This is a genomic window from Undibacterium sp. Dicai25W (assembly GCF_049340505.1).
GTDB classification, from domain to species: domain Bacteria; phylum Pseudomonadota; class Gammaproteobacteria; order Burkholderiales; family Burkholderiaceae_D; genus Undibacterium; species Undibacterium jejuense.
In genome coordinates, this window is the sequence record NZ_JBMPOQ010000001.1 from 57,672 (window position 1) to 172,226 (window position 114,555).

Annotated in this window: 117 protein-coding genes (2 of these 117 running past the window's edge); 46 read left to right on the plus strand and 71 right to left on the minus strand. The window is 47.0% G+C overall.

Annotated elements, in window-relative coordinates:
• The 6 genes from ACO0KY_RS00250 to ACO0KY_RS00275 form a co-directional block, all read left to right on the plus strand.
• Positions 1-371: the end of a rod shape-determining protein gene (locus ACO0KY_RS00250; protein ID WP_176801730.1), read on the plus strand. 673 nt of this gene lie to the left of the window's left edge; the window shows 371 of its 1,044 coding nt (coding positions 674-1,044); its start codon lies beyond the left edge, outside the window; the stop codon is at positions 369-371.
• A gap of 310 nt (positions 372-681) precedes the next feature.
• On the plus strand, positions 682-1,824 hold the full coding sequence (mreC, locus tag ACO0KY_RS00255) for a rod shape-determining protein MreC (protein ID WP_423043305.1): 1,143 nt from the start codon (positions 682-684) through the stop codon (positions 1,822-1,824).
• On the plus strand, positions 1,821-2,339 hold the full coding sequence (gene mreD, locus ACO0KY_RS00260) for a rod shape-determining protein MreD (RefSeq protein ID WP_186912680.1): 519 nt from the start codon (positions 1,821-1,823) through the stop codon (positions 2,337-2,339). The genes mreC and mreD overlap by 4 nt, the downstream gene beginning before the upstream one ends.
• 45 nt (positions 2,340-2,384) lie before the next feature.
• Positions 2,385-4,346 (plus strand): penicillin-binding protein 2, encoded by a 1,962-nt coding sequence (gene mrdA / locus ACO0KY_RS00265; protein ID WP_186912682.1) that lies wholly within the window; start codon positions 2,385-2,387, stop codon positions 4,344-4,346.
• A 2-nt stretch (positions 4,347-4,348) separates the two neighbouring features.
• The gene (gene rodA, locus ACO0KY_RS00270; RefSeq protein ID WP_423043308.1) at positions 4,349-5,461 is read left to right on the plus strand and encodes a rod shape-determining protein RodA; all 1,113 of its coding nucleotides are present in this window, start codon (positions 4,349-4,351) and stop codon (positions 5,459-5,461) included.
• The gene (locus ACO0KY_RS00275) at positions 5,458-6,651 is read left to right on the plus strand and encodes a septal ring lytic transglycosylase RlpA family protein (RefSeq protein WP_423043310.1); all 1,194 of its coding nucleotides are present in this window, start codon (positions 5,458-5,460) and stop codon (positions 6,649-6,651) included. The genes rodA and ACO0KY_RS00275 overlap by 4 nt, the downstream gene beginning before the upstream one ends.
• Positions 6,652-6,687: 36 nt before the next feature.
• Here ACO0KY_RS00275 and rsmI read toward each other — a convergent pair whose 3' ends face one another.
• Positions 6,688-7,614, minus strand: a complete 927-nt coding sequence (gene rsmI, locus ACO0KY_RS00280) for a 16S rRNA (cytidine(1402)-2'-O)-methyltransferase (RefSeq protein WP_423043312.1) — start codon at positions 7,612-7,614, stop codon at positions 6,688-6,690.
• 40 nt (positions 7,615-7,654) lie between these two features.
• On the opposite strand from rsmI, the gene ACO0KY_RS00285 reads away from it, so the two are divergent.
• Genes ACO0KY_RS00285 through ACO0KY_RS00305 form a run of 5 tightly spaced genes read left to right on the plus strand, consistent with a single transcriptional unit; the run spans position 7,655 to position 11,992 of the window.
• Complete coding sequence (locus ACO0KY_RS00285) at positions 7,655-8,041, plus strand: YraN family protein (RefSeq protein WP_423043314.1); 387 nt, start codon at positions 7,655-7,657, stop codon at positions 8,039-8,041.
• A 25-nt stretch (positions 8,042-8,066) separates the two neighbouring features.
• Positions 8,067-8,663: a phosphoheptose isomerase gene (locus ACO0KY_RS00290; protein WP_186912689.1), complete on the plus strand. Its 597-nt coding sequence runs from the start codon at positions 8,067-8,069 to the stop codon at positions 8,661-8,663.
• The gene (locus ACO0KY_RS00295; protein WP_423043316.1) at positions 8,656-9,315 is read left to right on the plus strand and encodes a BON domain-containing protein; all 660 of its coding nucleotides are present in this window, start codon (positions 8,656-8,658) and stop codon (positions 9,313-9,315) included. Before ACO0KY_RS00290 ends, ACO0KY_RS00295 begins: the two co-directional genes overlap by 8 nt.
• A gap of 53 nt (positions 9,316-9,368) precedes the next feature.
• On the plus strand, positions 9,369-9,959 hold the full coding sequence (locus ACO0KY_RS00300; protein WP_186912693.1) for a LemA family protein: 591 nt from the start codon (positions 9,369-9,371) through the stop codon (positions 9,957-9,959).
• Between the two features lie 26 nt (positions 9,960-9,985).
• Positions 9,986-11,992 (plus strand): M48 family metallopeptidase, encoded by a 2,007-nt coding sequence (locus tag ACO0KY_RS00305; protein ID WP_423043318.1) that lies wholly within the window; start codon positions 9,986-9,988, stop codon positions 11,990-11,992.
• Positions 11,993-12,115: 123 nt separating this feature from the next.
• Here the strand turns inward: ACO0KY_RS00305 and ACO0KY_RS00310 are convergent, their stop codons facing one another.
• From ACO0KY_RS00310 to ACO0KY_RS00330, 5 genes are read right to left on the minus strand one after another with little or no spacing between them, the layout of a single operon-like run.
• Complete coding sequence (locus tag ACO0KY_RS00310) at positions 12,116-12,541, minus strand: BLUF domain-containing protein (protein ID WP_186912697.1); 426 nt, start codon at positions 12,539-12,541, stop codon at positions 12,116-12,118.
• Positions 12,542-12,581: 40 nt separating this feature from the next.
• The gene (gene folE, locus ACO0KY_RS00315) at positions 12,582-13,289 is read right to left on the minus strand and encodes a GTP cyclohydrolase I (RefSeq protein ID WP_186912698.1); all 708 of its coding nucleotides are present in this window, start codon (positions 13,287-13,289) and stop codon (positions 12,582-12,584) included.
• 55 nt (positions 13,290-13,344) lie between these two features.
• Entirely contained in the window at positions 13,345-13,548 is a 204-nt protein-coding gene (locus ACO0KY_RS00320; protein WP_423043321.1) for a cysteine-rich CWC family protein, read from the minus strand.
• Positions 13,545-13,772 carry a zf-HC2 domain-containing protein gene (locus ACO0KY_RS00325; protein ID WP_423043323.1) on the minus strand — a complete coding sequence of 76 codons (228 nt, stop codon included), beginning with the start codon at positions 13,770-13,772 and terminating at the stop codon, positions 13,545-13,547. The genes ACO0KY_RS00320 and ACO0KY_RS00325 overlap by 4 nt, the downstream gene beginning before the upstream one ends.
• A gap of 28 nt (positions 13,773-13,800) precedes the next feature.
• On the minus strand, positions 13,801-14,367 hold the full coding sequence (locus ACO0KY_RS00330) for a sigma-70 family RNA polymerase sigma factor (protein ID WP_423043325.1): 567 nt from the start codon (positions 14,365-14,367) through the stop codon (positions 13,801-13,803).
• Between the two features lie 100 nt (positions 14,368-14,467).
• Here ACO0KY_RS00330 and argB point away from each other — a divergent pair, with 100 nt between their 5' ends.
• The 4 genes from argB to ACO0KY_RS00350 all read left to right on the plus strand — a co-directional run bounded on the left by argB (position 14,468) and on the right by ACO0KY_RS00350 (position 17,578).
• The gene (gene argB / locus ACO0KY_RS00335) at positions 14,468-15,391 is read left to right on the plus strand and encodes an acetylglutamate kinase (protein WP_246447306.1); all 924 of its coding nucleotides are present in this window, start codon (positions 14,468-14,470) and stop codon (positions 15,389-15,391) included.
• Positions 15,392-15,473: 82 nt separating this feature from the next.
• Positions 15,474-16,172, plus strand: a complete 699-nt coding sequence (locus ACO0KY_RS00340; RefSeq protein WP_423043327.1) for a pyrimidine 5'-nucleotidase — start codon at positions 15,474-15,476, stop codon at positions 16,170-16,172.
• A 233-nt stretch (positions 16,173-16,405) separates the two neighbouring features.
• Positions 16,406-16,981, plus strand: a complete 576-nt coding sequence (slmA, locus tag ACO0KY_RS00345; protein WP_186912703.1) for a nucleoid occlusion factor SlmA — start codon at positions 16,406-16,408, stop codon at positions 16,979-16,981.
• Positions 16,982-17,098: 117 nt separating this feature from the next.
• Entirely contained in the window at positions 17,099-17,578 is a 480-nt protein-coding gene (locus tag ACO0KY_RS00350; protein WP_423043330.1) for a DUF962 domain-containing protein, read from the plus strand.
• Between the two features lie 58 nt (positions 17,579-17,636).
• Here the strand turns inward: ACO0KY_RS00350 and ACO0KY_RS00355 are convergent, their stop codons facing one another.
• Positions 17,637-18,935 carry a diguanylate cyclase domain-containing protein gene (locus tag ACO0KY_RS00355; RefSeq protein ID WP_423043332.1) on the minus strand — a complete coding sequence of 433 codons (1,299 nt, stop codon included), beginning with the start codon at positions 18,933-18,935 and terminating at the stop codon, positions 17,637-17,639.
• Between the two features lie 339 nt (positions 18,936-19,274).
• On the opposite strand from ACO0KY_RS00355, the gene pabB reads away from it, so the two are divergent.
• The 5 genes from pabB (at position 19,275) to ACO0KY_RS00380 (ending at position 26,191) form a co-directional block, all read left to right on the plus strand.
• Positions 19,275-21,170: an aminodeoxychorismate synthase component I gene (pabB, locus tag ACO0KY_RS00360; protein ID WP_423043334.1), complete on the plus strand. Its 1,896-nt coding sequence runs from the start codon at positions 19,275-19,277 to the stop codon at positions 21,168-21,170.
• A gap of 197 nt (positions 21,171-21,367) precedes the next feature.
• Complete coding sequence (locus ACO0KY_RS00365) at positions 21,368-22,492, plus strand: ABC transporter substrate-binding protein (RefSeq protein ID WP_423044125.1); 1,125 nt, start codon at positions 21,368-21,370, stop codon at positions 22,490-22,492.
• Between the two features lie 68 nt (positions 22,493-22,560).
• Complete coding sequence (locus ACO0KY_RS00370) at positions 22,561-23,628, plus strand: branched-chain amino acid ABC transporter permease (RefSeq protein WP_423043337.1); 1,068 nt, start codon at positions 22,561-22,563, stop codon at positions 23,626-23,628.
• The gene (locus tag ACO0KY_RS00375) at positions 23,625-25,442 is read left to right on the plus strand and encodes an ABC transporter permease subunit (RefSeq protein WP_423043339.1); all 1,818 of its coding nucleotides are present in this window, start codon (positions 23,625-23,627) and stop codon (positions 25,440-25,442) included. Before ACO0KY_RS00370 ends, ACO0KY_RS00375 begins: the two co-directional genes overlap by 4 nt.
• On the plus strand, positions 25,442-26,191 hold the full coding sequence (locus ACO0KY_RS00380; protein WP_423043341.1) for an ABC transporter ATP-binding protein: 750 nt from the start codon (positions 25,442-25,444) through the stop codon (positions 26,189-26,191). Before ACO0KY_RS00375 ends, ACO0KY_RS00380 begins: the two co-directional genes overlap by 1 nt.
• A gap of 10 nt (positions 26,192-26,201) precedes the next feature.
• Here the strand turns inward: ACO0KY_RS00380 and ACO0KY_RS00385 are convergent, their stop codons facing one another.
• Together ACO0KY_RS00385 and ACO0KY_RS00390 are read right to left on the minus strand one after the other, a co-directional pair.
• The gene (locus ACO0KY_RS00385; protein WP_423043343.1) at positions 26,202-26,627 is read right to left on the minus strand and encodes a nuclear transport factor 2 family protein; all 426 of its coding nucleotides are present in this window, start codon (positions 26,625-26,627) and stop codon (positions 26,202-26,204) included.
• A 118-nt stretch (positions 26,628-26,745) separates the two neighbouring features.
• The gene (locus ACO0KY_RS00390; RefSeq protein ID WP_423043344.1) at positions 26,746-28,761 is read right to left on the minus strand and encodes an FAD-dependent oxidoreductase; all 2,016 of its coding nucleotides are present in this window, start codon (positions 28,759-28,761) and stop codon (positions 26,746-26,748) included.
• A gap of 152 nt (positions 28,762-28,913) precedes the next feature.
• Here ACO0KY_RS00390 and ACO0KY_RS00395 point away from each other — a divergent pair, with 152 nt between their 5' ends.
• Positions 28,914-29,453 carry a PadR family transcriptional regulator gene (locus ACO0KY_RS00395; RefSeq protein WP_423043345.1) on the plus strand — a complete coding sequence of 180 codons (540 nt, stop codon included), beginning with the start codon at positions 28,914-28,916 and terminating at the stop codon, positions 29,451-29,453.
• 61 nt (positions 29,454-29,514) lie between these two features.
• Here ACO0KY_RS00395 and ACO0KY_RS00400 read toward each other — a convergent pair whose 3' ends face one another.
• The 3 genes from ACO0KY_RS00400 to ACO0KY_RS00410 all read right to left on the minus strand — a co-directional run bounded on the left by ACO0KY_RS00400 (position 29,515) and on the right by ACO0KY_RS00410 (position 31,840).
• Entirely contained in the window at positions 29,515-30,234 is a 720-nt protein-coding gene (locus ACO0KY_RS00400; protein ID WP_423043347.1) for a hypothetical protein, read from the minus strand.
• A 155-nt stretch (positions 30,235-30,389) separates the two neighbouring features.
• A complete protein-coding gene (locus ACO0KY_RS00405; protein ID WP_186912714.1) occupies positions 30,390-30,638 on the minus strand; it encodes a DUF3297 family protein in 249 nt (82 codons plus the stop codon).
• A gap of 155 nt (positions 30,639-30,793) precedes the next feature.
• Positions 30,794-31,840 (minus strand): YeiH family protein, encoded by a 1,047-nt coding sequence (locus ACO0KY_RS00410; protein ID WP_423043349.1) that lies wholly within the window; start codon positions 31,838-31,840, stop codon positions 30,794-30,796.
• A gap of 150 nt (positions 31,841-31,990) precedes the next feature.
• Between ACO0KY_RS00410 and ACO0KY_RS00415 the strand changes: the two genes are divergently transcribed.
• Positions 31,991-32,890, plus strand: a complete 900-nt coding sequence (locus tag ACO0KY_RS00415; protein ID WP_423043351.1) for a LysR family transcriptional regulator — start codon at positions 31,991-31,993, stop codon at positions 32,888-32,890.
• A 66-nt stretch (positions 32,891-32,956) separates the two neighbouring features.
• Here the strand turns inward: ACO0KY_RS00415 and ACO0KY_RS00420 are convergent, their stop codons facing one another.
• On the minus strand, positions 32,957-33,418 hold the full coding sequence (locus ACO0KY_RS00420; RefSeq protein ID WP_423043354.1) for a GNAT family N-acetyltransferase: 462 nt from the start codon (positions 33,416-33,418) through the stop codon (positions 32,957-32,959).
• 269 nt (positions 33,419-33,687) lie between these two features.
• Between ACO0KY_RS00420 and ACO0KY_RS00425 the strand changes: the two genes are divergently transcribed.
• Both ACO0KY_RS00425 and ACO0KY_RS00430 read left to right on the plus strand, forming a co-directional pair.
• Complete coding sequence (locus ACO0KY_RS00425; protein WP_423044127.1) at positions 33,688-34,983, plus strand: acetyl-CoA hydrolase/transferase family protein; 1,296 nt, start codon at positions 33,688-33,690, stop codon at positions 34,981-34,983.
• Positions 34,984-35,159: 176 nt separating this feature from the next.
• The gene (locus ACO0KY_RS00430; protein WP_423043357.1) at positions 35,160-35,390 is read left to right on the plus strand and encodes a hypothetical protein; all 231 of its coding nucleotides are present in this window, start codon (positions 35,160-35,162) and stop codon (positions 35,388-35,390) included.
• A 107-nt stretch (positions 35,391-35,497) separates the two neighbouring features.
• Here the strand turns inward: ACO0KY_RS00430 and ACO0KY_RS00435 are convergent, their stop codons facing one another.
• From ACO0KY_RS00435 to ACO0KY_RS00445, 3 genes are all read right to left on the minus strand, one after another.
• Entirely contained in the window at positions 35,498-36,892 is a 1,395-nt protein-coding gene (locus ACO0KY_RS00435; RefSeq protein WP_423043359.1) for a hypothetical protein, read from the minus strand.
• Between the two features lie 288 nt (positions 36,893-37,180).
• The gene (locus ACO0KY_RS00440; protein WP_423043360.1) at positions 37,181-38,641 is read right to left on the minus strand and encodes a catalase; all 1,461 of its coding nucleotides are present in this window, start codon (positions 38,639-38,641) and stop codon (positions 37,181-37,183) included.
• Between the two features lie 220 nt (positions 38,642-38,861).
• A complete protein-coding gene (locus ACO0KY_RS00445) occupies positions 38,862-39,716 on the minus strand; it encodes an AraC family transcriptional regulator (protein WP_423043361.1) in 855 nt (284 codons plus the stop codon).
• Positions 39,717-39,894: 178 nt separating this feature from the next.
• Here ACO0KY_RS00445 and ACO0KY_RS00450 point away from each other — a divergent pair, with 178 nt between their 5' ends.
• Both ACO0KY_RS00450 and ACO0KY_RS00455 read left to right on the plus strand, forming a co-directional pair.
• On the plus strand, positions 39,895-40,869 hold the full coding sequence (locus ACO0KY_RS00450; protein ID WP_423043363.1) for an alpha/beta fold hydrolase: 975 nt from the start codon (positions 39,895-39,897) through the stop codon (positions 40,867-40,869).
• Between the two features lie 68 nt (positions 40,870-40,937).
• Positions 40,938-41,282, plus strand: a complete 345-nt coding sequence (locus tag ACO0KY_RS00455; protein ID WP_423043365.1) for a c-type cytochrome — start codon at positions 40,938-40,940, stop codon at positions 41,280-41,282.
• A 573-nt stretch (positions 41,283-41,855) separates the two neighbouring features.
• On the opposite strand, the gene ACO0KY_RS00460 is transcribed toward ACO0KY_RS00455, so the two are convergent.
• The 11 genes from ACO0KY_RS00460 to gpmA all read right to left on the minus strand — a co-directional run bounded on the left by ACO0KY_RS00460 (position 41,856) and on the right by gpmA (position 50,607).
• Entirely contained in the window at positions 41,856-42,068 is a 213-nt protein-coding gene (locus ACO0KY_RS00460; RefSeq protein ID WP_186912779.1) for a cold-shock protein, read from the minus strand.
• A gap of 399 nt (positions 42,069-42,467) precedes the next feature.
• On the minus strand, positions 42,468-42,881 hold the full coding sequence (locus ACO0KY_RS00465) for a hypothetical protein (RefSeq protein ID WP_423043367.1): 414 nt from the start codon (positions 42,879-42,881) through the stop codon (positions 42,468-42,470).
• 19 nt (positions 42,882-42,900) lie between these two features.
• Positions 42,901-43,218, minus strand: coding sequence for a hypothetical protein (locus tag ACO0KY_RS00470; RefSeq protein ID WP_423043369.1), 318 nt, complete (start codon positions 43,216-43,218; stop codon positions 42,901-42,903).
• Between the two features lie 57 nt (positions 43,219-43,275).
• Entirely contained in the window at positions 43,276-43,749 is a 474-nt protein-coding gene (locus tag ACO0KY_RS00475; RefSeq protein WP_423043371.1) for a hypothetical protein, read from the minus strand.
• A gap of 99 nt (positions 43,750-43,848) precedes the next feature.
• The gene (locus tag ACO0KY_RS00480) at positions 43,849-44,391 is read right to left on the minus strand and encodes a hypothetical protein (RefSeq protein WP_423043373.1); all 543 of its coding nucleotides are present in this window, start codon (positions 44,389-44,391) and stop codon (positions 43,849-43,851) included.
• A gap of 274 nt (positions 44,392-44,665) precedes the next feature.
• A complete protein-coding gene (locus ACO0KY_RS00485; protein WP_423043375.1) occupies positions 44,666-45,445 on the minus strand; it encodes a spermidine synthase in 780 nt (259 codons plus the stop codon).
• Positions 45,442-46,089: a glutathione S-transferase family protein gene (locus ACO0KY_RS00490; protein ID WP_423043377.1), complete on the minus strand. Its 648-nt coding sequence runs from the start codon at positions 46,087-46,089 to the stop codon at positions 45,442-45,444. The genes ACO0KY_RS00485 and ACO0KY_RS00490 overlap by 4 nt, the downstream gene beginning before the upstream one ends.
• Complete coding sequence (locus ACO0KY_RS00495; RefSeq protein ID WP_423043379.1) at positions 46,090-46,863, minus strand: HesA/MoeB/ThiF family protein; 774 nt, start codon at positions 46,861-46,863, stop codon at positions 46,090-46,092.
• Between the two features lie 112 nt (positions 46,864-46,975).
• Positions 46,976-48,460, minus strand: coding sequence for a S41 family peptidase (locus tag ACO0KY_RS00500; protein WP_423043381.1), 1,485 nt, complete (start codon positions 48,458-48,460; stop codon positions 46,976-46,978).
• Between the two features lie 14 nt (positions 48,461-48,474).
• The gene (locus tag ACO0KY_RS00505; RefSeq protein WP_423043383.1) at positions 48,475-49,854 is read right to left on the minus strand and encodes a peptidoglycan DD-metalloendopeptidase family protein; all 1,380 of its coding nucleotides are present in this window, start codon (positions 49,852-49,854) and stop codon (positions 48,475-48,477) included.
• 6 nt (positions 49,855-49,860) lie between these two features.
• A complete protein-coding gene (gpmA, locus tag ACO0KY_RS00510; RefSeq protein WP_423043385.1) occupies positions 49,861-50,607 on the minus strand; it encodes a 2,3-diphosphoglycerate-dependent phosphoglycerate mutase in 747 nt (248 codons plus the stop codon).
• A gap of 148 nt (positions 50,608-50,755) precedes the next feature.
• On the opposite strand from gpmA, the gene ACO0KY_RS00515 reads away from it, so the two are divergent.
• The 5 genes from ACO0KY_RS00515 to ACO0KY_RS00535 all read left to right on the plus strand — a co-directional run bounded on the left by ACO0KY_RS00515 (position 50,756) and on the right by ACO0KY_RS00535 (position 54,103).
• Positions 50,756-51,157, plus strand: coding sequence for a rhodanese-like domain-containing protein (locus ACO0KY_RS00515; protein ID WP_423043387.1), 402 nt, complete (start codon positions 50,756-50,758; stop codon positions 51,155-51,157).
• 14 nt (positions 51,158-51,171) lie between these two features.
• Entirely contained in the window at positions 51,172-51,450 is a 279-nt protein-coding gene (grxC, locus tag ACO0KY_RS00520; protein WP_186912748.1) for a glutaredoxin 3, read from the plus strand.
• Positions 51,451-51,824: 374 nt separating this feature from the next.
• The gene (gene secB / locus ACO0KY_RS00525; protein ID WP_186912749.1) at positions 51,825-52,316 is read left to right on the plus strand and encodes a protein-export chaperone SecB; all 492 of its coding nucleotides are present in this window, start codon (positions 51,825-51,827) and stop codon (positions 52,314-52,316) included.
• A gap of 66 nt (positions 52,317-52,382) precedes the next feature.
• A complete protein-coding gene (locus ACO0KY_RS00530) occupies positions 52,383-52,832 on the plus strand; it encodes an SH3 domain-containing protein (protein WP_186912750.1) in 450 nt (149 codons plus the stop codon).
• 272 nt (positions 52,833-53,104) lie between these two features.
• Positions 53,105-54,103: an NAD(P)H-dependent glycerol-3-phosphate dehydrogenase gene (locus ACO0KY_RS00535; protein WP_423043390.1), complete on the plus strand. Its 999-nt coding sequence runs from the start codon at positions 53,105-53,107 to the stop codon at positions 54,101-54,103.
• A 19-nt stretch (positions 54,104-54,122) separates the two neighbouring features.
• Here ACO0KY_RS00535 and ACO0KY_RS00540 read toward each other — a convergent pair whose 3' ends face one another.
• Positions 54,123-54,335: a hypothetical protein gene (locus tag ACO0KY_RS00540; RefSeq protein ID WP_186912752.1), complete on the minus strand. Its 213-nt coding sequence runs from the start codon at positions 54,333-54,335 to the stop codon at positions 54,123-54,125.
• A gap of 875 nt (positions 54,336-55,210) precedes the next feature.
• Here ACO0KY_RS00540 and ACO0KY_RS00545 point away from each other — a divergent pair.
• Positions 55,211-55,570, plus strand: coding sequence for a hypothetical protein (locus ACO0KY_RS00545; protein WP_423043392.1), 360 nt, complete (start codon positions 55,211-55,213; stop codon positions 55,568-55,570).
• A 406-nt stretch (positions 55,571-55,976) separates the two neighbouring features.
• On the opposite strand, the gene ACO0KY_RS00550 is transcribed toward ACO0KY_RS00545, so the two are convergent.
• From ACO0KY_RS00550 to dapF, 11 genes are all read right to left on the minus strand, one after another.
• Positions 55,977-56,486 carry a GAF domain-containing protein gene (locus ACO0KY_RS00550; protein WP_186912754.1) on the minus strand — a complete coding sequence of 170 codons (510 nt, stop codon included), beginning with the start codon at positions 56,484-56,486 and terminating at the stop codon, positions 55,977-55,979.
• A complete protein-coding gene (locus tag ACO0KY_RS00555; RefSeq protein WP_423043394.1) occupies positions 56,479-56,688 on the minus strand; it encodes a hypothetical protein in 210 nt (69 codons plus the stop codon). Before ACO0KY_RS00555 ends, ACO0KY_RS00550 begins: the two co-directional genes overlap by 8 nt.
• Before the next feature lie 32 nt (positions 56,689-56,720).
• Positions 56,721-58,058: an ATP-dependent protease ATPase subunit HslU gene (gene hslU / locus ACO0KY_RS00560; protein WP_423043396.1), complete on the minus strand. Its 1,338-nt coding sequence runs from the start codon at positions 58,056-58,058 to the stop codon at positions 56,721-56,723.
• Positions 58,059-58,176: 118 nt separating this feature from the next.
• A complete protein-coding gene (hslV, locus tag ACO0KY_RS00565; protein ID WP_186884391.1) occupies positions 58,177-58,713 on the minus strand; it encodes an ATP-dependent protease subunit HslV in 537 nt (178 codons plus the stop codon).
• A 138-nt stretch (positions 58,714-58,851) separates the two neighbouring features.
• Positions 58,852-60,294 carry an STAS domain-containing protein gene (locus ACO0KY_RS00570; RefSeq protein WP_423043398.1) on the minus strand — a complete coding sequence of 481 codons (1,443 nt, stop codon included), beginning with the start codon at positions 60,292-60,294 and terminating at the stop codon, positions 58,852-58,854.
• Positions 60,295-60,760: 466 nt separating this feature from the next.
• Positions 60,761-61,165, minus strand: a complete 405-nt coding sequence (gene dksA / locus ACO0KY_RS00575) for an RNA polymerase-binding protein DksA (RefSeq protein ID WP_186912830.1) — start codon at positions 61,163-61,165, stop codon at positions 60,761-60,763.
• 207 nt (positions 61,166-61,372) lie between these two features.
• Positions 61,373-62,449: a CobW family GTP-binding protein gene (locus ACO0KY_RS00580; protein WP_186912758.1), complete on the minus strand. Its 1,077-nt coding sequence runs from the start codon at positions 62,447-62,449 to the stop codon at positions 61,373-61,375.
• A 36-nt stretch (positions 62,450-62,485) separates the two neighbouring features.
• Positions 62,486-62,989 (minus strand): Fur family transcriptional regulator, encoded by a 504-nt coding sequence (locus ACO0KY_RS00585; protein WP_423043401.1) that lies wholly within the window; start codon positions 62,987-62,989, stop codon positions 62,486-62,488.
• Positions 62,990-63,228: 239 nt separating this feature from the next.
• Positions 63,229-64,200, minus strand: a complete 972-nt coding sequence (locus ACO0KY_RS00590; RefSeq protein ID WP_423043403.1) for a tyrosine recombinase XerC — start codon at positions 64,198-64,200, stop codon at positions 63,229-63,231.
• Between the two features lie 20 nt (positions 64,201-64,220).
• Positions 64,221-64,880, minus strand: coding sequence for a DUF484 family protein (locus ACO0KY_RS00595; RefSeq protein WP_423043405.1), 660 nt, complete (start codon positions 64,878-64,880; stop codon positions 64,221-64,223).
• A gap of 12 nt (positions 64,881-64,892) precedes the next feature.
• Positions 64,893-65,744 (minus strand): diaminopimelate epimerase, encoded by an 852-nt coding sequence (gene dapF / locus ACO0KY_RS00600; RefSeq protein WP_186912761.1) that lies wholly within the window; start codon positions 65,742-65,744, stop codon positions 64,893-64,895.
• Between the two features lie 205 nt (positions 65,745-65,949).
• Between dapF and ACO0KY_RS00605 the strand changes: the two genes are divergently transcribed.
• Positions 65,950-66,444, plus strand: coding sequence for a porin family protein (locus ACO0KY_RS00605; protein WP_423043407.1), 495 nt, complete (start codon positions 65,950-65,952; stop codon positions 66,442-66,444).
• An 82-nt stretch (positions 66,445-66,526) separates the two neighbouring features.
• Here the strand turns inward: ACO0KY_RS00605 and ACO0KY_RS00610 are convergent, their stop codons facing one another.
• A complete protein-coding gene (locus ACO0KY_RS00610) occupies positions 66,527-68,842 on the minus strand; it encodes a methyl-accepting chemotaxis protein (protein WP_423043409.1) in 2,316 nt (771 codons plus the stop codon).
• Positions 68,843-69,161: 319 nt separating this feature from the next.
• Between ACO0KY_RS00610 and ACO0KY_RS00615 the strand changes: the two genes are divergently transcribed.
• Complete coding sequence (locus ACO0KY_RS00615) at positions 69,162-72,743, plus strand: indolepyruvate ferredoxin oxidoreductase family protein (protein WP_423043411.1); 3,582 nt, start codon at positions 69,162-69,164, stop codon at positions 72,741-72,743.
• A gap of 140 nt (positions 72,744-72,883) precedes the next feature.
• Here the strand turns inward: ACO0KY_RS00615 and ACO0KY_RS00620 are convergent, their stop codons facing one another.
• Positions 72,884-73,441, minus strand: coding sequence for a GNAT family N-acetyltransferase (locus tag ACO0KY_RS00620; RefSeq protein WP_423043413.1), 558 nt, complete (start codon positions 73,439-73,441; stop codon positions 72,884-72,886).
• Complete coding sequence (locus tag ACO0KY_RS00625; protein ID WP_423043415.1) at positions 73,438-73,659, minus strand: hypothetical protein; 222 nt, start codon at positions 73,657-73,659, stop codon at positions 73,438-73,440. Before ACO0KY_RS00625 ends, ACO0KY_RS00620 begins: the two co-directional genes overlap by 4 nt.
• Positions 73,660-74,198: 539 nt before the next feature.
• On the opposite strand from ACO0KY_RS00625, the gene ACO0KY_RS00630 reads away from it, so the two are divergent.
• Together ACO0KY_RS00630 and ACO0KY_RS00635 are read left to right on the plus strand one after the other, a co-directional pair.
• The gene (locus ACO0KY_RS00630) at positions 74,199-75,701 is read left to right on the plus strand and encodes a peptide MFS transporter (RefSeq protein WP_186912767.1); all 1,503 of its coding nucleotides are present in this window, start codon (positions 74,199-74,201) and stop codon (positions 75,699-75,701) included.
• A complete protein-coding gene (locus tag ACO0KY_RS00635) occupies positions 75,698-76,090 on the plus strand; it encodes a DUF423 domain-containing protein (protein ID WP_423043417.1) in 393 nt (130 codons plus the stop codon). The genes ACO0KY_RS00630 and ACO0KY_RS00635 overlap by 4 nt, the downstream gene beginning before the upstream one ends.
• Positions 76,091-76,141: 51 nt before the next feature.
• Here ACO0KY_RS00635 and ACO0KY_RS00640 read toward each other — a convergent pair whose 3' ends face one another.
• Entirely contained in the window at positions 76,142-76,753 is a 612-nt protein-coding gene (locus ACO0KY_RS00640; RefSeq protein WP_422990304.1) for a glutathione S-transferase family protein, read from the minus strand.
• A 402-nt stretch (positions 76,754-77,155) separates the two neighbouring features.
• Between ACO0KY_RS00640 and ACO0KY_RS00645 the strand changes: the two genes are divergently transcribed.
• Entirely contained in the window at positions 77,156-78,103 is a 948-nt protein-coding gene (locus ACO0KY_RS00645; protein WP_423043419.1) for a substrate-binding periplasmic protein, read from the plus strand.
• Between the two features lie 334 nt (positions 78,104-78,437).
• Here ACO0KY_RS00645 and ACO0KY_RS00650 read toward each other — a convergent pair whose 3' ends face one another.
• Both ACO0KY_RS00650 and ACO0KY_RS00655 read right to left on the minus strand, forming a co-directional pair.
• Positions 78,438-79,316: a PhaM family polyhydroxyalkanoate granule multifunctional regulatory protein gene (locus ACO0KY_RS00650; protein WP_423043421.1), complete on the minus strand. Its 879-nt coding sequence runs from the start codon at positions 79,314-79,316 to the stop codon at positions 78,438-78,440.
• 42 nt (positions 79,317-79,358) lie between these two features.
• Positions 79,359-80,585, minus strand: a complete 1,227-nt coding sequence (locus tag ACO0KY_RS00655; RefSeq protein ID WP_423043423.1) for a branched-chain amino acid ABC transporter substrate-binding protein — start codon at positions 80,583-80,585, stop codon at positions 79,359-79,361.
• A 216-nt stretch (positions 80,586-80,801) separates the two neighbouring features.
• On the opposite strand from ACO0KY_RS00655, the gene ACO0KY_RS00660 reads away from it, so the two are divergent.
• From ACO0KY_RS00660 to ACO0KY_RS00675, 4 genes are all read left to right on the plus strand, one after another.
• Positions 80,802-81,989, plus strand: a complete 1,188-nt coding sequence (locus ACO0KY_RS00660; protein ID WP_423043425.1) for a DUF3108 domain-containing protein — start codon at positions 80,802-80,804, stop codon at positions 81,987-81,989.
• A gap of 1 nt (position 81,990) precedes the next feature.
• Positions 81,991-82,761, plus strand: a complete 771-nt coding sequence (locus tag ACO0KY_RS00665) for a DUF3108 domain-containing protein (RefSeq protein ID WP_423043427.1) — start codon at positions 81,991-81,993, stop codon at positions 82,759-82,761.
• 180 nt (positions 82,762-82,941) lie between these two features.
• Positions 82,942-83,535: a DUF2975 domain-containing protein gene (locus tag ACO0KY_RS00670; RefSeq protein ID WP_186912721.1), complete on the plus strand. Its 594-nt coding sequence runs from the start codon at positions 82,942-82,944 to the stop codon at positions 83,533-83,535.
• A gap of 5 nt (positions 83,536-83,540) precedes the next feature.
• Positions 83,541-83,825, plus strand: coding sequence for a helix-turn-helix domain-containing protein (locus ACO0KY_RS00675; RefSeq protein WP_186912722.1), 285 nt, complete (start codon positions 83,541-83,543; stop codon positions 83,823-83,825).
• On the opposite strand, the gene ACO0KY_RS00680 is transcribed toward ACO0KY_RS00675, so the two are convergent.
• The 6 genes from ACO0KY_RS00680 to ACO0KY_RS00705 form a co-directional block, all read right to left on the minus strand.
• A complete protein-coding gene (locus tag ACO0KY_RS00680; RefSeq protein ID WP_186912723.1) occupies positions 83,810-84,244 on the minus strand; it encodes a hypothetical protein in 435 nt (144 codons plus the stop codon). The genes ACO0KY_RS00675 and ACO0KY_RS00680 overlap by 16 nt on opposite strands.
• A 133-nt stretch (positions 84,245-84,377) precedes the next feature.
• Positions 84,378-84,926: a DUF2726 domain-containing protein gene (locus ACO0KY_RS00685; RefSeq protein ID WP_423043430.1), complete on the minus strand. Its 549-nt coding sequence runs from the start codon at positions 84,924-84,926 to the stop codon at positions 84,378-84,380.
• A gap of 452 nt (positions 84,927-85,378) precedes the next feature.
• Complete coding sequence (locus ACO0KY_RS00690; RefSeq protein ID WP_423043432.1) at positions 85,379-86,098, minus strand: alpha/beta fold hydrolase; 720 nt, start codon at positions 86,096-86,098, stop codon at positions 85,379-85,381.
• 32 nt (positions 86,099-86,130) lie between these two features.
• Positions 86,131-86,436, minus strand: a complete 306-nt coding sequence (locus ACO0KY_RS00695) for a hypothetical protein (protein ID WP_423043434.1) — start codon at positions 86,434-86,436, stop codon at positions 86,131-86,133.
• Positions 86,437-86,594: 158 nt separating this feature from the next.
• Positions 86,595-87,281, minus strand: a complete 687-nt coding sequence (locus tag ACO0KY_RS00700; protein ID WP_186912726.1) for a DUF1045 domain-containing protein — start codon at positions 87,279-87,281, stop codon at positions 86,595-86,597.
• Positions 87,282-87,292: 11 nt separating this feature from the next.
• Positions 87,293-88,177: an amino acid ABC transporter substrate-binding protein gene (locus ACO0KY_RS00705; protein WP_423043436.1), complete on the minus strand. Its 885-nt coding sequence runs from the start codon at positions 88,175-88,177 to the stop codon at positions 87,293-87,295.
• A 340-nt stretch (positions 88,178-88,517) separates the two neighbouring features.
• Here ACO0KY_RS00705 and ACO0KY_RS00710 point away from each other — a divergent pair, with 340 nt between their 5' ends.
• Positions 88,518-89,672, plus strand: coding sequence for an alpha-D-ribose 1-methylphosphonate 5-triphosphate diphosphatase (locus ACO0KY_RS00710; protein WP_423043438.1), 1,155 nt, complete (start codon positions 88,518-88,520; stop codon positions 89,670-89,672).
• A gap of 19 nt (positions 89,673-89,691) precedes the next feature.
• Here the strand turns inward: ACO0KY_RS00710 and ACO0KY_RS00715 are convergent, their stop codons facing one another.
• On the minus strand, positions 89,692-90,552 hold the full coding sequence (locus ACO0KY_RS00715; protein WP_423043440.1) for an SIR2 family NAD-dependent protein deacylase: 861 nt from the start codon (positions 90,550-90,552) through the stop codon (positions 89,692-89,694).
• 416 nt (positions 90,553-90,968) lie between these two features.
• Here ACO0KY_RS00715 and ACO0KY_RS00720 point away from each other — a divergent pair, with 416 nt between their 5' ends.
• On the plus strand, positions 90,969-92,171 hold the full coding sequence (locus ACO0KY_RS00720; protein WP_423043442.1) for an ABC transporter substrate-binding protein: 1,203 nt from the start codon (positions 90,969-90,971) through the stop codon (positions 92,169-92,171).
• 85 nt (positions 92,172-92,256) lie between these two features.
• Here ACO0KY_RS00720 and ACO0KY_RS00725 read toward each other — a convergent pair whose 3' ends face one another.
• From ACO0KY_RS00725 to queC, 3 genes are all read right to left on the minus strand, one after another.
• Entirely contained in the window at positions 92,257-93,684 is a 1,428-nt protein-coding gene (locus tag ACO0KY_RS00725; protein ID WP_423043444.1) for a protein kinase domain-containing protein, read from the minus strand.
• A gap of 1 nt (position 93,685) precedes the next feature.
• Positions 93,686-94,429 (minus strand): metallophosphoesterase family protein, encoded by a 744-nt coding sequence (locus ACO0KY_RS00730; protein ID WP_423043446.1) that lies wholly within the window; start codon positions 94,427-94,429, stop codon positions 93,686-93,688.
• Between the two features lie 132 nt (positions 94,430-94,561).
• The gene (gene queC, locus ACO0KY_RS00735; protein WP_423043448.1) at positions 94,562-95,287 is read right to left on the minus strand and encodes a 7-cyano-7-deazaguanine synthase QueC; all 726 of its coding nucleotides are present in this window, start codon (positions 95,285-95,287) and stop codon (positions 94,562-94,564) included.
• A gap of 106 nt (positions 95,288-95,393) precedes the next feature.
• Here queC and ACO0KY_RS00740 point away from each other — a divergent pair, with 106 nt between their 5' ends.
• Positions 95,394-96,698: a lipopolysaccharide biosynthesis protein gene (locus tag ACO0KY_RS00740; protein WP_423043450.1), complete on the plus strand. Its 1,305-nt coding sequence runs from the start codon at positions 95,394-95,396 to the stop codon at positions 96,696-96,698.
• Here the strand turns inward: ACO0KY_RS00740 and ACO0KY_RS00745 are convergent.
• The 15 genes from ACO0KY_RS00745 to ACO0KY_RS00815 form a co-directional block, all read right to left on the minus strand.
• Entirely contained in the window at positions 96,643-98,502 is a 1,860-nt protein-coding gene (locus ACO0KY_RS00745) for an alpha/beta fold hydrolase (RefSeq protein ID WP_186912735.1), read from the minus strand. The two genes, ACO0KY_RS00740 and ACO0KY_RS00745, sit on opposite strands and share 56 nt — an antisense overlap.
• Before the next feature lie 2 nt (positions 98,503-98,504).
• Positions 98,505-101,093, minus strand: a complete 2,589-nt coding sequence (locus ACO0KY_RS00750) for a glycosyl hydrolase 2 galactose-binding domain-containing protein (protein WP_423043453.1) — start codon at positions 101,091-101,093, stop codon at positions 98,505-98,507.
• A gap of 6 nt (positions 101,094-101,099) precedes the next feature.
• Positions 101,100-102,089, minus strand: a complete 990-nt coding sequence (locus tag ACO0KY_RS00755; RefSeq protein ID WP_423043455.1) for a DUF1839 family protein — start codon at positions 102,087-102,089, stop codon at positions 101,100-101,102.
• Positions 102,086-102,997: an amino acid--[acyl-carrier-protein] ligase gene (locus ACO0KY_RS00760; RefSeq protein ID WP_186912738.1), complete on the minus strand. Its 912-nt coding sequence runs from the start codon at positions 102,995-102,997 to the stop codon at positions 102,086-102,088. The genes ACO0KY_RS00755 and ACO0KY_RS00760 overlap by 4 nt, the downstream gene beginning before the upstream one ends.
• A 16-nt stretch (positions 102,998-103,013) precedes the next feature.
• Positions 103,014-104,180, minus strand: a complete 1,167-nt coding sequence (locus ACO0KY_RS00765) for an acyl-CoA dehydrogenase family protein (RefSeq protein WP_423043457.1) — start codon at positions 104,178-104,180, stop codon at positions 103,014-103,016.
• Between the two features lies 1 nt (position 104,181).
• On the minus strand, positions 104,182-104,421 hold the full coding sequence (locus tag ACO0KY_RS00770) for an acyl carrier protein (protein ID WP_423043458.1): 240 nt from the start codon (positions 104,419-104,421) through the stop codon (positions 104,182-104,184).
• A gap of 48 nt (positions 104,422-104,469) precedes the next feature.
• The gene (gene acpS / locus ACO0KY_RS00775) at positions 104,470-104,928 is read right to left on the minus strand and encodes a holo-ACP synthase (RefSeq protein ID WP_423043460.1); all 459 of its coding nucleotides are present in this window, start codon (positions 104,926-104,928) and stop codon (positions 104,470-104,472) included.
• Between the two features lie 813 nt (positions 104,929-105,741).
• On the minus strand, positions 105,742-105,921 hold the full coding sequence (locus ACO0KY_RS00780) for a hypothetical protein (RefSeq protein ID WP_423043462.1): 180 nt from the start codon (positions 105,919-105,921) through the stop codon (positions 105,742-105,744).
• A 230-nt stretch (positions 105,922-106,151) separates the two neighbouring features.
• Positions 106,152-106,583: a nuclear transport factor 2 family protein gene (locus tag ACO0KY_RS00785; RefSeq protein ID WP_422990338.1), complete on the minus strand. Its 432-nt coding sequence runs from the start codon at positions 106,581-106,583 to the stop codon at positions 106,152-106,154.
• Positions 106,584-106,596: 13 nt separating this feature from the next.
• Positions 106,597-107,364 (minus strand): SDR family NAD(P)-dependent oxidoreductase, encoded by a 768-nt coding sequence (locus ACO0KY_RS00790; RefSeq protein ID WP_423043464.1) that lies wholly within the window; start codon positions 107,362-107,364, stop codon positions 106,597-106,599.
• The gene (locus tag ACO0KY_RS00795; protein WP_423043466.1) at positions 107,361-107,915 is read right to left on the minus strand and encodes a DUF3833 domain-containing protein; all 555 of its coding nucleotides are present in this window, start codon (positions 107,913-107,915) and stop codon (positions 107,361-107,363) included. Before ACO0KY_RS00795 ends, ACO0KY_RS00790 begins: the two co-directional genes overlap by 4 nt.
• A gap of 43 nt (positions 107,916-107,958) precedes the next feature.
• The gene (locus ACO0KY_RS00800; RefSeq protein ID WP_423043468.1) at positions 107,959-108,522 is read right to left on the minus strand and encodes a chalcone isomerase family protein; all 564 of its coding nucleotides are present in this window, start codon (positions 108,520-108,522) and stop codon (positions 107,959-107,961) included.
• The gene (locus tag ACO0KY_RS00805) at positions 108,519-109,763 is read right to left on the minus strand and encodes a class I SAM-dependent methyltransferase (protein ID WP_423043470.1); all 1,245 of its coding nucleotides are present in this window, start codon (positions 109,761-109,763) and stop codon (positions 108,519-108,521) included. The genes ACO0KY_RS00800 and ACO0KY_RS00805 overlap by 4 nt, the downstream gene beginning before the upstream one ends.
• Positions 109,760-110,614, minus strand: coding sequence for a DUF1365 domain-containing protein (locus ACO0KY_RS00810; protein WP_423043472.1), 855 nt, complete (start codon positions 110,612-110,614; stop codon positions 109,760-109,762). The genes ACO0KY_RS00805 and ACO0KY_RS00810 overlap by 4 nt, the downstream gene beginning before the upstream one ends.
• Entirely contained in the window at positions 110,577-111,887 is a 1,311-nt protein-coding gene (locus ACO0KY_RS00815) for an NAD(P)/FAD-dependent oxidoreductase (RefSeq protein WP_423043474.1), read from the minus strand. Before ACO0KY_RS00815 ends, ACO0KY_RS00810 begins: the two co-directional genes overlap by 38 nt.
• 196 nt (positions 111,888-112,083) lie before the next feature.
• Here ACO0KY_RS00815 and ACO0KY_RS00820 point away from each other — a divergent pair, with 196 nt between their 5' ends.
• Positions 112,084-112,707 carry a TetR/AcrR family transcriptional regulator gene (locus ACO0KY_RS00820; protein WP_186912791.1) on the plus strand — a complete coding sequence of 208 codons (624 nt, stop codon included), beginning with the start codon at positions 112,084-112,086 and terminating at the stop codon, positions 112,705-112,707.
• A 68-nt stretch (positions 112,708-112,775) separates the two neighbouring features.
• Here the strand turns inward: ACO0KY_RS00820 and ACO0KY_RS00825 are convergent, their stop codons facing one another.
• The gene (locus tag ACO0KY_RS00825; RefSeq protein ID WP_423044130.1) at positions 112,776-113,300 is read right to left on the minus strand and encodes a glutathione peroxidase; all 525 of its coding nucleotides are present in this window, start codon (positions 113,298-113,300) and stop codon (positions 112,776-112,778) included.
• A 211-nt stretch (positions 113,301-113,511) separates the two neighbouring features.
• On the opposite strand from ACO0KY_RS00825, the gene ACO0KY_RS00830 reads away from it, so the two are divergent.
• Positions 113,512-114,555: the 5' portion of a sulfate ABC transporter substrate-binding protein gene (locus ACO0KY_RS00830; protein WP_423043476.1), read on the plus strand. 6 nt of this gene lie beyond the right edge of the window; only the first 1,044 of its 1,050 coding nucleotides appear in the window; it begins with the start codon at positions 113,512-113,514; its stop codon lies off the right edge, out of view.

Below are 114,555 nucleotides of genomic sequence, written 5' to 3' on the forward strand. Positions count from 1 at the left end.
CTGCGTTCCCTGGCTCCGAAGTGAAAGAAATGGAAGTCAAAGGACGCAATCTGTCAGAAGGAATTCCACGTTCATTCACTATTTCCAGCAATGAAATTCTGGAAGCTTTGACTGATCCTTTGAATAACATCGTTTCTGCAGTAAAAAACGCACTTGAACAAACCCCACCAGAACTCGGCGCAGATATTGCTGAAAAAGGCATGATGCTGACCGGTGGTGGCGCTTTGTTGCGTGATCTGGATCGCTTGCTCATGGAAGAAACAGGCTTGCCAGTGATCGTAGCTGAAGATCCTTTGACTTGCGTGGTACGTGGCTCGGGTATGGCTTTAGAGCGCATGGACAAACTCGGTTCTATCTTCTCCTACGAGTAATTAAAAAAATCGCGAAACTGTCGTTTCTGCATAAAGCTTATGGCCGTACTCATTGGAATAAATGTACGGCCTTACTCATATGTGCCGCAAACACAGTTGGCTTCAGTTGATAAGATTGAGAAGAGCGTCCGAATGGATAAGTGCAAGGCAAAATTGTGATTTTATTGATGTCTGCTGATCTGATCTGGATGTAAAAATATTGTTGCAGAGCCGGCTTACGATGTGTCGGCTTTTTGCTTTTAGAACGCTCGCAGGCTGACCCAGCACTGTGATGCGAACAGGCAAACCTGTTTCTGATGATTGATATAGTATGGATTACAGTCCGCCACCTCTCTTCAAACAAGGCGCATCAGCCCGTGCCAGAGCGATTTTTTTCGCGATTCTTGCCATCTTTTTGCTGGTCGTTGATTCCCGTCTCAAATCTCTGACCTTAGTTCGCCAGATCATAGGTACCGTTCTCTATCCTGTGCAAATGGTGGCCGTGGTGCCCAGCCTGACCTACAAAAACATTTCGCATTACTTTGTGTCTTTGAATGATCTGGAAAAAGAAAACACGCATCTCAAGCGTTTGCAGACATCAAATGCCGACGTCCTACAGCAAACTTCGCAATTGCAGTCGGAAAATAACCACCTGCGGCAATTGCTCAATGCCCGCGAACGCTTGCCTGTGAAATCAGTTCTGGCAGAAATCATCTACGATGCGCGCGACCCATCCACCAGCAAGGTGATTGTTGACCGCGGTATCAAAGATGGTATTGCTCTGGGACAGCCAGTGATCGACGATTTGGGTGTGGTCGGACAGGTGACCCGGGTTTTTCCTTTGACGGCAGAAGTAACCTTGTTGACGGATAAAAATCAGGCAATTCCGGTTCAAATCTTACGTAATGGCTTGCGCAGTGTCGCTTATGGACGCGGACAATCCGCTTATCTTGATATGCGCCTGACGTCGAACGCGGATATTCAAAATGGTGATCAATTGGTCACGTCGGGTATTGATGGTATCTACCCACCGGGCCTTGCCGTTGCAAAAGTCGCGCAGGTCGAGAGTAAGGCCGTGACCACGCTGGAAAATATTTTATGCATACCTGCTGCTGGTATCGATCGTAATAAGCAACTATTGATTTTACAAGTCTCCACAGATAACTTGCCGCGACCAGATACCGAAGATGTACGCGCGAAAAAAGAAAAAATCAATCGTAAAGTGACTCGTGATACGACACCACCACAAAGCGATATTAAACCGGTTGATCAGCAATCGCTGGCACAGACCGCCAGCAAAGATGCGGCAACGTTAGAGTCTAATCGGGTAATATCGCCAAAAATCGACGTTAGCAAAACAAGTGCGTCCAAATCTGACGCTATAAAAATTGAACCTGCAAAAGTTGAACCTGCAAAAGTTGAACCCGCTAAAGCTGAGACAGTGAAGCCAGCGAATAAGGAAACCGCAAAATGACACAACCGCATTACATTTTGTTGCCGGTCAATCCATTGTTTATTGCGTTTAGTCTGGCATTGGCTTTTTTGCTTAATTTTTTACCTTGGGGTGGCTTTATTGCCGTGCCGGATTTTGTTGCACTGGTATTAGTATTCTGGAGTATCCATCAACCACGTAAGGTTGGGATTGGCGTCGCCTTTGCGATGGGTTTGTTGATGGATGTGCATGATGCCATACACCTTGGCGAAAACGCACTTGCCTACACCTTATTGACTTACTTTGCGATCACCATTCATCGCCGCGTTTTATGGTTTCATCCATTGACGCAGTCTTTGTATGTATTTCCTTTGTTTTTGTTTGTCCAATGTTTGCAAATTGCTGTGCGCCTTATCGTCGCGCCTGATGCGCATTTTCCTGGCTGGCTGTATTTTTCTGAAAGCGTCGTGACCACAGCATTATGGCCGATTGCAACGCTGATACTGCTTGCTCCACAACGTCGTGCGATCAACAAAGACGATACGCGTCCCATTTGACCATCATGTGTATTTCCTGTCGCAGCTGTAAGCAAACTAAACATCATGAATGAACTAAAGAACACGGAGCGCGAGCTCTATTATTTCCGTATGCGGCTGATTTTTATCGGCATCTTCGTGTTCGCCTGCTTTTCTGTCTTAATTTCGCGTTTTGTCTGGTTGCAGATAGTGAAGTATGACGACTATGTACTGCAGGCTGATGATAATCGGATTGACGTAGTACCGGTGGTGCCGAACCGCGGTCTGATTATGGATAGAAACGGCGTTATTCTGGCGCAGAATTATTCGGCCTATACCCTGGAAATTACGCCATCCAAAATTACCCAGGATATGGATTTACTGATTGATAATCTGTCGGCACTGGTTGATATCCAACCCAAGCATCGTAAGCGCTTTCGTAAGTTGCTGGATGAATCTAAAAATTTTGAAAGTCTGCCGATTCGTACCCGTTTGACCGATGATGAAGTCGCGCGTTTTACGGCACAACGTTTTCGTTTTCCAGGCGTTGATATTCAGGCGCGCTTATTCCGTCAATATCCGCAAGGCGACAGTGCTTCGCATGTGATTGGTTACATTGGTCGCATCAGTCCTAAGGATGCGGAAATTATTGACGATATGGAGGACAGTGCAAATTACAAAGGCACTGACTATATCGGCAAAGAAGGTTTGGAAAAAAGCTACGAAACGGCGCTTCATGGCACGACCGGTTTTGAACGTGTGGAAGTCTCAGCCAATGGGCGCGCCGTCCGCACACTGTCACGCACGCCACCGACGTCGGGACAAAATTTAATCCTTTCAGTGGATATCGAATTACAAAAGGTCATTGAAGAAGCGTTCGGTGATCGGCGTGGTGCCTTGGTTGCGATTGAACCCGAAACTGGTGACGTTCTTGCGTTTGTGTCTAAACCTTCGTACGACCCTAACTTATTTGTCGAGGGTATCGATCAACAAAGCTGGAACGAATTAAATACATCAGAAGACAGGCCGCTGTTGAATCGCCCATTGTCAGGTACCTATCCACCGGGTTCTACCTATAAACCGTATATGGCTTTGGCGGCACTGGAATTAGGCAAACGCACGCCTTCACAAGCAATTGCAGATACCGGCTTTTTCATGTTTGGTGGACATAGGTTTAATGACGATAAACCTGGCGGTCACGGCATTGTAGACATGTACCGTTCTATCGTCGTGTCATGTGATCCGTATTACTACATGCTCGCAAATGATCTCGGTGTAGATACCATTCATGATTTCATGAAGCCATTTGGTTTTGGTCAGAAAACCGGTATTGATCTGGAACATGAAAAGACGGGTTTGTTGCCATCGACTGAATGGAAGCGGACTGCCTATAAAAAAGCTGCACAGCAAAAATGGTATGCTGGCGAGACAATCTCCTTGGGGATCGGGCAAGGGTATAACAATTTTACGCCACTGCAAATGGCGCACGCCATGGCAACTCTGGCCAACAATGGCATTGTCATGAAGCCGCATCTGGTCAAAATGACGGAAGACCCTAAGACGCGTCAGAAGACCTTAACCGTACCAAAAGAAAGTTATCGTATTCCTTTGAAGCAGGAAAATATTGATTTCATTAAACATGCGATGGTCGGTGTCACCACTGTGGCAGGTGGTACCGGTTACATGAAATTTCATGATGCTGAATATATCTCAGGTGGTAAAACCGGGACAGCGCAGGTAGTAGGTATCAAAAAAGGTGAAAAATATAATGCCAAAACGACGGCAGAACGGCAGCGTGACAATGCCCTATATATCGCCTTTGCGCCCGCTGATAAGCCGAGAATTGCGCTGGCCATGGTGGTAGAAAACGTTGGTTTTGGTTCTGAGTTTGCGGCCCCGATAGCACGTAAAGCCCTCGATTATTATCTGTTAGGAAAACGTCCTTCTGATAAGGATAAACCGCCTGTTGCCAAAACTGACGTCACATCTGCGTCACCAGCACAAGTTGACACAACAGCTGTTCCGGCGGCACAAGAAATAAGGGATTGACGATGCAACATTCACGCTTTAATTGGCAATCCATGCGCTCACACATTATGGTGTTTGATGCGCCGTTGGCAATTTTGCTGTTTCTGATTATGTCGACTGGAATTATTACGCTTTACTCAGCTGGCATAGATTTCCCGGGAAGGGTAGAGGATCAGTTGCGCAATATTCTGGTGTCGTTTGTCATTATGTGGATTTTCGCCAATATCCCGCCGCAGACATTGATGCGGTTTGCCATTCCGATTTACAGCTTTGGTGTCGCCTTGTTACTTGCGGTGGCAGCATTCGGGATGGTGAAGAAAGGCGCGCGCCGTTGGCTCAATGTTGGTACACCTATCCAACCATCCGAAATTATGAAAATTGCCACACCATTGATGTTGGCTTGGTATTTTCAAAAACGTGAGGGTGCTTTGCGTTTAAAAGATTTTGTCGTGGCAACAGTCATTTTATTAATTCCAACGGGGTTGATCGCAAAACAACCCGATCTCGGAACGGCGCTACTGGTGGTTGCTGCCGGATTTGCGGTCATCTTTTTGGCTGGATTGTCCTGGAAAATCTTAATTTCCTTGATCACCTTCGTTGCTATTGTGACGCCGACCGTGGTTTGGCCATATATGTTGCATGACTATCAGCGTGACCGTGTACTGACAATGCTAGACCCAACCCGTGATCCTTTAGGCAAAGGCTTTCATATTATTCAATCAACAATTGCCGTGGGTTCTGGTGGATTGCATGGCAAAGGCTGGTTGAAGGGGACACAGGCGCATCTGGAATTTATTCCGGAACGTACTACCGACTTTATTTTTGCAGTATTTTCCGAAGAATTTGGTTTTATTGGCAATGTAATATTAGTTAGTTTGTACTTTTTATTAATATTGCGTTGTCTGATGATTGCAGCCAATGCTCCTACCCTGTTTGCCAGATTGATGGCGGGTTCAGTAACCATGATATTCTTCACGTATGCGTTTGTGAACATGGGGATGGTTAGCGGGATTTTGCCTGTGGTCGGTGTGCCTCTGCCTTTTCTTAGCTATGGCGGCACCGCATTGGTCACGCTGGGTATGGCGGCGGGTATTATGATGAGCGTTCAACGAAATCGTAAGCTGGTGCAGACATGAAGAAAATTTTTTCAAACAAGCAATTGCAACGATGTTATCTGATGGCGGCACCAGCAGTGCTGCTGGCAGCCTGCGGAACGGCACCAAAACAGCCGACTATCATTGCCGATACCAACCGTCCACAAACGAAAACGCCAACCATTAGCAGCCCCGCGCCGGTATTACCAAAAGCAGGTTCGGGCAAAGGTGGCTATTACAAAGATGATGGCCCGGGTGATAACCCACCACCAGGTTTGGAATTCACGATGGACCCGATTCCAGTCATGGAAGATTTTTCGCGCTCAGCGAATAAGCCCTACGCGGTATTTGGCAAAACTTACACACCTATAGTCGATAACTCTACGCCCTTCATTCAGCGTGGAGTTGCCAGCTGGTATGGCAAAAAATTTCATGGACAGAAGACCTCATCGGGTGAGTTGTACGACATGTACAAAATTACCGCTGCTCATCCAACCTTACCAATTCCGTCCTATGCCAGAGTTACTAATCTGAGTAATGGCAAGCAAATTATCGTTCGCATTAATGATCGAGGGCCTTTCCATTCGAACCGGATTATTGACCTTTCGTACACTGGCGCATTGAAGTTGGATTTGTTGGGGAAAGGAAGCAGTCAGATTGAGGTTGAACGCTTACTGCCAGCCGACATAGAGCGCATGGCAGAAAACCGAAAAAATCAACCTGACAATAATTCTCGCGTGATAGCGGCGAATGATATATCGCATAACCAGCCGGTGGCCAAGATACCGACGCCACAAGTGGTTCAGGCTCTGCCAGTCTCTACCGCTGTCGTCGCCAGCAAACCAGTTCTTGCGTCCTCCGGCGCATCGGCACCGCAAGCTGACACGATAAGTATGGAAGACTTGTTGGCTTCTGAACAAAGTAAAGAAGCTGCACAAGCCAGTAATGCAGAACCAGTCAACAATGACAAGGTATCTGTACCAACGCAGACTGCAGGCAGTGGCGCGTATTATTTGCAATTTGGTGCATACGCGATTCGCTCGAACGCTGAATCTATCATGAGCCACTTAAAAAGCCGTGCCGAGAGTCGTCTGCCCGACTTTGATATTGTGCAGCAAGGTAGCCTGTACCGGTTGGTCAGCGGACCATTTCATAGTCGTTCAGAAGCGATGTCAGCATTAGCACAAGCCGGTAATCTGGGCGTAGGGCGTCCGATGGTGGTGCAACGCTGAGCCTGAGGCTTCTCTGAGAGCTACTGCGCACTACGCTTAATCAGACTCGCCTTGCTTCATTTCCAATGCTATTTGGTATAAAGCATTTTTTTTCAATCCGGTTAATTGTGCTGCCAGATTGGCCGCCTGCTTGACGGAACATTCTTCGAGCAAAATACTTAGTACCCGGCGTGCTTCCAGATCATTTTCGCCTTCAGCCGCTTGGCTAGCGTCGAGCAAAATCACGTATTCGCCTTTTTCTCTGTGGGCATCTGCTGCCAGCCATGCTGGCGCTGCGCTCAACGGACAACGGTGAATTTCTTCAAACAACTTACTGACCTCACGAGCCAATACGATTTGATGATCACCACCAAATACGTCCAACATGGCTTGCACAGTTTCTGTAATTCGATGCGGTGCCTCGTAAAAAATCAGACTGGCGGGCACATTGAGTAAGCTACGCAGTGTCGTTTCGCGTTGTCCTGCTTTGGCTGGTAAAAAACCAACAAAATAAAAACGATCAGCTAACAAGCCACTGGCTGACAAAGCGCTGATCGCTGCCGATGCGCCAGGTAATGGCGTCACAGGCACGCCGGCAGCCTTTAATACATCAACAATTTTTGCTCCCGGGTCAGACACGCCTGGCGTACCAGCGTCGGATACCAGCGCAATTCGTTCGCCCGCTTGCAAACGTTGAAGGATTTTTTCCGCCACTTCACGTTCATTATGCTGGTGGGCGGCAATTAAGGGCTTATGAATCCCATATCGCCCCAGCAGTTGTGCCGTATTGCGCGTATCTTCGCAGGCAATTGCATCCACTATTGTTAGCAGGTGTAAAGCACGTAAGGAAATGTCTGCAACATTCCCGATCGGCGTAGCGACTACATATAATGTTCCGGCCGGGTAATTTTGCCGAACCACCGCGTCAATAATGGTTGGGCTGGTGAACATGATGGATTCTGCTGTGGATTCGGTAGTACTCATACCCGGTATTCCAATTTAATCAAAACCAGATTGTACGACAATGAGACGCGAACCCGTTCAAGAAAGTGCTCCCCATGACAAGAGAACCAGCCGGCGCCGTAGCGGAGATGATGGTGAATTGCACGCCTTGCAGTATCTGGAACAGAACGGCCTTAAGTTGATACAAAAAAATTTCCTTTGCAAGGGCGGTGAGCTTGATCTGATCATGCGTGATGGCAAAGCCTTGGTGTTTGTGGAGGTCAGGAAACGTGCCTCTATGCAATTTGGTGGCGCTATCGCCAGCATAACTGCTGCAAAACAAAGAAAAATGCAGCATGCGGCACAGGTATTCTTACTTCAACTGAAACAACAACCACCATGCCGGTTTGACGTGATTGCCATCGAAGCGGGTACAATTCATTGGTTACAAAACGTAATTGTTGCTTAGCGACTATCGTATAATCTGACACACTATGACAAACCAACGTATCCTGGCGCACTTCAATGAAAGTGCCGAATTAAAAATCAAGGCCGCTGAAGAGCTGGCGCTTCCTATTTCTCAAGCAGTGGAACTTATGTTTCAGGCACTGTCTAACGGTAACAAGATTCTCGCTTGCGGGAATGGCGGGTCGGCGGCAGATTGCCAGCATTTTGCTGCGGAACTAGTTGGGCGCTTTGAGCGCGAACGTTTGCCGTTGCCTGCAATGGCATTGACGACCGATAGTTCGATTATGACGGCCATTGCCAACGACTATAGTTTTCAAGAAGTATTTTCCAAACAGGTGCAGGCGTTTGGACAGTCGGGCGATATTTTGCTGGCGATTTCTACATCGGGTAATTCGCCCGGCGTGATTAATGCTATCAATGCCGCGTTAGAACGCGATATGCGGGTTGTGGCCCTGACTGGTAAGGGTGGCGGCGAGGTAAAAAATTTATTAGGTGAAATGGATGTACATATCTGCGTTCCGCACGATAAAACGGCGCGTATTCAGGAGGTCCATCTGTTGACCATACATTGTATCTGCGACGGTATTGATACTGCGCTCTTTGGAGGTGATGTTGATGATTAAACAAAGTCTGGGTAAGTTTTCACGATCTTTGCTAGTAGCTGGTTTGTGTGGTTCTGCGCTTTTGAGTTTGCAGGGTTGCGTAGAACTCGTTGTTGGTAGTGCCGTCATGGGTACTTTCGCTGCCGCGGATCGTCGGACTTTGGGCGCGCAAACAGAGGATAAATCTATCGCTGTTAAAGGTGAGTTACGTCTTTCAAAAGCACTGGGCGATACCGCTCATGTGAATGTCAACTCGTTTAATCGTCACGTATTATTGACTGGTGAAGTCGCAGATCAACAAACCAAAGACAAGGCAGAAAACGAACTCAAGACGGTTGAAGGTGTTGTGACGGTGATGAATGAGATTCAAATTTCAGGCATTTCGAACTTCTCAGCGCGTTCCAACGATGCGTTGATCACGACCAAAATAAAGGCTGCATTTGTTGATACCAAAGACTTATACGCGAGTTCGTTTAAAGTTATTACTGAAGGAAGTGTTGTTTATCTGATGGGTCGCGTGACCCAGCGTGAAGGTAATCATGCAGCTGATGTTGCCAGTACAGTGAGCGGTGTACGTAAAGTGGTAAAAGTGTTTGAATACATCAGTGAAGAAGAACTGAAGGCGATGGTGATTCAACCTGTAAAGACAGAAAAAACCGAAGCCAATAATTAAGTTAAAACCGTAGCCGATGACTTTTCATCGGTTTTCTTTTTTCTGGAGAGAAAATGATTACATTGATCGTATTTTTAGCTATTGTTGCCTTGATCGTGTTTTGGGTCATCGGCGTCTATAACCGTTTGGTCACTTTACGTAATCGCTTTAAAAATGCGTTTGCACAAATTGATGTGCAATTGAAGCGTCGTTACGACCTGATTCCGAATTTAGTGGAAGTCGCCAAAGGCTATATGAAGCACGAGCGTGAAACACTCGAAGCGGTGATCGCGGCACGTAATCAGGCGGTTTCCGCCAGCAGTAAAGCCGGTCTGGATCCAGCCGATGCTGCATCGGTGCAGCAATTGTCTGCGGCAGAAGGTACCTTGACCGCGTCGTTAGGAAAAATGTTCGCCTTATCAGAATCTTACCCAGATCTGAAAGCCAATGAGAACATGATACAGCTCACTGAAGAATTGACCAGCACGGAAAATAAAATTGCCTTTGCGCGTCAGGCGTATAACGACAGTGTCATGCAATACAACACAGGTATTGAGCAATTTCCAGGTTCTTTGATTGCTAATAATTTTGGCTTTAAAAACGCTGAATTATTGCAAGCAACGGAATCAGCAGAAGAACGTAAAGCCGTTAAAGTTTCCTTCTGAAATCTTGCCCTGGGCCTTGCATCGATATGGACTTTTTTGAACAGCAAGATCAGGCGCACCGCCAGAGTCGCAAGCTATTAATCCTGTTTGCCCTGGCGGTCATTGCGATTTTAGTCGCAGTGAATGTCAGCCTCGCGCTGATCTGGAAATGGGGTTTCGCGATGCGCACCCCAGGGCATCCTGGTTATCCCACCGGTTTTTTCTTCATCAATACTGCCGTTACTTTGTTATTTATCGTCGGCGGGACGATGTTTGAAACTTTCCGTTTGCGCGATGGTGGCGATGCCGTGGCCCAGATGGCTGGTGGACGACTGGTGATGCCAGACTCGACCGATGCCAAAGAGCGGCGTCTGTTAAATATCGTCGAAGAAATGGCGTTGGCTTCTGGTATCGCCTGCCCCCGTGTGTATGTACTCGATCGCGAAGATGCAATCAACGCATTTGCGGCTGGGTATCATCAAAACGAGGCAGTCGTCGCGGTAACTCAGGGTAGCCTGACCCGACTGACCAGAGACGAATTGCAAGGTGTGATCGGACATGAATTCAGCCACATCCTCAATGGCGATATGCGCATGAATATCAAGCTCATCGGTGTGCTGTTCGGGATACAGATGATTGCGGGCTTTGGTCAGGAGATGATGTATTGGGCATCCCGTTTTGGTAGCTCACGCGATCGCGACGAAAAAGGCCCACCAATACAATTAGTGATTGTTGTCTTTGGTGCAGCACTGTTTGTGATCGGCTACGTCGGCATCTTTTTTGGGCGCCTGATCAAGTCGGCTGTTTCGAGGCAGCGCGAATTTTTGGCTGATGCCAGCGCCGTGCAATTTACGCGTGACCCGGAGACCATCGGTGGTGCGCTCAGAAAAATCGGCGGTCTTACCATGGTCAATCAATGTGGTTCGCGTATCAATAATCCTCGTGCAGAACAGATGTCGCACATGTTTTTAGGTGCGGCAAAGGTAAACTTAATGGATGGAATGTTTGCTACGCATCCACCGTTAAAAGAACGTTTGCAACGAGTATATGGGCACAACGTTGAGTTTCTGGATGCCAGTGAAATTGTCGATCCGGTGGACTTAGCAGCCATGCCGGAAGGTGTCTACGGATTTGGGGCTCGCAATGTGGAGGCAGCTCAACGTGCTCGTGCCGTTGAGAGAAGCTCTGATTTGAATGCTGAATTTGGTCAACATGCGATTCCTACCGCGAATACGATTCCTTTCAGCATGCCCTTAACGCCCGCAGCAACTGCTGTGCCGCAATCAACGTCAGCGCATGGTATTGATCCTTTCATCCTGACTGCCGCTCGCGACAGTACGACCGCGGACGCGTTGGTGTTCGCCTTGTTATCTGACCGCAGTGAGCCACAAGCGTATGCAATTCAACAAAGTCTGGTCGCCAGACTGGGAGCAGAAAAAGCAGCGTTAACAGAAAATTTATTGAATCATCTGGAAGGCATGCAAGCGAGTCCGCGTTTGCCGATACTGGATTTGGCGATGCCAGCACTGAAGCAGTTATCGTCTGAAAATAAAGCGCAGTTATTGAGCGTTGCGTCCAAATTGATCGCTGCTGATCAGAAAATGAGCCAGTCGGAATTTGTGCTACAAACCGTGCTGGAACGACGCCTTGGACCACAAGCCGGACGTATGGTTAAGGTCAAGTTTAACGCCGTCACCGCCTTGAAGTCAGAAGTGCAATTGCTGTTGTCACTGGTCGCTCGTAGCCATAGCGACGATGCGCAAGCGGGTATCGCTTTTCAACGTGCTGCAGCCACCTTGCCTGAGTTAGCGTTTCAGAGTCGTGATTTGCTCCCGCCTGCAACCCTGGATTTCTTTGTCGTCCGGCAGGCATTAGAAAAACTGAATCAACTCGCCCCTTTGGCAAAACCGTTCTTGATTAAGGCAGTATTGGCTGCGGCAACACGCCCACAACAAGATCGCATGGATGCAGAGATGCTGGATCTGGTGCGCGGTATTTGTGCTGCAGTTGATGCACCGGTACCAGATGTGGTTGGAATGGGTGCGAATTTCTAAAATTCGGTAACGTGATTTTCTGTATTTTTTCTGTATTTGATAAAAAAAACAGCCCGGTTTGCTCTGAGCATTCCGGGCTGTTTTTTTATCTTAGACTTCGGCAGTTAAGCAATGGAAGTCTAATCAGGATCGACCGATAATTGATGCAGTAGCCATTAACTCATCGATCAACGCCAGCAACATTTTTCCGGGCATATCGTGCGGATTTAATACTGGCAGCGGCGAATACTTGAGCAACATTGATGGATTGAGTTTGCTCATATTTACCTGACCCATGGTCCAGCCGCCGTAACGGCGTTCAGTAATTTCTTCGTAATCGAGCAAAATTACATCGCGGTGGCGGGTGTCTTTCAAAATGTGGCTATACAACTGATTGACGGCGTCACGCCCACCTTCTAATACCTGCATAAAAACCGTATCGGTATGGCACAAAACGCCAGTGATACCGTTTTGTGGATTATGGGAACGTGACGTTAACATGATCGATTGCACGGTATCGCAAATATTCGTATCGATGGCACGGCTGGCATACAACAAACGAACTAGCATAGTAATTTCCTGTCTGGATTAACGTTTGATTAGCGCGTCATTAGCGCTTAATGAGCGACAAAAACTCGCGGCGTAGATTTGGATCTTTCAAAAAAGAACCATGCATTACGCTATTGATCATTTTTGCTTCGGTATCCTTAACACCACGCCAGTGCATACAAAAGTGGTCAGCTTCCATGACAACTGCCAGCCCGTCCGGTTGCATTTTTTCTTGCAAAGCATCGGCCAGTTGTACCACTGCTTCTTCTTGAATTTGAGGGCGACTCATAATCCATTCAGCAATCCGCGCGTATTTAGACAAGCCAATCAGATTGGAATGCTCGTTAGGCATCACACCTATCCACACCTTACCCATAATCGGGCACAAATGATGTGAGCATGCACTGCGGACGGTGATTGGTCCGATAATCATCAACTCATTCAGATGCGAAGCGTTCGGAAATTCGGTAACCGACGGCATAGGTACATAACGACCGTGGAACACTTCGTTGATGAACATTTTTGCTACACGGCGTCCGGTATCCTGCGTGTTGTGATCGCTTTCGGTATCGATTACCAGGCTCTGAAGTACTGCACGTAATTTTTCTTCTACTTCCGCTTGCAGTTCTGCCAATTCACCTGGTTCAATAAACTTAGCAATATTGTCATTGGCGTGAAAGCGCGTTTTGCTTGCTTGCAAGCGCTCACGAATACGTTGAGAAGTGGGGATGTTGACCGCTTGGTAAGCGATGGGCTGATCGTTAGACATGCAAAATTCCTATAGGAAAGGCCTATTACCGGATTCACTATGGTAACTGAAATCTTTACACTTTGCTTTTTGCGTTGATAAGTTCAGATTTCCAGACGGGCAGACAGCGTGGACACAGGCAAGTCGCATCCGCCTTGATTTTGGTATCTGGCCATAAAGACAAATCCATTGCAGGCACTACCATACACCAACAAGGCTGCTCTGATTTGTCTGCTACCGCACAAGTGAATTCTTGCTGACAGCGCTGGCAAATACTCATTGCTGCCTATCTTTCGCATCAGGTTTTGCTGTTGGATCAACGTCGTGTGATACTTTGTGCATTGCTTTTCGTAAGAACTGCATCTGACCATTAAAATTGGTACAGGCATCGCAAATCGACAAATGCATTTTTAAACGGGCACGTTCACTCACCGACAAAGGCCGATCTAGTCCCTCAGAGACCATCTGATGTGCTTGTTTGCAAGAGTATAAGAAAAATCGCATAAATTAGCTTCCTGTCTGGTTTCCTGTATCAATGATTGCCAAACCAATTCAGGTCTAAACATTCACGTAGCCGAAGGCGGGCGCGATACAAGACCACCCATAGATTAGACGTAGTTAAACCCAATTCCTTACAAATTTCTTCGGTATCAAGTTCCAGCCATTCGCGCATCATAAATACCCGTGCCGTTTTTTCAGGTAAATTTTCCAGGCAAATTTCTAAAACCCGGAAAAAATCTTTTTGTTGCAGAGTTGATTCAGGCTCACCCCAGGCTGCTGGCATGTTAACAGTGTGACCGTTGGCTTTAAATAAACTATCAATCAAATCTGTCTCAGACTCGTCGTCCGAAGTGTCGAGCGCGACTTCTCTTTTCAAGCTGCGGATATGGTCGATAATTTTAAATTTTAATATTCCGGTCACATAAGTACGCAAACTTGATTGACCAGCAAAACTGTCGGGTTTTTCCAGCACAGCGAGCAAGGTTTCTTGTACGGCGTCTTCTGCCGCATTTTGATTCCGTAACTGCAGTAAGGCGAACCGCAGCAATGCTGGGCGCATACCTTCCAGTTGTTGATGCAGGTCGATTAAAGATGACATAAAATTCAAAAAATGAATTGGCGCGGAAAAGCTAGCATTATCCTGTAAAATTCAGGCCTATCGAATAAACCCTTCATGATACCTTCAGGATACCGTCATTATGAGCGATTTGAACGCAAACGCAGCAACACCAGTAGATAAATTAGCTGGCGTCGAACCCGTCATCAAAGCAGAGATCCTGGCAGAAGCGCTGCCGTATATCCGCAAATTCCACGGCAAAACCATCGTCGTTAAATACGGCGGCAACGCAATGACCGAAGAACGCCTGAAACATGGCTTCGCACGTGACGTGATTTTGTTGAAATTGGTGGGTATGAACCCAGTGGTCGTTCACGGCGGTGGCCCGCAAATTGATAATGCGCTCAAAAAAATGGGCAAGCAGGGTAATTTTATCCAGGGTATGCGCATCACCGACGAAGAAACCATGGAAGTTGTTGAATGGGTACTCGGCGGTGAAGTTCAACAAGATATCGTGATGTTGATTAATCACTATGGTGGTCAGGCGGTTGGTTTGACCGGCAAAGACGGTGGTTTGATCCGCGCCCGAAAAATGCTGATGCCAGACCGCGAAAATCCGGGCGAAATGTTGGATATTGGTTATGTTGGTGAAATTGATGCCATCAATCCAGCGGTGGTTAAGGCGCTGCAAGACGACGCGTTTATTCCTATCATCTCCCCGATCGGTTTTGGCGACGACGGTCAGGCATATAACATTAATGCCGATCTGGTTGCAGGCAAGATTGCGGAAATCCTGAAAGCCGAAAAATTGATCATGATGACCAATATTCCTGGCGTGTTAGATAAGCAAGGTAATCTCGTGACAGACTTGTCAGCACGTGAAATTGACGAGATGTTTGCTGATGGGACGATTTCCGGCGGTATGTTACCGAAGATCTCGTCTGCATTGGACGCAGCAAAATCTGGTGTGAACACAGTACATATTATTGATGGCCGTATCGAGCATTCTTTGCTGTTGGAAGTGTTGACTGAGCAGGCGTTCGGTACCATGATCCGCAGTCATTAATTTGCACCGTTCATTTGCAAACTTTATCTCCTTTTACGTTTTTTGCGTCTCCAGGTCAAACACTCAGTAGCAGAGGTGTGCAATGAAAAAGCAATCCTCTCTGGTCTGGCTGTTTGATCTCGACAATACGTTGCATAATGCTTCGCATGCGATCTTTCCGGCGATCAACCGGAACATGAATGCATATATTGCTGACGTTCTTGGCGATGGTACCAACCCAGCTGATGAGGCCACCGTGAACGCCGTGCGGCAAGATTATTATCAGCGCTACGGTGTCACGATGCTGGGTATGGTCAGGCATCATGGCGTCAAGGCCGAGGAGTTTCTGCAAGCCGCACATGCGTTTGATGATCTGCGTGCCATGATCCGGGCACAGCGTGGCCTGGTGCGTATTTTGCGCCGTTTGCCAGGTAAAAAAATATTATTCACGAATGCCCCACAAGACTATTCGCAGCGTGTGATGCGGCATTTGAAATTGCATCGACATTTTGATGCGCATATCTCAGTTGAACAAATGCGGGTGCATGGTAAATTGCAACCCAAGCCATCACGACCGTTTTTGCATAAATTATTAGCAATGAATCGTCTGAGCGCCAAGCAATGCGTGTTAGTTGAAGACAGTCTCGATAATCTGCGTGCCGCTAAAAGTGTAGGACTCCGCACGGTCTTAATTAAAGGCTACACGCCAGTACATTTACACCAACGTCCGGCAGCGTGCGTTGATCTCAGCACAACATCGGTCTTAGGTCTGTCTCAGCGATATCGACAGTTTTTAGTATAAGTCGCGTGAAATAGACTAAGCTGATGAAATATGAACCGAAGTCAAGTTGAATATCTGACAGAATATTCTTTTTATCACTTCACATACATAGCCTGTTTCACATAAAATCTGGAGCCCGCATCTGTAGATGGTACGGAAGGCGTAGTTGGTCGACACTTCTGCAATGAACTGCAAAGTTGTGACCCATCTGCTTCAAATTATTCAATTTATTTAGTTACTCAGAACAAAGAAAAATGGCAAGTACCAAACCTGGCGAGCGCAAATTACAGATACTTCAGACGCTGGCAAGCATGCTGGAAAACCCGAAAGGCGAAAAGATCACCACGGCTGCCTTAGCCGCGAAGGTCGAAGTGTCTGAGGCCGCCTTGTATCGTCATTTCGCCAGTAAGGCACAAATGTTTGAAGGCCTGATTGAGTTTATTGAGAGCTCGATTTTTGGCTTAATCAATCAGATCAGCGAACAACAAGAAGATGGTCTGCTACAGACGCAGGCGATTATTCAGATGTTGCTCAATTTCTCTGAACGTAATCCAGGTATGACCCGGGTGTTGATCGGCGACGTACTGGTCAATGAGGATGAGCGTCTGCAAGTACGTATGAATCAGTTGGCAGAACGCATTGAAATGGCATTCAGGCAATCTTTACGTTTAGCCGCATCGCAAGGTCATCTGCCAGAGTCGGAAGCAACGGTACGTGCTTCTTTACTGTGCAGTTTTGTACTTGGACGCTGGATGCGTTTTGCTAAAACTGGCTTTAAACAATTACCTACCGAACAGGCAGCATTGCAAATTGCGATGCTGTTGCGTTGAGCCCGCAAAGCTCGCCATTTTTTCTGTTTCCGCAGTATGATGTGATGGCGGCGCAAAAAGCGCCGCACCTCTGACATTATAAAATTACACAGTAGCAAACTGTGACAGGAGACAGAAATGAAACTATCTGATAGCCATCTCGATGGCAACCACGATGCACAAAACCGACGGCGACAAATCGATTTATTGCTCAGCAAATATGCCGAAAGCCATTTGCATCCGACCAATGAAATCATTCATTGCATTTGCGTACCCGCCATCGTGTTTTCATTTTTAGGCATGATCTGGTCAGCACATCCTTTAGCAGCTTGCGCTGCAGTCATGACTAGCCTGATCTACTATTTCTTTTTATCGGTTCGTTTTGCAATTGGCATGCTAGTCATGTCGGCAGCGATGCTGCTGATTTTGCAGCAATTGCCGCAAGCGCATATCTGGAAGCTGTCGTTGCTGATTTTTGTTATTGCGTGGATAGGGCAGTTTATTGGGCACAAAATTGAAGGAAAGAAACCTTCATTCTTTGAGGATCTGCGCTTTTTATTGATTGGCCCTTTATTCGTCCTTGGGTTTCTATACCGTCGTTTGAATATCAAGTATTGAAATTCTGTTGAAAGACGATTGCTACCAGCATTGCACGTGCTGGTAGCATGCAGATAATTTAGAGTATCAAGTCCGCTTCGCCCATACTATTCGAGTCATAGAGGCACCAGGTGTTTCTACCAGCTTGTTTAGCTGCTTTGAGTGCCACGTCGGCCAAATGTAAGAACAGGCGCTGATCAACAGCATGCAAAGGGCAGCAGGCAATGCCTATGCTGCCGGTTACAATAAAATGCTTGCCATCGAGCGTCAGCGGTTTTTGCATCGCGGTGACCAAACGTTCTGCGAGGCTTTTTACGGTGTCCAGTTTTTCTACACGTGGCAATACTGCCGCAAATTCATCGGCATCGACCCGGCATAACGTATCTGTACTGCGTAACACTTCCGACAAACGTTGCGCCATAATGGTCAGAATTTGATCACAGGCATCGTAACCGTAGGTGTCGCTAATGCTTTTAAAATGATCCAGATCGATAAACATCAATGCCATCATTTCGTGATTGGCAACGGCATCTTCGAGATTATTTGTCAGCAATCTGTGGAAGAAATGGCGGTTTGGTAGCTTGGTCAGGCTATCGTGGTTTTCTAAAATGCTCAAGCGGCTTTCTGCTTCGCGTCGCTCATGCGCTTCGCTATGCATATCCGCTTCCCATGCTTCCATCCGCGCAAGCATCAGGTTGAAGTACATACTTAAATTACTCAGATCGCCGGTCGTTTCTACCGATGCACGAATACTATAGTCCCCCGTGCTTGCAACTTTCTCTGCAACATCAGCAAGACTCAATGCTGGTTGCAATAAACGCATTTGCTTCTTGGTTAGTACATAGGCTGTCACAATAGTAATCGCGATGAAACCGACCAGGAAACAAATGAAAAGTTGAACGATCTGACGATACAAAGGCATTGTCCGGCTTTGTACAACCAATTGTCCATGTACGCCGCTATTGTCAGCAATCGGTGTGCTGATCAAAATATTGTCAGGATAAAAAGCGAAGCTAGAAGTCTGTTGAGGAACAATATCCGGGTAATTCTCAGTATTAACTAAGCTACCATTGCCCGACGACAAAATAGGATGTCCTTTATTGTCATAGAGGGTGATCGTCAGTATTTCGTGATCACCCGCGGTGTTCAACACCAGATTTTGCATGCCACGAGTATCACCCGCAATGAGTCGATCAGAAAGGTTATTTCCCAGCATGACTGATTTAAGCAGCAATTCGCTGTGCATTTGCTTATAGACTTCAAAGCCTGCAATAAAGGTACTTAACAGCAGCGCAGCACCCATTGCCAGACTCAATGCGAGCAAGTGTTGTCTGAAAATAGACGGTGCGATCGGAGCGCGTAAGTGATTATTTTCCATCTGATTGTCTAATTTTTAGGCATCAATACCATAAAGGTGAAGTATTTACGTGCTTGCTTTGCAAAAACGACGCTTCAGGAGACTTCGTTATACTAATTCTTGTCGGTATCTTAACTGCTTGGAATAGTTTTGCGTAAGTTTTCATCGAGAGCAAGAAGAATTCCAATTCTTAATCGGCGCAACAAGCATTTGTCGCATCTACACACTTTATAGGTGCCAGGTTGTTTTTCAAATGGGAAATTTTTCGTGATGCCACATCGTACTTAAAAATTTGTCATCTGATGCAAAGCTGCTCATCTGCGAGTAAACTTCGACACAAGTCCATGTTTAAGAAAAATCGTGTCTTCAATTTTTGATAGTTTGATGGTTGCCACGCAATTGCAGAAGGCAAACCAGACATTTGTACTGCTCGACGACGCTCTTGCTGAGTCGGCACAGTCGCGGCTCTATGTTGATTTGCAACAGGTATTACTATGTGCAGAGAAAACGCAATGGCCAACGTTGATAGAAGGTCTCGAACAGGCATTGCATCAAGGCTACTATGCGGTGAGCTTGTTGTCGTATGAAACTGGCGCGCAGTTACTGAACATTCAAGAACGTGAGACGCCTGCTATTTCAAAAATTCTGCTGTTTAAAACCTGCTATCAATTGAATCAAAATGAGGTAGTCGCTTTTCTTGCGCACATGACCGCTGGTGATCAAGACCAGCACCAGGTAGCTGCGGGTATCGCACATATTCGCGCCAATGTGAACGAACAGCAATTTGATGCAGCGATTGCGAAAGTGCAGTCCTATATTGCCGCAGGTGACACGTATCAGGTGAATTACACCTATCGCTTACATTTTGATGCGTATGGCAGTCCGCTGCACTTGTATCGTCGCTTACGTGAGCGACAACCAGTCCCCTACGGGGCTTTGATTGTGTTGCCGGAAGGTGAGGCGGTGGTTTCTATGTCGCCAGAATTATTTGTACGTCACAGCAAGGGGCAATTACAAGCTCGCCCCATGAAGGGCACTGCTGCTGCGACTGGTGATGCGGTACAAGATCAGAAGATCGCCGCCGAATTGGCTGCCGATATGAAGAACCGTGCCGAAAATCTGATGATCGTCGATTTGTTACGCAATGATCTGGGGCGTATCGCAGAAACTGGAACGGTGAGTGTACCTAAGCTGTTTGAAGTCACGCGCTTTTCGAGTGTTTTGCAAATGACATCGACTGTGAATGCGCAATTACGCAAAGACTTAACACTGGTGGATATTTTGACTGCGTTATTTCCATGTGGTTCGATAACCGGCGCGCCCAAACATCGTACGATGGAAATCATTCGCGAGATCGAATCTGCACCGCGTGATTTATATACCGGCGCGATAGGCTGGTTTGATCCACCGGCGAAAGAACTGCGCATCCAACAAATACCCGGCGATTTTTGTTTGTCAGTACCAATCCGTACTTTGCAATTGCAAGCACCGGATACTGCACATTCACTGCAAGTTCGACGTGGTGTCATGGGGGTGGGTGCAGGCATTGTCTACGATAGTGTCGCCAGTGATGAGTTTGCGGAGTGCCAGCTCAAAGCACGTTTTCTGACTGGTTTGCAAGCGCCGTTTGAATTATTCGAAACTATGTACGCAACGTATGAAGATGGCTGTCGTCGCCGTTATCAACACTTACAACGCTTGCGGCACTCCGCTGAATATTTTGGCTTTAAATGGGACGAAACCGAAATTACGCATAGGCTGCAACAAGCCTGTGACAAATTCCTCCCCCAAACGCCTTATCGTCTACGTTTAAGCATCAATCCGAACGGGCAGGTCTCGGTCAACACGGGGGTATTAACACCTTTTGATTCGCGTCCTCAGGTTTTGTTGGCAGAAACCATGACCCATAGCCGGAATTTATTTCTGCAACACAAAACCAGCCTGAGGCAGCAATACGATGCTGCCTGGAAAACCGCCGAACAACGCGGTGCGTTTGATATGCTGTTTTTCAACGAGCACGGTTATCTGACAGAAGGCGGCCGCAGCAACGTGCTATTGCAGATTGATGGACGTTGGTACACACCACCCTTATCCGATGGTGTATTGCCAGGCATTATGCGTGGTGAACTATTGAATGATCCTCGCTATCGCTTATCTGAAAAATCGCTAACACGGGATGATTTACAACACGCTCAACAAATCATGCTCTGCAATTCACTCAGGGGAGTGTTTAGTGTGGACTTAGTGTCTGACTAATCACACGAGTAATGTGAAATAAGCTGATATAGCGCAATCCTGTTTCAAAAAGCACAGCCCGGGTGAGTCCCAGTTTGTGCTTTTTTCACGTCGGGGGTACACTCGAAAATCAGGGCAGGAACATGCCCACATCATTCATTACCTCCGGAGACCTACCCATGAAGAAACGTTTTTTTCTCGCGGCACTGCCTACCTTAATGTCTTTGCTTTTAAGTACACCAGCGTGGTCACAGATCAAGGTGGGGGTCAACGTATCAGCGACCGGTGCTGGCGCTTCGTTAGGTATTCCTGAAAAAAATACTTTTGCATTATTGCCCAAAGAAATTGCTGGAAGAAAAGTCGAGTACATCATTCTCGATGATGCCTCTGACACCACGACAGCAGTCAAAAACGCACGCAAATTAATTTCTGAAGACAAGGTCGATTTATTGATAGGCTCGACGATTGCACCTCCATCATTAGCGATGATAGATGTGGCTGCAGAGAGCGAAACACCGATGATCTCTATGGCAGCATCAGCCTCCATCATTGCACCTATGGATGCCAAACGCTCATGGGTATTTAAAACGCCACAAAATGATTCGCATATGTCGACCGCGATTATCAGTCACATGGCTGACACAGGTATAAAAACGGTGGCGTTTATTGGATTTAACGATGCTTATGGCGAAGGTTGGTATAAAGAATTTTCAAAACTCGCTGAACTCAAAAAAATAAAAATCCTTGCCAATGAACGCTTCGCCAGACCGGATACATCGGTCACTGGTCAGGTATTGAAAATCATGGCCAGCAACCCGGATGCCGTTCTGATTGCCGGTGCGGGTACACCTGCTGCATTACCGCAAAAAACCTTGAAAGAACGTGGCTACAAAGGAAAAATATATCAGACCCATGGTGTCGCTAATAATGATTTCTTACGCGTTTGTGGCAAGGACTGCGAGGGTACGTTTTTACCTGCCGGGCCTTTATTGGTCGCGACCCAATTAGCCGCAGACAATCCAGTGAAAGCCTCTGCTTTAAAATATACCGCGGCATATGAAAAAACCTATGGTGCTGGCAGCGTTTCTACCTTCGGTGGACATGCGTGGGACGCCGGTATGTTAATCGACAATGCGGTGCCAACGGCACTTAAAAAAGCCCAACCCGGCAGTAAAGAATTCCGTGCTGCTTTACGCACGGCGATTGAAAACACCAGCAACCTGGCGGTATCACACGGCATCATCAATATGAACGCCAATGATCATGTGGGCTTTGATCAGCGCTCACGCGTGATGGTGCAAATTGTTGGCGGTAAATGGAAACTGATCAGCTCAGGATATTAATTTTCCGCTGCGTATGATCGTTCTTTGAGAACGATCATTCTCTATTCTATTCAGAAAGTTAGCTTTCCATGGATTTATCAATTGCCGCCATTCTGGCGCAAGATGGCATTACCAGCGGGGCGGTGTATGCCTTGCTGGCACTCGCTTTGGTATTGGTGTTTTCCGTTACCCGGATTATTTTTATCCCGCAAGGTGAATTTGTCGCCTATGGTGCCTTAACGCTGGCGGCTATACAAAATGGTAAAGCACCCCAAACGGCGAGTCTGTTGTTGGTACTTGGTGCCCTTTGCTGGTTGAAACAGACCTTCGTTGTTTTACGTATGCAATCGGCACAGACAAATGCCGATACCGTCTGGAGAGGCATTCTGTTATCAGGGTTGACGCTGATCGCACTGCCATTGATGTTGTGCTTGAGTGCACGTCACTTCGCTTTACAAGACTGGCCTTTGTTCGCACAGGTCGTGTTGGCGCTGGCAATGGTGGTTCCCATGGGACCAATGATTTACCGCCTCGCATATCAACCCCTGGCCCAGGCAAGTACGCTGGTATTGTTGATTGTGTCGGTTGGGGTACATTTTGCGTTGACAGGATTAGGTCTGGTCATGTTTGGCGCTGAAGGCTCACGCACTACGGCATTTAGTGATGCGCATTTCGAGATTGGTGCTTTGATGATATCCGGCCAAAGTCTGGTGGTGATTGCAGTCTCTGTATTGTTCATCGGTGGTCTTTATTTTTATTTCGAGCGCAGCTTATCTGGTAAGACATTGCGCGCCACCGCCGTGAACCGGCTTGGCGCCCAGCTGGTGGGGATAGGGACTCAACAAGCTGGACGTCTTGCATTCACATTGGCAGCAGCCATCGGTGCCTTATGCGGCGTGTTGATCGCACCGATGACCACGGTGTATTACGACGGTGGCTTTCTGATCGGTCTCAAAGGTTTTGTCGGTGCCATTGTTGGCGGTCTGGTGAGTTATCCGCTCGCGGCAGCCGGTGCGATTCTGGTTGGTTTGCTGGAATCGTATTCTTCATTTTGGGCCAGTGCCTATAAGGAGGTCATCGTATTTACTTTGATTATTCCCGTCCTGTTATGGCGTTCATTGACAACAAAAACACATGATGAGGATGAAGAAGCATGAAAAAAATCCTCGCTCACGGCCAGTTTATTTTACTCGCCGCCCTGTTGTTGATTCCTGCATTGCCAGTACCAGAATTCTGGATAACGCTTGGCAATTACATCGGGTTATATGCGATCGTTGCGCTTGGTCTGGTGTTGTTAACCGGTATCGGAGGTCTGACATCATTCGGGCAAGCTGCCTTTGTTGGTATCGGCGCTTACACCAGCGCGTATTTGAGTACGACCCTGGCTTACTCACCGTGGCTGGGATTAATCGCTGGTTTGTGCATCACGATTATCGCGGCTTTAGCAATTGGCATGATTACCATGCGGTTATCCGGTCATTATCTGCCGCTTGGTACCATTGCCTGGGGACTATCGCTGTTTTATTTATTCGGAAATGCTGAATTTTTGGGTAAGTATGATGGGCTCAATGGCATACCCGCCATCCATCTTTTTGGCTTTGTTCTCAACAGTGGACGTAGTATGTTTGTGTTGATCTGGCTGATCTTAATACTCTGCATGATTGCAATCCAGCATCTATTGCAGTCGCGGCCCGGACGCGCTATTCGTGCACTCAAAGGCGGCGTTGTGATGGCGGAAGCGATGGGCGTGAACACCTTTAAAGTCAAATTGTTGATCTTTGTCATAGCGGCGATGCTGGCAAGTATCTCAGGCTGGCTGTACGCGCATTTGCAACGGGCGGTCAATCCGACACCATTCGGTTTAAATGCAGGTATCGAATATCTGTTCATGACCGTTGTTGGTGGTGCAGGACAGGTTTGGGGGGCGCTACTTGGTTCTGCATTACTGACAATCCTCAAAGATAAATTACAAACCATCTTGCCTGCTTTATTGGGTACAGAAGGTAATTTTGAAATTATCGTTTTTGGCGTGTTATTGGTGCTGCTGTTGCAATATGCACGCGATGGCGTCTTCCCACCGCTGGCACGGTTTTGTCGTTTTCTTTTTAAAAACTGGCTACCTGAAAAACAAACTCTCATCGTCAACCGACAAGCCACAGCATTACCAAAACGTGACAAACCAGCCGCAAACACCTTGATATTAGAAGTCGATCAAGCACGCAAACAATTTGGTGGTTTACTGGCAGTCAACGACGTTCAATTTCACGTTCTGGCTGGTCAGATTGTTGGACTGATCGGCCCGAATGGCGCTGGCAAATCAACAATGTTCAATCTGATCACTGGTGTCTTGCCGCTGACTGGTGGTGCGATACGTTTTTATGCTGATCGTGGCTTACAGAATATCGCTGGATTACCTTCCCGTGAGATTGTCCAACGAGGGATTGCCAGAAGCTTTCAACACGTGCGGCTACTGAGCACCATGAGCGTGCTCGAAAACGTCGCCATTGGTGCTCATTTACGCAATAAAGGCAATGAACTCCTTGATGTGATTTCCAGCATTGTTCGAGGTGACCGAAAAATAGAAGATCGCTTGTTAGCAGAAGCGAGTCGTCAGCTTGAACGCGTCGGACTAGCGCATCTGATGCATGAAGAGGCCGGTAGTCTGGCGTTGGGACAACAGCGCATTTTAGAAATTGCCCGTGCTTTATGTTGCGATCCAATTCTGCTCTTGCTCGACGAGCCAGCAGCCGGTTTGCGTTATCAGGAAAAACAAGAGCTGGCAGCGCTATTAAAAAAATTACGTGCCGAAGGAATGAGTATTTTATTGGTAGAGCACGATATGGATTTTGTCATGAATCTCACCGACCATTTAGTCGTGATGGAGTTTGGCACCAAGATTGCTGAAGGCGAACCACAGATGATACAGCAGCATCCTGCCGTTTTAGAAGCTTACCTTGGCGGGGTGGAATGATGAGCTTATCAACCATGAATTTACTGCACGTCAGCAGTCTTGAAGTGTTTTATGGAAAGGTGCAAGCCTTGCAGCCTGCGGCCATTGCCGTCGATGCCGGACAAATCGTTACCGTCATTGGCCCGAATGGTGCTGGCAAATCGACGATGCTCAATGCGATTGCTGGCGCACTTCCTGCGAACGGTACGCAATCTGGACAAATATTGTTTGGCGAAAAAAATCTGACTGGTATAGCTATAGAAAAGCGTGTGGCGCTTGGTATGTCGTTGGTGCCGGAAAAACGTGAGCTATTCGCCAGCATGAAGGTGGAAGATAATTTGTTACTGGGTAGCTACCGACGTTATCAGGCAGGCGAGAAAGATTACGCGGATCAAATGCGCGTCGTTTATGATTTATTTCCCCGTTTAAAAGAACGACGCTCGCAGCAAGCGGGGACCTTGTCCGGTGGTGAGCGCCAGATGCTGGCACTCGGCAGAGCTTTAATGGCAAAGCCACGTTTGTTGATGTTGGATGAACCTAGCCTGGGCTTGGCACCGTTGATCGTTAAAGAGATTTTTCAGATCATCCAACGCTTAAAGCAAACTGGCGTTGCGATTCTTTTAGTGGAGCAAAATGCACGTGCAGCTTTGCAAGTCGCCGATTATGCGTATGTACTCGAAACCGGAGCAATCGCGCTCGAAGGTAACGCCGCTGATCTGGCAGAAGATCAGCGCGTGGTGGAAACGTATCTGGGATTGGCGAAGAAATAAATTACGCGTCCTACAATGCTTTGTAGGCAGGCAAAAACGCCGCCAGTCTGCTTGCCATTTCTTGCCCGAGTACCTGCAAAGCACTCATGGGTCTGACCATTACTTCAAATTCGACGATCTTGCCTTCTTCGTCAAAACGAATAATGTCCACGCCCTTAAGTTGCTTGTCCTGAACATTGGCGCTGAATTCCAGAATCACGCTGAGACCGTCATCAGTAGCGAATTCACGGTGGTATTGAAAATCACTAAAAACATTGGAGACGGTCGTCAAAATCAAATTGACGGCAATCGCACTCGTGTAGGGCTTATGCGCCATAGGTGAGCGGAAAATGGCATCCGGATGCAAGATATCAATTAAACCTGAGAGATCATGTGTGGCGACCATTTGATGCCACTGTGCGAGGCTTGCGGCGACCTTTGGTTGTAGTGTTGGCATTTTCGTCTCCTTTTCGTTTCCCAATTTGTAGATATCATTTTTAGTGGTACAAGCCATGGCAAATTAATGCTGAAACGACGATTTTTTGTAGGGGCGGGTTGCACCCGCCCTACCATTTTTAAATCGACGCGCCTAAACGTGTGCCCTGGTTGATCGCACGTTTAGCATCGAGTTCTGCTGCAACATCCGCACCGCCGATCAGATGCACAACTTTGCCAGCGGCTTCGAGTGCTGCTTGCAGGTCACGGCGTGGTTCTTGACCCGCACACAGAATCACGTTGTCGACCGGCAGTGTTTTTTGCTGACCATCGACGGTCACATGCAAGCCTGCGTCATCGATTTTGTTGTACGTCACACCAGCAAACATATGCACGCCGTGGTTCTTCAAACCAGTGCGATGAATCCAGCCTGTTGTTTTGCCAAGGCCGTCGCCAACTTTAGAAGTTTTACGTTGCAATAAATAAATCTGGCGTGGTGATTTTTCTATATGTGCTTCGGTCAAACCACCAACATGTTTGTAATCGGTATCGACACCCCATTCAGCAAAGAATTTTTTAGGATCAAGGCTGGCGCTGGTGCCGGAGTGGCTCAAATATTCGGCAACGTCAAAGCCAATACCGCCTGCACCGATAATCGCAACATTTTTTCCAACATGCGCTTTTTCCTTGATGACATCGAGATAATTCAGTACTTTAGGATTGTCTATGCCTTCGATATCAGGAGTGCGTGGTGTGATGCCGGTTGCCAGAACAACTTCGTCGAAATCAGTCAGCTCGTCCGGCTTCACAAATGTATTCAGACGTAATTGCACGCCAGTTAATTCGATTTGCTTTGCGAAATAACGCAAAGTTTCATAGAACTCTTCTTTGCCAGGCACCTGCTTTGCGATATTAAATTGCCCGCCGATTTCTGCTGCTGCATCAAACAACGTCACGCTGTGGCCGCGCTTAGCTGCCGTTGTTGCGAAGCTCAGACCTGCAGGGCCTGCGCCGACGACGGCAATTTTTTTGACTGTCGTTACTGGTTGATCGATGATTTCTGTTTCGTGGCAAGCGCGTGGATTGACGAGGCAAGAAGTCAATTTGCCACCGAAGGTATGATCCAGACACGCCTGGTTACAACCGATGCAAGTGTTAATCTCATCGGCCTTACCTTGTTCTGCTTTTCTGAAGAACAGTGGATCAGCCAATAAAGGACGCGCCATCGACACCATGTCGCAGAAATTATCTGCCAACAATTGTTCAGCGATGTCTGGCGTGTTGATGCGATTCGTTGCCACTAACGGAATGTTGACATGCCCTTTGAGTTTTTGTGTGACCCAGGCAAACGCCGCGCGTGGGACTTTGGTGGCAATCGTTGGAATGCGCGCTTCGTGCCAGCCAATGCCGGTGTTGATGATGGTCGCGCCAGCTGCTTCAATTGCTTTTGCTAATTGAATCACTTCTTCCAGCGTGGATCCACCTTCCACCAGATCAAGCATCGACAAACGATAGATGATGATGAAATTTGTGCCGACTTTTTCACGAATACGACGCACGATTTCTATCGGAAAACGAATCCGGTTTTCATACGCACCACCCCATTCATCATCACGTTGATTCGTGCGGGCAGCAATAAATTCATTGATCAGGTAGCCTTCTGATCCCATGACCTCAACACCGTCGTAACCTGCGTACTGTGCCAGACTTGCGCAGCGGACGAAATCGGAAATGGTTTCTTCCACTTCTGCCGTCGTTAAAGCATGTGGTGTGAATGGATTGATCGGCGCTTTCAGGGCACTTGGTGCCACCAACGTCGGCTGATACGAATAACGACCAAAGTGTAATATCTGCATGGCAATTTTACCGCCTGCTTCATGCACGGCTTTAGTCACGATTTTGTGGTGCTCGGCCTCTGCTTCTGTTGTCAGCATCGCGCCGCCATGCATAGGACGCGCACGTTCGTTTGGTGCTATGCCGCCTGTCACCATCAAAGCCACACCACCGCGCGCACGCTCGGAATAGAACGCCGCCATGCGTTCAAAGCCGTTGTCGACTTCTTCCAGTCCGACGTGCATGGAACCCATCAAGAGACGATTTGGTAAGGTGGTAAATCCCAGATCTAATGGCTTTGTCAGGTGCGGATAAAAAGACATGGCGTTTCCTTCGTGAATGAGTTTGAGATGCAAACAAGCAACTTAAAATAGAAAATTGAACCTTAATGCGATGAGAATAACGAAACAACTTTGTTTATGCAACCAGTTGCATATAAAATTGATGTAAATCCGATTGAGCATGCCCTCTAACTATGTCTTTACAACACGCCTTATTAACTTCTATTGTCGAAAAACCTTGTTCTGGCTATGAGCTGGCACGTCGTTTTGATAAATCGATAGGCTATTTCTGGCACGCAACGCACCAGCAGATTTATCGCGAACTTGCCCGCATGGAAGAACAAGGCTGGGTCAGTTCCGTGGAGGTAGAAGGTGGGCGGGCAGGAAAACGGAAATTTAACGTATTGGCGGCAGGCAAAAAAGAACTACGGCGCTGGGCGAGCGAGCAAAGTGAACCTTTCCGTTTGCGCGATGAAATGATGGTCAAGCTGCGCGCCGATGCGGCAGTCGGGCCTTTGGGTTTGGCCGACGAATTTGAACGCCGCCTGCGCTTGCATGAGCAAGAATTGCAAACCTATCGTGAGATCGAACAACGTGATTTCAGCGATTCCGACATGCCACGTGAAACGCAAATTCATTACCTGATTCTGAAAGCTGGTATCGCGTTCGAAGAGGGGCGGGTGCAGTGGACCAAGGAAGCATTGAAGATGTTGAAGCAAGAAGCAAGTACCTGATGTTTACCACAACATCATCAAAGCCTGTTAAACAAAGCTCGCTAACGTAATGAAAGCATTTTCAATAATCTAATAATTCCAACGTACGCCGCCACTCCGCTTCCCAGGCGTCTAAAAAATCGTGTGTCTGAAATACCTTACTCAGACGTGACATCGGCACCCGATACAGATCATTGAATCCTAATGCCAATGTTACTGGGTTCCAGACGATTTTATTTTTGGCTTTTTTGGTACTGCTTTTGACTCTCGCACCATCGTCACTAAACAGCGCTAAGCCGCTATCGAGTGCTTGCTCCAGATTGATTTTTGCCAGACCTGAAAAGGCGATCAGAACTTGCGCCTTATTGATGCCATCTTGTGATTCCGCTGTGCTGGCGACGACTTGAGGCGTAGCCGTTTCGGCTAATGCTTGCCGCTGTAATTGCTTCAGCAATTTTTGCAGATCTTTTTTTAAGAAGCGTAGTTCATGCAACGCCTTGCCTATTCCTGGTGCTGGTAAGCGGCTGACAATATTGTCTACGTCTTTGGTGATGGTGATTATCACGTCCTCGTAGCCATCAATTAAACGCTGTATATCGTCTTTAAAAAAGATCGGTGCCGGATAACCACCGTTCGCATCACCAAACAATTCCGGCATTGCGGCGTCGTAATCAAGCCAGACGTAAGGTGTGAGGCCGTGTTCCAATAAGCGTGCCACATTCCATGTTTCGTCAGTATGTAGTGCTAGCCAGTTGCAAGCTTGCTCGCTAGTCGCGCGATAAGGCAGTTCGGTAATATTCATAGTGGCTTTCGTCTGCCGTTTGATTGCATCGCGGTACAACAGAAGAAAAATGGCCAGCTGGATTTACCTGGCTAGCCATGTTCGTTTTGTCATTACGTTTCAGCGCGTGTCATTGTGCTTTGTTTTCACGATGCTGAAAACAAAACAGGAAAAGCTTAGCGGTAAAACGCTTCGACTTTGCCTTTTAATTTAATCAACATAGGCTTGCCCTTACGATCCAGGGTTTTACCTGCTGAGACTTTGATCCAGCCTTCGCTGATGCAGTATTCATCGACGTCCATGCGTTCTTTGTCGTTGAATTTGATGCCAACGTCGTGCTGGAACACATCACGGTTAAAAAATGGACTGCTTGGATCAATCGACAAGCGGTCTGGTAATGGGGGGAGTTGGGATATATCGTTCATGGCCGCAATTATCCACCAGAATCAGAGACAGGACAACTTCGGTTAATGACTGACCAATTTAACAATATACTTCAATTCAGGTGAACGGCTATTTCGGTTCGTTTTGGCGGGCAAGAAGCGACAGCGCCGCGGAGGCGGTGTTTCTAAAGTTCTGATTAAAACATGGCCCGGACGACGTGATTAATCACTGCTCCACCAAAAATCAAATACGCAAACATGATTCCAGCCAACAACAAAGGTTTAATACCAGCCTGACGTATTGCCTGGATATGTGTCGCCAGACCCAGACCTGCGGTTGCCATTGCCAAAACCCAGGTGTCAAGAGTGAGACCAAATTGACTGACGGTTGTTGGCAATATATTCAGAGAATTCACACCCGCAACCGCGATGAATAACAGAGCAAACCAAGGAATCGTGATACGAGCTTTTACTGGTGCTTGTCCACCTTGTATAGCGTGGGCATGTGCTTTTTTGCTATCCCACCACATCGACAAACAAACCAAAAATGGTGCCAACATCATAACGCGTAACATTTTTGTGATGACCGCTGAGGCAGCGGTGTTTTCATCCATTTGCATACCCGCCGCAACTACCTGACCGACATCATGCATGGTAGAACCGGTGAACATGCCAAAGCTTTGGGCATCGACTAAGTAACCCAAATGGTGATTCAATTGAAACAGCATAGGATAAATAAACATCGCCAATGTGCCAAAGATGACTACCGTTGATACGGCAACAGCGACCTTTGCAGCATCCGCTTTGACCACGGTTTCGGTCGCCAGAATTGCCGATGAGCCACAAATTGCGCTACCAGCACCAATCAAAATTGAGGTTTTGCTATCAAGCTTAAAAAAACGTGTGCCAATGTAATAGGCCAGAAAGAAAGTTGAGCATAAAACGGTGGCATCAATCAACATGCCTGCCCAGCCAACCTGGCTGATTTGTTGGAACGTGATCTTAAAACCGTAAAGAATAATCCCGAGCTGTAACAGAGTTTTTTTGGAAAAAACCACGCCTTCAGCGGTATGTGCCGCAATCCGTGGATAAATAGTGTTGCCAACCAACATGCCTAGCAATAAAGCGATGGTCAGCGCAGACGCATGTGTGTGATGTGCCAATTGGCTGCTACTTAGCACGATAGCGATAGCGGCGATCGCAGCGGTTAAACCCAGACCCGCTAATTTATTGAGCTTATTCATGATGCGTATATGCTTATGCAAAAAACGTTTAAGTGAGGCCAGTGTAGTTTGCTTGCATAAATAGGTAAAACAGATTGTTTTTATATTCAATATCGGAAATATCGATATAATGAATATGACCATTTTCCTTGCCAAAGAAAGCCATTCCTGATGCATATCACGTTACGCCAACTAGAAGTCTTTGTGGCTATCGCCCGTGCCGGCACTGGCACTGCGGCGGCAAGTCAGCTCGCCCTATCGCAATCGGCAGCGAGCAGTGCTTTAAGTGATCTGGAATATCAGTTAGGCGAACCATTATTCAATCGCGTAGGCAAGCGCTTGCAATTGAATGAAAACGGTCGATATTTGCTGCCCAAGGCCGAAGCCCTGTTAGAAGGCGCCAGCGAGATTGAGCAGAGCTTTAAAACGGGCGTTCCTGTTCGCCTGCGCCTGTATGCGAGTATGACGATAGGTAATGACGTTTTGCCGGAACTGGCAGCGCAGTTCTTACGTCAGGAACCAGATAGCCGACTCGAAATCGCTATCGGTAATTCACAAGATGTTGTTGAAGCGATATTGAGTTTCAGAGCTGATTTTGGTCTGATCGAAGCGCCATGCCACGACAGCCGTCTGGTGGCAGAACCTTGGCTGCATGATCAGATGCAATTGTTTTGCCATGCCAGCCACCCGCTAGCGCATACGACGCCGGACATCGCTCAATTGCAGCAGACGGCATGGGTACTACGAGAACCTGGCTCCGGCTCGCGCGAGGTCACTGAGGCCGCGTTCGCGCCACATTTAGGCGTTCTCAATAGCGTATTGGAATTAGGAAGTGCAGAAGCGATCGCGCGCGCTGTGGGTACCGGTTTGGGTATCGCATGCGTGTCAAATCGGGCAATCAGCGACAAACTTACCGGTGGCGAATTTGCGCCCATCCATACGCCATGGGCACAACTTAATCGCCGCTTTTATCTGGTGTATCACCAGGAAAAAATTCTCTCTGGCGGTTTACAGCGTTTTCGGGAATTGTGTAGATTGAAGTTAATTGAGGAAATGGAGCAAGGGGCATGACAGGTTCGCAATTGCCTGCTGCGCAGAGTAGACACTATTATCCAATGCATCAATTGCCGTAACAATTTATACCGCAAGCCGCTTTTCCATTGCCAGCACCTCTGGGCTGGAATCATCTTCACGTACTTCAAACCCTAGTCGCTGATAAAGCTGATAAGCGGTATGGTTATCCCGATATACCCGCAGGCTGATGATAGGTGTTCCGGTCGCTTCGCTTGCAGCGGTGATCAGTTGTTCGCACAAAATTTTCCCTATCCCCAGACCACGCTGATCTGGATTGACGATGATGCGCCCCAGATGGGTACGTTGTTCGTCTCTGGGCCAATATTGCGCAAATCCAAGTGGTTTATCCTGTTCGTTGCTCAGCACCAGGCTGACCGCGCCTGGTTTCTGTAACAGGCTAGGCAAATCTTTATTGACGAATGGAAAGCACTCCTTAAGACCAGACCAGCGCGTACAGGCTTGTTGATCCTTGATCCAATCCGAAATTTGTTCAAAATCAATGTCGCGTGCAGGCTGCAATGTCATCTTCATGTAAGGTCTGAGGATAATGATGAAGAGCTAAGTCTACAGGTACCATGTAAGGCTCGCAATACCAGTGGGATTGCCCTTGCTGTCGTTTATTCAGCGTTCAATGCGTAATTTTTCTGGTCGTGGTAATTGAATTATGTGCAAAATACAAACTTCATCTGTAGCAGCCGGAGACTCATTACATAAAAGAATTCATGTCGATCGCAACACGGTTTGCAGTGTGTGGCTTTGCTGGATTCTACATAGATAAGAAAGCGTGGTTAGACATGTTATTTCAGGATTTATATCAGCAAAAATTGTGTTCTTCAGAAGATGCACTGGCAGTTCTCAAAAACGGTGACACTATCATCGTTCCTACCGGTGTTGGCGAACCTCCTGCTTTATTGACCGCCTTATCTGAACACCGACGCCGGTTTCATAACATTACAGTCGCACAAATTCTGGCGGTAAAAAAATACGGCTATTTTGATCCGACGACGACCGAACATGTACGCCATGTCGCCTTCTTTTTTGGTGCCGCTTCACGCGCCGGAGGTCAGGCTGGTACCATCGATTTTATTCCTAGTTATTTCTCAGAAATGCCGATGTTGATTGAGCGAGGGTATATCCGTTCTGATGTGGTATTTTCTATTGCTTCACCGATGGATGAGGAAGGCTATTTTTCGTTAAGTCTGGCGACCGATTACACGATGGCGGCAATCGCTAAAGCGCGCGCAGTGGTGCTCGAAGTGAATCCGAACGTTCCGTATGCGCATGGCAATTGCCGCGTTCATGTTTCTCAGGTCAGTGCCATCACGGAAAGTGCTGACGCAGTGACCGAAGTGGGTCTGCCAAAAATCGGTCCTGTACAAGAAGCAATCGGTAAATATGTCGCTGACATGATCGATGATGGTTCAACATTGCAAATTGGTTATGGCGGTATTCCTGATGCGGTGGTCATGCAGCTGACTAGTAAGCATGACCTTGGTATTCATACAGAAATGATCGGCGATGGTATTTTGACTTTAGTTGAAAGTGGTGCCGTTACTAATCGCAAGAAGAATTATCTACCCGGAAAAATGGTAGCAACCTTTGCCTTGGGATCTAACAAGCTATATCAGTTTCTGCATCGAAATCCCATGATGGAAATGCATCCGGTTGACTTTACCAATGATCCGTATCTGGCTGCCAAGAATGACAAATTGGTCGCCATTAATGCGACCTTGCAGATCGATTTGTTGGGTCAGTGTGGCTCAGAAAGTCTGGCACATATTCCTTACTCTGGCACAGGCGGTCAGGTCGATTTTGTCCGCGCAGCAAACCGTTCTAAAGACGGTAAGGCGTTCATCGTTTTACCTTCAACTGCGAAAGAAAATGCCATCACCCGTATCGTGCCGACCTTGAGTGCAGGTACGCATGTCACGACTGGGAAAAACGACATTAACTTTGTCGTGACAGAATTTGGTGTTGCACAGCTGCGTGGAAAATCCGCTAAACAACGAGCAAAAGAAATGATATCGATTGCGCATCCTGATTTTAGAGCGGAATTGACCGCGCAAGCGAAGCTTTTAAATTTAATGTAGGTCTCGGTCGGTAACAGAGGCCATGTTTCACGTAGGCGGTCTCTGTTTCATATGACTCGTCTCTGCCGTATGCTATGATTTCAGTATTATGCATCCCTTTGAAACCTGCCTGATTGAGGTGGCTTGACAGCAGAGTGCATCGTATTGCCGCAGAACCTGAGAAAGCAGAGAACGTCGTGATAAAGAAAATCAGCAAGGCCTGTATATTGTTATTGTTAGTTCCTACTTTTGCATTTGCTCAAACGTCGGTGTTTAAGTGCGTTGAAAACGGTCACACAGTCTGGTCTGAGTATCCTTGCAAAGCTCAAGGTAAGGCAGTGAAAGTGAAGCCCTTAACTAACGGAAAGCAAAAGAATGCGCAAGGTGTGGATACGTCAAAGCCAAATGATAAAGGCGTAGGTAAATAAAACTTTGCTTACTGAGTCAGTGTTAAGGAAGCATAAAAAATGGAGCGCCAGGCTCCATTTTTTATGATCAAATACCGCCGAAAAAATATGCCATAGCATTTTTCGGGTTAGCGCTCATGCTCTTTTTCACGTTTTTTTGCATCTTTTTCTCGTTCGGTATTTCTTGGTTCGACATGTTGAACTGGCACCGCTCTTCTTTCCATTTCTTCTCGTGTCCGCATGTCATTCGCAGGATTATGTTGGGTTGGTTTGATTTCCTGGTAATGAGGAATACTCTCTGGATGTGGAGTTGGTGCCACTGGATGACTTTGTTCTTGCATATGTTGAAACCGTGCTTGATTTGGCGTTTCGATTGTAGTGCGCTGCACTGGTGCTATGAAGTTATGTTCCTGCGGCAGATAACGTTCTTGTGACGCAGGCATGGTCTGATGCTGCGGTTGAGCCATATTGACGGGCTGTGGCGCAGTTTGTATGTGTTGCTGTAGGCTTTGAGTGCGTTGCTGTGGTTCTGCCAACTGCTGTGGAGCAGTCGGCATGTGTTGTGGCTGGCCAGGAACTGGTGTTGCCTGATTATTGAAATGCACAATTTGCGAAGGTGGCAAAGCGACTGGTCCATGCGCATTAGAATAACTTGGTATCGGCTTGGTCCAAACTGGTTCTGGCGCCATCGCTCTGACCACTGGCGTCATTTGAGCCGCCAGATGCGCTTGTGCCGGAACTGCTCTATTGAATGCCTGACCATTGGCTGTTGAACTTGGTGGTGCAACGATAGTCACGTTATTGACGATGGTCGTATTGTTATTAATGACGGTATTGTTGATGGTAGTGTTATGGCTGTTGTTCTCAATATGAACCCGCATACCTTCACGAATAATAGGTGGGGCACTGGTTACGACCGCTGGCGAAGTACCAATCGGTGCGGGCACGATCAGACCACGCGCGGAACCAGGAGGCGCAGGGATAAATACACCTTGAGGACCGATAGGGCGTACACCTGCAATAACGCCGTCATTGACAGCTGCAAAATTCAAATGGAGTTGCAAAGATGGCTGAATGAAATGGACGCCAGGTGCTGCCCAGAAGCCGTTCACAAACACCACGGCACCGCCGCGATTCTCATAATATGGATGCATCCAGCAATAACCAAATTGCGGTGGCGCTGCCCACCGGCCATGCGCCCAGATCCAATCACCATGCCATACCCAATAACCACCTGTCCACACCGCAGTTATATACGGTTGTGGAGGTGGAACCTCAACCAGTATTGGCGGCGGTGCCCATTGCACCAGAATTGGTTCAGGCTGAACTGTTGGTGGTTCAACGTAGGCACTGACGACTTGTTCTTGCTGTGGTTGCGGCGCTGTATCTTGATAATATGTTGGTGCAGCCGGCTCTGGTTGATACACCACGCGCGGTGGTTGTTGTACGTAGACAGTGCGTGGCGGCGCTTGGACTACGCAACCACTCAAACCGATCAGACTCACCATGGCTAATTTTTTCATACTTGTTCCAAAGAAGGTGTGGACTAATGTCTACCGAAGAGAGCGCTGCAGGATGAACGGTGCGCATTTTTTTATAGTTGATGGGTAATCAACGTCAGACTTACAAGTTTGGATGACCTCACGTTTAGCGGGTATGTAACGCAATGTAGAGTAGTCTATGATGTCATTGGTAAATTTATAAGTATGCAAGTTTGCCAGTTTGTCAGTTTGCAATCGTGGTGATGCAAAAAAAAGCAGAAGCCAGATGGCTTCTGCTGTTACTAATATTTAAAAATTTAAAAAATTAAATTACGTTTTTGACGTCCGACGCTTTTCTATCGCGGCTCTGACACCTTGGCCATACGCCGGATCAGCCTGATCAAAGTGGGTAAGTTGGCGTTGCAAAATTTCTTCGCTGACTTGCGACAATGGACCTGCCAGATTATCAAATAAATTTTGCTTTTCTTGTGTCGGCAACAATCGGAAAAAATTGCCAGCCTGGGTGTAATCATCTTCCGTGCCACGACCATCATAGCGTCCAGCCACACCAGATAATGCCCAGCCTTTATCACCATGGCCAAAGCCAGATGGATTGCTGCCTTGTGCTGTAACCGCTTCGTAATTCACCTCAGCGCCACCATTGTGAATTGCCATGCTACCGTCACGTTGCTGGTTATGGAAAGGGCAGCGTGGTGCATTCACAGGCAAGTGTTGGTGATTCGTACCCACACGGTACAACTGCGCATCGTGGTAACCAAACAAACGACCTTGTAACATCTTGTCTGGCGAATACCCCATGCCAGGTACCAGATTGGCTGGCGAAAATGCAGCTTGCTCTACTTCCGCATGGTAGTTTGCAGGGTTGCGATTGAGTTCCATAATGCCGACCGGAATTAAAGGAAAATCTGAATGCGGCCAGATCTTCGTTAAATCATACGGATTCCAACCAGTGCGGGCTTCCCATTCTTGTAATTGCTGTTCAGTCGCAACCTGAATGCGTACTTCCCATCGCGGGAACTCTTTATTGGCAATGGCATTGAACAAATCACGCTGCGCGTAATCCGGATCAGTTCCGGCCAGACGAACAGCATCCGCAGCGGACAAATTTTTGATACCTTGTTGTGTACGTAAATGCCATTTGACGAATACACGTTCACCGTCCGCATTGATCAGACTGTACGTGTGACTGCCGAATCCATCCATATGGCGATAGCCATCTGGAGTACCGCGATCAGAAAACAGCATGGTAACCTGATGCAGACTCTCTGGTGCCTTGCTCCAGAAATCAAACATCATGTTTGGAGATTTCAAGTTCGTTTGTGGATCACGCTTTTGAGTATGAACAAAGTCCGGAAACTTGATTGGATCTTTGATGAAGAACATTGGCGTATTATTGCCGACCAGATCCCAGTTGCCTTCCTCGGTATAAAACTTCATTGCAAAACCACGTGGGTCACGCTCAGTGTCGGCACTACCGCGTTCGCCGCCGACAGTCGAGAAGCGAACAAACATTTCAGTTTGTTTGCCGATCTGATTAAATAATTTTGCCTTGGTGTATCGGCTAATGTCGTGGGTTACAGTGAAGGTACCGTAAGCGCCGGAACCTTTCGCATGTACAACGCGTTCAGGGATACGCTCACGATTGAAATGCTGCAATTTTTCAATCAGATGAAAATCTTGCAGCAACAAAGGCCCCCGAGGTCCTGCGCTCAGTGAGTTTTGGTTGTCTACAACAGGAATGCCGGAAGCAGTGGTCAGTGTTGGTTTCATCGTTTTTTTCCTTTACCGTTATGTCATGGAGGAACTGCGCTTGGTATGGAAAAAAGTATAGGTTATGGGTGTGATTTATAAAAGCTAATTAATTTTATTAAATCAATAGTTAAAAACTAATCTGAAACAGCTTGAGGATAAACGAAGTCTATTTCAAGCTATCTGAATCAAGCTATCTGAAGCTGTTTCAGATTGACCATGGAAAAAAAAGCAGAATCAATTACGCTTTTATAGCAATGTATATATCCGTCAATAACTCGGATGGTGGTGTTTCACGCGGGTTATTCAGATAATCTTCGTAAGGAGGCGCGTCGGCGATCTCGTAGCCGGAAGCAGGAAACCAGATACCGCAGAACCATTGATAGACGGGTTGCATTTCGGAATACGGCCCCTTATAGCGCAGAACCGCATATGTCCCACCTGCCAATTGTTTGCGAATAAGAGGTGACTCTACACTTTGTTCAGTCGGTACTTCTGGTGCGGTAATGCAGGCAAAAGAGCGTAATCGCGTTTCTTCGACAGCAGCCGGATCATCCATAAAAATACCTATCCAGCGGGTAGTAGGCGTGTACAGTTGACGCGAAGTGATACACGCATTGAGTGTATCAAACGCCTTGCTGATGCCCATATAAGAGCCCGTATGCGGTACGCAAATGAGCGATAGTTCGGTGGTGTTGCGGATTTCAACGGGAAACATTAAATCACTCCTTGTAGGTTGAAAAGATAGCGAGGGAGAGTAACGTCCCTCTTTGCGAAAGCGTGCCGGTGGAATTCCATAGACCGCTGAAAAAATCCGTGTAAAGGATTGCAGATTCGGATAGCCGGACAATGCGCCAATTTCTTCTATTGGCGTGGTGGTACGCGCCAACAGTGTCGCTGCACGTTGCAAGCGCAGGCGCTTTACCGTTGCCACGACACTTTCACCAAATACGCCTTGATATACTCGATGCCAATGATAGGGCGACATGCAGGCAATTTCTGCCAGCTTGTTTAAATCCAGCTCTTCGTCCAGATGTTCATGCACATAGTTGGTGACACGTAATAATCGACGTTCATAACTTAAATAATCAGACATCTCGCTATCCGTAAAAAGTTCTGCGCATAAGTTCTTGCAATATCAGCACAATAACATGCAGTGATTTGACAAATCTTGCGGACTTTTAAGCACCTATCAACCATGATTTGCGCAAATATCCAGTCAGCAGTTGCCATGCATTCTATAATCATGACTTCGATTTGATGAAGTGAAGTTCATGTCTACCGCCGCCAAACCACGCAGTTTGAAAAAGAAACTGATTATTGTTCTCTTAATTATCTTGTCATGCCTGATTGCCAGTGCCGTGATCGGCTTAGCACTGAGCTGGGCGCCGGATAAAACTGCAGACGAGTTAAGCGAACAATGGGCGCCAAGACCGTCGCAGTTTATCGATGTGAAAGGCTTATTCGTGCATGTGCGCGATGAGGGCTGGATTGAAGATCCTACACCAATTATATTGATACACGGCACGTCATCGAGCTTGCATACATGGGAAGGTTGGGCGAAAGAACTCAAAAAGCAGCACCGCGTGATCACCATGGATTTGCCGGGTTTTGGATTGACTGGTCCAAATCAGAGCAATGACTATAGCAACGCCACTTACACGCAATTCATCCTTGATCTCATGGATGCGCTACACGTCCAACGTGCTATTTTGGGCGGAAATTCTTTGGGGGGCGAAATTGCCTGGGAAGTCGGCGTTGCAGCTCCAAATCGTGTCGAAAAATTGATACTCGTTGATGCTGCTGGCTATGCGTTCACACCGAAATCGATTCCCCTCGGTTTTAAGCTTGCCCGCATTCCAGAGATGTCCTGGCTGATGAATCATTGTCTGCCGCGTTCTATGATGGAAGAAAGTGTTAAAAACGTCTACGGTAACCCGGAAAAAGTTACGCCTGCTTTAGTTGATCGCTATGAAGCAATGACCCGTCGGGCAGGCAACCGTGAGGCTCTACGCCTTCGTTTAACGCAATTGAATGCGGGTAAAGATGCTGATCTGATTAAAACTATTCACGTACCAACCCTGATTTTATGGGGTGGTAAAGATCAATTAATTCCTCCAGAGAATGCAAGCTGGTTTCAGCGCGATATCGCGGGCAGTAAGTTGATTATGTTTGATGATCTGGGGCATGTACCACAAGAAGAAAACCCCGTTGTTACGCTGGCTGCAGTAAATATATTTTTGCAGTAAATAATTGTTGAGAAATAGGATGAGAGAAATAGGATGAGAGAAATAGGATGAGAGAAATAGGAGTAGTGATGAAAAATTTGCAGAAAATTTCTTTATATTTTTTCGCTTTATCGCTAAGTATTCCGTTCGGCAGTCATCTCGCTCACGCACAAAGCGTGGACGAACAAGGGAAGAAATTATTCACTCAAAAAGCCGTGCCAGCTTGTGCTTACTGCCATAGCCTTAAGCATGCCGATTCGATGGCAGAAAGTGGTCCTGACCTCGATAGTTTAAAGCCAGATGCGGCAACCATAGAAAACGCTATCCGCCACGGCAAAGGTGAAATGCCAGCGATCACAGGTTTGAGTGATGAAGAGATTAAAGTGTTGGTGAAGTATTTGCAGAACGTTGCAGCTCAAGCGGACAAGAAATAAAAAAGCCCACCAAAAACTTGGTGGGCGATACATTCATTGCAACGACTCGTCAATAACCCATGCTATCTGCGTGGTGCCATCAACTAGAGCAATGCCCGTGCTATCTGCGCGGTGCTTGCGGGGTGAGTCGCCTATTCCTGTCTGTGTCAGCTTTATGCAGATGACAGAGTTAAAACGAATGTGAACTTTCACAAATCCTTCAGAGCAAAACCTCGTTGAATTCTATGCAGCGAATGCCGCAATGGATTTCAATAGTCTTTGATGAAAGGATGCATGATGAAACATCTGACATCCATTACGCCATTTTCCAACAACCCATGCTATCTGCGTGGTGCCACTGGCCGGTGAGAATGGATGATGCATCAATAATCCGCGTGAGAGCGTTTTAGTGACATGTGAAAGTTTGTCGCAAAGATGAAGATTGTTCACCAGATACCTATGCTATCTGCATAGTGCACCAGGCCGGTATTTCAGAACAATCAGAGCATCGATACGACGAAAACGGTACAGCGAACAACGAATTTCAATTTCAACAAATTAAGGCGGAAAATTCAGCCAGTTGAAAAAATAAAATTACGCGATCACTTGGATGTTACTTGCTTTGTCGCCTTTAGGACCAGAAGTGCGTTCGAAAGATACGCGCTGGTTTTCGCTCAGGCTTTTGAAGCCGTTGGATTGAATGTCCTGAAAGTGTGCGAACAAATCAGCACCACCTGCATCTGGAGCGATGAAGCCAAAGCCTTTAGCATCATTGAACCATTTAACGATTCCTGTTTGAGTACTCATATTATTTTCCTTTTTATTATCTGGCTCAGACGAAATTGTCCGAATGCCTGTGGGCACTTGAAACCAAGGAATAAAACCGGAGGAGAAAAAACAGAACAGCCAGAGGATACAGCTATGCGGAATTGGGACCAACAATATAACGACTTGATGCAAGTACAACCCGTAATATACACACTAATTCTGTATGTGCCAAGCTTTAATTTGCTTAAAAAGTCAGCATATGTCTTTTTGTCTGCGTAATCGACGATTTTAAAAACATCGATTTTCATAGCTAAAAACAGCGATTCATTTGAGGCAAAATAGAGAATAAAAAATTTTTAAGAAGATTAAAAAATATCCATCGTATATCCATTCCATTAGCAAACCAACTGAAAAGCCAACTGAAAAACCAAGTGAAAATCAATCCAGATTTTTTTCACGGCCGCGATGTTGAGTACCGATACCCGACGTAATAAAAAGCAATGTCGTCGGAACATCAATATCAGCGGTATGCCAGACCAAAGGCGGATTAACGAGATATTCTCCTGTACGCAAGATCACTTGTTTGACTTCACCGTCCGGAAATTCCTGGTGAAAGGTAACCTGTCCCGCTGTACACAGCACCATTTCGCTGCCTTGGGGATGCATTTCCCACGAGTCCCAGGAACAATCGGCGGTATGCATGGAAACTAGTCTGCCTTCCGCACCGTCCGCCAGATGGCGATTCACGTAAGCTTCATACCACTGCATATTTCCTGTGAACGCAGGTTCGATTTCTACGTTAGCACCTAAACCTAAATGTGCTGGAAATTGCGATAGGGGTGTACCGTTCATCATTCCTCCGATGCAGGTTTTATGCAAATCCTAATAGTTCGGGAACCGCTGACAAAATAGAATTAACTGTCGCCGCCACCGCATTGTTGGCATCAGCAAAGCCGATACCTTCATAACCAATCAGCACATTTTGCAATGCTGTTTTTTGTTGTGCGACTAAATGACTGACTTCATCAGCACTCATGCTGTTTTGGTTTCCTTGTACATATTCCGCAATCCCCACCAGTGCCGAAATTTGCGCAGTTGCACCGGAACTTGCAGTAGCCCAAGCCGAACCTAAAGCCTCCTTACCAGCTACTACAGCAGCATCACGTACCGAGTTCCAATCTGTTGCCATTTTTTATCTCCAATTGAATCAAAAAGGCGCCCAGCCTCTTTGTAGCTTATTTTTAACTTATTTTGCCTTGCTGGGCGCACTATTTTTTAACGATAGCTCATAGGTCGTCAACACGCTGAGTTGTGTATTGATGAGTAAACGCTCTGCATGGCAATACCCAGCGTCTAAAGCGTGTTCCTGATGGAATTTTCTTTCGTTTTCAAGCTGTTGCATCAGATTTTGAAATAGCTGTGTCAGTTTTGCTGATGAAGCATCTTGTGATGCGGTCATACGCATTTCCAGCGTCGCCAGACTCGCTTCGACCGTATCATAAAATTTTGCGTCATAGGCAACTGGTCCGTTGCTTTTCGCCTGACTTTCCCAACTCAGATACTGTAAATTAATTTGTTGCGTCAATGCTGTGATCTGCTGATCCGCTTGTGGGTCATAATTGATTGTCGCGCAAGCAGTTAGCCAACAGAGCGAACTCCACAAGGCAATATTTAGCAAAAAACGAAAACGAAAACGAAAACGAAAACGAAATGGTCGCATATTTTTTCTCAAATGGATTCAGTGACGATTGATAAACAGTGGATGAAACTAGTGAAGCACAATAAAAAAACGAGCTTCGTTTAGTGCTTTCTTTGCATATCAATCACAGGCATCGATATGGTCAAATTTTTCGGCGCGTGTCCAGCCCATTGCACCTTTGCTGTTCCGTACTAACTTCCACCAACTCATCACGCTTTTTTGTGCATCCTCGCGCGGCATAGTCCTCAGGCTCGCACCGCTCTCATAAACTTTACCTTGATACCAAAACAAATAATAAGCTTCGCCCAAAGGTGTCAGCATGTAGACAACATCATCAGCATGTAGCTTAAGTTGCGGGGCGTTACTACCCTTAATAAAGCCATCATCAACAGTTTTATTTATCTTCACCACACCAGGCTGTTCGGTGACCACAACTCCAGTTAAACCTTTAACTTGTTCGCCCCGTTGAATGCGAAACAGAACTGGTGATTTATCATCGCGTCGCGTATGAACAGGTACCTCATCATTTGCTGTCCAGTCGCGATATGTACAACATTCAAACGGACACACGCCCCAATTTTCGTAATTTGCTGGTGGTTTCTCCTGCGCGCTTACTGTCATCGTCAGCAGCGTTAAAAACATGACTGAAAATAGTTTTTGCATGATTTTTAGTGAGATTGAATAAGCAATACCACACTTTAAAATGCTTTCAAATTAATGGCAATATGTAAATTAATTGCGGATTGTAGCCGCCAAATTGAGTTGCTGCGTGACTCTGATATGGCACATCCGGCATCGTTTTAAGTGGTTTGAAAGTATTCGATATTGATGGCGGTGATAGGTTAAATTTGTGCGGCAAGGGAGTGAACGACACTAAATTCCAGCCATTCGCTGGAATGAGCAATGTGCATTGAAGCGCACTATCTATCTGAGGTGGCTAATCAGCCATCCACGCCTTCAAACCATTCACCCATTTCGCCGCTGGTAATTTCATTGTGAGTCTGATTTCTGTCGCGCGTTCGTAGAGCGCTTCAAAATCGACGGAGGGGGCTTGCTTAAAAGCGATGGCTACCGTGTTGGCATCATGTACCATCGGTAACCAGACCACGGCATCAAAGGCGGCTTCCAGGGCTTCAATATTGGCGTTGCAGTTGGCTTCGTAATTGTCGGGATTGCCGAACAAATTGACGGTGAGCATGCCATTGTCTTTCAGGCAATCGGCACAGGCTCGATAAAATGCCGGGCTGCTTAACGCTGGTGCTTCGGCGGCGGCATCGTATAAATCGACTTGTAAAATATCGAGCTGATGGTGGTTGTTGCTGTCGCAGACAAATTCCATGGCGTCCATTTCCAATACCCTCAAGCGCTCATCATTGGGTGGTAGTTTGAAATGTTCGTGACAGGCTTTGATTACATGGGGATTGAGTTCAATTGCGGTTATTTTGGTCTGCGGGAACTGGCGGTAACAAAACTTGGTTAAGGACGCAGCGCCAAGCCCCAGCTGCGCGATATGTTGCGGATCTTTTTTAAACAGCAACCACATCATCATTTGCTGCACGTATTCTAGTTCGATCTGGTCTGGCATGGCCAGCCGCATAGACCCCTGAATCGCGTCGGAAGATAAATGCAAATTACGCACCCCGATAAATTCTGAAATACTGACTTCAGGGTGCGTTTGCGCAGTTTGCAGGGCGCGATACATCTCTATCGGTTTCACTCCGGTTTTACCTCAGGCCAGGTGCTCAGAGCTTCGATAGCGTGCATTTTTTTCCAGCTAGGACGACTTGTGACCAGATGAGTCAACTTGTTCAAGGCTGGCCATTCGGTGGCGGGTTTGGGCATGTTGCGAGACCAGCGCATCAACATGGTCAGAAATAAATCAGCGGCAGAAAATTGTTCACCCAACAGATATGGACCATTTTTGCTCAGATGCGTTTCCAGATGTGACCAGATGGTTTCTATTTTATGTTGTAAGGCCAGGCGCACAGGTTCCGGATGTTCGGTATAGCCAAGGTCACCAGGATAAAACCAGAAACGAAAAGTCGATTGTAAATCGTTGCTCAGATAGACTAGCCATTGCCGCCACAGATCGCGTTCAACACTGCCCGCGACTGGGACGAGCCCAGCTTCAGGATGGCGTTCTGCCAACATCATCAACAAAGCAGCGGACTCGACATAAGCTTTGCCATCGACGACCAGGGTAGGAACGACGCCATTAGGGTTCAGCGCCAGATAAGCGGCATCTTTTTGTTGTCTGGTCTCAAAATCAACCAGTTTGAGTTCATGTTCTGCACCAATTTCTAACAAAGCCAGATGAACTACCATGCTGGCGGTACTGGGACAATAGTAAAGTGTGTACATTTAATGTGCCTGATGGGGTAAGTTAGCTGAACTACTGCAAACCGGACAAGCCGGATTTTTTTGAATTCCTATCGTTGTCCATTCCATGCGCATGGCGTCGAGCATGAGCAAGCGTCCTTTGAGCGATTCGCCGATGTGCATGATCAGCTTCAGTGCTTCAGCGGCTTGCATCGTACCGATAATTCCAACCAATGGCGCAAAGACGCCCATGCTGGAGCACAGCACTTCTTCAAATTGTGCTTTAGGGGGGAATAAACAGGCATAACATGGGGCATTGCGATCGCGTTGATCAAACACGCTGATCTGTCCATCAAAACCGATGGCTGCACCTGAGACTAAAGGCACCGCAAACTTTGCACAGGCAGCATTGACCGCGTGTCGCGTGACAAAATTATCGCAGCAGTCAAGCACGATGTCGGCCGCGTGGACTAATTCTTCCAGTCGCTGATCTTGCGCCCGTTCTTGCAAGGGGATAACGATAATTTCCGGGTTGATCTGTTGCAGACTTTGTTGTCCCGAGATCACCTTAGCCAAACCGACACGATCCGTCGTATGCAAAATTTGGCGTTGCAAATTGGTCAGATCGACCGTGTCATTATCAATCAGCGTCATGTGACCGACCCCGGCACTCGCCAGATACAGTGCCGCTGGCGAGCCTAAGCCACCAGCGCCGATGATCAATGCACGCGCAGCATTGATTTTTTCTTGCCCCTCAATGCCGATCTGTTCGAGCAAAATGTGGCGGGAATAACGGAGAAGTTGATTATCGTTCATCAGGCTTAGCGGCAGAAAATATCAAGATTCAGTCAAAGTGTAGTTGAAGTTTGCACACTGATCATCGTAAAAAAAGGCCGCTGGTCGCGGCCTTTAGCAGGATCACTGATGCTTATTTTTTCTTGTCCGACTTATCTGCTTTGTCAGCCTTCTCAGCCTTCTCAGACTTATCAGCCTTATCGCCGCCTTCTTTATTTTCGTGAACGTCTTTTGGCTCTGTGACTTTGACTGGCAAGCCTTTCAGATGGTTCAGCGCTTGCGCTAACTGATAGTCATCTTTGCTACCGTATTCTAAAGGCTTGCTTTTCTTCGCCAGGGCAATCAGGCGTTGCTCTTCTTCCAGTTCATCGACTTTTGGGCGAGTAGATTCAGCTTCTTTATCGTTGCTCAGATGCTTTTGCAAATCGGATTCACGGGTACGCAAACTATTGAAGCCATCGCCATCTGCTGTTTCTTCGACATTAAAATCAGGCACGATACCTTTCGCCTGAATGGAGCGACCGTTTGGCGTGTAGTAGCGTGCGGTGGTCAATTTAACTGCGGTATCAGCAGAAATTTGGCGGATGGTCTGTACTGAGCCCTTACCAAAGCTCTGTGTGCCAATGATTGTGGCACGTTTGTAATCTTGCAGAGCACCAGCAACAATTTCTGAGGCGGAGGCAGAACCGGTATTGACTAGTACTACCATTGGCACGTTTTTTACGGCTTCCGGCAATTTTGCTAAAGGATCGCCAGAGACTCGACCAGAATAAAATTCACGTTTGGCGTAGAACGTGGCTTTGGAATCAGGCAATTGACCATTGGTTGAAACAACAGGCACATCTTTTGGCAAAAATGCGGCAGCAACACCGACTGCGCCTGGTAACACGCCACCTGGATCGTTACGCAAATCCAGCACCAAGCCTTTGATAGAAGGATCCTGGGCGTACAACGTCTGGATTTTTTTCGCCATATCTTCAACGGTCGGCTCCTGGAATTGCGAAATACGCAACCATGCATAACCAGGTTCGACCATTTTTGCTTTAACGCTCTGTTGTTTGATCAACTCACGTGTGATCGTCACAACGATGGGCTTGTCTTCGTTTTTGCGGGCAATCGTCAGGGTGATCTTGGTGTTTGGCTCGCCGCGCATTTTTTTAACTGCGTCGTCGAGTGTCAAACCTTTGACGGGGAGTGCATCGAGGCGAGTGATCAGATCGCCTGGTTTTAAACCTGCACGATAGGCAGGTGAATCTTCGATAGGAGAGATGATTTTAACGTAGCCATCTTCCATGCCGACTTCAATACCCAAGCCGACGAATTTGCCCTGCGTACCTTCTTTAAGTTCTTTGAAGGCTTTTTTATCAAGGTAGGCTGAATGAGGATCCAATGAGCCGACCATGCCTGAAATGGCTTCGGAAAGCAATTTGCTGTCATCGACAGGTTCTACGTAGTCTGATTTGATCAGACCGAACACGTCTGCCAACTGGCGCAGCTCTTCAACCGGGAGTGGGCTGGCAGCATTTTTTTGTGCCATTGCTGAAAATTGCATGGATGCTGCCACGCCAGCGACCATGCCCAGGCCGATTAAACTAAAATTCTTAAATTTGCTGCCCATGTTTCACCTAAAGCCTATTTAACGACGATCCAGTTCAGTGGATCAAATACCCGTCCCTGATGACGGATTTCAAAGTATAAACCTGATTGCTCATTACCGCCGCTGTTTCCGGCGCTGGCGATGATATCGCCAGTCTTTACCGTGTCGCCTACATGTTTCAACACGGCCTGATTATTACTATACAAACTCCAGTATTGGTCGCCATGGTCAACAATAACCATGTTGCCGTAGCCTTTATACCAATCTGCAAAAATTACCTTGCCGCTGGCGATGGCCTTTATCTCTGTGCCTTCAGCAGCCTTGATAAACAAGCCTTTCCAGCTCGGCCCATCTCCGCGCTTAGTGCCAAAACGCGCGAGAATTTCACCTTTTACCGGCAAATGCAATTGGCCTTTTAAACGGTCAAACTCGCCGGAAGCCGTGGTTTCCACCCTGTTTTTCTTCGGTGGCTCATCCGCGTCGATCGCATTTGGATTGCTCGCATTATTACTTGCACTTTTGATCGGTGCCGGTTTTTTACCTGTTTTTTTATCGTTTGCAGCTTGTTCAGCTAACCTTGCCTTTTCTTTTTGTGCAGCTGCAATGCGTTCTTGCCTTTGTTTTTCTTCCTGTTCAGCGCGTGCTTTATCCGCTTTTGCCTGCTCTTCAATTAATTGATTCAAGCGTGAGACAAGATTACTCAGCCTTTGTTCATCTTTTTGTAGACTATCTGCCTGTTTTTTTTGTGCATATAGTTTGTCTGATAATTGACTGACTAATGCAGCATGTTTTTTCTTTTGTTTTTCTAAATCTTCTTTGTGTTGCTTTTGTTCTTCAGCGATATCATCCAGATCTGCTTTTGCATCTTGCGCTTCCTGGGTGTTTTTTTCTACTGCTTGCAAGCTACTACGCAAACTTTCTATCATTTTTGCTTGTGTTTGCGACACATAACCCATGTATTGCAAGTCGCGATTGATGCGATTAGGGTTATCGCCCGAGAGCAACAATTTGATGCGATCGCTGTCACCACGCATATATTGGCTGCGCAGGAATGCAGAGAGCTGCGTTTTTTGTTTTTCTACCTGGGTTTTGAGCGCCAGTTGTTGTTCTAGTAACTGCTTGAGTTTGTCTTCAGTCTGAATTTGTTCGTCCTGCAAGTCGCGCAAAGAACGATCTGCCTCTGATATTGCTTGTTCCGATTCTGCCAGTGCATCATTGGCGTGGTCTTTTGCATTTTCGGTTTTGTTGATATCGGTCTTGAGGGCTTTTAATTTTTGTTGTAATTCTGCACGTGCGGCTTCTGCCTGGGTCTTTTGCTGGGTGCGCGCATTACTAGCGGCAAGACTCAGGCAGGCTGTGCCGCCAAACGACAGGCACAGCAGGGCAGAACACAATAATCGGGTCGATTTTTGCATCAAGGTTTATTTAGCTTTGCCTTGGCTGGCAACTGCTTTCAACGCCGCATCAATGGCTGCCTGATCACCGAGATAGTAATGTTTGATCGGTTTCAGATCGGCATCGAGTTCATAGACCAATGGCTGACCATTCGGTATGTTGAGGTTAACGATATCCTCGTCGCTGATGCCATCAAGCATTTTGATCAGGGCGCGCAGACTGTTGCCGTGTGCCGACACCAGTACACGTTTGCCAGAGCGTATTGCTGGTGCAATACTGTCTTCCCATGCTGGCATAACGCGTGCAACGGTGTCTTTCAGACATTCTGTGACCGGGATTTGGGCGCGATCCAGACCTGCATAGCGTGGGTCTTTGTAAGAGGTGCGGTCATCGTCTTCTGCCAATGGGTTTGGCGGTGTGTCATAGCTACGGCGCCATACCAAAACCTGTTCATCACCGTATTTGGCGGCAGTTTCTGCTTTATTCAGGCCCTGCAGTGCGCCATAGTGACGTTCGTTTAAACGCCAGTCGTGTACTACTGGCAACCACATCAGATCCATCTCATCGAGGGTGCCCCAGAGGGTACGGATCGCCCGTTTGAGTACCGAAGTGTAAGCGACGTCAAAGCTAAAACCTGCATCTTTGAGTAATTTGCCGGCTTGGGTGGCTTCAGCAACGCCTTTCGGAGTCAGATCAACATCGGTCCAGCCGGTGAAGCGGTTATCGAGGTTCCAGGTGGATTCGCCGTGGCGCATTAAAACGATTTTGTACATGATGGAGTAGTATTGTCGTGGTTAGTATTCGTAAAAAAAAGCCGTTCACATACTTGTATTTTTGCATTAAAGCTTTAAGTAATATGTGTCATCAGCATCTATTTTATAATGACGGGCTTCTTATAACCATTTTTACTACTGGAAACCTGTGAAATTCATTCTTGATAATATTTTTCTGATCGGTATTGCCCTGATTTCTGGTGGTGCTTTGCTGTTCCCGATGTTGCAACGTCGTGGCGCCAAAGTGTCGCAATTCCAGGCAACCCAATATATGAATCAGGGTAAAACCCTGGTGTTAGACGTGCGTAACGCGGAAGAATTTGCTGCAGGGCATTTGCCTAATGCAAAAAATATCCCGTTGGCAGACCTCAATAATCGTATAAAAGAAATCGAAAAGTCCAAAAATACGGTGGTGATTACGGTCTGTGCACAAGGTGTACGATCTGCGAATGCGGCTGCGTCGTTAAGCAAAGCCGGTTTTACCCAGGTGTTTAGCCTGGAAGGTGGCACAGAAGCCTGGAAAACCCAGGGCATGCCCATTGTTAAATAAGTAGGAGTAAAGAAATGACTGCACCCGTGAATCCCCAAGTCCTGATGTATAGCACCGCGGTTTGCCCATACTGCACCATGGCAGAACGCTTGCTGAAATCCAAAGGCGTCGAGGAAATTGAAAAGGTCAGAGTTGATCTGGATCCGGCCGTGCGTGAAGCAATGATGGCAAAAACTGGCCGTCGCACTGTGCCGCAGATTTATATTGGTGACACCCACGTTGGCGGTTTTGATGATTTATCAGCGTTGGATCGTGCTGGTAAGCTCGATGAGTTGTTGCATCCGGAAGCGTAATTCCCCGCATCGTAGAACAACGTCAGCACCATAGCATCTCGTTGGAGAGTAGTTTGCTCAAATCCAGAGGTGATTTTCTGCGGTGTTGGCGTTTTTTTTCGCCTTTTTCAGGATTTTCCCCTGATTTTGTTCGGACTTGATCAGTAAATTGCTGTTTATCGGGTCTACTTGCTACAATATGACGGCGCGATCTTGAAATGGTCAAAAATGGCCTTATCTGTCAGTCTCGCTGTGTTTTGTCAGGGCATTCGCAAAATTGTCCTGGTGAGGGTGGCGGTGACAGTATACGAGTGCGGCCAGGTGCCATAATACCGTTGGGGCGGTTTTGCGTAAGTCCTCATTATTTAATCTTTTAGAATTTTAGAAAGTCTCACATGTCTGACGAAAATCTGCAGCCCGTATTCCAAATTCAACGCGTATATCTAAAAGATTTGTCGCTTGAACAGCCAAATTCTCCAGCGATTTTCCTGGAACAACAGGCTCCTGGCATCGAAGTATCCGTGGATGTTGGCTCTGAAAAGCTGGCTGATGGTATTTTCGAATCGACAGTGACAGTCACAGTTACCGCAAAAATCGGCGATAAAGTTGCATTCCTGGTTGAAGGCAAACAAGCTGGTATTTTCGAGGCACGCAATATTCCTGAAGATCAACTCGACCCATTGCTGGGTATCGGTTGCCCTAACATCATTTATCCATACCTGCGTTCTAACGTAGCGGATGCGATCACTCGCGCAGGTTTCCCACCGATCCACCTGTCTGAAATCAATTTCGAAGCGTTCTACGCACAACGTTTGCAAATGGCTGCTGAACAAGCAAAATTGGCAACTGACGGCGCAAACACTGCAGCACCAGCAACTATCCAATAATTTTCAGTAACTGACTGGTTTGGCCGGCATGTCTGGCCACGCCAGTTTTGTTTGTGAAAGAAGTCCATGCGTCGTTTGATTGCAACCTGCTGCGTTAGCTTGCTGCCTATGTTGGCAAGCGTCTCTGCGCAAGCCATAGAATTCCGTTCGGTCGGTGCTTCTCCCGTCATCATGTACGATGCGCCTTCGCAAAAGGGCGGAAAATTGTATGTCGCGCCGCGAGGAATGCCAGTGGAAGTGGTATTTACTTCAGGTGCCTGGAGTAAAGTCCGGGATATGTCGGGTGACTTAAGCTGGATCGAATCCAAAGATTTGATTACCCGTCGTAATCTGATTGTGAGAGTAGCAAATGCCAAAGTACGCGAAACTGCCGACGACGCTTCGCCTTTGGTATTTAGTGCTGATAAAAGTGTCGTGCTGGAAATGGCTGAGCCTGCTACCAGTGGCTGGGTCAAGGTCAAACATCGCGATGGACAATTGGGCTATGTGAAGGTCAATGAAGTCTGGGGACTGTAATTTTTAGTCAGACATTGGCTATAGCTTACAAATAAAAAGGACAGCGTGCTGTCCTTTTTATTTGTATTAAATTCTGAATTTAAGTTCTGAATTTAAGTTACGAATAAGATGTTTTGAATATACTCCCCTACATAAAGTAAAATTTTAGCCAATTCTCAATGCCTTATCTGGCGATAAAAAATATACTAATAGGAGTATCTGAATTGTCGGTCATTCACGTCGAATCGGACTAGATTAATCATGCTGTTGAAATTTAACCATGGGGTATGACCATGAACATTAGCGTATTGGGTGCTGGCGCCTGGGGTACTGCGGTCGCAATAGCCCTGACTGCAAAAAATAACGTGTTGCTATGGGGTCGTAATGTTGCTGCTATGAATGCCATGCAAAAGCAGCGTGAGAACACCGTTTATTTGTCTGGTTTTCCTTTGCCGGCCAATCTTGAAGTGAGTGCCGACTTTGAAGCTGCCCTGCAACACGCCAATGGTGAACATGATTTATTGGTCATCGCTACCTCCGTGTCTGGTTTGCGCCCGACCTTATTGGCCTGCCAGTCTTTTCAACCTAAGAACGTCATCTGGTTGTGTAAAGGCTTTGAAGAACAAACGCAATTGCTTCCACATCAAATTGCACAGGACATTCTGGGGGCAGACGTGCGTACCGGTGCATTGCTCGGCCCCTCTTTCGCTCAAGAAGTTGCCAAGGGTTTGCCATGCGCATTGACAATTGCTTCTGACTCTCCTGACTTGTGCCAACTGGTTGTTCAGGCGCTACATGTGAATGCGATGCGCGTCTATTCCAGCGATGACCTGGTTGGCGTCGAAGTCGGTGGAGCGGTCAAAAATATTCTGGCAATTGCCACTGGCGTCGCGGATGGCCTGGGATTGGGTTTGAATGCCCGCGCAGCCTTAATGACCCGTGGCCTGGCAGAAATCAGCCGGCTTGGTGTGGCTTTAGGCGGTAAAGCCGAAACTTTGATGGGTTTAACCGGCGTCGGCGATTTGATTTTGACATGTACCGGCGATCTGTCACGCAATCGCAAAGTGGGTCTGGCGCTGGCGCAGGGCAAAACCTTAGACGCGATTGTTCAGGATCTGGGGCACGTGGCCGAAGGTGTGCGATGTGCGCAGGCAGTACGGTCGCTGGCGCAGAAGCTGGGTATCGATATGCCGATTACCAATGCGGTTGCAGGCGTTTTGTTTGACGGAATTTCAGCGCCAGAAATGATCGCCCGTTTGCTGTCGAGGGACGCCAAACAGGAAGCGCACTAAGTACGAATTTGTCCAAGTGCTAGTAATGCCGCCTGAGTTCCGGGGTATATAAGACGCGCTGGATAACTGGTTCCGGAATCTCTTGATGTCTGAGAAAAGTCATGGCTCTGGCTTGCCCCAGCACATCTTGATAGTAAATACCAATATCGACTAAAAAGCGAGTGGTGATATCCCGACGCCGCAAAGGTCGGGCGTATTTGCGCATTGTTTTCCGGCGACGACATCCAGGCATGATCTGTTCCTTAGCGGAGTGGATTAATCCAGTCTAGATGACCCGGTCAGGCTTTGCTAGTGTTGTTGCAAAGAAAAATGCCAGCGCAAAACTCTTTAGCAATTGCAGAGATCAATCACGGTGTGCCTGAAATAAAGTTGCTATTCTTAAAATTTTAAATTATCGCAAGTGTGGCTGCTATTTCATTTTGGAAATTGAGAAAACTGTACCCAAAAGTTTTTGAATTTTATTTCACCTCAAATAGCAAAAATGCTTACACAAAAAGAGTAAAAAAATCAGAGAGTTCTTGAGCATATCAATTTTGGTCAATGGTACTTTTTTGCTCTATGGAATCCGGATTGATCATTTATACAGCAGAAAAGTTATACGACCGGACACTTTATAAAGTCACGCTATTTTTGCGACACATAATTTTATATTAAGATTGATTCGTAATTTATCTGCTAAAACCATTAATAGAAACGTCCGGTTTCTGATTAAACGTCTGCCTCCAATGGGCACTGACTTGTCACTGCCGGCCAGACATCATTGACGGCTAACCGAGTTTAGCGGTCATTCAGCATTACGCAACTCGCTAGACCTTTGCGTTGCGGTCTAAAATATTCTGAAAATTTCCTGGATCAGGGCTTATAAGCCCTCTCTCGGGTAATCTGGATGCAAGTGGTTTCTTAATTTAGCTGCTACCGAATTTAGCGAACTTACGGCCAGGTTTTGACATTTACCGCTTTCTTCAAGATGGCAATCGGTGAAATTTTTACGTTATTACCGTATCAACTTCTAGTCCTTCAAGATACATTCGTGTTTTCACGAATACGCGGATGAATATTTTTTTCTTAATATCGTCGAAGAAATTATAGTCCTAACTTCCATGAATGATGGAAATCAAAAAAACACAAAAGGAAACCACAATGAAAATGCTTCTAATATTAATTTTGCTTAGTAGCTTATTTTTGTCGGGCTGCACCAAAAATAAAATCGACGAAAAAAATCATATAGCAATGACAGAAGATACGTGCATGCAATTTGGGGCGAAATACGATGAAGAGCAAGGAAGGAAACCCGGAACCTGGACAGTCGGCAATGACGGAAGTTGTGAAAGCAAGTCCACAACTCATGTAAAAAACACAGAACAAGAGTGTGTCAATTTTGGGGCAAAGCGTGACAAGGAAGAAGGGAGGGACGCCATGATCTGGACATCTGATGTCGATGGAAACTGTGTAGGCAGGTCAAAATAAAACAATGAATGTCTGCAAACCGGTGCTCATTGATCGCTATTCATTAATGAGGCGAAACATTCTTGGGACTGTAGCTCAATTGATCATACGCATTCAGATCAAATCTTAAGTCGGCTTTCCATTTTCGACGCCAATAAGTGGTTCATTGAAAAATGACTGGGTGTTTTTTGAAAAGGCAATTGATGGATCATTTCATCTGAATTTGCGCCATATTGATTGCCGTTAAATTGGTCGCAAAGACAAAACGATTGTTGAACCAAAAACAAAGAGGCCCGGATTTCTCGGAGCCTCTCAATTTGAAATAAAAAAAACTATGCCAGCGTGATCAAAAATAGTTCACATCTTCTTGTGAATGGCAAAGCGTGGAAGTTGGAATATCTTAAAAGTCTATAACCGCTGAAGTTGTTTAGGAAAAATCAGTGGCTTCTACAAATGCTGCCACCATCGCTTCCAGACCTTGCTGGTCTTCGGTGGAAAAACGACGCAGGCGTGGGCTGTCGATATCAAATACACCAAATAACACACCGTCCTTGATCACCGGAATGACGATTTCAGAATTTGATGCTGAATCGCAAGCGATATGACCAGGGAAAGCATGCACGTCTTCGACCAGGATAGTCTGGCGTTGTGCCGCGGAAGTACCGCACACACCGCGTTTGAAGGGAATACGTGCGCAAGCGACTTTGCCTTGGAATGGGCCAACCAGCAAATCTTGTGGAAATTCAGCCGTTGGATTTTTCGCTGGCGTGCACAAATAAAATCCTGCCCAGTTTAGATCGCTGATGCTGTGATAAACCAAGGCCGAAAATTGCGCTGCATTCGCACTCAGATTGCGTTCACCTTCCAAAATACTGCTGACTTGACGTGACAGAAGAGCGTAGTCAGGTTTATCGCTTGCTGCGGTAGTTTCAAACATTGTCGTTCCCGTTGGGTTTGGTCGATGAAGCAGCACTGGTGTCAGAGTCTGACTTGGTTTGCCGTACCTCTTTCACCGGTTTTTGTCTCAGATAGGCTGGAATTGTACCCGCACCGCGCTGATTTTTCAGGCGGGCAGGGATTTGTGAGGGTTCCACCCGGAATTGCATTTTTTGACGTGTTGCTAATGCTTTATTCGCCATAGTGAAACTCGCAAATGTGTTACCCGAGATGCTTACAGTACGTAGCGCGACAAGTCTTCGTTCACAGACAAAGCTTGCAGGCGTTGATCAACATATTCAGCGTCGATGGTAATCGTCTTGCCACTGTTTTGATGGGCGTCGAAAGAAATTTCTTCCAACAGTTTTTCCATCACTGTGTACAAACGACGGGCACCGATGTTTTCCGTGGTTTCATTGACGGAATAGGCAATACCAGCCAAACGTTCCACCCCTGCAGGTGAAAACTCGATAGTCACATCTTCGGTCGCCAGTAAAGCCTGATATTGACGTGTCAGACAAGCGTCGGTACCCGTCAGAATACGTTCAAAATCAGCCACGGATAAGGATTCCAATTCGACGCGGATAGGAAAGCGCCCCTGTAATTCAGGAATCAGATCGGATGGCTTCGCCAGATGGAAAGCACCAGAAGCAATAAATAAAATATGATCGGTTTTGATCATGCCGTATTTAGTATTGACGGTGGTACCTTCGACCAGCGGCAGCAAATCGCGTTGCACACCAGCGCGTGAGACTTCCGCGCCGCCGACATCCGAGCGTGACGCAATCTTGTCGATTTCATCCAAAAACACAATACCGTTTTGTTCCACGTTGCGGATCGCTTCTTGTTTTAACTCTTCTTCATTGACCATCTTGCCCGCTTCTTCTTCGGTCAAGAGTTTTAATGCTTCTTTGATTTTCAGCTTACGGGACTTTTTCTTACCGTTACCCATACCAGAAAACATGGTTTTGATTTGCTCGGTCATTTCTTCCATGCCCGGTGGCGCCATGATTTCCATGTGGGTGACTGGCTCGGCGACTTCAATTTCGATTTCTTTATCGTCCATTGCACCTTCGCGCAGGCGCTTACGGAAAGTCTGGCGGGTGGTGTTGTCCGCTGGCGCAGCTTCGGTATTTTCTGGGTGAATGCCAAAATCACGTGGTGGTGGCAGCAGGATATCGAGGATGCGATCTTCTGCCGCGTCTTCAGCACGCGCACGAACTTTACGCGTCGCTGCTTCACGTGTTTGTTTGATGCCGATATCAACCAGATCACGAATGATGGTGTCAACGTCGCGACCGACATAACCTACTTCTGTAAATTTGGTTGCTTCGATTTTGATGAAAGGCGCATCGGCGAGTTTTGCCAGACGACGTGCAATCTCGGTTTTACCTACGCCGGTTGGGCCTATCATCAGAATGTTTTTGGGGGTGATTTCGTGACGCAGGGGTTCTTGCACCTGCTGTCTGCGCCAGCGGTTACGCAGCGCAATGGCGACGGCACGTTTGGCTTTGGCTTGTCCGACGACATGTTTATCAAGTTCGGAAACAATTTCTTGCGGAGTCATGTTCATGATTATTCCTATCTGCTTCTTTGCACTTTCCGCGCTTTTTGTCGTGGCGGGCAGTGTTTTTTGCAAAATCTGGTGATTAAAGATCGCTATTAGCGCGTTGTACGTTGGTACGTTTGCACTATTCCAGCGTTTCTATCGTGTGTGATAAGTTGGTGTAAATACATAATTCACCCGCGATAGTCAGCGACTTCTTGACGATTTCAACGGGTGATAAATCGGTATTTTCAAACAGGGCGATGGCGGCTGACTGGGCAAATGTGCCACCGGAGCCGATTGCACCAATACCTTGGTTAGGCTCTAAGACGTCACCATTGCCGGTGATCACTAACGTGGTGTCTTTATCAGCGACCAGTAACATTGCTTCTAAACGGCGCAACATGCGGTCGGTACGCCAGTCTTTAGCTAACTCGACGGAGGCGCGCATCAGATGACCCTGATGCTTTTCTAATTTTGATTCGAAACGTTCGATGAGAGTAAAAGCATCAGCAGTGCCGCCGGCAAAACCGGCTAGTACTTTGTTGTGATACAGCTTGCGCACTTTGCGCGCTGTGCCCTTCATAACGATATTGCCCAGAGTAACCTGACCATCGCCGCCTAAGGCGACGACATTACCGCGTCGTACCGTCAAAATGGTGGTGCCGTGAAATTGTTCCATGTATTCCTCATGCAAATTTGAAACCTGCACTTGTTCGAATGAAAACAAATGCAAGGAGGTTGCGCTCATTGCGCAAGCAGACTTCAAAGAAAATGGGGTGCTTCCGAAGAATTACAAGATGAGGATAGCGAACGCGTTTTAATGTTTGCGCAGGGTAATGCTGGCGATATTTTTTAAGCCCATGGCATTAAAGAGCATCATGACAAGGTAATTCACTTCTCTGAATTCGATCGACATACCGCGTTTGGCGGCGATGGGGGCCAACCCATTGAGTAATTCTGCAGAGGCGCTAAATTCAACGCGCTCCAGCTTAGAACAATCAAGTACCAGAGGATTTAAATGTTCAGCTTTGTCTGAAATTTGGTTGATCAAAGGTTCAACCCGTCCTTCGATAGAAGCGGGCATCATGAATCGATCGGCGTATTCTTCCTCGGCTGATGCCTTGATCTCAGGGAAGGAGCTGGTGACATTCACTTTTGGGGCTTCAAATGAAGGTGGCGACACCTCAAACGTGATGCAGTAATCCATACTTGCTTCTTCGAACGCACGTTCAAAGTGAAGCAATTGCAGTATCTCAAGCAACAAAAGCCACGGGGCTTCAGTTTCGTCACGTCTGCCAACCTGCAATATCGAGCGAATTTTTTCCGCCAGATCTTGTGCGCTGACCAACATCAGATCGTGGCCGGTCTTTTTCAGGTTTTTCAGACTGCGTAATAACAAACCACAACCGATAGGATCAACTTCTTTAATGCGGCTGAAATCTAAACGCAGGGATTGGCTCTTTGCACTTGTTTGCTGCATTTTTTCAAGTACTTTGACGATCCCGCTATCGAGTTTTGGCGGAAACATAATACTTGGCGTCACGCCATTTGCTTCGGAAAGGGTATCTGTATTCACGAACCCGTTGTTCTCCGGCCAAAGAGGCGGCGAGGTTTCAAATTTGTTCGCATAGTCCAGAGAGAGGCTCTCGAACTTGTGCTGATTATTGGTAATGCGATACAAATCAAACAGCATTTGCCAGCCAATTTCAGTGGCTGAACTTAAATTCTGGTGGTGAACGGCAGCGTTGAGCATTTGCTCAGCGACATCATTTTGACCGCTGGCGAACAGGATCGCTGCTTCTTCGAGTACCGGTACGGATTCGCTATATGAAACCGCAGCGCCCGACATTTCTGAATGATGGCCGAGCAGATAGTCGGTTGGCATCGTCATCGGCAGGGTCGTTTGAAATTCTACCGCGGATGGTCTCACACCAAATGGTTGCGTAGTTTCAGTGATGTCGTAACGACTATTTTCGCTTAATTTGCCGACTGCTTTTGGAATGCCTAATTTACTAACTGCCGGTGGGCGAGTTTTAACGATGTCGCGCGACATTTCAAACTCAATCGCGTCAATCTTGCGTTCGGTGGCGCGCGCGATGTGACGTTGAGCGATGATAGAATTGGTAAAGATCTCGCTATCCTGGAAGCCGGTAATGACCGTGTTCGCAGATTTAGAACGAGTTTTCCTGGCAGAAGATTTCTCGGTGGAGTGATCTTCTTTCCTGCCACCTTTTTTACCAAAAAGAGAAAAAATCCCCACTGTATTCCCGAAAATAATTGACGCCAAAAAAACGGCAGTAAATTGACAAGGTTTAAGTATATTCTGATTTTAGTATCAATTGTAAGCGGCAGATACAAGCTTTAACCATTTTTATAAAAGGGGAAAGCGAAGGATTGCCTGAGAGTATTTAAAAATACTGTATTCGAAGAATTTCATCTGTATTTATAATGATTTTTCGAGAAAAACAAAAGATTCCTTTTTTTCGCGCCAATAGTGGGAAAATTCTAAGAAAACAGACCATTACAATTGGTAACATTATTTCCGTCGGAAAATATAACTTCTATAAGGTTTTTGGGTTTTTTCCAACATTTTTTTCGTTGGTTTGGTGGGTATTTACAGCGCATTGATGTAGCGGTTCCACGCGTAAATAAAAAAAAGCGCGACTGAGGTCGCGCTTTTTTTATTAAAACTGCCATCAATTTTGACGGCATAAAGATGCCGAAAATTAATCGCCGTACAGCTTTTGTTTCATTTCGCGTCGTTGCTGCGCTTCCAGTGACAGCGTTGCAGTTGGACGTGCGAGCAAGCGTGGAACACCGATAGGTTCGCCAGTTTCTTCGCACCAGCCATAATCGCCTTCGTCAATGCTGGCGATCGCTTGTTGTACTTTTTTCAGAAGCTTGCGCTCACGGTCGCGCGTGCGCAGTTCCAGAGCATGCTCTTCTTCTATCGTTGCGCGGTCGGCCGGGTCTGGCACCAGCACAGTTTCACGAAGATGCTCGGTCGTTTCATCGGCATTCTTCAATAAATCCTTTTCAAGCTGCTGCAAACGGGCCTTGAAAAATGCCAGTTGTGCAGCGTTCATATAATCCTTCTCTCCCATCGCGAGGATTTGTTCCTCGGTGAGCAGAGCTTCGGGGGCGCTGACTGTAGCAGTCGATTTAGGTGATTTAGTTGCCACTTCGCTTACTTTCGATACAACGGGTTAATACGTAGAAAAAATCTAAAATGAACATTCATCTTAGATAATTATCCTCCCCTTACTGACAATCGCAATGATATTGTAAAGATTGTCACTTGTCCAACAGACAATACCTATTATCAGTAGCCCGATAGTTTATACCAAACAATGCTCTAAACCTTGAATAAATATCTCTTTTGGCAGATTTTTCCCAATAAAGACGATTTTACTTTCTTTTATTTCATCATCGCCCCACTTCATACCGACATCTGTCCCCATAATTTGGTGAACTCCTTGGAAAATCACTTTTCTGTCAGCGTTTTGCATATACAACACACCTTTGTAGCGCAGCATGCGGGGGCCGAACACCTGAACTAAGCCGCCGAGAAACTCGTCGAGTTGTCCGGTATTGAATGGGCGCGTACTTTTAAATACAAAAGCGGCGATGTCATCCGTGTGGTGCGAGTGATGGTGATTCTGATGGCTGTGATCCTCATGCGCATGGTGTTCATGTTGGCAGTCGGCATCGCAATGTTCGTGGTCGTGCTCATGATCATGCGCATGTTCTGCTTCTTCGGCACGTAAAAAATCCGGATCCAGATCTAATTTGGCATTTAAATTGAAACCCTTCAGATCCAGCACTTCGGCAATTGCGATCTTACCGAAATCAACGGCTGCAATCGGTGCACGCGGGTTCATGCGCGTTAAGCGGCTGCGCAAGGTGGCGACCTCAGCAGCTTCTACCAAATCGGTTTTGGACAGTAGGATTTTGTCCGCAAAGCCAACCTGGCGCTGTGCTTCTTCATGTGCGTCCAATTGTTGCATAGCATGACGCGCATCAACGACCGTGACCACCGCATCGAGCATGTAGTAGGTACCAACTTCTTCATCGACAAAAAAAGTTTGAGCGACTGGACCAGGGTTCGCGAGTCCGGTGGTTTCAATGATCACGTGATCAAAATCAATTTTGCCTTCATTTTTTTGTTGTACCAGTTTGGACAAGGCGACGATCAGATCACCACGTACCGTGCAGCAAATACAGCCATTATTCATTTCGATAATTTGCTCATTGCTATCCTGGACCAGGATTTCATTGTCAATGTTTTCCTGGCCAAATTCATTCTCAATGACCGCAATTTTGAAGCCGTGATTTTCTTGCAGAATACGATTCAATAACGTGGTTTTTCCTGCGCCTAAAAAACCAGTCAGGATGGTGGTTGGTATCAGTGCCATAGGTATTGTCTTTTTGGTGAGTGCATTATGTGAGAGCTATTGTGCGCAATCGGCGCACCAGCCTTTAATTGTCAGTTCTATTTCGTGGCTTTGAAAACCAGCGCCCAGCGTTGTTTCTAGTGAACTTTCTAGCTTGGTTTGCCACGGTTTGGTCATGATGTTGTGGTGTGAATCATCGTCGAGGCAAAACACGCGGCTACAGCGGGTGCATTTGAAATGCCCGTGGGCATGTTGTGGGTTCGCCTGGTGTCCGTGCATAGGCTGTTCTTTGCCGGTGTTGTAGCGAAAAACTCTGTCATCCCCGGAAATTTTATGTGCGATGCCAGCATCGGTCAGGCAATCGAGAGCGCGGTACAGCGTGACTCTGTCCATGGCTGGTAGTGCTGCTTGCACATCCAGATGCGACATGGCGCGGTTGCTGCCCAGTAATACTGCCAGAACCTGACGTCGAGCAAATGTTGCACGCACGCCGCTTGCTTCCAGCATGTTTGCTGCGGGAAGATCTTCGTTGGAAAGCGTCTGCTTAGGTTCGGTTTTCATTATCCATGTGCTTTTGGGTCAGGCGGATATTATGCATCAAAATGCAATTGAGTTGCAAAAGATGGCTATATTCTCCTCAACGTTTTGACTTAACCGCAGCGGCGAACCTGAGGCCAGTGTACTGATATCGGGGAGTGGTGTTGACGGGTGTTTAATATATACTAGGTAGGAGTATAAAAAAATGCCATTGCATTCACAATGACAAATGGCATAAAAATAAAAAATGACGGGGGAGTATCTTATTTCTTTGCGCGTGGATGGGTGGCATCGTAGACCTTCGCCAGATGCTGAAAATCCAGCGATGTATAGACTTGTGTTGCGGCAATTGAGCTATGTCCGAGCATTTCTTGTACCGCGCGTAAGTCACCCGAGGATTGCAACACATGCGAAGCAAACGAATGACGCAACATGTGTGGATGCACATTGGCTGGGATGTCCAGACTTTGAGCATGTGCTTTAATGCGCAGTTGCACCAATCGTGCTGACATACGGGTACCACGTCCGGTTAAAAACAGTGGATGAGGATCTGCTTTGAGCAAGCTGCCACGGATCGCTATCCATTCCCGCAATGCCTGGATTGCTGGGCCACCAACCGGAACGATACGCGGTTTGTTGCCTTTACCTGTGACATGAACTTCGGCTTCTTCAAGATCGACCCAACCAGCGGAACTGTAGTTACCTTCGTGAATAAATTGGATGTCTAAACCGATCAATTCTGAGACCCGCAAACCACTGGAATACAAAAGTTCAAACATAGCGCGATTTGCCAACGGCGTCGCCTGATCTGGGCTACCTTGCGATACGAGGCGTACTGCATCATCCGCGCCAAGTGCCTTTGGTAAGGGTTTATTCTTTTTCGGTGCGCGTATGCCCTCAACCGGGTTGCTGGCTAAGCCATGTTGTTCCATCAACCAATGGTAATAGCCACGCCAGCTCGATAGTTTGCGTGCAATGCTGCGCGGATTAAGCTCACGCGCATGCAATTGAGAGGTGAAACGGCGTATATGTTTGGTTTCGAGACTTACCAGCCCTTGTGTGCCGGCGAGCTGCTGTAATTCTTGCAAATCAAGCTGGTAGGCGCTAATTGAATGCGGTGAAAGTTGGCGCTGACTGCGCAAAACTTCCAGATAGTCGTTGATACAGGCATTATCCGCAGAATGTTCATCACACCCATCCCTTGTTATTTCAGAATGGGCGTTTTGGTTACTCATGAGCATGTGCCGCGTTGCGTTTATTGATCGATCAGGCAAGCTAATGCGGCACTGGTGGTATCCGCAATTTTGATCAGGAAATCAGTACCCATATCTTTGGTATAACGTGCCGGATCAGGTGAGCCTAATACCAATAAGCCAAAGGTTGGCGACGTTGCAGATAAACGTAAAGGCAACATGGCCAAAGACCGCACTGGTTCGCTGGCATCGATCCAGCTGGCCGCTTCAAAATCCTGATTAGCGCCGCAGAAAGGAGTTTTTAAACCTTTGGCAAACAGCATGGAATCTTCGCTGGCAGGTTCGGAGAACCAGGTATGCGTAAATTCAGGCGCGACGCCCCACAAGCGCAGCGTAGCGTGTGGTAAAGCAAAAATGTCCTGCAGACCTTGTGTCAAAATGAAAGGCAAATCAACATCATTGCGTGCCAGCAGGAGGGTGCGCGTCCACACTTGAAATTTTTTGGTAATGTCGAGATTCTCGTCAGCATGACGCATCAAATCGGCGAGTTTTAATTCTAATGCACGGTATTTTTCGCGTACCACTTCCATTTGCCGTTCTTGCAGCGAAATAGCGCGACCCATGACCGGGCTGGTGAGTTTAATAGAGCTCAGCAATTCTGCATGTTCTTCAAAAAAATGCGGATGCTGGATCAGATACGTTGCGATGTCAGTTGAATTCATTAATTACTTTGATCAGAGATTAATTTCGCCTTCGAAGACCGTGACGGCCGGCCCACTTAGCATGACAGGTTTTCCTGCACCTTGCCATGCAATTAACAATTCACCGCCGTGCATAGTTACACGAACCGGGCTATCGAGCAAGCCACGGCGTATGCCCGCCACCACGGCTGCACAGGCGCCAGTGCCGCAAGCCAGTGTTTCGCCCGCGCCACGTTCGAATACGCGCAAGGAAATATGCTGACGGTCATTGATTTGCATAAAGCCAGCATTGACGCGACGTGGGAAGCGAACATGGTGTTCAATTTCTGGCCCTTCGTTAGCGACTGGATAGCTGTCGAGGTGCTCAACCACTTGCACCGCGTGAGGATTGCCCATAGACACCACAGAAAACAAACAGGATTTTGCGTTGATTTCTATCGGCCACAAGATATCGTCCGCTAGCGCTACCCCATGGAGCCCGGTTGCATCAAATGGAACTTTGATCGGTTCCAGTATCGGCGCACCCATATCGACCGTGATGCTACCGTCCGCTTCCATGCGTGGTTCTATGATGCCGCTCATGGTTTCGACGCGAATGTTGCGTTTGTCCGTCAACTTTTTTTCAATTACAAAACGGACAAACGCGCGTGAGCCATTACCACATTGCTCAACTTCGCCACCATCGGCATTAAAAATACGGTAACGGAAATCGACGTCCGGCTGTTGTGGACGCTCGACCACCAGAATTTGATCCGCACCAATACCGAAGCGGCGGTCAGCAATCTGCTTCCATTGTTCCGGTGTGAACTGGATATCCTGATTAATGGCGTCGATCACGACAAAGTCGTTACCTGCGCCGTGCATTTTGGTGAATTTGAGTTTCATATTGACATTATATCGCGGGATACGTCGCCAGACGAAAGCCACTAAGGGAATTCGTCAGAGGGCGTTTGTACTGACCTTTTCCAGGTTTGTCATTTGTTGTAAAACAACAAAATTGTTAAAAACTGTTTGATAAAGCCCTGGTTTAGATTGTAAGATTCGACCTCGAATTTTTTATGTTAATTAATTGATAATTACAAGGTCTATGATGTTGAAAAAATTAAGCATTGCAGTTGCTATCGCCGCTCTGTCTATCTCCGCTCAAGCACAAACAGCAACACCTTTCTACGTTGGTGCTGATGTTGGTTCCACAACGATCGATAGTTTGTCCGGCGACAAAACTAGCTACGGCGCATTTGCTGGTTACAAATTCAATCAAAACTTCGCAGCTGAAGTTGGCTACCGTCACCTGTTTAAAGTCAACGTAGGCCCTGTTTCCGCTGACGTAACACAGGCTTCTATCTCTGCTTTGGGTATCATTCCTGTTTCTAAGGAATTCCAAGTGTTTGGTCGTTTGGGCTATAACGACAACAAAGTAAGCGCAACTTATGCAGGTTACAACGTATCCAAATCGGAATCTGGCGCATTGTATGGCGTTGGCGTTCAATACCAATTCACAGCAAACGTTGGCGCACGTCTGGAATTCCAAAAACCAGCTAGCGACACTAAAAACTACAGCGTTGGTGTTACTTACGCATTCTAAACGTCAGCCAATTTAGTTGACGAATGAAAAAAAGGCTGCCACTTGCTGGTAGCCTTTTTCTTTTTGGGGGTCTGCTTTGTGCTTAGGTTTTGTAGATGCCGCAACCGATGACAAGATTCTCAGCAACCGCCTCAATATACGAGGTTTTGTGTTCCACTTTTTGGGAAACCGGGTTGGTGATTGAATAGTCCACCCAGCCTCCTTCAGCAGGTAAGGCGAAGGCATCCTGGACTAATTGACGACCGTCTAAGCCAGGTAGATTGAATAAATTGACTTTGAGCTTTTCGGCGTTGCCGCCAAAAGCCAGATACTGACCCTCACGATTAAAAGCAAACACGTACATATCTTTGTCAGCATAGAGATGCTGCGCGTTGGTCGTAATAGTGGCGAGTGCTCGCTGACCTATCTGTTGATACAAAGCAACAGCCTTTTGTACCAAGGCAAATGCTTCATCTGCGGTTCCCTGACGTAGCTTAAACGCAGCGACTGCGTTACTCAGCAAATTTGCACGTTCTTCCAGATTGATGGCGACATGCTTGGCATGATCAGCCATTTGACCATTGCTTTGGGTGATCTCGTCGAGATTTTTCAAGGCTTCAGAAATTTGACTTAGCCCATTACTTTGCTCAACCGAAGCCATCGATATTTCATTAATGCTACCCGCCAAATCGCGTATGCCTTTGACGATATCGGTGAGTGTCTGGTTAACGTCATTGATTTGCTGAACGCCAGTTTTAACCTGATGCACTGATTCGTCAATGAGCAATCGAATTTCTTTCGCTGACGCTGAGCTGCGTTGCGCCAGATTGCGTACTTCGGACGCTACAACAGCAAAGCCGCGTCCTTGTTCACCCGCTCGGGCTGCTTCTACTGCCGCATTGAGCGCCAAAATGTTAGTCTGAAACGCGATACCGTCAATGATGCTGATAATGTCTTGTACTTTTAACGCACTAGTCTGTATCTGTTGCATGGACTTGACCGCCTGTTGCATGGTTTCGCCGCCAGATTCAGCAATGAGGCTGACATTGGATGCCATGCGGTCGACCTGTGCCGCACTGTCGGCATTGTTTTTGACGGTATCAGCGAGATCTTCCACACTCGCCGACGTTTGCTCAAGGCTGGATGCTTGTTGTTCGGTGCGCGCGGAAAGGTCGCTGATATTGTGCGCTAAGCCTTGCCCGACTTGGGAAACCATATGGGCATTACTGCGCACGTTGGCGACCAGTGAAGATAAATTCAGATTCATTTCTTCCAGTAACTTGCCAGTTAGGGCAAGTTCATCTTTACCATCCAGATGGATTTGTCTGGTCAGATCACCGGCAGATACGGCCTTCGCAGACTCGCCCAGAGCGGCGACAGCATTGAGTAAGTTAGTATAAAACACCGAAAATAAACAAATGATCAACAACCCAAACACTGCAACCAATGTAAAAATCAGATGTTTGATGAATCCAAGTCTGCCTTCACGTTGGCTCAACAGCGTGTGCAAGCGCGTGCTTAGGCCTTCCTGTAGTTGTAAGGCCTTATTAATCGTTGCTGTTCCCTGTTCAAAGAAAATATTGGCATCACCTATGATCTCCTCTCCCAGGAGGTTTTTTCTGGCACTTGCTATCAAGTCCTGACTGGCTTGAATTGCAACTGCCTGTTCTGCCGGAAAAGCTTCACCGGATCTTTGCAAAGATCCACGCAGATTGTCCATGGCTTCCTGTGCCATGAGTAAGGTGTCTATGCGTGCAGCTACACGAGCTTTACCATCGGGAGGCATATTCTTTGATTTGATATACCCAGCACCTACACCGCGCAATTGTGCAATTTGCTCAATCCAGACTGGGAGTTTTTGAATCGAAGCATCCACTAAAAAATACGAATTGGCTGCTGGGTCACGTACTAAACCACTTTGTTCTGCCGTGAGTGATATGAGTTGTTGTAAGCGTTTGATCAGGGTCGTGTGCTGAAGCATATTTTCAGCACTATCGGCAGCTATTTGCCCGGCAGCGAGGTGTTGGAGTTCGTCGTATATTGGCTGCCAATCAGATGAAAGTTGCCAGTGAGGTTCTGTCTTTATATCCAGGCTGGCTTGTTCACTTTCGGCTTTGATGAGTGTACGTATCTTTTCCAATACAGGATCAACATTTTCACCGGCCAACTTCAAATTAACCAGACCACGATGCTTTTGGACCTGAATCATCAGATCAATTTGGCGCCCGGTAAATGTAAGCCCACGTAGTTCAGATGTGGCAGTTTCAAAATCAGTGTTAACTCTTTGCAACACAAAGATGCTCGCACAGAAAATTGGGATGAGCATCATCGCAAATACAGCAAGCAACTTAGTCCGTAACGTGAAGGTACCTAAGAGATGACTGATTGCACCTTGAATAGAGCGAAAAAACGGCGGCATGACGTTTCCCAATCTGGATTGATTGCTGCATGACAGTTATGTTACATCAATTTATAAATTGCAAAATATCTTTTTAAAAAAACATTTATTGCTTCATTTGTATGCAATATCGTCCAAAAACAGACATGATGACCAGTACACTTTCATAAAGTGTCAGTCATACTGTACCGGTGTTTTTGTGTTGCACTGTCCATTGGGACGGACAATACAGCATGTTAATGTGCGCCCACAATTTAAAGTATATGATGCACCCACAAGGTGATTCTGTTTTGTTGTGAACAACCATCGCAGCATGAAAATATAAAAGCACGGAGACCCCATGAACGCACCCCTTAAGCCCGAACAGCAGGCGCTGATCGACACCTCTATTGGTCTGGACGACAAATACACTTTGGAGCGCGGACGCGCTTTTATGACCGGCACACAGGCTTTGATTCGCCTGATGATGTTGCAACGTCAGGCCGATGAAAAAGCTGGCCTCAATACTGCTGGCTATATCAGCGGCTATCGCGGATCACCGCTCGGTAACGTCGATCTGACCGCTGGTAAAGCAAAAAAGCATTTATCCAAATACCACGTTAAATTTCATCCTGGTGTGAACGAGGATCTGGCCGCGACTTCTGTCTGGGGTACGCAACAGGTTAATATGTTCCCGGGTGCAAAATACGACGGCGTATTTGCGATGTGGTATGGCAAAGGCCCGGGTGTTGATCGCTGTGGTGACGTGTTCAAACATGCGAATCTGGCTGGCACATCGAAACACGGCGGCGTATTGGTGGTTGCGGGTGACGATCATGCGGCTAAGTCTTCAACAGCGGCGCATCAGAGTGAACATATTCTGAAAGCCTGCGGCATTCCTGTCTTGTATCCATCCACAGTGCAAGAGTATCTGGACTACGGCTTACACGGCATCGCCTTGTCCCGCTACACTGGCTTATGGGTGTCAATGAAATGCGTGACCGACATCGTTGAATCTGGTGCAGTGGTCGATATTGATCCGGATCGCGTCAAGCCTGTGATCCCAACCGAATTTGTATTGCCTGCCGATGGTGTCAACATTCGCACACCCGATCCGGTGTTAGCGCAAGAAACGCGCATGAACAACTACAAATGGTACGCCGCTTTAGCCTATGCGCGTGCCAACAAGCTAAACCAGATTATCTGGGATAGCCCAAATGCCAAGATCGGTATTATCACTGCCGGTAAATCCTACCTCGATACCCGTCAGGCCTTGGCCGACTTGGGTATTGATGAACAAGTTGCCAAAGACATCGGTATCCGTCTGTATAAGATCGGTATGACCTGGCCATTAGAATCCGAAGGTGTGCGCGAATTCGCAACTGGTCTGGAAGAAATTCTGGTGGTCGAAGAAAAACGTCAGATTCTCGAATACGCACTCAAAGAAGAACTGTACAACTGGGAAGACAAAGTCCGTCCCCGCGTCGTTGGTAAGTTCGATGATTCCGGCGAATGGAGCAATGTCCATGGTTCGGGTCATGGCGAATGGTTGCTGCCAGCGACATACGAATTAAGCCCGGCACAAATTGCCCGTGCGATCGCTTCCCGTATTACCCGCTACTTCGCCGGACATCCGGTCGAGCAACGCGTCAAAGAACGTGTCGCCTATCTGGAAGCCAAAGAGCAAATGCTCAACAGCGTTGGCAAACCAGACGCCAACAAAGACCGCGTCCCGCATTTCTGTTCCGGTTGCCCACACAACACTTCTACTAAAGTACCAGAAGGCAGTCGCGCTTTAGCGGGTATTGGTTGCCATTACATGGTGACTTGGATGGATCGCGAAACATCAACGTTTACCCATATGGGTGGCGAGGGTGTGACCTGGGTTGGTGCTGCTTCATTCACCAACGAAAAGCACGTCTTCTGTAATCTGGGTGATGGAACATATTACCACTCAGGTTTGTTGGCAATTCGCGCGGCGGTTTCAGGTGATGTGAATATCACTTACAAAATTCTGTTTAACGATGCCGTCGCGATGACTGGTGGTCAGGAATTCGACGGCCCCTTAGATCCTGGCATGATTTCTCGCCAGATCGCTGCTGAGGGCGTCAATCCGATTATCGTCGTGACTGATGAGCCAGAAAAATATCCAGCCGGTTATCCATGGGCTGCTGGTGTGACTGTGCGCCATCGTTCCGAACTCGATGCCGTTCAACGCGAATTGCGTGAGTGCAAAGGCGTGTCGGCGATGATTTACGATCAAACCTGCGCCTCAGAAAAACGCCGCCGCCGGAAAAAATTCGACAAAAACGGTAAGCCAGCTTTCCCTGACCCAGCCAAACGCGCTGTGATCAATGAAGCGGTGTGCGAAGGTTGCGGCGATTGCTCAGTGCAATCTAACTGCTTGTCCGTCGAACCATTGGAAACCGAATTCGGTCGTAAGCGTCAGATCAATCAATCTTCATGCAACAAGGATTTTTCTTGCGTGACTGGTTTCTGTCCAAGTTTTGTGACGGTAGAAGGTGGCAAGCTGAAAAAGCCTGCGAAAACGAAGATCGAAGCAGGTAACGCTTTAGATGTGAATACTTTACCGTATCCAACTTTGCCAAAAACCGAAGTACCATTTGGTGTATTGGTCACAGGTGTGGGTGGTACAGGTGTCATCACTATCGGTCAGATCATGGCGATGGCGGCGCATTTGCAAGGCAAAGCATGTTCTGTTCTGGATATGACAGGCCTGGCGCAAAAAGGCGGTGCGGTGATGTCACACGTGCGTCTGGCAGACAAGGCAGAAGACATCCAGTCGACACGTGTTGGTACTGGTATGGCTGATTTGGTTATCGGCTGCGATCTGATCGTTACTGCAGGCAAAGATGCATTGTCACGCATGGGTGAAGGCCGCACGTTTGCAGCAATCAACGCCAATGGCACGCCAACCTCGACGTTTATTAAAAACCCGAACTGGCAATTCCCTGGTGAAGCCGCAGAACAAGATATTGTTAAAGCCTGCGGTGAAGGCCGTGTCGATATGATCGACGCAGCATCGATCGCAACGGCGCTGATGGGTGACAATATTGCGACCAATATGTTCATCCTCGGTTATGCATGGCAAAAAGGTTGGGTGCCGCTCGAAGGCGTGGCATTAATGCGTGCTATTGAACTCAATGCCGTATCAATTGATTTCAACAAACAAGCATTCAACTGGGGTCGTCTGGCAGCACATGATCTGGCTGCTGTAAAACGTTTGGTAACACCAGCGCAAGTGGTAGAGTTGAAACGTGCGCCAAGTCTGGACGACACGATCAACAAACGCATTGCTTTCCTGACTGATTATCAAAACGTGTCGTATGCACAGCAATACGCTGACTTTGTGGCACAGGTCAAAGCTGCCGAAACCAAAGTTGCTGATGGCAAGCCTTTACGTTTAACTGAAGCAGTCGCGAAATATCTGTTTAAGCTGATGGCGTACAAAGACGAATATGAAGTTGCTCGTCTGTACACCGATGGTAAGTTCCAGAAGAAAATTGCCGATATGTTTGAAGGCGATTACGAAATCAACTTCCATCTGGCACCGCCATTGTTTGCCAAACGTGATGCACAAGGTCATTTGATTAAGCAGCAATTTGGCCCATGGATGATGAAGGCATTTGGCTTACTTGCCAGCATGAAGTCGTTGCGTGGCGGTGCTTTAGATATCTTTGGCTACACCGAAGAACGCCGTATGGAACGCGCATTGCCTGTCGAATACAAGCAAACGATCAGCAAATTGCTGCCAATGTTGAATGCAGATAATTTGGCAAAAGCGGTGGCGGTGGCAAGTATTCCAGAAGATATCCGTGGTTACGGTCACGTCAAAGAGCGTCATCTGGCTGCTGCTAAAACCAAAGAAGCCAACTTGATTGCGGAATTCAATACTGCAAAGGCACCACAAAAAGTGGCTTAATCAGGTCGTCAACTAATAAAAAATGACCAGCTTCGTCTGGTCATTTTTTTTTTGATAGCAGGCGTCAATATCCTGTGTCTCTCGCTTTTTCTCGATACGACAGAAGGTGGGAAAAGTAGAAGCATGTTTTGATTAATATTTCAGTTAACACAAAGATTTTTTTCCTCCCATGTTTGCCTGGAGATCACATAAATAACGCTTTCAGGTTCACCCGGTACGTCGTTCAAAGTGCCACATTTTTTCATGCCATTTTTTTCCAAAATTGACCGTGACGGTAAATTTTGTGGTCGGGTCAAGCCGAATACTTCTGGGACCTGCTTCTGCATGAATGCAAAAGTTAATGCCGCTTGCGTAAGTTCGCTGGCAAAGCCATTACCCCATGAAGATGGTGCAAAACGAAATCCTAAATTTAGCCGTTCAATATTGCCATATTGTTTATAAGATAAACCCCCGAAACCAATGATTTCATCGACCTTCGACTTTCGCGACACCGTCCATGGGCCTAACCCATAACTTTCCCAATGAGATAACAGGTTATCGAGTAGCTGCCTGGCTGCGGCCTCGTCGGCAAGAGGACCTGCCGGATTGAATTTGTTGGTAGCAGGATCACCAAATATACGAAATAGCGCACTTGCATCGTTCACCTCTGGGCGCCTTAATAAGAGCTGCTTTGACAGGTGTCTGATCGGGAATGTCATTGTTTATCCTTTTCAGTTTTCTGATTTAAATGGTTTTCCAGCAGGTAGGTTGCGAACGCCCGTTCAAGTCCGTCGCAGGCACCTGGACTCACGATGATGGGATCTGTCCAGGTATTTTCACGTATAAGTTTTTGATGTAATTCGTTGGCAGCATCATTGTTGATTCTTTCATGAGGCACCAGTTTCTCAACCGCCACAAGCTCGAAGACTTCATTCATATTCCCTCCTTCTTTTTACCAATGAATAAAAAACAATCGGGGGTTAGGGCAAGCCCTGTTTGTAAAATGGAAAACTTCCTATTTCGCTGTCTTTATCAAACAAGGTGCGTCACGATGGATGCTATTTGAACAGGCTTACTGCTGTTAGGAGCGTAAATGCCAGTGATCAGACATCGTTCATCGTTGCGACACACGTGTGTGACTTTATGGATTACAGTGAGTTGTATTGTGTTGTTGAGACAAAGCGAAATCAAACGAAATTACATATTTTGCATTTTTGCTGATACTTGTTACAACTTAGTTGATGCCTCATTTCCCCTCATTTCACTTCCATTCTCTTTATTTAGAAACGAAAGGAGCAAATAGAGATCGAAAAATAGACATTTAAAAAATAGGTTTTTTTAACAAAATGATGGCCTTTGTTCGGCTATTTATGATTTGGTTGAATCTTATTCGTCATCCCGCACCGCACTATACAAATACCACATCGTTAAGCAGGCTCTGTTTTACAATGCTCGCCACACAAACGGGAGTCAATTTTGTCCATTATTAAACAAAAGCTATCAAGCGTACCGGAAGGTTCTGCTGCCTTATTTTTTATTCAAATTTTTGCGACTTTAGGTTTTGCGATTTTGTATTCGACCTTGGTCTTATACGCGACCAAAAAGCTGAACTTCAGTGTCAAAGAAGCGACCGCCATCATGGGTGTATTTGGCGCCTTCAATTATGGCTTGCATTTATTTGGTGGCTATCTGGGTGGGCGGTTTATCAGTAACCGCAATCTGTTTGTCGGCGGGATGATTTTGCAAGTGCTTGGATGTGCCTGTATTTCAGGTGGTACCGTGATGCAAATGTACTGGGGGCTCGCTCTATTTTTGACCGGTAGTGGTTTGAACGTGACCTGCATCAACATGATGCTGACGCAACGATTTGCACCGGAAGATAATCGCCGTGAAGCTGCATTCTTGTGGAATTACGCGGGCATGAATCTCGGCTTTTTTATTGGTTTTAGCGCCGCCGGTTATTACCAATTACAAGAAGATTATTCCAGCCTGTTTATCTTTGCGACCATCGGCAACTTCATGTCAATTGTATTGGCCGCATTTAACTGGAAGACGTTAAAAGACCGCAATACAACATTGTCCGTGTCGACACCATCCGAATTTAAGAAAAAAATGGCAGTTGGTTTAGCTGTGTTGGTTGGTCTGGTTCCGGTCGTGTTTTATATGTTGCATCAGGCAGAATCGACGGCGCAGATAATTCTGGCTATCGGCGGCCTGGTTGCTGCGGTGTTGGTCTACCTGACTGTTGTTCATAAAGACGTGCGCGAACGTCGTAATATGTCAGCTTATTTGGTGTTCACTTTGGGCTCATTAGTGTTTTGGACACTGTACCAAATGGCACCAACCGGTTTGCAGCTGTTCACCGTCAGCAATGTTGATCGTATCGTGATGGGTGTAGAAATCGCACCGCAATGGATACAAAACATCAATACCTTTGTGATTGTGTTTGGAGGCCCTTTGATGGCATTGTGGTTCAAAGGCTTACGGGAAAAAGGCTGGAATATTGATGTGTCTATCCAGTTTGCTACGGCGCTGTTATTGATAGGTCTGGGTTTTTTGGTTCTGCCATTGGGTATCTTTTTGGCACCGGCAAGCGGTATGGTGGCATTTAAATGGATTTTCATCAGCTATATTTTCCAGAGTATTGGTGAGTTGCTGATTTCTCCAGTCGGCTACGCGATGATAGGTCGACTCGCACCAGCAAAATACCAGGGCGTAATGATGGGTACCTGGATGCTGGCAACCGGTATCGCGTCTATCTTGTCCAGCTATTTCTCGGGCATGGTGCCAGAAGCAGCAGATGGTACAGCCCTCACAACCAACCCTACTTATAGCCACGTCTTTGGAATCTTGGGTTGGGGTAGTGTTGCGGTGGGAGTTGTGTTATTTGTGTTGATACCGTTCATGCGCAAATTGATTACGAATGGGCCAGCGAAAGAGGCAGAGTCGGAATCTAATCCGGAAACTGTGAGCGCATGAAGCAATCAACTTGCATCGTCCTTGCCGCTCTGAACATGCTGATCGCAGTGGGTGCAGGCGCCTTTGGTGCGCATGGACTTAAAGCCATCCTGAGTATAGATATGCTGGCGGTATGGCAGACCGCAGTGCATTACCAGATGGTGCATGCGCTGGGTTTGTTCGGTTTGGGATTGTTGAGGGCGCAATGGCCGGATGCGAATTTGTTAGGTTGCTCTGCGGTGGCGATGCTGTTTGGTATTGTCGTTTTTAGCGGCAGTCTTTATGCGCTGGCACTGAGCGGTATTTTGTGGCTGGGTGCGATCACACCTATAGGCGGCGTCGCATTTTTGGTGGCATGGGGGATGCTGGCGTGGTGCGCTTACCGCCGCCAGTCATCGTCATTCAATTAAAGCTAGTCTGACGTTTTAATCTCAAACATAGCGAGTCAATCTTTTGCGAGATTACTCGCTATATTTTTGCACCGCGCGTTGGTAAGCTGGGCGCGCCTCGACCATCTCCACAAAACGCGTCAGATTAGGGAAGGCATGGCGCCCTGCATTGCGCACGCCAACTTGTGCCACAAATGACAATTGCACATCAGCTGCCGTCAATGCATCGCCGACAAAATAATCACGACCTTCTAACTCTGCATTCAAATACCCCAAATGATTTGCGATCTCGCTATGAATGCGTGGATGCAATGGCGCGCCTGCGTCACCCAGTCGACCCACATACAGCTTCAACAATAAAGGTAACATGGCTGAGCCTTCGGCATAGTGCATGAATTGCAGATAGCGATAATAATCAGCGGTGCCACGTGCTGGCACAAATTGCCCGTTGCCATATTCAGCCACCAGATATTCCAGAATTGCACCTGATTCAATCAAGACCAAATCCTTATCTTTAATCACCGGTGCTTTGCCCAAAGGATGAATCGCTTTCAGTTCTGGTGGTGCCAGACGGGTTGTCGCGTCGCGGTCATAGCTGATGACGGTGTAGTCTAAGGCTAACTCTTCCAGCATCCAGGTAATACGACGGGAGCGGGATTCTTTCAGGTGATGGACTTCTATCATAGCGGCCTCAATGAGATAGGTGGTTGAACGATAAGACCCTCATTATGCCGAGATTTGTATAAGCCTGCTGTAATGTACCGCATAGAGCTGGACGGACGTGGTTTTTGTGGAATGCTTAGAAATGGCACAACACGCAATCTGGTTACAGGTCATTTTGGATTAACCTTCTGTTAACATGCTCCAATCAGGGCATCGACAAAACAAATACCCATCTTGAATAACTGGGTATCTCTACATATACTCTAAACAAGCGTTAATAAAAATTAATGCGGTAATGATCAAGCCGATCATGATTAAGATGTTTTGGCCCATGCAAATAGCATCCCACACTCGCCTTTCTTCCAAATTGTTGCGAAAAACAATTTATATATTGCAATCACATCTAATCAATAGTTAAAGAACATGGACAACGTTCGTATATCCGAAAGAGCCTTGGAATACACGTTGAATGGTTCAGCGAGTTCTCTGAAAAAAACATTGAGGGGAATTCTTTTCCAATCTTTGCTGTTCGTTGCGGGACTCGTATTCGGTAACCCAGTGGTGGCGGCAGAACAGCGACCGCTCACAGTTGTATTTGCCGAAGGCCTTGAACCGCTTTGCTGGGAAGAGGGCGGTAAGGCAATGGGTGAGCAACCTGAAATTGCGGAATATGTGTTAGCCAAGTTGGGCATTAAAGCGAAGTTTTTGTTTTTGCCATGGGCCAGGGCGCAGTGGATGATTAAAGAAGGTACGGCCGACCTGATGATGACCACTCCGACAAAAAACCGGTTTGATTACGCGGTGTTTGGGAAAGAAATGACGACGCCGAACTACTGGAACGTCTTTGTCAGGAAAGATGATTCTGAGTTAGTTAAAAAAACTAAAAACTTTACTACCCTTGATGATCTTAAACCCTATCCTATATTGGATTTTTTTGGTAATGGATGGACGGAAGCGCATTTAAAGGAATCAGACGGGTTCAAGGTGCACAAAGCCGCAAAGATGCAAGATATCGTGCGTTTGATGGGAATGGGGCAAGGCAGCTTAACGATTAATTCGTCAACCTCGATGAATTGGTTTTTGAATAAACTGCATATGACAGATGTGATTGAAGAGATCGCACTGGAGACGCCAGAGACGAGATTCCAAATGGTGTTTCAAGTTTCAAGAAAGTCACCCTGGATGCAGAAAGGACTCGTCAAGAGTTTGGATGCTGAATTGCAGAAAATGAAGTTAAATGGAGAATGGTTAAAAGTGCTGAAGAAGTACAAGGATCCTTACGGCACAGGCGCCCCATTCAAAGCATATGCGCAGGCTGAAGAGTTCTATCAAGATTATGATCGCTACCCGATTTTCAAACCTGATTTTTAGAATTCTCTGTTAAGCGGGGTCGTTCAATGGATACTGTTATCGTTTGCAGGTAAAACGGCATCTTTACTACATTGATTTTCAATAATTAAAACGGTCAAACCTCGTAAAATCAAGCTGGGGGATGGCAGCAAAGAAGGCGACGCCAAGACTGCGCCGTGCGGGTGCCGTCACTGCGTATCGGTACAAATTGCTTTGTCTACAGCGGATAAATTCAAAACCAACATCCAAACCCTAACCTCATATCAAAAAACTTGCGAATATTCCGCTGTTCTTCAAGCAGGTGAGTGTTAAGGGTGTTAGCAAACTATGAAACAGTTAGCTTGTGTAGGTACTGTTATTTTTTTACAGGTTTTCCGGCAGTCTTTTTAGGGATAGATGGCGGCTTGACGCTTGCTTTTATGACTGCGCTAGCTGCTGCCCTGCTGACAGGCTTCGCTTTGGCCGGAGCGGTTTTAGTTACTGATTTGGCGACCGTTTTTGTAGTGGCTTTCGGCTTTGCTTTGGAAGCAGTGGCTGGTTTATTTCGTGCTTTTGTCGACGCTGCTGATTTTTTGTCGTTATTGGCATTGTTGGTCGTGGCGGCGACACTCTCCGTGACACCTGGTTCGCTTTCTAAAGCTTTGCTGACCGCTTGTTTAAACTGATCTTGCAACAATCCCCACCACGCGGCGGGTGTTGCGAATGGGGCGCTGGCATCTGGTGTGCTGGTGGTCTGTGATGGATTGTTTGCGCTGGATTCGCCGGTAGTGGCTTCGGCGCTTGTGCTTGCGGTGGTTTCAGTCTGTTCAGGAGGCATGTCGATGTCGTCATCCTCTTCCTCTTCGACCGCAGGCTCCGGAATCTTGTGACTTCCAGCTGGCATAGGCCAATCGGCGTTACTCGTATGGCTTTCTGCTTTTGCTGTTGGCGCAACAGGTGCAGTCGCTTGCTGTGCGTGTTGGGCAAAACTCTCACCCAACGATTGCAAAGCGGCGATAGTTGCACGTTGCACTTCGAGCGCTTGTATCGTGCCGCGCAACATATTCATATTGACGTTCAGCCAGGATTCTACCGTCTTCAAATCCTTGATTTTTTTATCCAGCTCATCCAGGGACATCGGTGGTGCAACCATGCCTGGGATATTCATACTACCCCACAGATTTTTTATAAAACCTAGCGGATCGGACATGGAATTCAACCCGGATGTATCAGAACCAGAAAACGGATTACTCATCAAAATACTCCTGTGTTTGCGGCGGATTTGCGGAAGACTTAATTAATTGTTCATCTTGCATGAGCTTGGCAATGTCGTCAATCTCGATTCAAAAAAAGCTTCGGTTTTAAATCCATAGCCACTGCCTTCATTATCAAAGCGGGTACCGGCTTCGCCCTTTTTTTGCATCACTGAAACGTACAAAGGCTGTAGCAATTGATGATCTTGCGCGCGTATTTGTGCTTGATGAAAGCCATTTGAATACGTTGTACCCTCAAGTGCTTTAGCAACTGCAACCGCTTGCGTGGTATGTGCTTTTTCTATGGCGCGACTCAACATTTCTATCATCACGTGCATACGCAAATGCAGGTAATCTTCTTGTGGATCAGGATAGCGCAAACGGAAGGCCTGATAAAACGCGTCACTGGCTTGACCGCCCACGTTTGGATGCCATTCGGCCACTGCTCTGACGCGACCAACACCAGCATCGCCGATCGCAGCCGGTGCCCCCAATGCGTTGGCATAAAAGGTATAAAACTTCAAATTCATTCCGGCATCCTTGGTTGCTTTGATGAGCAAAGTCAGATCGTTGCCCCAGTTGCCAGTGATGACGGTATCAGCGCCACTGGCTTTAATCTTAGCGGCATAGGGGGCGAAATCTTTGATTTTGCCAATCGGATGCAGATCTTCTCCAACGATATGGATATCCGGACGTTTGCTGCCCAGCATACTGCGTGCACTTTTATTGACGCTGCGACCAAAACTATAATCCTGGCCAATCAGATAAACATTTTTGGCATGGACGTCGTTTTTGATGACCTCCGTTAATACTTGCATGCGCATATCGGCATTTGCATCAAATCTAAAATGCCAAAAGCTACACTTGTCGTTCGTTAACGCCGGATCGACGGCGGAATAATTCAAAAACAGAATGCGGTTATCTGGCGCACGTTGATTGTGTTTGTTGATCGCATCAATCATCGCCAATGCAACGGCCGAACTATTCCCTTGAATGACAAAAGGAATATGCTGATCGGTGACCTGTCTGAGCGCATTGAGGGATTCTTCAACACCTTGTTTGTTATCGATGATGGTCAGCGCCAAATAATGCTTGCCATCAGGCAAAGTCACACCGCCGCGCGCATTGATATTGTCGATTGCCATTTGTACATTGCGTTGTACTGCCTGGCCAGCATTGCTGAATGGGCCACTCATGCCTTCTATCATCGCGATACGGATTGGTGCCGGCGCAGCACACGCATGGTCTGTGCTGACCAATGAAATTTGCACACTGATTACAATTAAGCAGGTAAGGCGTTTTAAAAAGTGAAAGGGCATAAGTGAGGCGGAGTTTTATTAAATTGAATGGAAAACGAAGATATTGTCGCAAGTGTCGAAAAAGCACGAAAAAGCGCGAAAAAGTAACAAACGACAAAGCAGGTATTTTAACCGCATCAAAAAATGCAAATATCGCGTACATTCGTGCAAGCGTTTACACTCACGCCTATGACATTGCCTAACTCTATTACTTTGCGCTCACCTTTTCGGTTTAGTTTGCTGGTGTTTGCCGCTTTGGCCTTGCTGCTCCATTATTTGCTATGGGGTGCGGTATCAGATATCGCCAAGCCCACTACCTCCAGTCCGATAAGCGAAAAAATGGTGACTGTGCAATTGGCGGAGCCCGCAGATACCACGAAGGTAGTAGTGAAAACGGCACCGCCTGTGGCAAAGCCAGCCCCTAAAGCTCTCACTAAGGCAGCGCCAAAAGCTGTTACCGAAAAAACGACCGACGCAGATTCTGCGCCCACAACAGAGCCGTCCGTGGTGCAAGATAGTGCACCAACGGCTGAATCATCCAATGAACAGAATAGGGCAGGCAGTGAAACGCATGTCAGTAAAGCATCTGACGATACTCCTGCTGCTCCGGACGCAACGAATAATTTCAACGTTGTCGATAAGCCAGTAATTGAAAATAAGCCGCCAGCAGATGACAGCCTTGATTTATCCGGCCTCAGTATCTTGCCGCCGCCGTCTGGGAAAATGAATTTGAAGGTAATTTACGTCGCCAAAAATATGAACCCAGTTTATGGTCTGGGTGAAATTCAATGGTCAATCAAGGATAGTAAATACCAAATGCAAATTGAAGCGTCGCTGGATCTTTTGATCACCACACTGCGTTTGTATAAACTACAAAGTGATGGTGCTATTGGCGATCATGGTATCGCGCCGAAAATGATGAGCGAAACCCGGCGTGGTCGTAGCGAAACTGCCACGCATTTTAATTACGACACGAACACGATTAGTTTTTCTGCGACCACGAATACCGTAGAGATGAGCAAAGGTGCGCAGGACAGGGCAACTGTTTTTATGCAATTGGCAGGTTTGGGTATCGCCGCACCAGAACAATTTGTTGCAGGAAAAAAGATAACGATACAAGTTGCTGAAAATCGCGAAGCGGATAAATTTATTTTTGTTATTTCCGGACAAGAGGAAATTCAAACTTCACTTGGAAAACTACAAACCTGGCACGTCACACGCCCACCGCGCCCGGGCTTATACAATTCGACATTAGAACTCTGGTTCGCTCCCGCGTATCATTGGTATCCGGTGCAAATCCGCAATACGGAACCGAATGGTGCCGTTACGACTCAAACAGCCAGCAAGATTCAATTTAATACCTCTACGGAAAAATAGTATGCGCCTCCAGTCTTTTGCTTCTCATCGCTTTTCAACGCTGTTTTGCAGTGCTGTGCTGGCACTCAGCGTCATGACGCAGACACATGCGAGTAATTCCGATATGGCGAGCAAAACGGTGTTTCAGTTGCCACCTGCTGCCGAACTGCAATACAACATCAAAGCCAAACAAAGCGGCATATCTTTGGGGGGATCGGCCAGCGTTAAATGGTTGGTGAGCAACCATAGTTATCAAATTCTGACCGAAACACGCGCCATGTTATTTGGCAAAATTCTCGATGCGAGCAGTGTTGGCAGTATCGATAATTTTGGTCTGGCCCCCGAAAAATTTGTAGAAAAGCGTTTTGGAAAACCAGCGACCACGACTGGTTTTAATCGCGATAGCAAAACCATCTCGTTCACGGCATCCGCTGAAACTTATCCAATCAAAGGCGGTGAGCAGGATCGTACCAGCGCAACATGGCAATTAGTTGCGCAGGCGCGCGCAGCGGGTGAAAAATTCAAACCGGGCTCTGAGTGGAAAATGTTTGTTGCTGGTCGCCGTGATGCGGAAGAGTGGATTTTCAAGGTTGTTGCTAGCGAAAAAATCACTACCGCTATGGGTGAAATTAATACGGTGCATATCAGTAAAGCACCGCCGCCTGATTCCAAAGATCAGACGCTGGATATCTGGCTTGCACCCGAGATGGAATGGTATCCGGTCAGGTTGAAATTCAGTGACGCGAATGGCGAATACATCGATCAAACCTTGGAAAGTGTGACTAAGCTTTAGGAGCATGATGTGCTTGATCGATTATGGTTGTCAGGGCAGGTGTGATCGGCTAGTCTCTAATGCTCATGTATAAAAACATCATAATCGATATTTAATTATCGATAAACGATAAAAAATACTTGATATTTAATTTTATCAGCCTAGAATAAGCTTCATCATTTCCTGTTATGGAGCTTTGTTATGCCACCTTCTTCAAAATCACGCGTTGTTGCTATCGGTCAGGTCAGTTCTTATCTGATTTGGTTCACCGTGCTTTCTATGTTCGTTATTTTGGTGTGTGCTCTTGCTGCGTTAGGCATAACGTGGATGAGCCTTCCTTCCGGTGATCTTAATATCGTCAGGCTGATACTCCAAAGCATTAACCCTGGAGATGATTACTTTGATTGGATAAAGAGACGCGGTGTGACGTCTGAGGCGCGGATTTTTCTGATGTTTTGTATTGTGGCGCTGGCGGCAAGTCTGGAATACCTGATGCTGCAATTGAATCAATTGCTGACTTGCTTCTCGAGTGGAGAAATTTTCAATCGCAAAGCAATTGGTCATGCTCGTTATGCGTTTTATGTCGCATTCTTTAGTAGTTTATTTTATTACGCCGTGCAATTGCTGGTGCTGACTTGTAGTGTGATGTTCTGGCAGGATGGCAAGATCAGTTATTTTTTCAGGATCTTCGCTGATGCACTTGGCGATACGGTGTGGGTAGGAATTTCTTTGTTGATTATCTGGTCTCTGGAAATTGGCGCTGAACTCAATGACGAAGTAGAACTCACGATCTGATCATTATGCCTATTATTGTTAATCTCGATGTCGTGTTGGCACAGCGAAAAATGCGCCTGAATACCTTGTCAGCCATTGTCGGTATCACAGTGCAAAATTTATCTGTGTTGAAGACCGGAAAAGCCAAGGCAATCCGGTTTGATACCTTAGAAAAAATTTGTGCGATCTTGAACTGTCAGCCTGGTGATATTTTGGCCTATACACCTGATACTAATGGGGTTACACAGACGGATAACCATGATCTGGACAGCGCAACAATATCTGAGGCAGATGATCAGATTGATTCCTGACGAATAAATGGGCCTACGCACTCATGCAGATTTTCTTCAGAGCAGAGTAAAAATTGTGTGCCGTCTGGATGTAACAAGATATAGTTGATTGCAATGTCGCCAATCGGGGATTTGTCCCCCGTACAGTCAGCTTGGCCATTGTGTTTGACGATTTTATCAATCCATTTATAAAAACCACGCGCACTAGGATAGTCGGAAATACGGAAGACTGATTCACTCACCTCTCTGCCACTGATGGTGCGCTTAGTGCCATTTGCTCTCAGGTTATACACTTCGTAACAAGCGAATTCTGGTAGTTCGATTTTCCAGGCGCCAACTAAGGGATGATCGGCGCGCAAAGGCGTACGTCTGATTTCTTGGCTAAATGCGACGTTGGTGCAGAGTGTCATTAACGTTGCAATAAGCATAGCGCGTTTCATGATTTCTGCTCCTGTGGCCCGGTGAAAGTAATGTTGCGCGGAAACTGGATGATGTTTACACCATAAATTGTCTGCTGCGAGTAGGCAAGGTCTTTTTGTCGAACATATAAAAAATTTTGCTTACTTTTGAAGCTCAACCGACACTAGACAGCATTTGATCAAATTGTTCGTCATGGGCGGGGTCAGGCAGACTGGTCTTCGTGATCAGATGCTCGCTGAATGCAGCCTGTATTGCTGCCTCTTCGGGTAACAGTTTAACGTGCCAACGGATTAGTCTCAATTCGGCATCTTTACATGCTTTATTTTTTTTGGCATCCGCGTCCTGCTGGTAGAAATTATGTTGACTCGCGTCATCTAGCTCTATCGCGGCAACGACGCTGAAATCTCTATTGCAGACGACAAAGTCGAAGCTTAAGCGGTTGATACGATTATTCCACTCATGAAAATCTGCACTTGGCTTGATGTTGAGAACCCGCGCCATATTGACTTGGGCGAGGACGATGTAATCAGGCAAAGCCTTAATCAGTCGAAAATACAGCACTTGTTCGGCTGCTCCCATGGGGCGCTTGACATAATAAGGCCAAACTTGTTGGTTATTGGTTGGACGTTGTGTTTTTTTAAACAGACGACCAACGATCAGTGCTAAAACAAAAGCGATGAGAAAAATGATGACCGTTTTCACAGCGAACCTCTTTAAAAGTTAAAATATTGTCACTAAAATCTATCTTGAGACATTAATATAAAAAAGGCAATACTTTATTTGCTGTGGTATTGTTGTTTTTTGTATATTATTTTAAATTTTACATGTTGCTTCAGATGTCGGCAGCTGACGGCATACTCTTTTAATTGAGAAATTTTTAATTTAAATTCTCTTAAATTAAATTAATTTTAATCTAAAGTTAATAAAATTGATCTAAATATCAATAAAAGTCTCCCATTAGAAAAATATAAATATAAACACATCTCGTCATTCGGCAATAATTTTCGGGATAGGTAATTTCATCCCATGGCTTGATATATCAAGTGGTATTGTTGCTAAATTTACACTATCGGCTATTTATGGAGCAATTTAATGACAGGGCGAGCGTAATATGTGTGCTCTGATAACCGTTGTCGAGGTGCCAGGCGGGAAACTTAGTTGGTGATAAAACTGCGCAATATGTTTGCCAGTTCTTGTGGTTTTTCGAGTGGTGACATGTGACCACACTGATCCAGAACTCGAAAAGTCGGATGTGGCAGCGCTGCTGCTATGTTTTCTGCCTCACTCAAAGATCGCATCTGATCCTGACGACTGGCGACGACAAGTGTCGGACAGAAAATTTTTTCAAAATCGGCATAGCCATCTTCACGGACGATGCTCAATTGCCGGATAAATACTTCGCGGCCCAACGCCAGAGACATGTTTTGCATTTGCATCAGTAAGGTCGTGTTATCGGTATTGTCAGGATGTAAGGCGCGTTTCAAGGCAGTGATGGTCTGACCTTTGTATGGAAAAATTTTCAGCATTTTTATTTGTTGCTGATTGCGCTCTATTTCTTCGGATGTCGTAGCGCGTGCCGAGGTATTAAGCAGGATCAGTTTGCTGATTTTTTCTGGTGCCATCAAGGCGACGCGGCGGGCGACATAACCACCCAAAGAAAAACCAATTAGTATGCAAGACGAAGGTAACTGAGAAATGATACGTGAGGCGATCGCATCAATGCTGTCGCCATGATTTAAATCGGAAAAATGAACAGAACCTAGTTCCTTTAGATCCGGAAGTATCATTTCCCACAAAAATGTATTGCACATAAAGCCAGGTATGAGCACGATATCTGTGTCATTGGGGATAGGGTGTTGCGCATGTTTCTTCACTTCATGCTTTCCATCAACGGCTGCGTTGGGTGTTATTTCTTTTGACGCAAGCTCTGTAACAAGTTATCGACTTCGGCACTCAAAGGAATTCCGTGTTGCCGCAATAATCGAATATGTAAAACCATATTTTCCAGCACCAGCTTAGCCGCTACTGCCAGTAGCGTAAGTTGCCTGTCTTCGACGCTGAAGCTATCTAGCTTTTCTGCCATTTCACACAAGTGGTCGGCAATCAACGTTCTTAACTGATCATCTTCAAAAGGAAGATCCGCGAAGTCGATAGGGTCTTCGGTTTCTACTTCCTTCATCAACAACGTAAGCTGTTCAGGTGTGATGGTCATAAATCGGAGTTCATGAATACTATATCAAAATAAAAAATGATTTAGTTCATTGTAGACAGTAGGCAGTATTCCACAAAGACCATGCAACTAAAATTAACATATAAGCGCACGATACAACGAGATAACTCGATTGTGACTTTGGCGCTAAATAAAATTATTTAATCACCAAAAGGATAACGCCGTAGTAAACGTAAATTTTCTCCAGGATGGGCTTCATGAAACAAAGCAATACTGCGTATGACAAGCGGTTCGCCGATATCAAAATGACGACCAGCTGCTTTCAGCATGGCATCGACAGAGTCAGTATTATTGAGACTATCTGTGATCGTCATATGAAACCGATATTCTTCTGCTGTATAAGGATATCCCCAGTGCTGCAACAACCTCAGTTGCCGCGCACTTAATTGTTGTTGCTGACGGCGCGCTAATTCTTCTGGCTTGAGTGCTGCACGCAAATGATCAAATTGACTCACGCATTGCATCGCTAACTGATTCAATAAGCTGGTGTCGCCAACCGGGCGAATCGCCAGAAAGTCGCCCATCCATTCCAATTGTGGAGAGGGAACTTCTGTCGCTTGTTGCCGCCGACAAAAAGCCCGCAATGCCATCTCCAGATCTTCTACTTGATGTCCGGGAGCTAATCGAAATGGTGCTTTTAATGTCGCGTGGAAGCCATAACGCCGTGCGTCTTTAGTCAGATTTTGCAAAACATTGGGTAGCACGCTCGGGATGCGGATTTGTTCAATGCTATCTGATGTTTCAGGATCGCGCCCTAGCCACTGGCAGCCAGCATGCCACCACTTGCTGTCTTGTTCTGGTGCAAAATAAAGTGCGTAACGGCTCATATTTCTACTGTTTAGTTACCGACCTGATCGGTAGGGAAACGCAAAGAATCACGTAACAAAAATCCCATAGGCATATTCATATTCGAACCCTTTGGTGGAATGGGGCGCATGAACCAATGGTCGTAAATTTTATAAATCTCGCCGTCGTTGATGATACGTAGCATCTCGGTATCGACAATTTTTTTGAATCCGGGTTCATCTTTTCGCATCATGATCGAATAGGGTTCTACCGAAAGGGCATCGCCGACAATCGCAAAGTTGGCCGGATTTTTAGAATCTGCGCGCAAGCTGTATAGCAGCACGTCATCCATAGGGAAGGCATCAGCTTTGTTTTCTTCTACCATTTTGAACGAATCCTGGTCGGTGTTGCCTTCGATGAGTTTGATATTGAGTGAGTTAATATCGTTGCGATCAGCCAGCAGTTTCACGGTAGTCGTGCTCTTGGTCGTAACGATGGTGCGGTTACGGAACTGATTCCAATTTTTTATGCCACTGTCAGCCCTGACTAAAGCTTTGACGCTAGAGAAAAAATGCGGAACCGTAAAATCAAATTTTTTACGTCGCTCGGCGTTATTCGTGGTACTACCGCATTCCAGGTCAATCTTGTCTTCCAGCAATGCGCTAAAGCGGGTACTCGAGTCAACCGGAGTAAACTGTACTTTGAGATTTGGTAGCTTCAATTCTTTCTTGATCGCGTCAGCCACCTTCGAACATAAATCAATGGCGTAGCCCGCGCCCTGCCCATTTGCACCAATAAAAGCAAATGGTGGACTTTCTCTGACACCTATTGTCAGTGTTTGCGTTTTTCGGATTTTTGCCAGCGTGTCGGATGCAGAAGCATGCGCCGGAGTGAATAGGCTGATCAGAACGGAAAAGTACAAAACGGCATAACGCATAATGTATTCCTGATGAAGTGGACAAACAGATGTCGATAAAAGAGAGGTTTAAAAACTAAAAAATTCGATTGGTAAAAAAGTTAAAATAAAAAATGATTTACCTGATTCAATTTAACAGTCTATTCTCAATACAAAAGAGTGAATTCTGGCTTTTTTCTTGAATAAGATTTTGTGCTTGGAAAAGTGGTATCACGTGAAAGTTAATGATTTAAATGAATGTCATCAAAGCGATAGTTATTTTTTTTACAAAATTTCCTATCTTTCGCTTATGGTGTAAGTAATTTGCGCGGCAGGTATGGTAATGTGCTGCCCGTCGTGGTTTCTCTAAGGCAATTAGTTCATGAATTTTACGCAAGTCACTGAGTTTACTATTCGTAATGCTCGCATCGTTACCGCTGATCAGGCGTTTACTGGCAGTGTCAATGTAGGGCATGGCGAGTTCAGCGAACTGACCTCTGGCTGCCATGGTTTGGCTGGCGACGATTGGCATGGTGATTATTTATTGCCTGGTTTAGTTGAGTTGCATACCGATAATGTAGAAAAACACCTGTTGCCGCGCCCAAAAGTAGGTTGGCCTGTGCAATCGGCGATTTTGGCGCACGATGCGCAGGTGGTTGCAGCTGGTATAACGACAGTATTGGACGCTATTGCGGTCGGAGATCTGGAGCCGGATAGCTTCAGAACGCAGACGCTTCAAGCTTGCGTTAAAGGATTTGACGATGCGCGCGAAGCTGGATTATTACGTGCCGAGCATTATTTACATCTGCGCCTTGAACTAGGAGAGCAGGACTTATTGTCGCTGTTTGCACCCTTAGCCCGACATCCACGTTTAAAGTTGGTCTCTTTGATGGATCACACTCCCGGTCAACGACAGTGGACGGACTTAGACGCCTACCGTATTCAGGTCGCTGGCAGGCATGGATGGTGTGACGAAAAAGTCGATGCAATGCTGAAGATATTTTCGGATCGGCAACAGCGATTTGCAAGCCAGAATCGGGAAAAAATCAGGCATCTTTGTCATGACAATACGCAAGTGATTCCACTGGCAACGCACGACGATACGACGCCAGAACATGTGTTTGAGGGTGTGCGTGATGGTGTGAGTATTTCTGAATTTCCGACTACTTTGGTCGCAGCGCAATGCGCGCGCGAGAAGGGATTGGCGATAGTGATGGGTGCGCCGAATTGCGTCAGAGGCGGATCACATTCAGGCAATGTTGCAGCGGCTGAATTAGCGCGGCACGGTTTATTGGATATCTTGTCTTCGGATTACGTACCAGCGAGCTTGTTGCACGGGGCATTTTTATTGCAAGAGCATGGTTACTCTTTGCCGCAGGCTATTGCTACTGTCAGCAGGACTCCTGCTCGAAAAATAGGCATGAGTGACCGAGGTGAAATTGCTGTCGGGCTACGTGCAGATTTCTTGCGTGTCAGAATGTTTCAGGGAGTGCCAGCCGTGATCGGTGTATGGAAGCAAGGACGCCAAATCGCCTGAACGTCGGGTCTTATTCGCGCTACAGACGCGATCCCCCTTTGCTGTGATGCGCTTTCCATGCCAGATCTAATGCCGACAAGGCCTCAACGGCGCCCGCAGCCAGGCCCAGGTCTGCCTTGCCTGAGACTGTCGGTTCGCGCACATTGATACGGATGAGCCTGCCACCATACTGTTGCACAATCCTGTGACTGAAATGACGCACCGTTGGTATTGCCGTCCCGGCACCAATTTCGATCACGAGTGGTCTGGACACCGTTTGTAACCAACGTTCCTGCCGATCGGCTTGCTGTTCTTGATGCTGCTCCAGCCAATTCCAATCTTGAAACATCAGAATGTTCGGACGCGCCATGCCACCACAACGGGGGCATGTTGGCGCTGCATTTTCGAGCCGGCAGTTGATGGTATCAATGACGGGCTCGAATTTGTGTGCAGACCAGATTGTCTCACTGCAAGGCAACATGCATTGCAGTCGGTGGATAGAACCATGACATTCATTGATACGTTGAGGATCAAACCCTGCCAGCTGAAATTGGCCGTCCACATTGCTGGTAAAAATACTATAACCCGCTGCTTTCGTGGCGGCCCATTTAAGTAAAATGCGAAATCCCTCATGGGGTACGGTATTTCTGTATAGATTCAACCTGTGTCCATAAAACCCCCACGCCTGCTGAGGCCTTCGACGGAAAGCGGCTGGCGTCGCGATTTCATGAAATGCTATTTTTTGCGCTCCCAATGCTGGGTAAGCGTTCCAAAAGCCTTCGGTACCCCGAAAGTCAGGTAGGCCCGAATCAACGCCTATGCCTGCACCAGCAGCAATCATCAGTGCATCAGATTGTTCCAGTAGCCCAATGGCATGGTTTAACTGACTTTCGGTAAGCATGATGTGTTTGCCTGCGGTGTTTGTCCGTGTGAATTTACAACACTTTGCCATTAATAATTACGCAACACAATAGTAAAGCCTGTATTTGTTACTCAGCTTACTGCAGATCGCTTGCGCGTTATAACCCTCTTCACTTTCAAGGCAATCAGTGATGAGATTGTACTAATAAATTTAAATAATAATTTAATAAGACATTCGCGCTTGAATGTTTATTGCTCATTGACAACATTGTGGCTAAAGGTTAGCGTCTGTCTCCGATGAAAACCGGTATCCGATTTTAAAGTTTTCACGTCTTGGGTCTTATCGAAGATTATTCCGGCGGTGCATGGTGCTCAAGGCGTTACACTTGTACGCCCAGGTGCCAATCGCTGCTGGAGTATTTTTGCTTAAGTCATACCTAAAATCCTGGAGAAATAATGCGTATCAAATCTATTGTTATCTGTGCCTTACTCAGCGCGAGCGCAACTTCTGTGTGTTTTGCAGAACAGGCGCCAATCCGAATTGGCATTATCGGACCATTCAGCGCCAAGTCTTCGCTGGACATGGGTGAAAGTGTTCGTGGTGGTGCGCGTGTTTTTGAAAGCGATTTGAACCAGATCGGTGGTGTCCTTGGGCGAAAAATCGAACTAGTCGAACGCGATGATCAAGCCAAACCAGAAGTTGGTATGGCGATGGCGAAAGAATTAATCGAAAAAGAAAAAGTTGTTGCAGTCGTCGGTTTTGCCAATACTGGTGTTGCCTTGCAGGCAGCGACCGTTTTTCAAAATGCCAAAATTCCGCTCATTATCAGTGGTGCGACTGGTGCCAAAGTCACTCAGCAATTTATGCCGCCAGCAGTCCCGAATAGCTATATTTTCCGCGTTGCCGCAAGTGATAGCTTGCAACCCGTTTCCATGCTCACTGAAGTGATTGATAAACGCAAACTGAATCAGATTGCGATTTTGCACGATGACACCCCTTATGGTCAGTTTGGGAAAGATAGTCTGCTCGCCGAAATGAAGCGTCGCAACTTGACGCCGGTCGCCGTTGAAAGCTTTAAGATTGGCGATCTGGATATGACGAAACAAGTGCTGCGGGCAAAGCAAACCGGAGCACAGATTATTGTCACCTATTGTCTGGCCAATGAAGCAGCAGCGGTGGCTAATAGTATGGGCAAGGTGAAAGCCAACATTCCTTTAGTTGGTTCGTGGATTTTGTCGCATCATGGATTTATCGAACAAGCAGGGGCGAATGCTGAAGGTGCTCGTATGCCAGTGACCTTCATCGAAAACGAATCTACCCGTAGCGATGGTTTTGTGCTGTCGTATTTGCGTCTGAACAATACCAAACGTATTCCTTCAGCCGTTGCAGCGGCGCAGACCTATGATGCGCTGCGCATACTCAGTTTGGCCATTATGCAGGCTAATAGCACTGCACCTGATAAAATTAAAAACGCTTTAGAAGATATGAAATATGAGACGACATCAACCGTGGTGACGCGCTACAAAAAGCCATTTTCTAAAAACGATCATGAAGCGATTACTCAGAATATGCTATTCATGGGAGAAATTCGTCGCGGAAAAGTGACCTACGCTTATAAAGAAGATGAAAGAAGTTCGCTGATTGTACGTAAAAAATAAGTCAGAAAAAGCAGACCAGGTGGCGATGTCAGAAGCAGCTAGTGCGCTAAAACATGCTTAATAAATTGGTTTAATAAATGCCGTTTTATTTCTCGTTGTTCTTCACTACAGTCACCGTACAATCTGCTTCAGCGACCACTTGTGCTGAGACGCTACCCAGGTAGCGTCTCAATGCAGAACTCCCACGTGAACCGATGATGATGTGATCAACATCGTTGTTGCGAGCGTAATCGATGATCGCCATCGCCGGATCGGGTGACTCCAAAACGTGAAAAGTGATTTTATCGCTGTTAATATTCAAGGGGCGAGCCCAGTGTTTGAGTTCAACCAATTGTTTAACGTGAATGTTTTCACCTTGTTGTATCAAACTTTCATCCATACCGATGCGGCTGGTTTTGCGTATCGTCAGACATGCGAGTCTGGCGCCGGGTTCGGTTTGCAGCATACGGCGTGTGATTTGCCGCAGACTCTCTGCTAATTTTTCTGACCCATGGCTTAAATCGAGAGCCACCACAATAATGGGTGCTTTTGATAATTGCTCAGAAACGCTATGTTGCAACACCAAATCGGCGCCGACCGCTTTAAATCGGCGTTTCACAACCGCCAGATAACCATCTTGCTGATCTTTCTTTGCACGGGCTGTTAACGTCAGTTGCTCTGGATGTTGCAACAAAAAAGCCAGCTGCGCCGCCGTATCAAAACGTGCATTTGGATCGACTTCTAAACAACGCAAAATGATTTCTTGCAACCAGTCTGGCATATCTGCCCTGTGGTTGCGTGGTGGAATCGGGTCGCGGTACAGACGCTTTTTTAAACCGGAAACGGAGGTTGGATGTCCAAATGGACGTTCACCTGTTACCAGATGATAGAGCAACACCCCCAGCGCAAACAAATCACTACGCGGTTCATTGCGAACCCCCATCACTTGTTCGGGCGATATATACGGGCCAGTGCCCAAAGGCAGACGAAATTCTTCGTCCAGCAGATCGGGTAAGCGGTCATGGCGCGACAAGCCAAAATCAATCAATACTGCCAGTCCATTGTGGAACATGATGTTGCTAGGCTTAATGTCGAGATGAATCACATGCTGACGATGCAAATCTTGCAGGGCATTGGCGATTTTGACGCCGACGCTGACGACTTCGTCAAGTGGTAATGGTGCTTTTTCAAAGCGGCTGCGCAAGGATTCTCCGGCAATTTGTTCCATTACAATGTATGGTTGTGCATCAAAATCTCCGGAACCAAAGTACCGCGGCACGTGATCACCTTTGAGCTTCGGCATGATCATTTGTTCGACTTCGAATGCCACGATCGCAGTCGGATCATCGCTGGAAAATAGCAACGGTACTTTCATGATCAGCGGCGGCACACCGTTTTCCAGGCCGGGTTTGTTGAGATGGCGCTGGCGCAGATCGGTGACGCGCCACAAGGCCGCCATACCGCCGGTATGTAATTTCTCTTCTAGCCGGTAACCATCAAATTCCATCCCGATCTGCAGGCTGCGCGTGCTCATTTTAATTTCCGGTCAATAAACGTGCCGCGAGAGATGCGGGAAGACCAGCCGCTAAAATTTTCTTTGCAGCGCTATCATGGTCATAAGGAACGCGAAAATAGGTGAGTTCCTGCGTATCCGTATTAAATGTTGCATAGCAGGCGGCAGGATTGCCATCGCGTGGTTGGCCGACGGAGCCCGGAATAACCAGCCAGCGACGCTGTTTGCTTAACGGAATACTACTCTCAGGGGTAGGCAAAAATTCTCCGGTCTTACCCGTCAACGTCATGTGATACAAGGTCGGCATATGTACGTGGCCACAAAACGTAATCGCTGCTTTACACGCATGCATACTGCGCATGGCTTCCATCACGCCGTCAATATATTCCCATTTATCTGGTGCCCAGGCATTGGCGTGCACCAGCAACATATCCTGTAATTCTATGCGGTAGGGTAACGCCCTGATAAACGCTATTTGCTCTGCACTCAGCTGGGCACGTGTCCATTCGACGACCTGCCTTGCGACCGGGTTCATATCACCTTTGTCTTCTTGCAAGATACCGGCATCATGGTTACCCATTAATACCAATGCGCCTTTAGCGACATAATCCATCACCGTCTGTAAGACCCAGGCAGGGTCAGCGCCGTATCCGACAATATCGCCCAAAAAAGCGTAGCGCGTTACTTTTTGTTGCTCCGCGTGAGCCAGGCATGCTGAAAGTGCTTCGCGGTTCGCATGGAGGTCGGTCATCAAGGCTAGCAGCATAATATGTTCAGCGTCAGGTAAGTGAAAATAATGTTGAATGTCATTACGCGGCAGGCGCGCTACTAGTACAGATTGAGTGTATTCCTTTCTGAATATTAAGGCTTGATCCTAACTCTAAGCTTACAAATCACCTCATAAAGCTGATTGCAAACCGCTTTTGTATTGTAGATAACCGCGAGCCCGTAATTCGCAAGCAGGGCAGGTACCGCAGCCATGGCCCCATTCATGCAACTCACCACGTTCACCGAGATAGCAGGTATGCGTGTCAGCGCGGATCAGATCCACCATGGCGCTGCCGCCTAAATCTTCTGCCAGTTCCCAGGTTTGTGCTTTGTTGATCCACATGAGCGGCGTTTCCAGCTTCAAGCGCGTCGCCATGCCCAGATTGAGCGTGACTTGCAATGCTTTCATGGTGTCATCACGACAATCTGGATAACCAGAGAAATCCGTCTCGCACATGCCACCTACCAGTACATTGAGACCGCGGCGATATGCTAACGTTGCCGCTACCATCATAAACATCAGGTTGCGCCCGGGTACAAAGGTATTGGGTAAGCCATTTTCCTGCATTTCGATGGCAATATCTTCAGTCATCGCGGTTTGCGACAATTGCGAAATTAATGACAAATCGATCATATGATCTTCACCCAGACGCGCTTGCCATTCGGGCGAGAATTGACGCATTTTTTTTAGCAAGTCTGGTCTGACTGTTAATTCGATGGCATGTCGCTGACCATAATCAAAACCTATCGTCTCGACATGCGCATAGCGTGACAAGGCCCACGCGAGGCAGGTAGTAGAATCTTGTCCGCCGCTAAACAGAACAAGGGCACGATCGTTTTCGAAGATTGGTTTCATATCGCAAAGTAAAAAGTTGAGGCTGAATTGTAAAATATGGAAACTCTTTTTACATCTAGCTACAGTGATGGTAAGGTTCGTCTGATACGAATGTTAACGCAAGCCCATGAGTTTTTCTAAAAAATTTCTTTCCTCTTCCTTGCTGTCCGTCATCGATCAAGGCATGTTGAGTGCCTTGAATTTGCTGGTCGGCGCCTTGTTGATACGCATGGTCGACAAGAATGATTACGGCTTATATGGACAATTGTACGCTGGCGGCCTGCTTGCTGGTCTGGTGGTCGATTCATGGATTGCGGGTCCGCTGACAACTGTTGCCAGTGCTGTACATGAGAATACACGCAAACTCTTATTGCGACGCTATTGGTTCCGACAGATTTTTTGCACCTTGTTGATGGGTGGATTAGCTTTTTTGATCGTGGAATTTGTTCCGGCAGCAACCCAGCATGCGAATAAGAGTTGGCTGTTGGGATCGGTGTTTGGTCTCTATGTCATCGGTAACGGCTTGCGCGAATATGGTCGTACTGTTGGTTTTATCCAATCTGACATCCGGAGTGTTCTAAGACAAGATTTTGTTTATGTACTTGCGGTCATTACCGGATTGGCCGCTTTAATGTTCTATCAACACATTGACCTGATTTCGGTATTTTCTGTGTTGATGGGTTCTTCATTTCTGTGCGCTTTGTTTGGACGGGAACGCCTGATAGCCCGAACTAATACCGATTCTAAAGAGATGGATCCAGGTGATCTGGAAGTGATTGCCGGACATCAGGATACGATTACTGGTCATGGGCGTTGGGCGGTGCTTGGTGTGGTGGTTGGCTGGTTGTCGAATTATAGTTACGTGTATTTGTCCGGTGCATGGTTGGGTCTGTCAGCGATTGCTGATTTGAATGCTTCTCGCTTATTGCTGATGCCAATTCCGCTGGCAGTTGCCGCCTGGTCACGTGTCGCACGGCCTGAGGCCGGGCGCCTGATCGCCAGCCAGAATTGGTCGCGCTTAAAGAAGCTTACTTTGTTTTCGATTGCAGGGATAGAACTCGTTGTTTTAGCTTATGTTGGTTTCTTAATACTGACTCTGCCGTTATTAGAAACTTATGTCATCGGCAGCAAGTACCATGGACTTGATCCCTTGATTATGTTGTGGGGTATCTATTTTGCGGTGAATGCTGTGCGCTGGATAGGCACTTCCTGGCTGATGAGTGGTGGGGCGTTCCGTTCCATGTTTTTCTTAGGAACGGTAACGCTGATCCTGGTTGTCGGCATAACGTCTTTCTCGATTCCCTACTGGGGTTCGGCGGGCGCCATATTTGCACTGATCTTTGTTGAAATTTTTGAGACTGTCGTCGTCTGGAAATTTATTTTTCCACGTTTGCAGAAGCCGCTTGAAAGCGTTTCTGTAAATGTGTCGTAATCACCGAAATCACACGCTTTTGAGCCCAACGTGGCGTGAAAGTATGATCAGCACCTTTCAATATTTCCAGCCTGACACGCGGGCTTTTCCCTAGTAATACGCCGTGTCTGCCAAAGTTTTCGGTCATCAGATCGACGCTGCTGTCGCCCGCATCCATAATCATTAAAATTTCTGTACCACGCGCTTCCATTTGTCTGAACTGACGTGCCACTTTTCCCAAGAAATGGTGGCTTTCTATAAATTTAGTGATAAAGGCTTGCGACAAAATATGTAGCCGCTTAGTAACCCTTTGCGACAACCTAACAAAGATTTGCCGGAATTGAATCTCACCGCGCAAGACCCGCTTCCAGGTATGTAAATTGCGAATCGCTTTGACATAAAAATGGGTCGATTTGATCGATTCTTTTCGCCGCGCCTCCAGGCTATCACCTTCATTCCAGTGGTACACCAGCTGATTCATTAAAATGATACCTTTGACGCTCGCCTCTTCCATTGCGGTCAGATAGCAGAAATAGGCACCTGAGCACAATCCACCAATGACAAAAAGTTCGCTACCAAATGCAATGCGCATAAACTGCATCGCAGAGCGCATGTCATTTACGCCGCCATTCGCATACACGTCGTTTTCTTTACCTTCTGGGGTAGCTTTGCTGTATCCGATGCCAGCTTTATCGAAGCGTAAAACGGTAAACCCGTTGGCAGCAAGTTCACGCGCTAACTTTACGTACAACTGGTGATTACCGACCCGATGATTGGCGCCGATATTGGTGAGTAAAACGGTAGGGAGTGTCAGAGAAACAGAGTTAACGGGACGGCTGACAACGCCTACCATTTCTTCGAAGGAAACCAGATTTTCTGTGATGACTTGTGCGTCAATCTGCAGCGTAATAGCTGTCTCTAGATTGATCTTCTCGTTGATTGGTACGGGTTGAATATCGAACAGAGGTGCGAGCCACGCCGCAACTTCCAGCCATATTTCTTCTGGTACTTTGGTATCATGCGCATCGGGTTTCATCATGTCCGCATAGCCGGGGCTACTGCTCAGGTGCAAATGTGGATTACTTTGGTTCCAGCTATTTGCAAGTTTTTCTTCTTGTCCGGCGACATCGTCTCTGGACATAATCAATACAGGCATGTCTGGTGCGGGCATTTTCAACATGTCGAGCTTGCCGATACTGCTGCGCATTTCTGCACTAAACTCATAGCCGGTTATTTCGTCGTCGCTGATTTGCTGTTCCGGTTCAGTTTTTTCTGCTGGTGTGGATTGTTCAGCAGGTGCTGCAGCTGATGTGGAATGCAAGGAGCTCATGTTTCTCAAAACCTGCAATTCGCGGCAATAGGCGCGCCCAGAAACTGCTGGTGCTAACATCACTAATGCCGAGGCCTGGATGTCCGTGGCAACGCTGGCCGCCAACAAGGCACCCAGGCGCAGACCAAACAAGGCAATGTGTTCGATGCCAGCAATCTGACGTAACTGCGTAGCCGCAGCACTGATATTGGATTGCCAGATTGCGACTCTATCGCCGTCAAGATTGGCAGAGTCACCGCTATTGTTGTAATCAAAAAACAGGACGTCAAAACCAGCTTTCGCCAGTGTATTTGCCAAGTGTTTGTACGACAAATACGAGACCATATATTCGTGGCCGAATGGCGGACACAACACTACGCCGCACTGACGACTACCACCAAGATCACGCTTACGGGCTGGATGATACCAACCCAACAGGGGCGCATGATTTTCGCCGAACCAAAAGGCCTGCGGTGTAAATAAAATGTCTTTACTAGGATAAAGTTGGGTTGCCACGGTCAGCCTGCGGAGGGATCGGGGGTGAGATGAATCTGACATTTGACGCTACTTTGCATATTCAGACCTTGTACGCTGACTTTAGGTGTGATCGGAAGTTGTTGTGCTCTGAGACGTATTGCTTTTTTGATGCCAGGACTCAGATGGAAGTAATTGTCGTCTGGCGTCATGCCGGGAGAATTGATGTAAATAGCCTGTGCCACGCGTTGCGTCTGCAAGGTCAGCAAAAAATCACCATTGGTCTCTTGTGTTATTTCGCCGCTTAAACCCAGATCGCGTTCTGTTGCCAGATCCTGACCGCTAGTGAAGTGGTAATCACTACACAGTGGTATTTCTGCACCAGTCGTATATAAATGCAATCCGGCGAGATGGTGTCCAGCGGGGCCAAAACGATAGGCGTAAGTCGTATCTAAAAAGTGCGGCAGAATGGCATCAGCTCTTAGCATGACGCTACTGTGGGCGGCAAGCGTGATGTGTTGACGAGCCCGCGCAACGCAGGTTTCACCACGCTTGTACAAACACAGCTCCAGTTCGCCATCGAAGTTGTTCGGTGTATCGTTCACCACGTGCATTGCCAATCCGTTCAAACCTTCGTCGGTCAGGAAAACCGTCAGTGGAGCCATTGCGCGTTTTAAAAAATAGTAAGCAGCTTTGGGATTGCCGTTCGCGTCAACCACCCCCCAACCCGCACCTGCCCACAAATCACGCCAGAACCAGATCAACGCGCCGTGGCAGCCTGATCCGTGACGACGCCATTCTTGTATCGTTTGTGCCATTACTTCGCCAGTCGTGGTACGGGCTAAGGCCAGATAGCGTTCGCGTTCTGCATAGCGCAGGCGCATGGGGTCGACGCGATACAACTCGGCCATATAGTGATCGCGCACATCTTCAAAATCCCAGCCGGTGCCATTGTCACGTGGTACGCGACGTTTCCAGTCTGGATGCGGACCTGGTGCAACACCGTTGGCGAGCATGCCGTCGATCAAAGCATCGTCTGGCATATTTGAAAAACCCAGACATTCGGATGTAAAACGTACGCCGCTACGACGTGCATCGTCTAACGGGCGCAAATATGCCCCGACGCCAAAATAATGCGCGACTCCCGCATCGACCTGGAATGGCATCACGCCGCCTGCCGGGCTGGATGGCCAGTAAATGGTATCAGGTCTCAGGTTGTGGCAGAGTTGTGGCAAGGTCTCGGCAAAAAATGCATTGCGCCAAAGTGCTGGCGGCTGACCTAACATTGCTGCTTGTTGTTCGATTTCGCTGTTGCCACACAAGACGGCAATACATGGCGACATCTGCGTGCGTTGTAAAAATTGTTCAGCTTCGTTTTGTATATTCAGTGCAAACGTCAAATCGCCGACTGGATAGTCCATGTTAGCGAACATAAAATCCTGCCACACCAGTATGCCCAACTCGTCACAGAGGCGATAAAAAATCGGATTCTCATACACCATGGTGCCAACGATGCGTAGCATATTCATACCGGCATCACGCGCCAATGTCAGCATTCTTCTTTGTGCTGATTCATCAGCATTGAGTGATAGCAGATCGGTTGGCGTCCAACAGGCGCCGCGACAAAAAACCGACACGCCGTTCACATGTAAATGAAAATCGTCATTGCTTTGGATTACGTGGATATGACGGAAACCGAGTTCGCCTAAGGCAAAAAATTGAGAGACCGATTTGTCTTCTTGCTGGTAAATTACTTCGACAAACGCCGTGTATAAATGTGGTTTGCCGTGAGTGTGTGGCCACCACCATTGTGGATCGGTAAATACTAATTCGCCACGGGCTTGTATTCTATTTTCTGTCGATTGCTCAAGTTTGAGTTCTTGTGCACGATCACCCACATGCAAGCGTACCTGGCTGATCGCAATGCCAGTTTCAAACTCTAAAACAGCGTCAACGATGCCGTCCGTGCCCATCAATCGGCTATGCATTTGTTGGTTGCACAAACGAAGCGGGTTACGCATTTCCAGACTGATGGCGCGATAGGGGCCAACTGGCGCGACTGGTGGCGACCAGCCGGGCATACGCCCGATCAGACTGGTACGGAACCAGCGCAATTGCTGTTGTTCGACTAATTTGGTTTTCCAGCGCGGGCGTGGTCTGCGTTCTGCTAACAAGTTGTCGAGTGCAATGAAGCGCAGACTGAGTGTTCCGATACCTTGGATTTGCAATGCCTGCAGATCCAGACTATGCCGCACAAACATATTCTCGCAACGTGTTAATAGTCTATCGTTCCAGAAAATATCGACTACCCCAGCGAGCCCATCAAAATGCAAAAACGCGGCATCAGAACTGATTTCTGCTTCGCAAAAAAACCAGATATCGAGCGCATCAAACTGATGTTCTCCATATTGAAATTGATTCGCTTCACGTAATACCGATGCGGCGGTGCAGGGAAGTTTTGCCGGTAAGCTTTGTCTGGCGTGGATTGCTAATTCTGAAGGCGAGGAAAATGCCGACGGCGCTGTCATCACCATACGCCAGTCAGCACTTAAGAGTGGATTGCTGCTATCTGCTGAGTGATCTGCTGAGTGATCTGCTGAGTGATCTGATGGGTGACTAAATGCGTTGCTCATCATGCCTCAGCCTACCTTTTGCAGGCTATGCGTAAGTGCGGTCATACCCTGAGTCCAGTGGTGTGCCAATTGTTGTGTCAGAGGAGATAAGTCAACGGCTTTTTTCCCCATTACGGCACGTGCCGTTTTGAGTAATAAAGTTTTAGTCGTATCAGAAATACTGTCAAATTCTTGTGCCGCGATACGGAAGTCCCCTTGTCCATGTTGTTCCAGCCAACGCAAATATTGCGCTCCCAGACTAAAGCCAGCGCCCAGTTGACGTAAGGTAGCGAACGCATACGCGTGATAGGCGGCCATGCCCTGTTCTTTGAGGTTTTCAACATCGCTCAAAAATACGGGTGCGAATGCGGTGACCGGATTGTGTTCAGGTCGACGTGCAATATGTTTATGCAGCAAACTGAGGGCAATCTTTGCAAGTGCTGCGTCATCGCGTCGTTGTACCCGATCAAGTCTGACGAATTCGGCGAACAATGGCATAAACGTCGGATCATATGGTTTGCCGACACGGAAGGTTTCGACAAAATCTTCGCCGTGTAATTCATGGTAGCTGCTATTATGGAAATAGCCCATGCGTTGCGCATCGAGATCGATTTCCTGAATCGCAATCGTGGTTTTGACATGATTGCTGCGGTAATCGGTACCCGATGTATCTGGCAGATAAAAAGAATCGGATTCAGTTAAGACCAGGCGGCCACGGCGTAATTGTTCGCAGGCATTGGGTAGTAAACCACGCCAGACATTGAGTTCTTGTACGTCGATGCCATACAGTGCAAACAAGTCTTCATGCGGTGGCTTGTAAAAAGTCCACTGATCGCCATCAAAGTCATTCGCAAATACCATAGACAGGCAAGCCAGTGGATTAAGGTCTTGCGCGTGCAAAACTTCTACCCAGACATCGATATAACAATTGGTTTCCGCCCAGGCACGCTCAGCCCCGTGCAATGCATGCGGCTGGTAGCTGCTGACATCAATTTTCGGTAATGCGCACAGACTCATAAGCCAAGGATTTCGCGGGTTGCTGTTGGCCAGGTCGCGGTGTCCATGCCATGTGTTTTAAACAGTGCCATGACGATGCGTTCCAGACCAAAACCCAGACATGCTGTGTGTGCGACTTCACCACTGGCTGTGTTAATTTCAAATAGTTTACCGAAGTGATCCTGATGGTAATTGAACGAACAGACCGCGGTTGGCTTTTCTTGGGAAATCACCGGAATCACGACTTCAAATTTCAACTGTTGTTCACGTTGGTTCGCAGCCAGCATACGGCCGCCACGACCAAAGAATGGGTCGGACGCCACTTCAGAATGTGCTGGCAAACCGAGTGATTGCAGAATATCGATACCACGTTGCAGCCAGGTATCACGCCATGCGACGACCATCTCTGGTGTACCTACGCGGACAAACTCGCGGACGCGAAACGATTGCATACGGGTCGGTTCTGGTGAGGGTTCATTGCGGAACACCCAGTTCTGCATATCAACTAATTTGCCTTCAGCAGGCAAAGTACCAGTAAAACTAGGATAAACCGGATAACAAGCAGCAGGGGTCAGACAGACAGCGGTCATGGTTTGCAGATGCGTCCACGGACGACCTTCATGCACGTTTTCAATGAGCTCTTTGTGCTGTGCTTCAGTACCGGTAAAACTGAAAATAGTTCCTGCTAATTGCGGGAAAGAATCGAGGTATTCGCTGCGCTCTAATACCTTGCGATCGAGGCAGGGTGGGAACGACATTTTGGTGGCGTTATCATTCGCAGCAACACGTGACACGTAATCATCGAACAGGCGCAGTACCTTTTCAAATACCGGGCCACGACCAAAAATACCTTGTACTCCGACCGGAATAATATGACCAGCTTCGACCAGATCGTTAGTCAGAATTTCAGGAGAAAAATCGATAGACATGGGCTTCCTCTTAGGTTTAGTCGTCTTTGAGTACTAATAACAGATTCGCATTGGTGGCTAAAATACGGTCGTTTCCTACCATTAACATCGAGGACAACGCATCTCGTAAATGGCGACTCATACTGAATTTATTATCGTTTTTGTAGGCCAGAATGCCACAAATCGATAAGGCTTTAATGACGATCTGTGGCAAGGCCTGGGTTGCATCTACTTTGAGATTATTCATTTTGAGTGAATAACCGATAGAGGACAAAACACCGTCGGCTGCGTCTTCGGCTGCTGCTAATTCTTCGTATTCTGTCAGGCAAGCTTTGACTGAGGTACGCAAGCTTTGTAACATGCTGACCAGTTCAGCTAAACGTAAAGCGGTTGGTGGCACCGTGCCCGGATTGGCACGTGCCTGGCCACGGACAAAAGCACGTGCTTTGTTGACGGCGGCAGCCGCGCAGCCAGTCCAGCATCCACCCCATAATAAGTGCGATACCGGTACCACAGTTTGTGCCGACATATCGCCAAAATGTGCTTCCATGATTTGCGCAACATCGCCACTGGAAGTCATCAGGAATGGTGGGCTGCAAGTACCGCGCATACCCATGGTATCCCAATTGCCTTTTTGTTCGAGTGTGTAATCGGCTTTGCGTACGAGAATTAAAGACTGATCACTATTGGCAGCATCTGGTGCACGACGTGCAGTGACCAACAAATCATCTGCCTGCGCGCCGTAAGAAATGGTGGTCGCATCTTTGACCAATTTGAAGCGTGAGCCCTCAATTTCCACCGCGCATTGGCTACGGCGCATTTCACCACCAACGCCGACTTCTGAGGTGACAGAGGCGATCAGATACTGATGCTGAACCAGTTCCTGCAAATAATTGCGGTACCAGGGATGATTCACTGCATGTTTGACGATGGTAATGACCTGAATTTGGTGCATCGCGAAAATCATCGCGGTCGCCGCACATTGGCGTGCCAGAATATCGCAGATTTCCACCAACTCACTCAGGCTGGCACCTGCGCCACCCAGCTCAACCGGGACATAGGCACTCAACAATTTTTCTTGCTTTAAAGCGTTCACCGCTTCGATTGGGAAACGTGCTGCTTTATCGACCGCGTCAGCATGTGGCGCGGCAAATTCCAGTGCGACCAGGCGTGCGGAAGTGAGTAGGGGGGAATCGGTTTTCATATCAGGCAGTCAGTTCTTCGATGGCAGCGTTGATTGCATTGATGCTTTCAAAGACGCTACGTTTTAACATACGATCTGGAAACTCCAGATCAAATGTATCTTCCAAAGCCAGCATGACATTCACACTTGCGTGGGAAGTCATGCCGGCTTCATACAAATCTGCGTCGTCAGCCAAAGTGTCAATATCGGTAGAGAATTTGCCATGTTCCTTTAATACCTGACGAATTTTTTCTTTGCTCATAAATGTCTTTCGATTGCTTTGTGAAAAGTAAAGAGTTGCAGATCTTGTTTAGTTTCTGACAAAGATCCTGGTTGCTTTTTGATTGGAAACGATGGATGTTGCTATGACAGTTGCAATCGCATATTCATGTTCATGACTGAGGCTTAGCACGTAATCATCCAGACCAGCAACGCGTGCCAATGTCTGCGCCTCGCGATGTAGGCGTAAGCCGGGGCTGCCGTTGGTACGACCCACAACCTCGATTGAATTCCAAGATAGCGCCGTATCTTTGTTCAGTCCTAATATTTTCATGGTTGCTTCTTTGGCCGCGACTCTTGCCGCCAGGCTGGCATAACTTTGTCGCTGTTCAGAGTAGCAGTCCTGCAATTCTCGTTCACTGAACATACGGCGCAAATAGCGGTCACCGAATTGCAGTATAGAGCGCTCAATTTCAGGAATCCAGACCAAATCTGTTCCCACACGCATGAAGCTTCCTTCACGAGTTTTTTTTGCAATATGCTGACGCATTTTAAAATGTGGAAACGCCGGGTTACGCGCCATGAAAAGTAATATTTGCTTATAATTGAGACCAATAGAATAGCCTAATGCTAACTTTTCGGAGTTAAAAAACGTTAAGTTTTTTGCTTATTTTAAAAATATTTTATGAATGCTTTGTGAAAAATTTCCGAGTGGAAATTTCTTCTTCGTGATCATCTAAAAATGATAGATCTTTCTGTTGTTGCGATTTTGACTTACGGCAATTCAGAGTATGGAAATCCTGGATGGGATTTGTTGCAGGCTGGCGGGTTGCGGCCCCATAAGTGCTAACCAGAGTAATTCTGTAAACTTTGTATAAATGAATAAATGCAGAGGAAAAATTGAATCCGCCAAATAAATCAGAGTGTAGAGCGATTATTGAATCCGCCAATAATGGCTGATCAGGCTTAACATGAATATTGCCGGACGGTTGGGAAGGACAAGCACGGACGTGAGGCGCGCTGAAATTTGGTCGAAAGATTTAAACACCAGATCAATTGCTAAGGATTTTATTGCTGCACGTTACCAATAATGACTCCATGCGAACGACCACTGCAAACAGTAAAAGTGCTGACTTCGTTGATATTTTCGATGAGGCTTAATTGAAACGCATCAATAAATCAGGGGACAGGCTACGTTGGTTTCGTTAAGCCTGCAATGTGTGACATGCCGCACGTAAGAAAGCCGATGAATTTGTTGCCGGGCATCGGTCGCTCGTAGCAGATGGTAGTGCTTTTGGGGTTACACTCGCCATACAGACTCTGTTAGCGCTCGTATAGCAACCAGTGCTTGTAAATTGGAAACTTAATCAACAGCTTTCCGTTTTGTATTTTCTTCTGATACCGGGACAAATGGCCCTTGCATTTGCATTTTTCGGTAGCGTTCACCATTTTTTCCGCCATAGGCCTTGATATGCAATAAAACTCCTATGACGACGGAGGATACAAAAATGATTAATGCTGTTGTGCTGGATATGTAGTCCATCTTCGTCTCACAAAATTATCGTTGTTGAACTTGAGAATAGGCTTTTTTTCTTAAAAATGCTAGTTTTGTATATTTTGTATATTTTGTATATTTTGTATATTTTGTATATTTTGTATATTTTGTATATTTTGTATAATGAGAGAAGTGCACACCGTGATTGTGCTTGCTGAGAATTTTTTGGGGGGCACCCGCACAACTGTCTTAATGCTTAAACCTAATAATCACACGCCCTATTTATTCGCCATCCTCTTTAACATACGCATCAGGCCCCCGAGTACCGGCAATTTTTCATATAATTCTTCAGCTGCATCCCAATAATCTCTGTGCATTTGTACTCTGCCGTCGGCCGCAAAACGGATGTGAGTCGCACCGCGTATGCATTGCTCGTCTGGGTTAAATTTTTTCATGTAGAAATAAAAATCCCAGCACAAGAATGCCGTATCACCTTGCAACACCGTGGAAGTAATTTTAAAGCGTGGTTTTTCAACTTGTACAAACATGTGTTGAAAAATGTGCGTCACCGCTGGTAAGCCACGCACCTCATTGAACGGATCTTTGAAATACGCATCGTCCGTATAAACACCAGATAAATCCTGACTTTGTGCCAACGTCAGTGTTTCAAAAAAACGTACCAGATTATGTAAGCTGGTTTGGTGATCCATCTTGAACAACTCCTTATAAGCCAGTGACTTTGTGAACGAGTGAGAAGTAAAGTTGGTACGGTAGTAAGCGTGCCAGTCTTAACCAATTTGTGAAGCGTTTGGGGAAGTGAATATGAAAGTCGCCGTCTTCTATACCTTTGACCAGCGCCACTGCGGCATCGGGAGCACTCATCAGCGCGGGCATGTCAAAATCATTTTTGGCGGTGAGCGGCGTCTCAACAAAACCAGGATTGATCAGATACACGGCAATGTTACGCGGGCGTAAATCGATGAACAAAGATTCACACAAATTGATGACTGCTGCTTTGCTCGGACCATACACCAAAGCCTTAGGTAAACCGGAAAGACCAGCGACCGAGGCGACGATGCCGATGCCGCCATTACCTTGTTTGAGCAGCGTCGGTAAGACCACATCGAGACAATGATAAACACCGCGCACATTGATGTCTAACAGGCGATTGGCTGCTGCCATATCAAAGCTATCAGCACGCATTTCGTTGTAGGTGCCAGCAACGACCAGCACTAAATCTATACTTTGCCATTGGGCGATGATACGTGCATGTGCATTTTGTAAACTGGTCAGATCAGTGATGTCTAAAGGTTCAATTAAGGCTTGCTGAAAACCCTTTGCTGTTTCTTGCAGACTAGTGAGATGGCGCGCCGATAATGCAACCTTGGCGCCCTGATTTAACAACAAACGCGCAGTCTCAGCACCGATGCCTGTGGAGGCACCGATGACCCAGACTTTCTTGTCTTTCCAATTCTGGATAGGCGGGTTCATTTGATGTTGCCATCGCGTTTTGTGAAAGAAAGCGTCACGCTGCCAAGTTCTACCCCGAACTTGCGCATGATGGCACGGTTGAGCATGACCTTGTCGTCCATGAGTACCATCAGGTCATCGAAATCGACGTGATAGATACTGTCATCCACCGGTAAGGCCAATACATAATTCCAGTGCAAGGTATTGCCGGACACAACGCCTTCAGCATTGCCAACCACATCGGCAGCAGTGCCGGTGAAACGGTCAGGTGCTGTTTGCTTTAGCGTCCAGACCCGTCGTTGCTTTGTGCCATCCGAATACGAAAAAGCCTCATCCAGCGTGCCAGTATCGCCTTCCCATTTACATTGCATAACAACGGTGAAGCGCTTGACGATTTTGCCGGAGCGATCTTGAAACATACCCCAGGCATCGACCGTCCCATTGAAATATTGGCGTAAATCCAGGGTTGGCTTTTCCTGGCGATAGATCGCAGTATCAACCTTACTTGCGCAGGAAGCCAACAATACCAGGCTTAGAATAGCAAGATACCGCGTCACGATTGTTAGTTTCATATTGCATCCTTAGTTTGGTAGATTGGTAGCGATATCGTTTTTCTTAGCTATGTCCAAGAAGTTTTTTTCTTAAATCTGGTGCTGAAGTTTGAGGATCGAGCCATATTGAAAAAAAAGCACGCGCAAACTCTGCATCGCGAATTTCGCCCAGCCATTTTCCGTCTAGATAAAAACGTGCTGACTCATTGGGTACGTAAATGCCTGTGATGTGTGTCCCCTCTTTAACATCGGGAAACAGCGTCGTCATTTGTTGTAACCATTGTTGGCGTTGGCTGGCACTACCTTGATGTAACTTTTCCATCTCCTGTACGCTGGCATCGGCAATTTTTCGTCCAACTAAATTTCTGGCGTAACGTAAATCGAGTGCAACTTTATTCTTCTGCAGATCGTTCCAACCCTCAGGCCCGGTCCACAATGTAGCGTCATAAATTCGCAATCCAAACCAGCGAAAAGTGCCTTGCCCTTGCATTACTGCTTTTGGCAATTCTGTTTGAATATGTACCGGCACGGCCTCACTGACTGGCATTTCTGCTCGTGCAGCCGGCATACTAATGCTGATTATCCAAATCAGAAAAATGGCAACACATTGCCAGCGTCGCGGGTTCATGTTTTGACCAGGGTAAATTGCGCGACATCGATATTGCCAGCGCGGAAGCCTGCTTCGCAGTAGGCAAGATAAAACTCCCAGGTACGGATAAATTCATCATCAAATCCCTGTGCTTTGACTTCATTGATTTTCTCCATGAAAGTCTTACGCCACTCCAATAAAGTACGGGCATAGTCCAGACCAAATGTGAATGTATCAATTACTTCTAAGCCGTGTTCCCGTGCTAATTTTTGGAAAATTTCTATCGATGGCAACATGCCGCCCGGGAAAATATACTGCTGAATGAAGTCAGTCCCTTTGCGATAACGGTCGAACAGCTCGTCAGCGATAACGATGCTTTGTACGCAAGCACGCCCACCACGTTTGAGATTACGCTGCAAGCAAGCGAAATAACCTGGCCAGTAATCTTCACCAACGGCTTCAAACATTTCTATCGAGGCAATCGCATCGTAATCGCCGTGGGCATCACGATAATCCTGTATCTGCAAATCACTACGCGCCCGCAAACCTGCACGTTGCAAGCGTTCACGCGCAAAATGCAATTGTTCAGTCGACAGTGTCAGACCGGTCACGTGCGCTTGTGCATCGCGTGTTGCCATCTCCGCAAAGCCACCCCAACCACAACCGATTTCCAGCACTTTCGCATCTGGTTTCAGATTCAGTTGTTGCAGGATGCGGCGGTATTTGGTCTGCTGTGCGTCATGTAAATTGTCGACCTGGTCGCCAGAGAACAAGGCACTGGAATATGTCATTGATGGATCTAACCATAGTCGATAAAAATCATTACCGATATCGTAATGAGCGTGGATATTTTTCTTGCTTCCAGCTTTGGAATTACGATTTAAAAAATGCTTGATGCGGTAAAGTAAATTGCCCCACCAGGTCCCGTAGATCACATCTTCGAGTTGCGAGCGATTACGTGTAATGAGCTCGATCAGACCTGCCAGACTACTGCTCGTCCAATGTCCGGCAATATAACTTTCAGCAAAGCCAATATCACCGGATTTCAACACTGCACGATAAATTTGCCAGTTCTTCAGATTTAAAGTGACGTGACGATTGCCATCATCTGCGCGCCCAAATTGGGCAATTTGACCATCAGGAAATTGCACCGTCAGCGTGCCGTGTTCAAGCTTGTGTAGCAAACTAACGACAAAGCGTGCTTCGGCTGGGAAATGTCCCATGTCCAATTGACGCTCATGGGTGTGTACGGACGTAACAGTGGGGTGTATGGTGCTCATCGACTCACCTCTTTGGATGGTGGGAGTGGTTTTGAAAAGAAGGGAACGCGCTTGATAAAAAGTCGCAGTGCCTGTATGTGAATTTTCAGGACGATGCCTATCGTCATCATGGGATAGCTAAACATCAGGGCTAGAATTTTTCTGTCGCTTAACGCACACTCGGTGCCTGCAATGCTGGTGAGCAGCAGCGGACCTGAGGCGTCGTCATAATCAATTCTGGCAATATGTTTGTGTGTGGTAACGCCATTGTCAGAACTGGTTTTCTGTATAAAGCGAAAACGGTACTGACCCTCTATCGGACAAAACGGTGATACATGGAAGATTTTTTTTGCATGGTGCTCTTCGCCATTTTTAAGCTCAGTGCCATGTTCCAGCAGATAGATATGCTTTTCGCCAAAGGTATTCCTTACCTCGCATACGATCGCACGCAAGCTTCCATTTGTGCGATGACAAAACCAAAACGATACCGGATTGAAGACATAGCCAAGCACGCGCGGAAAGCATTGCAGCCAGATTTCACCTTTGGCATCGTGGATATGTTCAGCGTGTAGGAGTTGATCTATCCATGCTGTCGCTGTTGATTTGCCATCGCCATGGTCTTTGTCGAAAAAAGACAATAAATTAAAACGATTATGCGAAAACCAGCGACATTGGTTGAGATCGATATCGGTATTCATCGCCCGCACAGGTAGGCGCAAAAAAAACACGCCGTATTTGAATGCGTTTTTGGCAGGACGCAGACGCATATGCGTGACCTCACCTACACACAGCCGAACGGCTGGCAAACTAGTGAGTGTGTCAGGTGAAATCATCTCAGGCTGCTCTGTGTTGGTGATGTCGTTTTTGCTCATGTCCGTGGTTATTTTCACGAGCGATGATGGCAGCAGCGACGTTGATGCCGGATTTCAAACCATCTTCATGAAAACCATAGTTAGTCCATGCACCAGCAAACCAGATCCCGCGTTGCCCCTGAATTGCAGGTAATTGCGCCTGGGCTCGGATAGCCGCTTTGTCGAATACAGGATGCGCATAATCGAAGCTATTAATCACAAGCTCTGCACGTGGCTCTTCGATGGGATTGAGGCTCACGATGACTGGTGTCTTAAACGGTAAGGGTTGTAATTGGTTTAGTAAATAATGGACGCAAACACGGCTTTCATCACCGGTCATCGCCTGGTAATTCCAGGCAGACCAGGTTTTTTTGTTGGCAGGTAAAAAGCGGCTATCGGTATGCAATACGGCGCGATTGGCCTGATATTGAACTGCCGACAAAATTTGTTTTTCACGTTCGTTCGCATCCGTCAGCAATCGCAAGCTCTGGTCACTGTGCGTCGCCAACACCACCTCATCAAATTCTTGCAAACCATTTTTTGCATGAACGATGATTTTAGACTGTGGGTTGGCATACACCGCTTTGACCGGTGTATTCAAATAGCGATGCGCGATGTGCGGCAACATTTTTTCGACATAGTGTCGCGCGCCACCGCGCACGGTGTACCACTGCGGCCGGTCAGTGATCTGGAGTAAGCCATGGTTGTGGCAGAAATTCACAAACGAAGCCACTGGAAAAGCCATCATCGTCGCGGTCGGGCAAGACCAGATACAGGCCGCCATGGGCAACAAATACCAGCGACGGAACTCCTGGCTGTAATTGTGTTGATCGAGAAATGTTCCCAGCGGCGTTTGAAATTCTTGCGCGTCTTTATTGAGTGCCAAGTCTGTGGTTTGGCGATTAAACCGGATAATGTCGCGCAACATGCGCAAAAAGCCGGGATTGAGCAGGTTGCGTTTTTGCGCAAACACGGTGCCCAGATCGGCACCACCCCATTCCAATGTTCTGGAACCCAAGGGCATTTTGACCGAAAACGACATGTCGGTTGCCGCTGTGTCTATCTCCAGCTCCGCAAACAGTCGGACTAAATTGGGGTAAGTCTTGTGATTAAACACGAGAAAACCCGTATCGACACCAAAGCTTTGTCCGTCCAGTGTCACATCAACGGTATGCGTGTGACCGCCAAAATAGTCATTCGCTTCAAACAAGCTAACTTCATGGCCAGCTTTGCTGAGCTCGTAGGCACTCGAGAGACCGGAGATACCTGAGCCTATCACTGCGATTTTCGTCATGTGACTGTCTCGTTGTGAAATTAATATAATTGCTGAAAAAACAAACCAGCGGTGAAAAATCGGTCAAAAATCACGCATTTGATCAAGTTTTACCACGCTTTATTACTGCTTGGGGTAAAATATGACTGATAAAATCATTCCGTGACTCATCAGTCACAAAATATACTACAAAGTTTTATTTTGTGCAGAAAAAATTATGCAAATAAAAATTCCCTTTAAAAAACAACAGTTTGACGCACGCGAAGAAGCGATCATCGATGCCGTCAACCGTCTTTTGTCAGAAAAAGGCTATGACCTGATGACCATGGACGATGTCGCCGATGCGGTGGGAATTGCAAAAGGCAGCCTCTACAAGCACTTTTCTTCCAAAGAGCGTTTAGCTGCGGCTGCGCTGACACGTTTGTTAAAAGCGACAGTGGAAGAGCTCGACAGCCTGTCAGAAGACAGACCTGCCATCGAAAAAATCAAGCATATCCTGGCGTGGTCTCTGCGCTTACGTTTGCAAGGGGGCGTGCCGCATTTGCCATCAACTAGTCTGACCTTGCAACGTAGTCTGATGTTGAATCTGGATTACGTGATGGTGGCGTTAAAGGTGCATAAGCGATTTCATGCCATGGTGGCTGCTGCGCGTGAGCAGGGCGCATTGACGCCGTTGGTGCCGGATGATGTGCTGGTCTATACCTTGTACTCGCGCGCCTGTGATCCGACGATGGAGTTTTTATTGCGTGATAAAAAACTCAGTCACGAGCAAATTGTGGATGCGATGGTGCATGCGACGATTGGTGGGTTTTTGTCTGAAAAGGCGAGGGTGGTAGGTTAAACAAATAGCTTGTGCAGGGTGGGTTCGACCCGCCCTGCAAGATAATATGATTTCATCGAAACGCTTATTTACTGCGCCAATGCCTTCTCAATATCCGCCACCAGTTTCTTATCATCTGGTGCAGTGACACTAGAATACGCCTCAACGACATTCCCTTTACGGTCGATCAGGTACTTGTAGAAATTCCACTTTGGCGTAGTGCCTGTCGCTTTGATCAACTCAGCGTGTAAAGGATTCACCTGATCGCCGCGGACGGAGGATTTGGCGAACATCGGAAACTTCACCCCATAGGTATTAAAGCAAAAATCAGCAATCTCTTTACTGCTTCCTGGTTCTTGCTTGCCAAAATCATTCGATGGGAAGCCCAATACTACTAAGCCTTTGTCGGCATATTTGGCGTACATCTTTTCCAAACCTTCATACTGACTGGTAAAGCCGCAATAGCTGGCGGTATTGACAACCAGTGCAACTTTTCCTTTGTATTGACACAAATTTTGCGGGCTATCGTCTTGCAGGCGGTTAAACGTATGTTGCAAGATCGCCGGGCACGCTTCGGTGCTATCGGCGAAAGCACTGCCGGAAAAACCGGTCATTAAAACTAAACTGGCAAGACCAAGGATCAATTTGCTGTTCATGTCGGACTCCTGATTGAGAGGGTCACATAGTAGCTGAGACCTGAGAATTCTGCTGATGATGCTCTTTATATGAAATTTGAATATAGATTAACGAAAAACTTCGTTTTAAAACATAAGGCGAGCATTTATTCTGAGATCCGGATTTAATTTTCATTACATCGGATTTCTCATGTTGATCGCAAAAAATATCAAAAGTAGTAGCAAAAACCGTTTTTCCCGCTTGGTGACGACCTTGGTTTTAGGTACAGCCAGTCTGCTCCCGCTGACCAGCCATAGCGCCGACATTACGCTGCTCAATGTCTCTTACGATCCTACGCGTGAATTATTTCTCGATGTAAATCAGGCTTTTGCCAAACAATGGCAAGCAAAAACTGGTGATAAAGTCACGATCAAACAATCGCATGGTGGCTCAGGCAAGCAAGCGCGTTCGGTGATTGACGGACTGGATGCAGACGTCGTAACTTTGGCATTGGCTTACGATACGGACGCCATTGCTGAGCGCGGTCTGATTGCAAAGAATTGGCAGCAACGTTTGCCACATCGTGCTACGCCGTATACCTCGACCATCGTCTTTTTGGTACGCAAAGGTAATCCTAAGGCAGTGAAGGACTGGGCTGATCTGATTAAGCCTGGGGTGTCTGTCATTACCGCTAACCCTAAGACATCGGGCGGTGCACGTTGGGCGTATCTGGCAGCATGGGGCTACGCGCAAAAAGCGTCGGGTGGTACGCCTGCTACCGCTAAAGATTATGTATCCAAACTCTACAAAAATGTTCCGGTATTGGATTCCGGCGCGCGTGGTGCCACGGTGACTTTCACTGAACGTGGTATTGGTGACGTCCTGCTGTCGTGGGAAAACGAAGCGCACCTGGCACTGAAAGAGTTTGGTGCTGACAAATTTGAAATCATCACCCCATCGATCAGTGTGTTGGCGGAACCATCCGTCGCGGTGGTCGATAAAGTCGTCGACAAACATGGCACCCGCAAAGTGGCAGAAGCCTATTTGAATTACCTTTATACCGACGCTGCACAAGACATCATTGGCAATAATTTCTATCGCCCAAGTGACGAACGTGCTGCGAAAAAATTCGCCAGCAAATTCCCTGACATCAAATTATTCACTGTTGACGACACCTTTGGTGGTTGGACTAAAGCACAAAAAGACCATTTTGCCGACGGCGGCGTTTTTGATCAGATTTATTTGAACGGAAAA

Coding starts and splice junctions, on each gene's coding strand:
- mreC (WP_423043305.1), top strand. CDS start 682: ATGGATTACAGTCCGCCACCTCTCTTCAAACAAGGCGCATCAGCCCGT.
- mreD (WP_186912680.1), top strand. CDS start 1,821: ATGACACAACCGCATTACATTTTGTTGCCGGTCAATCCATTGTTTATT.
- mrdA (WP_186912682.1), top strand. CDS start 2,385: ATGAATGAACTAAAGAACACGGAGCGCGAGCTCTATTATTTCCGTATG.
- rodA (WP_423043308.1), top strand. CDS start 4,349: ATGCAACATTCACGCTTTAATTGGCAATCCATGCGCTCACACATTATG.
- ACO0KY_RS00275 (WP_423043310.1), top strand. CDS start 5,458: ATGAAGAAAATTTTTTCAAACAAGCAATTGCAACGATGTTATCTGATG.
- rsmI (WP_423043312.1), bottom strand. CDS start 7,614: ATGAGTACTACCGAATCCACAGCAGAATCCATCATGTTCACCAGCCCA.
- ACO0KY_RS00285 (WP_423043314.1), top strand. CDS start 7,655: ATGAGACGCGAACCCGTTCAAGAAAGTGCTCCCCATGACAAGAGAACC.
- ACO0KY_RS00290 (WP_186912689.1), top strand. CDS start 8,067: ATGACAAACCAACGTATCCTGGCGCACTTCAATGAAAGTGCCGAATTA.
- ACO0KY_RS00295 (WP_423043316.1), top strand. CDS start 8,656: ATGATTAAACAAAGTCTGGGTAAGTTTTCACGATCTTTGCTAGTAGCT.
- ACO0KY_RS00300 (WP_186912693.1), top strand. CDS start 9,369: ATGATTACATTGATCGTATTTTTAGCTATTGTTGCCTTGATCGTGTTT.
- ACO0KY_RS00305 (WP_423043318.1), top strand. CDS start 9,986: ATGGACTTTTTTGAACAGCAAGATCAGGCGCACCGCCAGAGTCGCAAG.
- ACO0KY_RS00310 (WP_186912697.1), bottom strand. CDS start 12,541: ATGCTAGTTCGTTTGTTGTATGCCAGCCGTGCCATCGATACGAATATT.
- folE (WP_186912698.1), bottom strand. CDS start 13,289: ATGTCTAACGATCAGCCCATCGCTTACCAAGCGGTCAACATCCCCACT.
- ACO0KY_RS00320 (WP_423043321.1), bottom strand. CDS start 13,548: ATGAGTATTTGCCAGCGCTGTCAGCAAGAATTCACTTGTGCGGTAGCA.
- ACO0KY_RS00325 (WP_423043323.1), bottom strand. CDS start 13,772: ATGCGATTTTTCTTATACTCTTGCAAACAAGCACATCAGATGGTCTCT.
- ACO0KY_RS00330 (WP_423043325.1), bottom strand. CDS start 14,367: ATGTCATCTTTAATCGACCTGCATCAACAACTGGAAGGTATGCGCCCA.
- argB (WP_246447306.1), top strand. CDS start 14,468: ATGAGCGATTTGAACGCAAACGCAGCAACACCAGTAGATAAATTAGCT.
- ACO0KY_RS00340 (WP_423043327.1), top strand. CDS start 15,474: ATGAAAAAGCAATCCTCTCTGGTCTGGCTGTTTGATCTCGACAATACG.
- slmA (WP_186912703.1), top strand. CDS start 16,406: ATGGCAAGTACCAAACCTGGCGAGCGCAAATTACAGATACTTCAGACG.
- ACO0KY_RS00350 (WP_423043330.1), top strand. CDS start 17,099: ATGAAACTATCTGATAGCCATCTCGATGGCAACCACGATGCACAAAAC.
- ACO0KY_RS00355 (WP_423043332.1), bottom strand. CDS start 18,935: ATGGAAAATAATCACTTACGCGCTCCGATCGCACCGTCTATTTTCAGA.
- ACO0KY_RS00365 (WP_423044125.1), top strand. CDS start 21,368: ATGTCTTTGCTTTTAAGTACACCAGCGTGGTCACAGATCAAGGTGGGG.
- ACO0KY_RS00370 (WP_423043337.1), top strand. CDS start 22,561: ATGGATTTATCAATTGCCGCCATTCTGGCGCAAGATGGCATTACCAGC.
- ACO0KY_RS00375 (WP_423043339.1), top strand. CDS start 23,625: ATGAAAAAAATCCTCGCTCACGGCCAGTTTATTTTACTCGCCGCCCTG.
- ACO0KY_RS00380 (WP_423043341.1), top strand. CDS start 25,442: ATGAGCTTATCAACCATGAATTTACTGCACGTCAGCAGTCTTGAAGTG.
- ACO0KY_RS00385 (WP_423043343.1), bottom strand. CDS start 26,627: ATGCCAACACTACAACCAAAGGTCGCCGCAAGCCTCGCACAGTGGCAT.
- ACO0KY_RS00390 (WP_423043344.1), bottom strand. CDS start 28,761: ATGTCTTTTTATCCGCACCTGACAAAGCCATTAGATCTGGGATTTACC.
- ACO0KY_RS00395 (WP_423043345.1), top strand. CDS start 28,914: ATGTCTTTACAACACGCCTTATTAACTTCTATTGTCGAAAAACCTTGT.
- ACO0KY_RS00400 (WP_423043347.1), bottom strand. CDS start 30,234: ATGAATATTACCGAACTGCCTTATCGCGCGACTAGCGAGCAAGCTTGC.
- ACO0KY_RS00405 (WP_186912714.1), bottom strand. CDS start 30,638: ATGAACGATATATCCCAACTCCCCCCATTACCAGACCGCTTGTCGATT.
- ACO0KY_RS00410 (WP_423043349.1), bottom strand. CDS start 31,840: ATGAATAAGCTCAATAAATTAGCGGGTCTGGGTTTAACCGCTGCGATC.
- ACO0KY_RS00415 (WP_423043351.1), top strand. CDS start 31,991: ATGCATATCACGTTACGCCAACTAGAAGTCTTTGTGGCTATCGCCCGT.
- ACO0KY_RS00420 (WP_423043354.1), bottom strand. CDS start 33,418: ATGACATTGCAGCCTGCACGCGACATTGATTTTGAACAAATTTCGGAT.
- ACO0KY_RS00425 (WP_423044127.1), top strand. CDS start 33,688: ATGTTATTTCAGGATTTATATCAGCAAAAATTGTGTTCTTCAGAAGAT.
- ACO0KY_RS00435 (WP_423043359.1), bottom strand. CDS start 36,892: ATGAAAAAATTAGCCATGGTGAGTCTGATCGGTTTGAGTGGTTGCGTA.
- ACO0KY_RS00440 (WP_423043360.1), bottom strand. CDS start 38,641: ATGAAACCAACACTGACCACTGCTTCCGGCATTCCTGTTGTAGACAAC.
- ACO0KY_RS00445 (WP_423043361.1), bottom strand. CDS start 39,716: ATGTCTGATTATTTAAGTTATGAACGTCGATTATTACGTGTCACCAAC.
- ACO0KY_RS00450 (WP_423043363.1), top strand. CDS start 39,895: ATGTCTACCGCCGCCAAACCACGCAGTTTGAAAAAGAAACTGATTATT.
- ACO0KY_RS00455 (WP_423043365.1), top strand. CDS start 40,938: ATGAAAAATTTGCAGAAAATTTCTTTATATTTTTTCGCTTTATCGCTA.
- ACO0KY_RS00460 (WP_186912779.1), bottom strand. CDS start 42,068: ATGAGTACTCAAACAGGAATCGTTAAATGGTTCAATGATGCTAAAGGC.
- ACO0KY_RS00465 (WP_423043367.1), bottom strand. CDS start 42,881: ATGAACGGTACACCCCTATCGCAATTTCCAGCACATTTAGGTTTAGGT.
- ACO0KY_RS00470 (WP_423043369.1), bottom strand. CDS start 43,218: ATGGCAACAGATTGGAACTCGGTACGTGATGCTGCTGTAGTAGCTGGT.
- ACO0KY_RS00475 (WP_423043371.1), bottom strand. CDS start 43,749: ATGCGACCATTTCGTTTTCGTTTTCGTTTTCGTTTTCGTTTTTTGCTA.
- ACO0KY_RS00480 (WP_423043373.1), bottom strand. CDS start 44,391: ATGCAAAAACTATTTTCAGTCATGTTTTTAACGCTGCTGACGATGACA.
- ACO0KY_RS00490 (WP_423043377.1), bottom strand. CDS start 46,089: ATGTACACACTTTACTATTGTCCCAGTACCGCCAGCATGGTAGTTCAT.
- ACO0KY_RS00495 (WP_423043379.1), bottom strand. CDS start 46,863: ATGAACGATAATCAACTTCTCCGTTATTCCCGCCACATTTTGCTCGAA.
- ACO0KY_RS00500 (WP_423043381.1), bottom strand. CDS start 48,460: ATGGGCAGCAAATTTAAGAATTTTAGTTTAATCGGCCTGGGCATGGTC.
- ACO0KY_RS00505 (WP_423043383.1), bottom strand. CDS start 49,854: ATGCAAAAATCGACCCGATTATTGTGTTCTGCCCTGCTGTGCCTGTCG.
- gpmA (WP_423043385.1), bottom strand. CDS start 50,607: ATGTACAAAATCGTTTTAATGCGCCACGGCGAATCCACCTGGAACCTC.
- grxC (WP_186912748.1), top strand. CDS start 51,172: ATGACTGCACCCGTGAATCCCCAAGTCCTGATGTATAGCACCGCGGTT.
- secB (WP_186912749.1), top strand. CDS start 51,825: ATGTCTGACGAAAATCTGCAGCCCGTATTCCAAATTCAACGCGTATAT.
- ACO0KY_RS00530 (WP_186912750.1), top strand. CDS start 52,383: ATGCGTCGTTTGATTGCAACCTGCTGCGTTAGCTTGCTGCCTATGTTG.
- ACO0KY_RS00535 (WP_423043390.1), top strand. CDS start 53,105: ATGAACATTAGCGTATTGGGTGCTGGCGCCTGGGGTACTGCGGTCGCA.
- ACO0KY_RS00540 (WP_186912752.1), bottom strand. CDS start 54,335: ATGCCTGGATGTCGTCGCCGGAAAACAATGCGCAAATACGCCCGACCT.
- ACO0KY_RS00545 (WP_423043392.1), top strand. CDS start 55,211: ATGGAAATCAAAAAAACACAAAAGGAAACCACAATGAAAATGCTTCTA.
- ACO0KY_RS00550 (WP_186912754.1), bottom strand. CDS start 56,486: ATGTTTGAAACTACCGCAGCAAGCGATAAACCTGACTACGCTCTTCTG.
- ACO0KY_RS00555 (WP_423043394.1), bottom strand. CDS start 56,688: ATGGCGAATAAAGCATTAGCAACACGTCAAAAAATGCAATTCCGGGTG.
- hslU (WP_423043396.1), bottom strand. CDS start 58,058: ATGAACATGACTCCGCAAGAAATTGTTTCCGAACTTGATAAACATGTC.
- hslV (WP_186884391.1), bottom strand. CDS start 58,713: ATGGAACAATTTCACGGCACCACCATTTTGACGGTACGACGCGGTAAT.
- ACO0KY_RS00580 (WP_186912758.1), bottom strand. CDS start 62,449: ATGGCACTGATACCAACCACCATCCTGACTGGTTTTTTAGGCGCAGGA.
- ACO0KY_RS00585 (WP_423043401.1), bottom strand. CDS start 62,989: ATGAAAACCGAACCTAAGCAGACGCTTTCCAACGAAGATCTTCCCGCA.
- ACO0KY_RS00590 (WP_423043403.1), bottom strand. CDS start 64,200: ATGAGTAACCAAAACGCCCATTCTGAAATAACAAGGGATGGGTGTGAT.
- ACO0KY_RS00595 (WP_423043405.1), bottom strand. CDS start 64,880: ATGAATTCAACTGACATCGCAACGTATCTGATCCAGCATCCGCATTTT.
- dapF (WP_186912761.1), bottom strand. CDS start 65,744: ATGAAACTCAAATTCACCAAAATGCACGGCGCAGGTAACGACTTTGTC.
- ACO0KY_RS00605 (WP_423043407.1), top strand. CDS start 65,950: ATGTTGAAAAAATTAAGCATTGCAGTTGCTATCGCCGCTCTGTCTATC.
- ACO0KY_RS00610 (WP_423043409.1), bottom strand. CDS start 68,842: ATGCCGCCGTTTTTTCGCTCTATTCAAGGTGCAATCAGTCATCTCTTA.
- ACO0KY_RS00615 (WP_423043411.1), top strand. CDS start 69,162: ATGAACGCACCCCTTAAGCCCGAACAGCAGGCGCTGATCGACACCTCT.
- ACO0KY_RS00620 (WP_423043413.1), bottom strand. CDS start 73,441: ATGACATTCCCGATCAGACACCTGTCAAAGCAGCTCTTATTAAGGCGC.
- ACO0KY_RS00625 (WP_423043415.1), bottom strand. CDS start 73,659: ATGAATGAAGTCTTCGAGCTTGTGGCGGTTGAGAAACTGGTGCCTCAT.
- ACO0KY_RS00635 (WP_423043417.1), top strand. CDS start 75,698: ATGAAGCAATCAACTTGCATCGTCCTTGCCGCTCTGAACATGCTGATC.
- ACO0KY_RS00640 (WP_422990304.1), bottom strand. CDS start 76,753: ATGATAGAAGTCCATCACCTGAAAGAATCCCGCTCCCGTCGTATTACC.
- ACO0KY_RS00645 (WP_423043419.1), top strand. CDS start 77,156: ATGGACAACGTTCGTATATCCGAAAGAGCCTTGGAATACACGTTGAAT.
- ACO0KY_RS00650 (WP_423043421.1), bottom strand. CDS start 79,316: ATGAGTAATCCGTTTTCTGGTTCTGATACATCCGGGTTGAATTCCATG.
- ACO0KY_RS00660 (WP_423043425.1), top strand. CDS start 80,802: ATGACATTGCCTAACTCTATTACTTTGCGCTCACCTTTTCGGTTTAGT.
- ACO0KY_RS00665 (WP_423043427.1), top strand. CDS start 81,991: ATGCGCCTCCAGTCTTTTGCTTCTCATCGCTTTTCAACGCTGTTTTGC.
- ACO0KY_RS00670 (WP_186912721.1), top strand. CDS start 82,942: ATGCCACCTTCTTCAAAATCACGCGTTGTTGCTATCGGTCAGGTCAGT.
- ACO0KY_RS00675 (WP_186912722.1), top strand. CDS start 83,541: ATGCCTATTATTGTTAATCTCGATGTCGTGTTGGCACAGCGAAAAATG.
- ACO0KY_RS00680 (WP_186912723.1), bottom strand. CDS start 84,244: ATGAAACGCGCTATGCTTATTGCAACGTTAATGACACTCTGCACCAAC.
- ACO0KY_RS00695 (WP_423043434.1), bottom strand. CDS start 86,436: ATGACCATCACACCTGAACAGCTTACGTTGTTGATGAAGGAAGTAGAA.
- ACO0KY_RS00700 (WP_186912726.1), bottom strand. CDS start 87,281: ATGAGCCGTTACGCACTTTATTTTGCACCAGAACAAGACAGCAAGTGG.
- ACO0KY_RS00705 (WP_423043436.1), bottom strand. CDS start 88,177: ATGCGTTATGCCGTTTTGTACTTTTCCGTTCTGATCAGCCTATTCACT.
- ACO0KY_RS00710 (WP_423043438.1), top strand. CDS start 88,518: ATGAATTTTACGCAAGTCACTGAGTTTACTATTCGTAATGCTCGCATC.
- ACO0KY_RS00715 (WP_423043440.1), bottom strand. CDS start 90,552: ATGCTTACCGAAAGTCAGTTAAACCATGCCATTGGGCTACTGGAACAA.
- ACO0KY_RS00720 (WP_423043442.1), top strand. CDS start 90,969: ATGCGTATCAAATCTATTGTTATCTGTGCCTTACTCAGCGCGAGCGCA.
- ACO0KY_RS00725 (WP_423043444.1), bottom strand. CDS start 93,684: ATGAGCACGCGCAGCCTGCAGATCGGGATGGAATTTGATGGTTACCGG.
- ACO0KY_RS00730 (WP_423043446.1), bottom strand. CDS start 94,429: ATGCTGCTAGCCTTGATGACCGACCTCCATGCGAACCGCGAAGCACTT.
- queC (WP_423043448.1), bottom strand. CDS start 95,287: ATGAAACCAATCTTCGAAAACGATCGTGCCCTTGTTCTGTTTAGCGGC.
- ACO0KY_RS00740 (WP_423043450.1), top strand. CDS start 95,394: ATGAGTTTTTCTAAAAAATTTCTTTCCTCTTCCTTGCTGTCCGTCATC.
- ACO0KY_RS00750 (WP_423043453.1), bottom strand. CDS start 101,093: ATGAGCAACGCATTTAGTCACCCATCAGATCACTCAGCAGATCACTCA.
- ACO0KY_RS00755 (WP_423043455.1), bottom strand. CDS start 102,089: ATGAGTCTGTGCGCATTACCGAAAATTGATGTCAGCAGCTACCAGCCG.
- ACO0KY_RS00760 (WP_186912738.1), bottom strand. CDS start 102,997: ATGTCTATCGATTTTTCTCCTGAAATTCTGACTAACGATCTGGTCGAA.
- ACO0KY_RS00765 (WP_423043457.1), bottom strand. CDS start 104,180: ATGAAAACCGATTCCCCCCTACTCACTTCCGCACGCCTGGTCGCACTG.
- ACO0KY_RS00770 (WP_423043458.1), bottom strand. CDS start 104,421: ATGAGCAAAGAAAAAATTCGTCAGGTATTAAAGGAACATGGCAAATTC.
- acpS (WP_423043460.1), bottom strand. CDS start 104,928: ATGCGTCAGCATATTGCAAAAAAAACTCGTGAAGGAAGCTTCATGCGT.
- ACO0KY_RS00780 (WP_423043462.1), bottom strand. CDS start 105,921: ATGGACTACATATCCAGCACAACAGCATTAATCATTTTTGTATCCTCC.
- ACO0KY_RS00785 (WP_422990338.1), bottom strand. CDS start 106,583: ATGGATCACCAAACCAGCTTACATAATCTGGTACGTTTTTTTGAAACA.
- ACO0KY_RS00790 (WP_423043464.1), bottom strand. CDS start 107,364: ATGAACCCGCCTATCCAGAATTGGAAAGACAAGAAAGTCTGGGTCATC.
- ACO0KY_RS00795 (WP_423043466.1), bottom strand. CDS start 107,915: ATGAAACTAACAATCGTGACGCGGTATCTTGCTATTCTAAGCCTGGTA.
- ACO0KY_RS00800 (WP_423043468.1), bottom strand. CDS start 108,522: ATGAACCCGCGACGCTGGCAATGTGTTGCCATTTTTCTGATTTGGATA.
- ACO0KY_RS00805 (WP_423043470.1), bottom strand. CDS start 109,763: ATGAGCACCATACACCCCACTGTTACGTCCGTACACACCCATGAGCGT.
- ACO0KY_RS00810 (WP_423043472.1), bottom strand. CDS start 110,614: ATGAGCAAAAACGACATCACCAACACAGAGCAGCCTGAGATGATTTCA.
- ACO0KY_RS00815 (WP_423043474.1), bottom strand. CDS start 111,887: ATGACGAAAATCGCAGTGATAGGCTCAGGTATCTCCGGTCTCTCGAGT.
- ACO0KY_RS00820 (WP_186912791.1), top strand. CDS start 112,084: ATGCAAATAAAAATTCCCTTTAAAAAACAACAGTTTGACGCACGCGAA.
- ACO0KY_RS00825 (WP_423044130.1), bottom strand. CDS start 113,300: ATGACCGGTTTTTCCGGCAGTGCTTTCGCCGATAGCACCGAAGCGTGC.